Raw genomic sequence first — 85,479 nt, 5'->3', positions numbered from 1 at the left:
TCGCCGCCGAACTCAACTCCAGACCACGCAAAACGCTCGGCTGGGAAACCCCAGCCGAGCGCCTCACTAAACTCCTGACACCAACCAGTTGATCAACCGGTGTTGCGACGACCCCTAGAACCGAAGGGAGTTCCAGGGGGTCACCCCCCTGGGCCAGCACGTCAGACGTTGAAGCCGAGGGCGCGCAGCTGTTCGCGGCCGTCCTCGGTGATCTTGTCCGGGCCCCACGGCGGCAGCCACACCCAGTTGATGGTGACCTTCTCCGCCATGCCCTCCAGGGCGCTGTTCGTCTGGTCCTCGATCACGTCGGTCAGCGGGCAGGCCGCGCTGGTGAGGGTCATGTCGAGCGTGACGACGTTGTCGTCGCCGATGCCGACGCCGTACACCAGCCCGAGGTCGACGACATTGATGCCGAGCTCGGGGTCGACCACGTCGCGCATGGCCTCGAGGACCTCGTCCTCAGCGATCTTCGTCTCGGACATGGGTCCTCCTTCGTCGGATGAGCGACCGGGCGCACCGGATCACGCCTGGGCCTCCATGGCTTTCGCGGTCGCGTCCTTCCACGCCATCCAGGCGAGCAGGGCGCACTTGATACGAGCGGGATACTTCGACACCCCGGAGAAGGCGACGGCGTCCTCCAGGACGTCCTCGTCGGGGTCGACCTGCCCCTTGGACTGCATCAGCTTCAGGAACTCGTCACCGGTGTTCATCGCCTCCTTGACCGGTCTGCCGATGATCAGATCGGCCATCACCGACGCGCTGGCCTGGCTGATCGAACAGCCCATCGCGTCATAGGAGACGTCGGCGACGTCGTCGCCGTCGAGCCGGACGCGCAGCGTCACCTCGTCACCGCAGGTCGGATTGACGTGATGCACCTCGGCGTCGTAGGGATCCCGGAGACCCTTGTGGTGAGGGTTCCGGTAGTGGTCCAGGATGATCTCCTGGTACATCGACTCGAGCTGCATGCCTCTTCCTTCCCTGCGACCGAACAGATCAACGTCAGGCGGCGCTGAAGAATTTCTGCGTCTGCCGGAGTCCGTCGGCCAGGGCGTCGACCTCGTCGCGCGTGTTGTAGAAGTACAACGACGCACGGGTGCTGGCGGTCAGGCCGAACCTGCGGTGCAGCGGACGCGCGCAGTGGTGACCGGCGCGCACGGCCACGCCGTGGGCGTCGAGCACCTGGCTCACGTCGTGCGGGTGGATCTCCCGGCCGTCGAGACCCTGGAGGGTGAACGACAGGGCGCCGCCGCGGTCCTCGGCCTCGGCGGGGCCGAGCAGCCGCAGCCCCTCGACCTCGCGGAGCCGGTCCAGGGCGTACGCCAGCAGCTCGTGCTCGTACGCGTGGATCTCCTCCAGCCCGATCCCGCGCAGGTAGTCGATCGCGGCGGACAGCCCGGCGGCCTCGGCGATCGGCATCGTGCCGGCCTCGAACTTGTGCGGCGGCGGCGCGTACGTCGAGCGTTCCATCGCGACGGTCTCGATCATCTCACCGCCGCCGAGGAACGGCGGAAGGGTCTCCAGCAGCTCCCGGCGCCCCCACAGCACGCCGATGCCGGTCGGGCCGCACAGCTTGTGCGCGGTGAAGCCGTAGAAGTCGGCGCCCAGCTCGGCCACGTCCACCGGCATCTGCGGCACCGCCTGCGCCCCGTCGACCAGCACGAGCGCGCCGACGGCGTGGGCCTTGGCGGCGATCTCGCGCACCGGGTTGACGGTGCCGAGGACGTTCGACTGGTGCGCCACCGAGACGATCTTGGTGCGCTCGTTGATCAGCTCGTCCACGTCGGTCAGGTCGAGACGGCCGTCGTCGGTCACGCCGAACCAGCGGAGCGTCGCGCCGGTGCGCTGCGCGAGCAGCTGCCACGGCACGATGTTGGAGTGGTGCTCCATCTCGGTGATGACGATCTCGTCGCCCGGACCGACGCGGAACCGCTCGGCCTCCGGGCCGGACGTCGCCGCGTTGCCCATGGCGTACGCGACGAGGTTGATGCCCTCGGAGATGTTCTTGGTGAACACCACCTCGGACTCGTCCGCCGCGCCGATGAAGCCGGCGACCTTCAGCCGCGCGCCCTCGTACGCCTCGGTCGCCTCCTCCCCGAGCTGGTGCGTCGCCCGGTGGATATTGGCGTTGTGCCGGGAGTAGTACTCCTCGATCGCGTCGATGACCTGCAGCGGCTTCTGCGAGGTGTTGGCGCTGTCGAGGTAGACGAGCGGACGTCCGTCGCGGACACTGCGCGTCAGGATCGGGAAGTCCTTGCGGACCCGCCCCACGTCGATGCTCACGCTGACGCGCCCGCCTTCGTGAACTTCTCGTAGCCCTCGCTCTCGAGCAGCTCGGCCAGCTCCGGGCCGCCCTCCTCGACCACGCGCCCGCTCGCGAAGACGTGCACGAAGTCGGGCTTCACGTAACGCAGGATCCGCGTGTAGTGCGTGATCAGCAGGACGCCGGTCTCGCCGCCCTCGCGGAAGCGGTTGACGCCCTCGGAGACGACCTTGAGCGCGTCGATGTCGAGTCCGGAGTCGGTCTCGTCCAGCACCGCGACCTTGGGCTTCAGCATCTCGAGCTGGAGGATCTCGTGGCGCTTCTTCTCACCGCCGGAGAAGCCCTCGTTGAGGTTGCGCTGGGCGAACGCCGGGTCGATCTGCAGCTCCGCCATCGCGCCGCGCATCTCCTTGGAGAAGTCGCGCAGCTTCGGCGCCTCGCCGCGTACGGCGGTGACCGCCGTGCGCAGGAAGTTCGACACCGACACGCCGGGCACCTCGACGGGGTACTGCATGGCGAGGAACACCCCGGCGCGGGCGCGCTCGTCGACGGTCATGTCCAGCACGTTCTCGCCGTCGAGGAGGACCTCGCCGCCGGTGACGTCGTACTTGGGGTGACCCGCGATGGCGTAGGCGAGGGTGGACTTGCCGGAGCCGTTCGGCCCCATGATCGCGTGGGTCTCGCCCGCCCGTACGGTCAGGTTGACGCCCCGCAGGATCTCCTTGTCCTCGACGGCGACGTGCAGGTCGCGAATCTCAAGCGTGGCCATATGTCTCAGGACTCCTTGAGCGAGACGTACACGTCGTCGCCCTCGATCTTCACTCGGTACGTGGAAACCGGCTGCGTGGCCGGCGGATTGGTGGGCTTGCCGCTGCGCACGTCGAAGCACGAGCCGTGCAGCCAGCACTCGATGGTGTGGTCGTACACCTCGCCCTCGCTGAGCGCGACCTCGGCGTGGGAACAGACGTCGTGCAGCGCGAAGACCTCCTGGCCGATGCGCACGACCGCCACCGGGGTGTCGTCGATCTCCACCGCCAGCGCACCCTGGTCAGGGACCTCGGCCAGCGCACAGGCGCGCACGAAACTCATCGATCCAGCTCCTGTTCGATGGTCGCGCCCGGCTCGTCACTCGCTCCGCGGACGGCTTGCTTCGCGGCGCCGGCCGCTCCGCTCGCTCCTCCCCGGTCGAGCTCCTTGTCGATGGCCGTACGGACCTGCTCCTGAATATCGGGCACGGTGATCTTGTCGACGAGCTGGCCGAGGAAGCCGCGGACGACCATGCGCCGCGCCACGTCGTGGGGGATGCCGCGCGCCTGGAGGTAGAACAGGTGCTGGTCGTCGAGGCGGCCGGACGCCGAGGCGTGCCCCGCGCCGGCGACCTCGCCGGTGAGGATCTCCAGGTTCGGCACCGAGTCGACCCGCGTGCCGTCGGTCAGCACGAGGTTGCGGTTGAGCTCGTACGTGTCGGTGCCCTCGGCCTCCGCCCGGATGATGACGTCGCCGATCCAGACGGTGTGGGCGCCCTCGTCCTGCAGCGCGCCGCGGTAGTCGACGCGGCTGCGGCAGTTCGGCGTGGTGTGGTCGACGAGCAGCCGGTGCTCGATGTGCTGGTCCTTGTCCACGAAGTAGACGCCGTACAGCTCCGCGTCGCCGCCCGGGGCGTCATAGGCCACGGACGGGGCGATGCGGACCACGTCACCGCCGAGGCTGACCGTGAAGCTCGTGAACTTCGCGTCCCGGCCGAGCCGCGCGTGCTGGTGGGACAGGTGCACGGCGTCGTCGGCCCAGTTCTGCAGGCTGAAGACCGACAGCGAGGCGCCGTCGCCCACCACGAACTCGACGTTGTCGGCGTAGGTGGCCGTGCCGATGTGGTCGAGCACGACGGTGGCCTGCGCGAACGGCTCCAGGACGACGGTCGTGTGGCCGTAGGCCACACCACCCTCGCCGCGCAGCGTCACGACGGTCGGGCTGGTCGCCACGACCTCCTTCGGCACCGTGATCAGGGTCGCCTGGGCGAACGAGGCGTACGCCTGGGCGCTCACCCGGTCGGCCGGGACGTAGGCCTTGCCGACCCGCTCGTCCGTACGGCCGACGGTCTCGACCTTCACCTCGGGCGCGGCGTCGACGTCGACGACGACCTTGCCGTCGGCCTCCGCGCCCTTGTGCAGGTCGCGCAGGCGGCGCAGCGGGGTGAACCGCCACTCCTCCTCGCGCCCGGTCGGCACCGGGAAGTCGGCGACGTCGTACGACGTGCGCTCATGCAGCGTCGACAGGGGCCGGGTCTCCACACCCATCAGCCGACGGCTCCTTCCATCTGCAGCTCGATGAGGCGGTTGAGCTCGAGGGCGTACTCCATCGGCAGCTCACGCGCGATCGGCTCGACGAAGCCGCGCACGATCATCGCCATGGCCTCGTCCTCGGTGAGCCCGCGGCTCATGAGGTAGAACAGCTGGTCCTCAGAGACCTTGGAGACGGTCGCCTCGTGGCCCATCTCGACGTCGTCCTCGCGGACGTCGACGTAGGGGTAGGTGTCGGAGCGGCTGATCTGGTCGACCAGCAGCGCGTCGCACTTGACCGTCGACTTGGAGTGCTCGGCGCCCTCCTGCACCTGGACCAGGCCGCGGTAGCTCGTACGGCCGCCGCCGCGCGCCACCGACTTGGAGATGATGGTCGAGGAGGTGTTCGGCGCGTTGTGCACCATCTTGGCGCCGGCGTCCTGGTGCTGACCCTCGCCGGCGAAGGCGATGGACAGCGTCTCGCCCTTGGCGTACTCGCCCATGAGGTAGACGGCCGGGTACTTCATCGTGACCTTGGAGCCGATGTTGCCGTCGACCCACTCCATCGTGCCGCCCTCGTAGCAGACGGCGCGCTTGGTCACGAGGTTGTAGACGTTGTTCGACCAGTTCTGGATGGTCGTGTAACGGCAGCGGGCGTCCTTCTTCACGACGATCTCCACGACCGCGGAGTGCAGTGAGTCGGACTTGTAGATCGGCGCGGTGCAACCCTCGACGTAGTGGACGTACGCCCCCTCGTCGACGATGATCAGCGTCCGCTCGAACTGACCCATGTTCTCGGTGTTGATCCGGAAGTAGGCCTGCAGCGGGATCTCGACGTGCACGCCCGGCGGCACGTAGATGAACGAGCCGCCCGACCAGACCGCGGAGTTGAGCGCGGCGAACTTGTTGTCGCCGACCGGGATCACCGAGCCGAAGTACTCCTGGAAGATCTCCGGGTGCTCGCGCAGGCCGGTGTCGGTGTCGAGGAAGATGACACCCTGCTTCTCCAGGTCCTCGCGGATCTGGTGGTACACGACCTCGGACTCGTACTGAGCCGCGACGCCCGCGATCAGGCGCTGCTTCTCGGCCTCGGGGATGCCGAGCTTGTCGTAGGTGTTCTTGATGTCGGCGGGGAGCTCGTCCCACGACGCGGCCTGCTTCTCCGTCGACCGGACGAAGTACTTGATGTTGTCGAAGTCGATGGCGGAGAGGTCGGCGCCCCACGTCGGCATCGGCTTCTTACCGAACAGGCGCAGGCCCTTCAGACGAAGGTCGAGCATCCACTCCGGCTCGTTCTTCTTCGCCGAGATGTCGCGGACGACCTCCTCGTTCAACCCGCGACGGGCCGACGCACCGGCCGCATCCGAATCGGCCCAGCCGAACTTGTATCTTCCGAGCCCCTCGAGCTCAGGGTGGGCTGCCGTAGTCATGCGGAGGCGCCTCCGGACTCCTGCTTGTCGTCGTTCTTCTCTGTCAGCTCACGCGAAGTCACGTGAGTCGTGCAAACCCCGTCGCCGTGGGCGATGGTCGCCAGCCGCTGCACCGGGACGCCGAGCAGCCGCGCGAACGTGGCGGTCTCGGCCTCACAGAGCTGCGGGAAGCTGGCCGCGACGTGCGCGACCGGGCAGTGGTGCTGGCACAGCTGCTGCCCCCCGGCCGGCGCGGTGCCGGCCGCGGCGGCATAACCGTCCGCGGACAACGCCTCGGCCAGCGCGCGCACCCGCTGCTGCGGGGGCACCGCGCGGATCGCCGCGCCGTAACGCGCCTCGAGATCACCGAGCTGGCGACGGGAGAACTCGGCGACGGCCTCGTCACCGAGCCGCTCGGCGATGAACCGCAGAGCACTCGTGGCGAGGTCGTCATAGGCGTGCTCGAACGCGCTGCGGCCGGCGTCGGTGATGACGAACAGCTTCGCCGGACGCCCGCGCCCTCGTGAGGCGTGCGGGCGGCTCCGGCGCACCTCGATCATCTCCTCGGCGAGGAGGTGGTCGATGTGACGCCGCACGGCCGCGGGCGTGAGCCCGAGCCGCTGGCCGAGCGCCGAGGCGCTGATGGGACCATGTTCAAGAATCAGGCGTGCCACCCGCGCGCGTGTGGTGCGCTCGGCATGGCTCGGACCGAACGCGGGCATGCCGGCGGACGCCGGGGCACTGCTCCTCGTGTCGGTCACGTTTTTCACAACATCAGTGTGGCCTAATTCCTTCCCTCCGCACAAACGGAACCGGGTTACCTACCTCACTTAGGCAAGCCTTACTCCACCTGCGGCTTCGCCCGCCGTACGGCTCGGCGACGGCGAGCCGCTCTCCACCGGTCGGGGCGGGGCTCCTCCACCGCACACCCATGGCCGCATCCGGCCGGGCGGTCCCTCGCACCCCGGCCTCCCCATCGGTCCAGCTCAGCGGCGGACTCCCGAATTCCCGCGGAGCGGGACCGCCGGCTTCCGCGGAACCCGGTACGCCCCGGACGCGTTTCGACGGGGCGAAATTCCGGGGCTGAAGGAGACACCACGATGGGGCACGACCGGCTCAGCTGGGACTCGGGGGCATCAGCGGAGACGCAGGGGAACCTTCAAACGATCACCGGCCGGTCAGAGCAGCTGATCGGCACGCATGACTCCGACGTGAGGGCCGCACTCGCGGACTTCCTCGCGGACGGGGTGTCCGACACCTACAGCGGCAAGGAGCAGAAGTGGCTCGCCGCCGCGGCGCAGACCCAGCAGATCATCGATCTGGTGAAGCGCACCATGACGCAGAACGACTCCCCTGCGCAGCATGCGCAGTCTCGGGCTCGTGCGGCCGTCGACGCCATCGGCGCCTGACGCGCGACCGCTGACGGACATGGCATACGGAGGGGTTCGTTCGTGGCTCCGAGGTGGAAGGTCACAGAACTGCCAGAGCGGCATCGTGTCGAAGGCGCTCACGGACTTCGTCACGCATCATCAGCTGACGCCGCCCCGCATCGTCAAGCGCACCCACAACTCCCTCAACGGCGTGGTCGAGGCGCCCAACGCCTACATCGAGGGTGATCACGAGATGATGCTGGACGCGCAGCGGAACCCACCCGGACTCCGCCGTCGCTCGGCGCGCATCTCATCCTGACGCTGCGGGTCTGTCAGCCGCCCGCTCCCAACACCGAGCTGGGCGGCGCGGTCGAGCACCTCTGGCGGTCACTCACCGGCGCGCCGCCGAGCGGCTGGGGTACCGCCGAGCCCGCGGCCCAGCCGTGGAACCCCGGCGGGCTCACCGAGATGTGCCGCGACCGCGCTCCCGATCCCACGTGGGCCGTGCTCGTGGGCGGGCCGGCGGGTGAGACCGGTCGGCCGTCGATCGGGACGCTGCTGGTCTCCCGGGTGCAGGGCGGAGTGGAGGAGGCGTCCCACATCGTCATCGGATACCGCTCCGGCGAGGAGGTCCCCTCCCCCGGACTGCTCCGCGGGCTGGCCGACGACCTGGCCCGCGGCTTCTCACTGACCTCGCTGTTCGTCCAATGGGGCGCCGGACCCGCCGACGTCACCGCGCTCCCGCACTGGGTCGGCGTGCCCGGTCCGGTCGGGATGGCGGTCGGCCCCGGCGGCCTGCAGGCGACCGGCCTCGATCGAGCCCTGTCGGCGCCGATGGTCACCGCGCACCGCATCGGCGGGGATCACGCGCCCTCGGTCTGGTTCGACATCGGCGACGGGGTCTCGCCGGAGGGGTTCTCGAACTTCGAGCGGCTCACGGCCCATCTCGGCGTCCCCGCACAGGTCGGCGGGTCCGGCTGAGGTGACCCGGCCGGCCGTGCTCAACCCGCGGCCCTCCCCGCCGTACGGGGGACGGCGACCGCGGCCAGGACGGCGCCGAGGAGGAAGGCGACGGCCGCGACGGCCATCGCGGTGGGGAGCCCGGTGGAGACGGCGAGGGTGCCGACCAGGGCGACGCCGATCGTACTGCCGACCTGCCGGCCGGTGTTGATCGCTCCCGAGGCCACTCCGGCCCGGTCCGCGGGCGCGGCCTCGACCACGGTCGTCGTCGCGGCGGGCATGGTGAAGGCCATGCCGAAGCCCGCCGCCATGAGCGGGACGACGAGGACCGCGTAGGAGACGTGCGGCCCGGCGACCATGAGCCCGAAGAGCCCGGCGGCGCCCGCGCACAGGCCGGCCAGCATGGTCGGCCGCGTGCCCGCGCGGTCCGTCACGCGCCCGGACAGCAGGGACGCCAGTGACACCACGAGTCCCTCCGGCAGCAGCGCCAGACCGGCGGCGACCGGACTCATGTGGCGGGTGTTCTGGAAGTACAGGCTGATGACGAAGAGCTGGCCGTAGAAGCCCAGGTTGATCAGCAGCCCGATCGCCGAGCCCCCGGCGAACGCGCGGTCGCGGAACAGCCCCAGGGGCAGCATCGCACCGGCCGAACGGTGCTCGAGGACGATGAAGACCGCGATGAGCAGGGCGGCGGCCGCGAAGCCGCCGAGGATGAACGGGGCGGCCCAGCCCTCGGTGCGGGCCTCGATGAGCGCGAAGGTCAGCACCCCGAGGGCGGCGATCACGGTCGCCTGGGCGGGCAGGTCGAACCCCGGGCGGCCGTGGCCGCCCGCCGGGGGCACGTGCCGCCAGGTCATCAGGAGTGCGGCCAGGCCGATCGGCACGTTGACGAAGAAGACCAGCCGCCAGCTCACCGCCTGGGTGAGCACCCCGCCGATCACCGGGCCCGAGGCGGCCGCGACGCCGGCCACACCGCCCCAGACGCCCACGGCGCGCGCCCGCGCCCCGGGATCCTCGTACGCGGCGCGCACCAGTGCCAGGGAGCACGGCACGAGCACCGCCGCGGCGGCGCCCTGCACCAGGCGGGCGGCGACCAGGGTCGCCGCTCCCGGAGCGAGCCCGCAGGCGGCCGAGGCGACGACGAACAGCCCCAACCCGCCGCAGAACACCCGCCGGGCGCCGTACCGGTCGCCGAGCGAGCCGGCCGTCAGCAGCAGCGCCGCGAAGGTCAGCGTGTAGCCGTCGACCACCCACTGGAGCGCCCCGACGCCTCCCCCGAGGTCACGGCCGAGCGCGGGCAGCGAGAGGTTCACCGCCGTCGCGTCGAGGATGACCATGAAGTAGCCGAGGCAGATGGCGGGCAGCGCGAGCCGGGAGGGCGTCTGCGGCCGGACGTTGACGTGGACCATGTCCCCAGGCTGGCCCCGAAACCATTCGACGAGGACCGAAACGTCGTCGCCCCGCCCTACGGGGCGACGGCTCAGTCCGCCAGCGTGGCCACCAGAATCGCCTTGATCGTGTGCAGGCGGTTCTCCGCCTGGTCGAAGACGATCGAGGCCTTGGACTCGAACACGTCGTCGGTCACCTCGAGGGCGTCCAGGCCGAACTCCTGGTAGATCTCCTCGCCCATGGTCGTCTCCCGGTCGTGAAACGCGGGCAGGCAGTGCATGAACCGCACCGAGGGGTTCCCGGTCGCCTCCAGGACGGACTCGTCGACCCGGTACGGACGCAGCAGCGCGATGCGCTCGCCCCAGACCTCCCGCGGCTCTCCCATCGACACCCAGACGTCGGTGTGCACGAAGTCCACGCCGCGCACGCCCTCGGCGACGTCGGCGGTGAGGGTGAGGCGGGCGCCGCTGCGGGCGGCGAGCTCGCGCGCGGCGGCCTGGACCGGCTCCGGCGGCAGCAGCCCGGGCGGCGCGACGATGCGCACGTCCATGCCGAGCAGCGCGCCCGTGACGAGCAGGGAGTCGCCCATGTTGTTGCGCGCGTCGCCGAGGTAGGCGTAGGAGATCTCGCCCAGGGGCTTGTCGCTGTGCTCGGTCATCGTGAAGACGTCGCACAGGCTCTGGGTCGGGTGCCACTCGTCGGTCAGGCCGTTCCACACGGGCACGCCCGCCTGCTCGGCGAGGATCTCGACGTCGGCCTGGCGCGCCCCGCGGTACTGGATGCCGTCGAACATCCGGCCCAGCACGCGCGCGGTGTCGCGGACCGACTCCTTGTGGCCGATCTGGGAGCCCGCCGGGTCGAGGTACGTCGTGTGGGCGCCCTGGTCGTGGGCGGCCACCTCGAACGCCGAGCGCGTGCGGGTGGAGGTCTTCTCGAACAGCAGCGCGATGTTGCGGCCCGTGAGACGCTGACGCTCGGCGCCCTCACGCTTGGCCGCCTTCAGCTCCGCCGACAGCGTCAGCAGGAAGCGGAACTCTTCCGGCGTGACGTCGAGTTCTTTGACGTAGCTCCGCCCACGCAGCATCTGACCTCCCGAGGAATACACGAGCACTGTATCCCTATGCGGGCTGCTGAATCAATATTCAGCGCGCACTTCGGGGGTCATCACTCGGTGACGACCGGCCCCACCTACACTCAGTGCCATGACACCCCTCGCCGTCGATGTGAACGGCCTGGTCAAGCGCTACGGCACGAACATCGCCGCCGACGGGCTGTCGTTCACCGCCCGGCGCGGCGAGGTCACCGCCCTGCTCGGCCCCAACGGCGCGGGCAAGACGACCACCGTGGAGATCTGCGAGGGGTACCGGCGCGCCGACGGCGGCACCGTGCGAGTCCTCGGCCTCGACCCTCGCGACCAGGCACTACGCGCCCGTGTCGGCGTCATGCTGCAGTCCGGCGGGGTGCCGACCGGCGCCCGCGCCGGGGAGTACCTCCGCCTGGTCGCCGGCTTCTACGCCGACCCCGTCGACCCCGCCCTGCTGCTCGAACGCCTCGGCCTGACCGGTGTGGCGCGCACCGCGTACCGGCGCATGTCCGGCGGGCAGCAGCAGCGCCTCGCCCTCGCGGCGGCCGTGGTCGGCCGCCCGGAGCTGGTCTTCCTCGACGAGCCCACCGCCGGCCTGGACCCCCAGGCCCGGCTCGCCACCTGGGAGCTGGTCGAGGAGCTGAAGGCCGCGGGCGTCGCGGTGATCCTCACCACGCACCACATGGAGGAGGCCGAGCGCCTCGCCGACCAGGTCGTGATCGTCGACCGGGGCGTGGTGATCGCCGACGGCAGGCCGCCGGAGCTGACCGGGGCCGAACGCCAGCTGCGCTTCCGCGCCCGGCCCGGTCTCGGCCTGGACGAGCTGCTGTCCGCGCTCCCGCCGGCGACCATGGCCAAGGAGTCCCCGGCCGGCCACTACGTCATCGAGGGCGACCTCGTGCCCGAGCTGCTCGCCTCGGTGACCGCCTGGTGCGCCTCGCACGGCGTCATGACCGAGGACCTCCGCATCGAGCGCCGCACCCTCGAAGACGTCTTCCTCGAACTCACCGGACGGGAACTGCGTTCGTGACCACGAGCGAGCACTCCGCAGCGAGCGGAGTGGACGGCCGAGGCACGAGGTCGTCCGCGAAGCGAGTGAGGAGTGAGAGCGAGCAATGAACACAGTTTTCACGCCGTCGCCGGGGGCGGCGCCGCTGCCGCGCATGATCGGCGCCCAGACCGCGTACGAGGTGCGCAACCTCCTGCGCAACGGCGAGCAGCTCCTCCTCACCCTGATCATTCCGGTCGCGCTGCTGGTGCTGTTCGCCTCCGCGCCGCTCCTCGACGTCGGCCCGGGCCGCCGCGTGGACTTCCTCGCCCCCGGCGTCCTGGCCCTGGCCGTGCTGTCCACCGCGTTCACCGGCCAGGCGATCGGCACCGGCTTCGAGCGCCGCTACGGCGTGCTGAAACGCCTCGGTGCCACGCCGCTCCCGCGGACCGGCCTGATCGCGGCCAAGTCGCTGACCGTGCTGCTGGTCGAGCTGCTCCAGACCGTGGTCGTCGGCGCGGTCGCGCTCGCCCTCGGGTGGAGCCCGCACGGCGACCCGGCCGTCGCGGTCCTGCTCGTACTGGTCGGTACGGCGGCGTTCAGCGGCTTCGGCCTCCTGATGGCGGGCACTCTGCGCGCCGAGGCCACTCTCGCCGCCGCGAACCTCGTCTACCTGCTGCTGCTCGTGCTCGGCGGGGTGGTATTCCCGTTGACAAAATTCTCCGGCGGGCTACGTTCGGTCCTCGAACTGCTTCCGATCTCCGCGCTCGCCGACGGCCTGCGGCAGGTCCTGCAGCACGGCGCCGGCCTGCCCGTACGTGACCTGGTCGTCCTGCTGGTATGGGCCGTGCTCGGCCTCGCCCTGGCGGCGCGCTTCTTTCGCTGGGAGTGACCGATGGCGCTCGCTGACGCCCAGGGCTCGTACGGCCGGGCGGGTTGGTTCCGCACGCGGGCGGGGGCCCTGCGCCCCTCGCTCGGCTCGGTGCCGCCGCCCGCGCTGATCCTGCTCGGCATCGTCTCGGTCCAGATCGGCGCGGGCCTGGCGAAGAACCTGTTCGCCCGGTCCTCCCCTGACGCCGTCGTGATGATGCGCCTGTTGACCTCGGCGGTCGTCCTCGGTGTGGCGTACCGGTCGTCCCTGCGCGACCTGCGCCGCCTGCACTCCTGGCGCGACATCGGCGTGGCCGCGCTGTTCGGCCTGACGCTGGCCGGGATGAACGCCTGTTTCTACCAGGCCCTGGCGCGGCTGCCGCTGGGCATCGCGGTGACCGTGGAGTTCCTCGGCCCCCTGTCGGTGTCCATCCTCGCGTCGCGGCGGCGGCTCGACCTGCTGTGGGCGCTGCTGGCCCTCGGTGGGGTGACCCTGCTGGCCCGCGGCAACGGCGACGTGACGCTCACCGGAGTGGCGTTCGCGCTGCTGGCGGCGGCCGGCTGGGCCTTTTACATCCTGCTGAGCGGTGCGACGGGGCGGCGGTTCGCCGGCTCGTCCGGGCTGGCGGTGGCGAGCATCGTCGGCGCGGCCGTCATGCTGCCCGTCGGCGTCGGCACCGCCGGCACCAAGCTGCTGGACCCCGAACTGCTCCTCGTCGCCGCCGGCGTCGGCCTGCTGTCGTCGGTCATCCCCTACACGCTGGAGCTGGAGGCGCTGCGGCGCATGTCGGCACGCCTGTTCGGCATCCTGATGAGCATCGAACCGGCAGTGGCGGCAGTGGTGGGGCTGGTGTTCCTGGGCGAGATGCTGTACTGGCGCGAATGGCTGGCCATCGGCCTGGTCATCACCGCCTGCGTCGGCGCCACCCGCTTCCAGCAGTCCCCACCCGAAGCCCCCGAGGCCTGATATCCACACGCGTGAGACGTTCTGTCACCGTCCATGTACGGTGGGTGTGCACCAAGGGTATTTCGCGATGACGTGACACACTTGAGAGGACGATTGGCATGCCAGGCATGACGACGGCTTCTCCGCTCACGTCTTCCGCGAGGACACCGATGACCGGCGCACCGGACTGGCCCTACGGGCCCTACACCATCGATGACCTGGATGCACTACCCGACGAGGGGGTGCGCCGTGAACTCGTGAACGGGTGGATTCTCGTGGCTCCCTGGCCGAGCACCTTCCACGACCATGCGGCAAAGATCCTGGGACGTGCGCTGGAAGACGCCGCCGACGATGTGGACGCCGACGTCTACGTCAATGGCCCGCTCGACGTCGACACCGGACCATCGATCCGCGTGCCGGACGTCGTGGTCGTCGAAGGGGAAGCCGCGAGAGCGGCTCGGGCCCGCCGGGCGCGTGCCTACGACGCGTTGGACGTGCTTCTGGTCGTGGAGATCGTTTCGCCGAGGAGCGGCAGCGAGCAGCACGATCGCGTCGACAAGGTCTTCGAGTACGCGCGGGCGGGCATCCCGCAGTACTGGTTGATCGATCTGGAGCCCGAGCCGTCGATCGTCGTCCGTGCTCTGGGGGATGACGGCAGGTACCACGTCACCGCCTCGGCCACTGCGAGTGCGCAGCTCAAGATCGAGGAGCCGTTCCCGTTCTCGTTCGATCCGGTGCGTCTGCTCGGCTGAGTCCGGCCGTCCGTGGTGACCCGGATCCGGGTCACCACGCGGCACTCATACGATGAGGGGCGTGCGATCCGACAATCCCGTGACCCGGCTCGTCGATGCCGTGTGGCGTCCCACGTCCGCCTCGATGCGGTGGCTCGCCCTCGCCGGGGTGGCCGGTAACGCCGTCATCATGTCCACTGGCGCGGCCGTACGCGTCAGCGGGTCCGGCCTCGGGTGCCCCACCTGGCCCAAGTGCACCGGCGACAGTCTCGTGCCGTCCCACTCCCCCGAGCACGCCGCCGTCAACATGGCGATCGAGTTCGGCAACCGGCTGCTGACCTTCATGGTGCTGGCCGTCGGCGTGGCGGTCTTCGTGGCGGCGGTGCGCCTGTCGCCCCGGCGGCGCGACCTCGTACGGCTCGCCGCGGTCCAGCCACTCAGCGTCGTCGCCCAGGCCGTGGTCGGCGGCATCGTCGTGCTCACCGACCTCAACCCGGCCGCGGTCACCGCGCACTTCCTGCTCTCCCCCGCCCTGCTGGCCGCGGCGACCGCGCTGTGGATCCGCGCGAGCGAGGGCGACGCGCCCGCCCACCGGCTCGTACGCGCGGAGCTGGTCTGGCTCGCCCGCGCGCTGATCGGCGTGGTCGTCGTGCTGCTGGTGGCGGGCACCGTCGTGACCGGCACCGGGCCGCACGCCGGCGACGCGAAGGCGCCGCGCTTCGGGTTCCGGATCGAGCAGGTCGCGCAGCTGCACGCCGATGTCGTCTGGGCCACGGTCGGCCTGACGTTCGCGCTGCTGCTCGGGCTGCGGCTGACGAACGCGCCACGCCGCGCCCAGCGATGCGCGCTGGAGTTGCTCGTGGTCGAGCTGGCCCAAGGCGTCATCGGCTATGTCCAGTACTTCACCGGCGTGCCCGGCCCGCTCGTCGTCCTGCACGTGCTCGGCTCGGCGCTGGTGTGGATCGCCACCCTGCGGGTCGCCTTCGCCCTGCGCGAGCGGGGTCCCGTGCCCGCGACGACGCCGCGCGCCGTGCGGGAGAGCGGGCCGGAGCCCCGGCTCCAGGTCAGCCCCGAAGGCGATCCAGCTCCCACGGGTCGTGCGCGCTGAACACCGACACCTGATCGCCGTGGTCACGGACCAGCTCGCGTAGCCGCGCCTGCGTGCCCAGCCGCAGGTCGTGGTGGACCTCCGAGGTGGTCTGCACGAGGTCCAGCACCGGGTGCGGGTGCGGGTCGGCGCTCAGCTCCCGGTGGTAGTAGTACGCGTCGCCGCAGTGCAGCAGCCAGCGGTCCCCGTCGTGGACGGCGACTCCGGTGTGACCGGCGGTGTGGCCGCCGAGCGGCACGAGCCGGATCTCCGGGGGCAGTCCGTCCGGCTGGACCGAGGTGAACCCGAACCAGTCGTCGCCCTCGGGCGTGTACGTCGCCCAGTGCGGGCCGTGGGCCCAGTGGGCCGGGCGGTAGCGGAAGCTGGGCGCCTCGGCGACCGCCGCCTCCAGCTCCGCGGCGAGCACGTGCACGCGGGCGTCGGGGAAGTCCGGCAGACCGCCGCAGTGGTCCACGTCGAGGTGGGTCACGATGACGTGCCGTACGTCGCCGGGTGAGTGGCCCAGCCGGGCGATCTGACGTACGGCGGTCTCCTCCTCGTCCAGCACGGGCTTGGCCATGGTGACCCAGTCCGCGCCGAGAGTCGCGTCCGGGTCGCGTACGTCGCCGAGGCCGAGGCCGGTCTCGACCAGGACCAGGCCGTCGGCGTCGGTCTCGACCAGCAGGCAGTGGTTGACGGCGTGCGCCGGCGGCGGGCCGTCGTAGGTGGCCTCGATCGTCCGGACCGAGCCGCAGTTGAGGTGATGGATCTTCATGGCGGGTAGTCTGCGACTTGAAGCGCGATTCAAGTCAAGGAGGCGGAATGACGGAGGCGCTGCTGGACATCGCCGAGGTGGCCGGGCGTTCCGGCCTCGCGCCGTCGGCGCTGCGGTTCTACGAGAAGAAGGGCCTGATCGCCCCGGCGGGCCGCAACGGCCTGCGGCGCACGTACCGGCCCGACGTGCTCGACCGCCTCGCGCTGATCTCCTGCGCCCGCACCGCGGGCTTCACCGTCGCGGAGATCGGCCGGTTCCTCGTGGCCACTCCGGGCGACACCGACCTGCGCGCCCGGATGGCCGTCAAGGCGCGGGAGCTGGAGGAGGACATCGCCCGGCTGACCCGGATGCGCGACGGCCTACGGCACGCCGCCGCCTGCGCCCACGAGACGCTCGTGGAGTGCCCGGACTTCAAGCGCGCCTTCGCGGCCCCGGCTCAGCCGGTGCCGAGGTAGTCGCGGAGCCGCTCCAGCGGCCACGTGTTGACGACGTCGTCCGGCGTCAGCCAGCCGCGCTGCGCCGTGCCGACGCCGTACCGCAGGTTGGCGAAGTGCCCGGTCGCGTGGGCGTCGCTGTCGATGGAGAACTTCACCCCGTGCCGCAGGGCGCGGCGGATCAGGTCGGCGGGCAGGTCGAGCCGGTCGGGGAACGCGTCGATCTCCACGACCGTGTGGTGGCGGGCGCAGGACTTGAACACCGCGTCCCAGTCGCAGTCGACGGGCTCGCGGCGGCCGATCAGGCGGGCGGTGGGGTGTCCGAGGACGTGGACGCCGGGGTTCTCGACGGCGCGGACGATCCGGCGGGTCATCGTCTCTCGGTCCTGGGTGAACAGCGAGTGCACCGACGCCACGCAGATGTCGAAGCCGGACAGGAACTCCTCCGGCCAGTCGACCTCGCCGTCGGCGTCGATGTTCAGCTCGGTGCCGTGCAGCAGCGTCAGGTCCGGATGGCGCTCCCCCAGCGCGTGCACGGCCTCCCGCTGGGCGAGCATCTTCTCGTCGGTCATGCGCTGCATGAACAGGTTCGGCGCGTGGTCGGTGATGGCGAAGTACTCCCACCCCTGGGCCGCCGCGGCGGCGACCATCTCCTCCAGCGGGGCGATGCCGTCGGTCAGGTCGGTGTGACTGTGCAGGTCACCGCGCAGGTCGGCGAGCTGGACCAGGCGCGGCAACGTGCCCTTGAGCGCGGCGTCGATCTCGCCGCCGTCCTCCCGCAGCGTCGGCGGCACCCACGGCAGCCCGAGGCGCTCGTAGACCTCCTCCTCGGTCGCGGACACGACGAGCTCGCCGCTCTCCACGTCGAACAGGCCGTACTCCGACAGCTTCAGCCCGGCGCGTACGGCGATCTCGCGGGTGCGGACGTTGTGCGCCTTGGAGCCGGTGAAGTACTGCAGGGCCGCGCCCCAGGACTCGGCCGGGACGACGCGCAGGTCGACCTGGAGCCCCTTGGTCGTACGGATGGAGGTCTTGGTGTCGCCGCGCGCGATCACCTCGGAGACGAGCGGGAGGGCGGCGAACGCCTCCATGAGCGGAGCGGAGTCGGCCGCGGCGGCGAGGACGTCGACGTCGCCGATGGTCTCCCGCGACCGCCGTAGCGAACCGGCGTACTCACAGCGCTCCGCGAGCGGCGACAGCGCGGCGACGACCTCCTCGGCCACCTCCATCGCCACGTCGATCAGTACGCGGTCGCCGGCGCGCTTCATCAGCTCGATGCCGTGGAGGATGTTCTCCTCGGTCTTGGCGCCGAACCCCTTGAGCCCCTCCAGCCGCCCGGCGGGAATCGCCTCAGCGAGCTCGTCGACGGAGGAGATGCCGAGTTCTTCGTACAGCACGAGCGCCTTCTTGGGCCCGAGCGTGGGGATCGCGGTGAGCGCCCGAACACCGGCCGGGATCTTGGCCCGGACGGCCTCGAGCTGGCGAATCGTGCCGGTCTCGCGGTGGTCGAGGATCTTCTTGGCGATCGCCTCGCCGACGTTGGGGATCCGCCGCAGCCCCTTGAGGTCGAGCGTCGAGACGTCCTCGGCGTAGCCGGCGATGGACCGGGCGGCCTTCTCGTAGGCGCGCACCTTGTACGCCGCCTCACCGGTGATCGAGAGCAGGTCGGCGAACTCCTGGAAGAGCTCGGCGACCTCGTCGTTGGGGCGCCCCATGGGACGATCCTAGACGCGGCTCACTTCCGCAGAACGCCGTCCCGCGCCCATTGAACGATCGTGACGGTGAGCTGCACGACCGCCTGCGCCTCTTCGAGCGTCGGCGTCCGCCTCTGGCCCGCGCCATGTCGATCCGGGTTGGGCCACAGCAGCCGGAGCATCCCGACCAGAGGAGCGACGGCGTGATCGCCGTCCGCCCCGGGAAGAACCAGCCTCCAGCCGTTCTCCGGCCGGCGGAGCTGGCCCAGCACGTCCCCCATCGTCGCCTTCGCCTTCTTTGGCACGACGACCGGGATCAGCACGGACTCGGCCGCCTTGATCGAGTGGTCCCACGCGTCGGACGCGTCCGGACCCCGGCCGTAGGCGGCGGCCCAGGCCAGCCGCAGTTCCTCGCTCGCCGCGTCGAGCGGCGACATCGCCCGCTCGGCGGCACTCACCATGGCCGGTGCGACGCGACGCTGCAGCGATCTCCCGTCCGGAGAAACGGTCCACACGGAACCGCAGAGCTCGAGAGCGCGCCGAAGGTCCTCCTCGCCTCCCGTCGTCACGGCGAGCGTCGCGTCGACAATGTCGAGGAAGACCTCGGGGTCCGCCTCCGCCGCACGGAAAAGCTCCTCAAAGGCGTAATTGGGGGTGCTCCACCCCCCGACCGCCACTCTGGTCATGCCGGCCACCGTGAGGATCAGCGAGTTCGCCTCAGCAGAGCTGGGGCGCCACATGAGCATCTCCTTGAGCCAATGCTCCAGCTGACCTGCCAGGTGTGCCGGGACACCCTCGTAAGGACCCTCGAGCTCGCGTCCGGCCTCGCGGTCGGAAAGTCTGCGCCAGGCCATACCGGGCCTCGATTCAGGAGATCTCCATAACCCGGAGACACCGTAACCCGGCATGAATCGGTCAGGGCGCGTACTTCATCACGTGGTCGTGGAGCATACGGCCGACGCGGGGGTCGGCTCGGCGGAAGGCGTCGGCGATCTCGATGTGTTCGGCGGTCTTGCCGCACAGCTCGGTGTCGTGGCGGCGGACCGACAGGGTGGTCCAGATCTCGATGCCCAGCGACTCCCAGACCTCGCGCAGCAGGCGGTTGCCGGCGGCGTCGACGATCTCGCGGTGGAAGGCGATGCTGTGCCGCATCACGTCCGGGCCCTCCGCCGTGGCCAGGCGTTCGATGTGCCCCTCCAGGGCCTCCACCCGGCCGGCCAGGTGACGGGCGGCGAGTTCGGCCGCGGTCTCCTCGAGCCCCGCCCGTACGGGGAAGAACTCCGCGAAGTCGACCTCGGTGAACTCCCGGACGCGAGCGCCGCGGTTGGGCATCGTCTCGACCAGCCGCAGCGCCTCCAACTGCCGGAGGGCCTCGCGGACCGGCGCCTGACTGACCCCCAGTTCGGCGGCGATGCGACGCTCGACGATACGCTCGCCGGGCTGGAGTTCCCCCGACGTGATGCGGTCGATGAGGACCTGCCGGATCTGGTCCCCGAGGCCGGTGCGGACCAGGGCCGGGGCGTTGAGAGCGTTCACGCTCGTCAATCGTAGATGACCGTCGTTCAGAGGGCACCGGCGACTGAACTATGATCGATCATTGATCGGCTGCTGATCTAACGGGCGCACGTCGTGGTCACCCCAGGACGCGCGGCCTGCGTACGAAGGGGAAAACCTCGATGGCTGACACCGACACGAGGAGCCCGGCGCGTTCCCGCCGGACGCGAAAGTCCAGGCCGCGGCCCGAGACACTCGTCGCCTACTACCGGCAGATGCTGCTGATCCGCCGCTTCGAGGAGCGCGCCGCGCGGGCGTACACCGAGGCGAAGATCGGCGGGTACTGCCACCTCAACCTCGGCGAGGAACCCACGATCACCGGCCTCATGGCCGCGCTCGATCCGCGTGACTACCTGTTCACGAACTACCGCGAGCACGGTTACGCCCTCGCCCGCGGCATCGAGGCCCGCCGCGTCATGGCGGAGCTGTACGGGCGCAGCACCGGTGTCTCCAAGGGCTGGGGCGGGTCGATGCACCTGTTCGACACCGGCTCCCGGCTGCTCGGCGGGTACGGCATCGTCGGCGGCCAGCTTCCGCTCGCCACCGGCGCCGCGCTGGCCATCTCCTACCGGGGCGGCGACGAGGTCGTCATGTGCCAGATGGGCGACGGCACCACCAACATCGGCGCCTTCCACGAGTCGCTGAACATGGCCACGCTGTGGGACCTGCCGATCGTCTTCGTCGTCATCAACAACGGCCTGGGCATGGGCACCACGGTCGACCACTCCTCCGCCGAGCCCGAGCTGTACCGCCGCGCCGCCGCGTACCGCATGGAGGGCGCGCGCGTGGACGGCACCGACGCGGTGGCCGTACGCGACGCGGCACACGCCGCCGTCGAGCGGGCCCGCTCGGAGCAGAAGCCGTTCCTGCTGGAGACGACGAGCCCGCGGCTGCGTGGCCACTCGGTCGTCGACCCCGCGCGCTACCGCACCGCGGAGGAGAAGGAGGCACTGAAGGCCGCCGACCCGCTCGCGCGCTTCGCGCTGGAGCTGGAGGAGAGCGGCGTTCTGGACGCCGAGGCGCGCGAGAAGCTCGACGCCGAGGTCAAGGCCGAGGTCGACGACGCGGCGGCGTTCGCCGACGACAGCCCGCACCCCGACGTCTCCACCCTGTTCGACTACACGTACGCGACGCCGGTACCGGGCGAGTCCCGCCGCCTGCCCGCCGACCCGGTCTTCTAGAGGAGCCCCGATGGCCACCGTCACCTATCGCCAGGCCCTGCGGGACACGCTTCGCGCCGAGATGCTCCGCGACGAGGACGTCTTCCTCATGGGCGAAGAGATCGGCGTGTTCGAGGGCTCGTACAAGATCACCGAGGGGCTGCTGAAGGAGTTCGGACCCCGCCGGGTGCGCGACACCCCCATCGCCGAGGAGGGCTTCGTCGGCGCCGCGATCGGCGCGGCGATGCTCGGGCTGCGGCCCGTCGTCGAGATCATGACGATCAACTTCTCGCTGCTCGCCCTCGACCAGATCGTCAACCACGCGGCCAAGATCTACGGCATGTTCGGCGGTCAGTGCAGCGTGCCGATGGTGATCCGCACCCCCGGGGGCGGCGGACAGCAGCTCGGCGCCACCCACTCCCAGAACGTCGAGCTGTTCTACTCCTTCATCCCCGGCCTCAAGGTTCTGGCCCCCAGCACGCCGGCCGAGGCTTCGGCGATGCTCAAGGCCGCGATCCGCGACGACGACCCGGTGCTGTTCCTGGAGAACCTCGCGCTCTACAACACCAAGGGCGAGGTGCCCGACGAGGTCGCGCCCGCGGAGATCGGCCGGGCCGCCGTCACGCGCGAGGGCGCCGACATCACGCTCATCGCCTACTCGCGGATGGCGCGCGTCGCCGCGGAGGTCGCCGAGAAACTCGCCGCCGACGGCGTGTCCGCCGAGGTCGTGGACCTGCGCAGCCTGCGGCCTCTGGACCGCGAGACGATCGTCGCCTCGGTCCGCCGTACGGGCTGCGCCGTGATCGCCGAGGACGACTGGCTCACGTACGGGATCGGCGCCGAGATCGCCGCCACGATCCAGGAGGGCGCGTTCGACTGGCTCGACGCGCCCGTGCGCCGGGTGGCGATGGCCGAGGTCCCGCTCCCCTACTCCAAGCCCCTCGAACTCGCCGCGCTGCCGTCGGCCGAGTCCCTCGTCACCGCCGTACGCGACACGCTCGCCGCGACCGGCCGCCGTTAGGAAGACCATGTCCGAGATCCTCATGCCCCGCCTGTCCGACACCATGGAGGAAGGCGTCGTCAGCTCGTGGCACAAGAAGCCCGGCGACAAGGTCTCTGTCGGTGACTCGCTCGTCGACATCGAGACCGACAAGGCCCTGATGGAGTACGAGGCGTACGAGGACGGCGTCCTCGGCGAGATCCTCGTGCCCGAGGGCGCCACCGCGACCATCGGCACGCCGATCGCGGTCCTGGTCACCGATGGCGCCGCCCCGGCGGCCGCTCCCGCCGCGGCACCCGCGGAGGCGCCCGCGGCGGAGACCGCCCCGGCCCCCGCCGCCACCGCCACCGCCACCGCCACCGCCGTCGCGGAGCCCGAGCCTTCGGCCGGAGGCAACGGCTCGGCGTCGACGCGGTCCCGTCCGCCCTCCTCGCCGCTGGCCCGCCGGATCGCGCGGGAGAACGGCGTCGACCTCAGCACGCTGACCGGCTCGGGTCCCGGCGGCCGCATCGTCCGCGCCGACGTGGAGGCCGCCGCCCTCGACTCCGCCGTCCGGTCCGCGCCGCCCGCGACGCCGTCCACCGCGTCCCCCGCCCCGCAGCCCGCCGCGCCGTCAACCCCGCAGCCGGTCCAGGCGTCCGCCGACGACGAGGACGTCGAGCGGGTGCCGCTGAGCCGGATCCGCAAGGTCACCGCGCGCCGGCTCGCCGAGAGCATGCGGACCGCGCCGCACTTCTACCTGACGCGTGTCGTCGACGTGGAGGAGCTGCTCGCTTTCCGCGCGACGCTCAACGCCGCGCTGGCGCCCGCCAAGGTCAGCGTCAACGACCTGATCGTCAAGGCGTGCGCGACCGCGCTGCGCGCCAACCCGGTGCTGAACGTCTCCTTCACCGAGGAGCACCTGCTCGTGCACAAGCGCGTGCACGTGGGCGTCGCGGTGGCGCTGGACCAGGGCCTGGTCGTGCCGGTGATCCGCGACACCGACCGCAAGAGCGTCTCCCAGATCGGCGCGGAGACGCGCGAGCTGGCCGGGCGCGCCCGGGAGCAGAAGCTGACGCCGCAGGAGATGTCGGGCGGCACGTTCACGGTGAGCAACCTGGGCATGTTCGGCGTGGACGCCTTCACCGCCGTGATCAACCCGCCGGAGGCCGCGATCCTCGCCGTGGGCGCGACCCGCAAGGACGTGGTGTTCCGCGACGGCGAGGTGGTCCCCCGCGACCGGATGACCATCACGCTGTCGATCGACCACCGTGCCTGCGACGGCGCGACGGGCGCGGCGTTCCTCGGAGAGCTCGCCGAGCTGTTGGAGAACCCGCTGCGCATCGTCGCCTGAGCGCGCCGCACCCGAGAGCAGGGGTGTCCCGTCTCGTGAAGAACCACAGACGGGGCACCCCGTACCAATTCCGTCAGGCGGTCACGCGAACGCCCAGGCGAACACCTGCAGCGAGCCCGAGCCCGACTTCGGCGTGTTCAGCGTGATGCTCTTGACCTGCCGGCCCGGGTCCAGCGTGATCGGCGTCGCGCCGAACACGTACATGTTGATCTCCTGCTTCCCTCCTTCGGAGGAGTTGCGGTACGGCGTCTTGGCGACGATCTCGTTGCCGAACCTCGGCGGGTAGGCGTCGGCGCCGAGCGCCCAGTCGCCGGGCTCCAGCGCGCCCGAGGCCGTCGACCCGTCCGTGTAGACGGTGGACGACGCGTCACCGGTGCCGGCCGCGCCCAGGAACGCCGGCTTCGACGCCCCGGCCGGCGCGCTCGGCAGGTCGACGACCTGGCCGCTCGCCTGGACGTTACCGACGGCTCGTTCCTGTCGCCGTTCGACCCCGGCTGGTACGTCGAGGGCAACGGCTCCCAGTACCACTGGATGACCTACTCCGACGTCGCCGGCCTGTTCGGCGCGATGGGCGGGCGCGACCAGGCGGCCAAGCGGCTCGGCCAAGCCGCCCGCGGGGATCACCGTGACGCCCGCCTCGGGCGCCCTCACGGTCGGCGACGCCGGGCGTGCGGACCAGAAGGTGACCGTCTCGGCGGCGGCCGGCACGAAACCGGACTACTACTCGGCGCCGTTCGAGCCGAAGCGGGGCTGGATCCAGTCGTTCACCGGGTTGTAGATGGTCTCCCAGACGTGCGAGCGCTTCATGAACGCCTGGGAGGTGCCGTTGTCGCCGAGCCGCTGGGCGAGCTGGGCGATGCCGAAGTCGGCCAGGCCGTACTCCAGCGTGGTCGCCGGGTCGCCCGGCACGTAGCCGAGCCTGAGGTAGTCGGCGTTGCCGGGCCGTTCGGTGTAGCCGGTGGCCTTGTCCTCCCCGACCCGGTTCGCGCCCTTGACCATGGCTCCTGATCCCGGTGTTGGTCGTCATAGCGTACGAGCCGGGTGAGGCCTGCTCGTTCGCGTGCTGGAAGGTCTGGACGTGGTCCGGGCCGTGCAGCCCGGCCCGGAGATGTGGGTCATGCTGAAGCCGCGAAGCCGGTCGTCCTCGTGCTTGTAGCCGCCGGAGGTGCGCGAGCCGCTGACGTGACCGCGTGCGTCAGGCCGGGCCCTACGGGCCCTGGGGGCCGTAGGGGCCCTCGGAACCGTACGGGCCCTGGGGGCGGAACGGGCCGGGCGGCGGCGGGCCGAAGGACGGGCCCGGGCGCAGGAAGCCCGACTGGTCCGGGCCGGCCCACGGTGGCATCAGCGGGCGCGTCCGGCGCACCTGGAAGGCCTGCCGCGCCACGTGCATGAGATTCATCAGGTCGAGCCGACGCCGGTAGAACCAGGCGGGCTCGGCCACGCCGCGCTCGGCGCGCTGGTGCAGCAGCGCGAGTTCGGTCGCGGCCAGCTGGTAGTCGCCCATGGCCCGCGCGGCCTGGCTGCCGCCGGCCATGCGGGCCCACTGCCGGGCCCGGCGCCGCAGTGCGATGCTGCCGAGCATCTGGACGTCCTGCGGCGTCACGAGGCCCGTGCCGGCGTACATCGGCAGGTGCAGCCGGATCAGGCGTACGGTCTGGCGCCGCTCGCGGACCACGATGACGATCAGGCCGACGATGATGCAGAAGTCGATGCCGTACGCGACGGTGAGGCCCTTGAGGCCGAAGGCGCTGGAGAAGTTCCAGGCGCCGTGCAGCAGCATCGCCCCGCACAGCCCGGCGACGGGCGCGGCGACCCGCGCGGCCCCGCGGTGCAGCGCCGCGTACGCCACCCCCAGCCCGGTCATCGAGGTGAACAGCGGGTGCCCGAACGGCGAGATCACGCCGCGCATGATGAAGACGGCCTCGATGTTGTGCTGGTTGATCGCCCGCATGTAGTAGCCGATGTTCTCCATCATCGCGAAGCCGAGGGCGACCATGGCCGCGTAGATGATGCCGTCGGTCAGGCCGTCGAGCTCGTTCCGACGGAACCACAGGAATCCGAACAGCACCGCGCCCTTGAGCGACTCCTCCACCAGCGGCGCGCCGATCGAGGCGGTGACGAGCTCGCCGCGTTCGCCGAAGACCGGTTTGGTCAGCAGCTCATAGCCCGCGGTGTTGAGGATCAGCGCGCCCAGCACCGCCACACCCGCGCCCCACATGAACGCGAACAGCAGCGCGCGCCAGGGCTCGGGCTCCAGCCGGTCGAGCATGAGGACCAGCGCCACCAGGAGCGGCACCGGCAGGATCGCCAGGATGAGCCCGATGACGAACGGCGCGCCGTTGAGGGCGTCGAGTCCCAGCACGATCAGCGCGCACAACGTCGAGACGATGAGTCCGACGATCAGACCGACCGGTGCCCGCCCGGGCATGCGGCCTTCAAGGACCGCCTTGGGATCAACGCGCGCCATGCCGCGACATTAACCTCAGTGCAGCAGCGGGTCGATCGCGACGGCCAGGAACAGCAGCGCCAGGTAGGCGTTGGACAGGTGAAAGTAGCGCATCGGCTTGAGCACCGCTCCGGTGACGCCACGGCGCACCCGCCCGAGCAGACGGTAGGCCTCCAGCAGCGAGACGGCGCCGAGCACCGCGGCCACGACCGGGTAGAAGAGCGTCGTGTGCGCCACCGGCCACAGGGCCAGCGAGCAGGCCACCGTGACCCAGGTGTAGACGATCACCTCGATGGCGACCCGGCGCTCGGTGGCCACCACCGGCAGCATCGGGACGTTCGCGGCGGCGTAGTCCTCGCGGTAGCGCATCGCGAGCGTCCACGTGTGCGGCGGCGTCCAGAAGAACACCACGAGGAACAGCACGAGCGGCGTCCACGCGAGGCGCCCCGTCAGCGCCGACCAGCCGATCATGACGGGCATGCAGCCGGCGATGCCGCCCCACACGACGTTCTGCGTGGTGCGGCGCTTGAGCAGCATCGAGTAGACGAAGACGTAGAAGCAGATCGCGAACACCGACATGCCGGCGGCCAGCCAGTTGAGGGCCAGCCCGAGGAACAGGGTCGAGGCGACGGCCAGCGCGATGCCGAAGACCAGCGTCTCGCGCGGCGAGACCTGCACCATGGGCAGCGGCCTGCGGCGCGTGCGGCGCATCTTGGCGTCGATGTCGCGATCGATGTAGCAGTTGAGCGCGTTGGCGCTGCCCGCCGACAGCATGCCGCCCGCCAGCGTGGCGATGACCGGCCACAGCGGCGGGAGACCACCGGCGGCCAGGAACATGACCGGCAGCGTGGTGATCAACAGCAGTTCGATGATCCGGGGCTTCGTGAGCGCCACGTAGGCGCGGACGAGCGCGCCGAGCGGGCGGCGGCCGGGACCCACGGGCGCGGGCGTCCGCACGGGACGGTTGATGACCACCGTCACGGGACGTCCACTGGCGTGTTCTCGACATAAAGGGGCACTATGACGAATCCTCGAATCTTTACCGCCGCTTTGCACTGAATCCCGGGCCTTATCACTCACCGGCCACGGCCGCGCCATCACTGTAGTCCCGGTGTCGGCGCACCCCGTCATCGGGGTGGGCGGACACGCGTACGCGCCGGATGATTCGCGTCCGGGATCGCGGGAAGTGCCGTACGCGACACGACGTTAAACGACACATAGGCTCCCGCGCCCGGCAAAAGAGTCCCGGGCGATAGGCTCGCCGAGGGCCCGAGGAGTGGCCTGATCAAGGTGCTCCCCGGATCGAGGCACGCTTTTCCGCCCGCGGGTGGGCGGGCCGCGGGGGCATTGCACGTAGCCGAGAGGAGCCTGGAGCGTCTCGTGAGTACGGATTCCGACAACACCTTCACCTGGACCGAGCTGGACCAGCGGGCCGTGGACACGGTCCGCGCGCTCGCCATGGACGCCGTCGAGGAGGCCGGCTCAGGCCACCCCGGGACCGCGATGAGCCTGGCGCCGGCCGCCTACCTGCTGTTCCAGCGGGTGATGCGCCACGACCCGACCGACCCCGACTGGGCCGGCCGCGACCGGTTCGTGCTGTCCGCGGGTCACAGCAGCCTGACGCTCTACATCCAGCTGTACCTGTCCGGCTACGGCCTCACCCTGGATGACCTGAAGGGCCTGCGCAAGTGGGGCAGCCTGACCCCGGGCCATCCCGAGCACGGCCACACCATCGGCGTCGAGACCACCACCGGCCCGCTGGGCCAGGGCCTGGGCAACGCCGTGGGCATGGCGATGGCGGCGCGGCGTGAGCGGGGCCTGTTCGACCCGGAGCCGTCGTTCGGCGACAGCCCGTTCGACCACTACATCTACTCGATCGTCTCCGACGGCGACATCGAAGAGGGCATCAGCCACGAGGTCAGCTCGCTCGCCGGTCACCAGAAGCTCGGCAACCTCATCGTCATCTACGACGACAACCAGATCTCCATCGAGGACGACACGCAGATCGCCAAGTCCGAGGACGTCGCCGCCCGCTACGAGGCGTACGGCTGGCATGTCCAGAAGGTCGACTGGACCTCGGACGACGGCTACAAGGAGGACCCCGAGGCCCTCTACCGCGCGCTGCTGGCCGCCAAGGCCGAGCTCGGCCGCCCGTCGCTGATCTCGCTGCGCACGATCATCGGCTGGCCCGCGCCCAACCTGCAGAACACCGGCAAGGCCCACGGCGCCGCGCTCGGCGCCGAGGAGGTCGCGGCGACCAAGCGGGTGCTCGGCCAGAACCCGGACAAGACCTTCGACGTGCCCGAGGAGATCCTCCAGCACGCGCGCAAGGTGGTCGAGCGCGCCCGTGCCGCGCACGCCGAGTGGAACAAGGCCTTCGAGGCCTGGCGCTCGGGCAACCCGGAGCGCGCGTCGGAGTACGACCGCATCCGCGTCCGCCGGCTGCCGGACGGCTGGACCGCCAAGCTGCCGGAGTTCGAGGCGGGCAAGGCGGTCGCGACCCGTGCGGCCTCCGGCGAGATCCTCGGCGCGATCGGCCCGGTGCTGCCGGAGCTGTGGGGCGGCTCGGCGGACCTGGCGGGCAGCAACAACACGACGATGAAGGGCGAGCCGTCCTTCATCCCCGAGGAGTACCAGACCAAGGACTACCCCGGGAACCGCTACGGCCGCACGCTGCACTTCGGCATCCGTGAGCACGGCATGGGCGCGATCATGAACGGCATCGCCCTGCACGACGGCACCCGTCCGTACGGCGGCACGTTCCTGGTCTTCAGCGACTACATGCGTCCGTCCGTGCGGCTGGCCGCGCTGATGAAGCTGCCGGTCACCTACGTCTGGACGCACGACTCGATCGGCCTCGGTGAGGACGGCCCGACCCACCAGCCGGTCGAGCACCTGTGGGCCCTGCGCGCGATCCCCGGCCTCGACATCGTCCGGCCGGCGGACGCCAACGAGACGGCCGTCGCCTGGCGGACCATCCTCGAGCACACCGACCGCCCGGCGGGCCTCGCGCTCACCCGGCAGAAGGTGCCGACGTTCGACCGCTCGGAGTTCGGCTCCGCCGAGGGCACGGCCAAGGGCGCGTACGTCCTGGTCGACGCCTCGAACGGGCAGCCGGACGTCATCCTCATCGCCACCGGCAGCGAGGTGCAGATCGCGGTGGAGGCCCGTGAGGTCCTCGAGCGCGACGGCACGCCCACGCGGGTCGTCTCCATGCCGTCGGTGGAGTGGTTCGAAGAGCAGGACGAGGCCTACAAGCAGCAGGTGCTCCCCCCGGCGGTGCGCGCGCGCGTGTCCGTGGAGGCCGGGGCCGCCCTCGGGTGGCGCACCTACATCGGCGACGCGGGCGAGAGCGTGAGCCTGGACCACTTCGGCGCGTCGGCCGACTACAAGACGTTGTTCCAGCAGTTCGGCTTCACCGCCGACCGGGTCGTGGCCGCGGCGCGTTCCAGCCTCACGAAGGTGAACGTGACCGGTCAGGGTTCGACGACCGGTAACTGAGGAGAGAGATGAGTGACATCCTGAAGGCGCTCTCCGACGAGGGCGTGTCCATCTGGCTCGACGACATCAGCCGCGAGCGTCTGCAGAGCGGCAACCTCGCCCAGCTGATCAAGGAGAAGCACGTCGTCGGGGTGACGTCCAACCCGACGATCTTCGCCAAGGCGCTCAGCAAGGGCTCGGCCTACGACGAGCAGGTCCGTGAGCTCGCGGTCCGCGGCGTCGACGTCGAGGAGGGCGTCCGGGCCATCACGACGTACGACATCCGGTGGGCGGCCGACGTCCTGCGGCCGGTCTACGACCGCACCGACGGCGTCGACGGGCGCGTGTCCATCGAGGTCGACCCGCGTCTCGCGCACGACACCGAGAAGACCGTCGCCGAGGCCAAGGCGCTGTGGTGGCTGGTCGACCGGCCGAACACCTTCATCAAGATTCCCGCGACGCTCCCCGGCCTGCCGGCGATCACCGAGACGCTGGCGCAGGGCATCAGCGTGAACGTCACGCTGATCTTCTCGCTGGAGCGGTACGGCCAGGTCATCGACGCCTTCTTCGAGGGGCTGGAGAAGGCACGGGCGAACGGCCACGACCTGTCCAAGATCGAGTCCGTGGCGTCGTTCTTCGTCAGCCGCGTCGATTCCGAGATCGACAAGCGCCTGGACAAGCTCGGTGAGACCGAGCTGAAGGGCAAGGCCGGCATCGCCAACGCCCGCCTGGCGTACGCCCTGTTCGAGGAGAAGTTCGGCACCGACCGCTGGACGGCGCTCAAGGACGCGGGCGCGCGCCCGCAGCGTCCCCTGTGGGCCTCGACCGGTGTGAAGAACCCGGACTACCCCGACACCATGTACGTCGACGAGCTCGTGGCGCCACAGGTGGTCAACACGATGCCGGAGGCGACGCTCGACGCCACCGCCGACCACGGCCGCATCTCCGGCAACACGATCCAGGGCCGGTACGACGAGGCCCGGCGGCACCTGACCGCGCTCAAGGAGGCCGGCGTCGACTACGACGACGTCGTCCGCGTCCTCGAGGAGGAGGGCGTGGAGAAGTTCGAGGCCTCCTGGAAGGAGCTCCTCGACACGGTCAAGGGTGAACTGGAGGCCAAGGCAGGGTAAGTCCGGCCTGGAACGGGCAGTACCAGCCCGGGTACGGGGTGAACCTGGGAGGCACTGTGAGCGAGAGAGCGATATGGCACGACGTCACCGTCACGGGGTCGGCGAAGGAGGCCCCGTGACGTTGCGCGTGACCGGCGGCGGCGTGTCGGTGACCGTCCAGGGCGACGCGGTCGGTGAGTCAGACGGCGTCCTCGAACGGCTGGCCGCCGACGGCGTGCCGGCCGCCCTGATGGCCGGCAACGCCAGCCTGTGGGGGCCCGAGGCGACGGATGAGGCGGCCGGGCGGCTCGGCTGGGTGCACGCGCCCGAACGCTCGCGCCGGCTGCTCCCCCGCCTCGACGAGCTCACCGAGCGCTTCGCGGGCCTGGACCACGTCGTTCTCGCCGGCACGGGCGGCGCCTGCCTGGCCGCCGAGGTGATCGCGCGCGGCCAGGGCGCGGACCTCACCCTGCTCGACACGGTCGACCCGCACCAGGTGCGGCGCGCGGCCAGGGGTCCGCTCGATCGCACGCTGCTGGTCGTCTCCGGCGCCGAGACGGTCGAGACCGACGCGGTACGGCGCGTCTTCGAGCGCGCCTTCCGCGACGCGGGCATCGACCCGGCCGGACGCATCGTGGTCGTGGGACCGCCCGGCTCGCCGCTGGACGCCCCCGGCCACACGTTCGTCGCCGCCGACCCGGAGGTGGCCGGCTGCTTCGGCGCGCTGAGCGCCTACGGCCTGGTGCCGGCGGCACTCTGCGGGACCGACGTACGGCGGCTGCTGGACGAGGCCGAGGCACTCGTCCCCTCGCTGCTGCTCGGCTACGACAACCCCGGGCTGGTGCTGGGCGCCGCGCTGGGCACCGCGCCGGCGAACGGGCGGGACCGGCTGCTCATCGCCGATGACGGTTCGGGGCCGCTGGGCCTGGACCGCTGGATCGAGCAGCTGGTCGCCGAGTCGACCGGCAAGGACGGCCGGGGGCTGGTGCCGGTCGTCGTGGAGGGCCCGGCCGCGCCGGGGTTCGGCGCCACGCGTGACGTGCGCCGGCTCGTGCTCGGCGACCCCGCCGACGGCACCGGGCTGGCCGTGTCCGGGCCGCTGGGCGCGCTGTTCCTGCTGTGGGAGTACGCCGCGGCGGTGGCCTGCCGGGTCATCGGCGTCAGCCCGTTCGACCGGCCGGCGATCAGTGAGTCCGAGGAGGCCCTGTCGGGCCTGCTGCGCGGCGCGGAGGACGGCACGCCCCCGGTGGTGATCGGCTGCGAGCCGGTCCTGGTGGACGGCGAGGTGGAGGTGCACGCCACCGGCGACATGCTGGAGGGTGCCAAGGACCTCCGCGACGTCCTCGACGCGTTCACCCACGCCGTGCCCGCCGACGGTTACGTGGCGGTGATGGCCTACCTCGACGCGGCGGACGACACGACCGGGCTGCGGCCGCCGCTCGCCCGCCGGGCCGCGCACGAGCGCGACGCCCAGGCGGCGTTCGGCCTGGCGCCGCGGCTGCTGCACTCGACCGGCCAGGTGTACAAGGACGGACCGCGCACGGGCGTGTTCCTGCAGATCACCGGGGCGGTCACCGCCGACGTCGACGTGCCCGGCCGGCCGTACTCCCTCGGCACGCTGCAGCGCGCCCAGGCCTTTGCCGACCTGCGGGCGCTGCGCACGCGGGGGCACACGGTCGTGCGGCTGCATCTGCGGGACCGGGCGGCCGGGCTCGCGAGGCTGGAGGCCGCGCTCAGCGGCTGAACCCGAGCGCTGCGGGAACGCCAAGTGATCCACTTTTCCCGGTGTTTACCGCACGTTCGGCCCCATGGACCCCCATCAACTGAAACGATCGGAGAGGACATGCCATGTCGGGTGATATGGCATGTGCCAGAGAATGGAACAATGCGGAGGCAGGCGCCCGCGACGGCGTACATTCCGCCGACGGGGGAAGATCGTGCACGACGTGATGGTTCGGGATAGTGGTCATCGGCTCTCCGATGACCGGAAACGCACGATCGCCGCGCGGTCAGGCCCGCGGCGAGAGCGCCTGGTCCGCCGGGCGCACCACTGCCCAGGGAGGACGGGGATGTCGGGCATCAGTCGGCCCACCGGTAAGACCGCAACGCAGGACGGAGATGGCAGATGACGCGGATCGAGAACATCCTCAACCCGCTCCGCGATCCCCGCGACAAGCGTCTGCCGCGCGTGGCCGGGCCATGTGTGCTCGTGCTGTTCGGGGTCACCGGGGACCTGTCCCGTAAGAAGCTGCTGCCGGCGATCTACGACCTGGCCAACCGCGGCCTGCTGCCGCCGGGCTTCGCCGTGGTCGGGTTCGCCCGCCGCGACTGGGAGCACCAGGACTTCCGCCAGCTCGCGCACGACGCGGTCAAGGAGCACGCGCGGACGCCCTTCCGCGAGGAGGTCTGGAACCAGCTCAGCGAGGGCATCCACTTCGTACCGGGCAGCTTCGACGACGACGCGGCGTTCGAGGAGCTCGCGACGGCCGTCAAGGAGCTGGACGCCAAGCGGGGCACCGGCGGCAACTACGCGTTCTACCTGTCGATTCCGCCGAAGTTCTTCCAGGACGTCGTCAAGCAGCTCCAGCGCAGCGGGCTGTCCAAGCCGTCGGAGGGCTCCTGGCGGCGTGTCGTCATCGAGAAGCCGTTCGGCCACGACCTGGCCAGCGCGCGGGAGCTCAACGCGATCCTGCACGAGGTCTTCCCCGAGGAGTCGATCTTCCGCATCGACCACTACCTCGGCAAGGAGACGGTCCAGAACATCCTGGCGCTGCGCTTCGCCAACACGCTGTACGAGCCGATCTGGAACCGCTCCTACGTCGACCACGTGCAGATCACGATGGCCGAGGACATCGGCATCGGCGGCCGGGCCGGCTACTTCGACGGCATCGGCGCCGCCCGCGACGTGATCCAGAACCACCTGCTCCAGCTCCTCGCGCTGACCGCGATGGAGGAGCCGGTCTCCTTCGAGGCCGAGTCCGTACGCGCGGAGAAGGCCAAGATCCTGTCCGCGGTGCGTCTGCCGGCCGACCTGGACACCTACACCGTGCGCGGCCAGTACACCGCGGGCTGGCAGGGCGGTGTGAAGGTGCCCGGCTTCCGCGAGGAGGAGGGCATCCCGCCGGGTTCGCGCACCGACACGTACGCCGCGATGCGCCTCGACATCGACACGCGCCGCTGGGCGGGCGTGCCGTTCTACCTGCGCACCGGCAAGCGCCTGGCCCGGCGCGCCACCGAGGTGGCGCTGATGTTCCAGCGGGCGCCGCACCTGCCGTTCGCGCAGACCGACACCGAGGAGCTGGGCCAGAACGCCCTGGTCATCAGGGTGCAGCCGGACGAGGGCGTGACCCTGCGGTTCGGCTCGAAGGTGCCGGGCACCTCGATGGAGGTCCGCGACGTCAACATGGACTTCGACTACGGCGAGTCCTTCACCGAGTCCTCCCCCGAGGCGTACGAGCGGCTGCTGCTGGACGTGCTGATCGGTGACCCGCCGCTGTTCCCCCGCCAGGAGGAGGTCGAGCTGTCGTGGCGGATCCTCGACCCGGTCGAGGAGCACTGGGAGAAGCACGGCGCTCCCCAGCCCTACCCTGCGGGTAGCTGGGGACCCAAGGCGGCGGACGAGATGATGGCCCGCGACGGCCGAGCGTGGAGGCGACTCTAAGGATGATCATCGATCTGGCGAACACCAGCACCCGCAAGATCCAGGATGCGCTGACCGCGGCCCGCCACCGGATGGGCGGCCCGGCCACCGGCAAGGTGCTGACGTTGATCGTCGTGACCGACGAGGCGGCCCAGTACGACGCGATCCGCGCCGCCACCGAGGTGGCGCGCGAGCATCCCTGCCGCATTCTCGGCGTGATCGCCCGCGGCCGCGAGGCCGAGTCCCGCTTCGACGCCGAGGTCCGCGTCGGCGAGAGCGGTCCCGGTGAGACGGTGCTGCTGCGGATGTACGGCCAGCTCGCCGAGCACGCCGACTCCGTGGTGCTGCCGCTGCTGGTGCCCGACACGCCCGTCGTCACCTGGTGGCCCGGCGAGGCCCCGGCCAAGCCGGGCGACGAGGCCCTCGGCGCGCTCGCCCAGCGCCGGGTCACCGACTCGGCGAGCGCCGCCGACCGGCTCGGCGCGCTGAAGCGGCTGGCCGGTGGCTACCTGCCCGGCGACACCGACTTCGCGTGGGCGCGCGTCACGCCGTGGCGTTCCCTGCTCGCCGCGGCCCTCGACCAGCCGCACGACGACGTCACGGCGGCCCGCATCGAGGCCGATCCCGGCAGCCCGAGCGCGGCGCTTCTCGGCGGCTGGCTGTCGGTGCGTCTCGGCGTCTCGGCGGAGATCGCCGAGTCCCGCGGGCCGGGCATCACGGCGGTGCGCCTCACCACCAAGGACGGTGAGATCGCGGTCACCCGCCCGGACGGCCGGGTCGCGACGCTCTCGCGGTCCGACCAGCCCGACCGCCAGGTCGCGCTGCACCGGCGCTCGACCGCCGAGCTGCTCGCCGAAGAACTGCGGCGTCTCGACCCCGACGAGGTCTACTACGAGGCGGTCCAGCGGTTCGCCAAGGGCCTGGAGGCGTCGTCCGCGCAGGCCGCCCCCGCCGCGAAGAGCGCCGCGAAACCGAAGGCGAAGAAGTCGTGACCATGCCGTTCGTCGTGGTCCACCAGGACCAGGACCTGCTCGCCAAGGCCGTCGCCGCGCGGCTGGTGACGCGGCTCGTGGACGCGCAGTCCGCGGGCGGCGGCGCTCACGTCGTCCTCACCGGGGGCGGCGTGGGCACCGCCGTCCTGGCGGAGCTGGCCGCCACACCCGCCCGCGACGCCGTCGACTGGCAGAACGTGGACATCTGGTGGGGCGACGAGCGATACCTGCCCTCCGGCCACGAGGAGCGGAACGAGACCGGCGCGCGTGCGGCCCTGCTCGACCACGTCGACGTGGACGAACGCCGCGTACATCCGATGCCCGCGTCCGACTCGGGGCTCTCCCCCGAGGACGCCGCGCGGAAGTACGCCGAGGAGCTGCGGAAGGCCACCCGCCCGGACGATCACGGCGACGTGCCGTCGTTCGACGTGCTCATGCTCGGCCTGGGCCCGGACGCGCACGTGGCGTCGCTGTTCCCGGGCCTGCCCGCGCTGCGGGAGAGCCGCCCGGTCGTGGCCGTGCACGGGGCGCCGAAACCCCCGCCCACCCGCCTGAGCCTGACCCTCCCGGCGCTCCGCACCGCCGAAGAGGTCTGGATCCTCGCGGCGGGCGAGTCGAAGGCCAAGGCCGCGCGACTGGCCCTGTCCGACGCGGACCCGGCCGAGGTGCCGGCCGCCGGCGCCCGGGGAAAGCAGCGAACGCTGTTCGTACTCGACCGGGCCGCCGCCGGCGAGCTGCCACCGGACATCTCCCGGCCCGCGTCCCGCTGACGCGGCGCTCAGGTGGGGAGCGGCCGGTCGTTCACCACATGCTTCATGACGAGCGTGGAGTTCAGCCGCTGCACGCCAGGGAGGGCGGACAGGACGTCGTCCTCCAGCTCCTGGTAGGCGGTCAGGTCGGCGGTGACGACGCGCAGCAGGTAGTCGGGGTCGCCGAACAGCCTCTGGGCCTGTACGACCTCCGGCACCCGGGCGACCGCCTCCTCGAAGCCGAGCAACGTGTCGCGATCCTCCTGCCGCATGGTGACGAAGACCAGCGCCTGGAAGGTCAGGCCGAGCGCACCGGCGTCCACGATCGCGCGGTAGCCGACGATCGTTCCGTCGCGTTCCAGCTCCCGTAGACGGCGGTGGCACGGCGAGACGCTCAGTCCCACCCGCGCCGCCAGCTCCGTGATCGTCGCACGGCCGTCTTCCTGTAGCTCGGCAAGGATCTTCCGGTCGATCGCGTCCACACAGAAGATTCTTCCAGAATCCGCCGCTCAGCCAGCAGAAGTTGGAAACACTTCCGCGCCGATCGCACGTATTCTCCTCATCGACAGCCGCGATCGGAGAAGACTCATGGCCGTAAGCTCCGTGCTCGCCTTCTGGATCGTCGCGCTGCTCCTCATCGTGGTGCCGGGCGCGGACTGGGCGTTCACCATCAGCGCGGGGCTGCGCGGCCGCTCCGTGCTTACCGCGGTGGCCGGGCTGGTCGTCGGCTACGCCGCCGTCACCCTCGTCGTCGCGGCGGGGGTCGGCGCCCTGGTGGCGGGGTCACCGGCCGCGCTGACCGGTCTCACGCTCGTCGGCGGCCTCTACCTGATGTGGCACGGCGCGACGACGTTCGCCCGCCCCTCCACGCCCGGCACGAGCGGCCACCGCCTGACCGGAACCGACCGGGCCGTCTTCGTTCGCGGCATCGGCGTCAGCGGGCTCAACCCGAAGGGCTTATTGATCTTCCTCGCCCTGCTGCCCCAGTTCACCGATCGCGACGGCGGCTGGCCCATCGCCGGGCAGATCGGCGTGCTCGGCCTGACGTTCATGGTGACGTGCGCGGTGTTCTATCTCTGCCTCGGCGCCCTCACCCGTACCGTCCTGTACGGCCGGCCGGCCGCCGCGCACCTCATCGGCCGCCTCTCCGGGACCGCCATGGTCGCCGTCGGCGCCTGGCTGATCATCGATCGGCTGTCGGGCTGACGCGGCGCAGGAGCGTGATCATGCGCCAGGCGTCCGGGGAGTCCAGCGACACCCCGGCGTCGAAGTCGCCGTACCGGGCCTCGACGGTGAGGCCGCCCGCGAGGCGGATGGCGGCCTGGAGCTCGGTCGCGGTCCAGAAACGGTAGGGCACGACGCCCTGGATCACGTCGCCGCCGTCGATCGCGATGGTCACCCGGTCGCGGACGACCTGGGTGATCGGGTCCAGCTCGTCACCGGGCTCTCCCCAGCGTACGTGCGCGCTCACGCCGTCCTTGCTGACCGTCCAGGCGTTGGACACGCGCGGAGTGTCGCTGAGCCGGTCGGCCGGATGGCTCATCTCGATGACCGCGAGCCCGCCGTCGGCCAGGTGCTCGCGGACGTGGGAGAGGTACGCCACGAAGGCGTCCAGCGTCATGAGATGCGCGGTCGAGTCGAGCATGGTGACGACCAAGTCGAACCGGCGGCCGAGCCGGAACCCGGTCATGTCCGCCTCCACGACCTCCAGCGGCAGGCCCTCCCCCTGCGAGCGCGCGTACGCGCACATCGCCGGGCTCAGGTCCAGCGCGGTGGCCGCGACGCCTCGGCGGGCGAACTCCCGCGCGTGTTCGGCCGGCCCGGCGGCCAGCTCCAGCACCGTACGGACCGGGCCCGCCCAGGCGAGCAGGGCGTCCACCTCGGCGCTCACGTCGCGGAAGGAACAGGCCAGCTCGTACGCCCGGGGGTGGTCATAGATCACGGCTCAATCGTCCCAGAGTTGACCGGCCGGGCCGTACCCGGCAGGCTCGGGCGGTGATGAAGGACCGGCCAGACCCCACGGCGGCGCTCGCCGACGTGGCACGGATCGGCCCGTTCTTCTCGGTCGACACCGACCCCGGCATCGCGGGCCATCCGCTCTGGCGGCCGTTCACCGAGCTGGCGGGGCGGGCCCTGCCGGATCAGATCGCCGCCGTCCGTGCGCGGCTGGGCACCGGTGAGGAGCGCGTCGCGGCCTCACTGCTGTTCCAGGGGATCGCGGGCCGGCTGTGGTCGCCGGTGCTGGCGGCGGCCGTGGAGCACGGCGTGCTCCCCGACCTGGACCCGGCCCGTACGTACTGGCACGCGGCCTCGCCGGGGCCGGTGCTGCTGGCGGCGCCGGAGCCGCCGGGGCTGGTCGCTGACGCCTCCGCCATGCACCGCGTCGTGGTGGACCGTCATCTGCGCCCGCTGGTGAGCGCGCTCCGCGAGGTGACTCCGGTCGCCGAGGGCCTGCTGTGGGGCAACGCCGCCTCGGCGCTGGCCGGAGCGCTCACCGTCCTGGCCGGAGCGCGCCCCGGAAGCACCGCACCTGCCGACCGCCTGGTACGGGAGTTGCTGGAGGTACCGCCCCTGCGCGGCACGGGCGAGCTCGGGCCGCGGGGCTTCCAGCGGCGCAGCTGCTGCCTGTACTACCGCGTACCCGGCGGTGGCCTCTGCGGCGACTGCGCCCTACGAGAGCCGTGACCGGCGCCGCCCCGACCGGCGATCACGGGCGGTTGCCGGCGATCGCGTGGATGAGGCCGTACTCCCGCGCCTGCTCGGCGGTGAACATGCGACCCTCGCGCGCGTCCTCGCGGACCTCGTCCACCTCGCGGCCGGTGACCTCGGCGAGCCGGAGGTAGAACGCGTCCACCTTCCGCCGGTGCTCCTCCTCGCGGATGGCCACGTCGGAGGCGGCACCGCCGGTCTCGGTGCGCGGCTCGGTCAGCAGGAGGGTCGCGTGCGGGGTCATCTCGCGGCTCCGCCCGGCCGCCAGGATCAGCAGCGCCGGCCCGCCCGCCTGGCCGATCACCACGACGTTCACCGCGCAGGACAGGACGCCCATCGTGTCGGCCACCGCGAACGCCGCCTCGAGGTCGGCGTCCGGGGCGCGCAGGTGCAGGGCGATCGGCTCGTCGCCACTCCCGTCCAGCATGATCAACCGTGCGGACAGGTCGGTGGCGAGGTCGCCGTCGATCCGGCCGTTCGCCAGCACGATGCGCCGGTCGTACAGCAGGTCGGCGGCGCTCGGCCCGGCGTACGCACCCCGCTGGGGCAGGTCCCGGGGATCGCCCTGGGGCTCCCGCCGCGACGGCTCCCATGGGAACTCGGGCGGAAACGACGGCATCGTCATGGTGACCATCCCTCTCATCCGGCCGGCAGGTTCCGCCCTCGACGATAGTCCGGCTCCCGGCCCCCATGCCCCCTCGCCGTACCCGGATCGGCCGCGCCGCGCCGCGATACGGTGCTGTCCGTGATCGACGAGCCGCGTCTCCCCTCCCTGCATCCCGACGATCTGAACGACGAGCAGCGTGACGTCTACGAGGCGATCGTCGGCGGTCCCCGCCCGGCGAACGTGTTCTCCTTCGTCGATGAGGAGGGCCGGTTGCTCGGCCCGTTCAACGCGATGCTCTACAGCCCGGCCGTCGGCGATCCGCTGCAGGAGCTGGGCGCCGCGCTGCGGTTCCGGACGAGCTTCACCGCCCGCGAGCGGGAGATCGCGACGCTCGTCGTCGCGGCACAGTCCCGCTCGGAGTACGAGTGGTACGCGCACGAGCGCGCCGGCCGCCGAGCGGGGCTGACCGAGGACGAGCTGACCGCCCTGCGAACCGGCGGCGACCCGGTCCTGGCCGACGCGCGGGAGCGGATCGTTCACGAGACGGCCCGCGCGCTCGCCGCCGACGGTGACCTGTCCGCCCCGATGTACGCCGAGGCGACGGCGTCCCTGGGCCGTACCGCCGTGGTGGAGCTCGTCACCCTCGTCGGCTACTACTCCGCGCTCGCGTTGCAGCTGCGCGTGTTCCGTGTCGGCGTCCCGGACGGCGAACCGCCGACCTTCTGAGCCTCCGCGGCATGCTCTCCGGTGCCGCGTCCTACGACCACCACGCGGTCACCTCGATCGTCCGCCGGGTCCTGAGCGCCGGCCGATGGCCGCGCGGCGCGGACGGCGGACCCGTCCGCGCCGCGGCCCACGCGTCAGCGGACGGGCGCCCAGCCGGGCATCGGGAAGCCCTTCAGCAGGTCCTGGATCTCCCCCGCGATCGCGTCGAGCGCGGGTCCGTCCTCGGCCGACGCGACCGCGCGGTCGATCCACTCGGCGACGGAGGCCATGTGCTCCTCGGTGAGGCCGCGGGTCGTGACCGCCGCCGTGCCGAGGCGGATCCCCGACGGGCTCCACGGCTTGCGCGGATCGAAGGGCACCGTGTTGAAGTTGAGCTCGATTCCGGCCAGGTCGAGCGCCTTGGCCGCCGGTTTGCCGGCGATGTCCTTGTTCGTCAGGTCGACCAGGATCAGGTGGTTGTCGGTGCCGCCGGACACGAGGTCGAAGCCCCGGTCCGTCAGCGCGGCCGCGAGCGCCTTGGCGTTCGCGACGACCTGCTGGGCGTAGGTGCGGAACTCCGGCCGGGCGGCCTCGTTCAGCGCCACGGCGATCGCCGCGGTCGTGTGGTTGTGCGGGCCGCCCTGCAGCCCGGGGAAGATCGCTTTGTCGATCGCGGTGGCGTGCTCCTCGGTGGTCAGGATCATCGCGCCGCGCGGGCCGCGCAGGGTCTTGTGGGTCGTCGTGGTGATCACGTCGGCGTGCCCGGCCGGGGACGGGTGCGCTCCCCCGGCGACCAGACCCGCGATGTGCGCGATGTCGGCGACGAGGACGGCGCCGGTCTCCCGGGCGATCTCGGCGAACGCGGGGAAGTCGATCGTGCGCGGGATCGCGGTGCCGCCGCAGAAGATGACCTTCGGGCGCTCCTTGCGCGCGAGGTCGCGTACCTGGTCCATGTCGACCCGCCCGGTCGTGCGGCCGACACCGTAGTGGACCGGGCGCAGCCACTTGCCGGTGATCGACACCGGCGACCCGTGCGTCAGGTGACCGCCGTGGGCGAGCTCCAGCGACAGGAAGGTGTCACCCGGCTCCATGAACGCCAGGTGCACGGCGAGGTTGGCGGGCGAGCCGGAGTACGGCTGGACGTTGGCGTGCGGGACGCCGAAGAGCGTACGGGCGCGTTCGCCGGCCAGTTCCTCGATCGGGTCGACGACCTGCTGGCCCTCGTAGTAGCGCTTGCCCGGATAGCCCTCGGAGTACTTGTTGGTCAGGACCGAGCCGGTGGCCTCCAGCACGGCGGGTGAGACGTAGTTCTCCGACGCGATGAGCCGGACCTTGTCGTGCTGACGCGTGGCCTCGGCCTCGATGAGCTCGGCGACCGCGGGGTCGGCGTCGGTGAGATGCGACAGCGGCGGTTGGTGCATGGGGATCCTCCCTTGGCAGGAGAGGACACCCAGGCGCGCGGTGCCGTACTCTTCGCTCCCCGGTGGTGAACTCCACCTCGATGCGCCAGTCGCGAGGCCACCCATGGTAGCCGCACGCGGATCAGTCGGTGGCCGCGTCGAAGGACTCGGTGAGCCAGGCGCACACCTGCTCGTCCACGTCGGCGGGGTCGATCAGCTTGATGACGTGCATCGTACGGTCACCGGAGACGAGCAGACGGCGCGCGATGCGTGCGTGCTCGACCGGGCGGGGCAGGAACAGCCAGAGGTTCAGCGACCGCGCCTTGGGCCGCACCTCGGCGAGCTTGCGGTCGCTCTTCAGGAACACCCCGACGCCGACCGCGTCGGCGTGGAAGGGGCCCAGCGTGGCCAGGTGGCCGACCAGCCGGTCGTAGATCTCCCGGTAGGTGTCCGGCCAGGGGGCGAAGCACTCCTCGACCGTGCAGCCGGGCACGCACACGTGCGACTGCCGGGCGCGCCCGAACTCACGGTCGCACCGCGGGCAGGTCCACCGGCCCATGGCCACCTCCGTGACGGCGACGGCCCGGCGTACGCCGAGGCGTGCACCGGGCCGGTCGCGGACGTGCCTGTCCCGCTCGGACTTGTCCCGAAGCTTCCGTCCGTAACGGGGCTTCGAGTCAGGCCCTAGTTGCGGGCGCGCTCCATGGCCGCCTGGATGGCGGCGCGCTCGTTGCGGAGCTTGGTGAGGGCCTCTTCGAGAATGGCCTCACCGTCGGCGTCGCTGCGCCGCTCCTTGACGTACGCGAGGTGCGTCTTGTACGGCTCGTTGCGCGGGGGCGCAGGGGGGTTCTGGGGGTCCTTGCCGGCGGGGAAACCGCAGCGAGGGCAGTCCCACTGGTCCGGTACGGCGACGTCGGTCGCGAAGCTCGGCCGGGATTCGTGCCGGTTCGCGCAGTAGAACGTCACCCACACCCGGGGTGCCGCCTCACCGCGCTCGGCCTCTCCCATCGGGCCGGCGCCGACGCGGCTGCCCCGAATGGCGTTGCCACTACCCACGGAGTACTCCTCGTTATTCCTGCCGTCGCGACGAGGACGCGACGGCCGTCAACACTGCCTGGCCGGTATGCCTGTGCGCGGATCAGCCGTGGTGGCCGTGTGCGAACAACAGGCCCAGGGCGATGATCGACAGAAACCAGATGATGCCCGTGCCGATCGTGAGCCGGTCGAGGTTGCGCTCGACCACGGACGACCCGCCCAGCGAGGAGCTGATACCGCCGCCGAACAGATCCGACAGGCCACCGCCCTTGCCCTTGTGGAGGAGGACGAGCAACACCATCAGCGCGCTCGTGATGATGAGGACGATGGAAGTTCCGATGATCACAGCAGTTCAGCGCTTTCGTGATTCACCCCGCCGGGCGCGGGGAATAGTCGCGTATTCAGGTCATCCGTTCCGAGGGTACGTCACTACCCCCGCCTGTCTCAGCAGAAACGCTCAGTCCGGCGACGGAGATCAGACGAGCCGCTCACGGAACCGGCAGATCTTGATGAACTCTCCGGCATCGAGGCTGGCGCCCCCGACGAGGGCCCCGTCGATGTCGGCTTGGGCCATGATGCCGCCGATGTTGTCACCCTTGACGGAGCCGCCGTAGAGGACACGCACCTGATCGGCGAGATCTCCACTGTACAGCTCGGCGAGGCGTGTGCGGATCGCGCCGCACACCTCCTGCGCGTCGTCGGGGGTGGCGACCTCACCGGTGCCGATCGCCCAGACCGGCTCGTAGGCGATGACGATCTGCCGGGCCTGCTCCGCCGGCACCTTCTCCAGGGCGCCGTCGAGCTGGCCGAGCGTGTGCGACAGGTGCTCGCCCGCCTGGCGGATCTCCAGGCCCTCGCCCACGCACAGGATCGGCGTCAGCTCGTGCTTGAACGCCGCCTTCACCTTCGCGTTGACGAGCGCGTCGTCCTCGTGGTGGTACTCACGGCGCTCGGAGTGCCCGGCGAGCACGTAGGTGCAGCCGAGCTTGGCGAGCATCGCGGCCGACACCTCGCCGGTGTAGGCGCCCTTCTCGTGTGCCGAGACGTCCTGGGCGCCGTACTTCAGCACCAGCCGGTCGGCGTCCACCAGCGTCTGCACGCTGCGGATGTCGGTGAACGGCGGGAGCACCACGACGTCGGCCGCTTCGTAGTCGGCCTCCTTGAGGCCGAACGCCAGCTTCTGGACGTGCGCGATCGCCTCGAGGTGGTTGAGGTTCATCTTCCAGTTGCCGGCGATGAGGGGCTTGCGGCCCCCCTCGCCGGCGGCACTCTTCGGCGCCACGGTCAGTCCTCCAGAGCGGCAAGGCCGGGCAGCGACTTACCCTCGAGGTACTCGAGGCTCGCGCCGCCACCGGTCGAGATGTGCGAGAACCCGTCTTCGGGCAGACCCAGCTTGCGTACGGCCGCCGCCGAGTCACCGCCGCCGACGACGGTGAACGCGTCGGAGGCGATCAGGGCCTCGGCCACCGCACGGGTGCCGCCGGAGAAGGCGTCGAACTCGAACACGCCCATCGGGCCGTTCCAGAACACGGTCGCCGCGTCGGCGAGCTTGCTCGCGAACAGCTCACGGGTGCGCGGCCCGATGTCGAGGCCCTCGCGGTCGGCCGGGATCGCGGTCGTGTCGACGACCTCGTGCGGCGCGTCGGCGGCGAACCCGGTCGCGGCCAGCACGTCGACCGGCAGCACGAGCTCGACACCGCGCTCCTCGGCCTCCTTGAGGAAGCCGCTGACCTGGTCGAGCTGGTCCTCCTGCAGGAGCGAGTTGCCGACCTCGTGGCCCTGGGCCTTGAGGAAGGTGTAGGCCATGCCGCCGCCGATCAGGAGACGGTCGACCTTGCCGAGCAGGTTGGCGATGACACCGAGCTTGTCGGAGACCTTCGCGCCGCCCAGCACCACGGCGTACGGGCGCTTGGGGTCCTCGGTGAGCTGCTTGAGCACCTCGACCTCGGCGGCGACCAGCCCGCCGGCCGCGTGCGGGAGCCGCTGCGGCACGTCGTAGACGCTGGCGTGCTTGCGGTGCACCGCGCCGAAGCCGTCGCCGACGTACAGCTCGGCGAGACCGGCCAGGGCGTCGGCGAACGCGCCGCGCTCGGCGTCGTCCTTGCTGGTCTCCCCCGCGTTGAAGCGGAGGTTCTCCAGCAGGGCGACCTCGCCGTCGGCGAGGGCGTCGACGGTCGCCTTGGCCGAGTCACCGACGGTGTCGTCGGCGAAGCGGACCTCGCGGCCGAGCAGCTCGCCCAGGCGGGCGGCGACCGGCTTCAGAGAGAACTCCGGCTGAGGCTTTCCGTTGGGGCGGCCGAGGTGGGCGCACACGATGACGCGTGCGCCCTTCTCCGCGAGCTCGTTGATGGTGGGCACGCTGGCGCGGATGCGGCCGTCGTCGCCGATCACGCCGTCGGCGAGCGGGACGTTCAGGTCCGAGCGGACCAGGACGCGCTTGCCGCGCACGTCACCGAGCTCATCGATCGTTCGCATCGGGCTCAGAGCCTCGCACCCACGAGCTTGACGAGGTCGACGAGGCGGTTGGAGTAGCCCCACTCGTTGTCGTACCAGCCGACGACCTTGATCTGGTCGCCGATCACCTTGGTCAGGCCGGCGTCGAAGATGCAGGAGGCCGGGTCCGTGACGATGTCGCTGGAGACGATCGGGTCCTCGGTGTAGGTGAGGATGCCGCGCAGCGGGCCCTCGGCGGCGGCGCGGATCGCGTTGTTGACCTCTTCCACCGTGGTCTCGCGGGACAGCGTGGCGGTGAGGTCGGTGGCCGAGCCGGTCGGGACCGGCACGCGCAGGGCGTAGCCGTCGAGCTTGCCCTTGAGCTCCGGCAGCACCAGACCGATCGCCTTGGCGGCGCCGGTGCTGGTCGGCACGACGTTGAGGGCGGCGGCACGGGCGCGGCGCAGGTCCTTGTGCGGGCCGTCCTGGAGGTTCTGGTCCTGGGTGTAGGCGTGGATCGTGGTCATCAGGCCACGCTCGATGCCGAACGTGTCGTTGATCACCTTCGCCATCGGGCCCAGGCAGTTGGTGGTGCAGGAGGCGTTCGAGATGATCGTGTGCTGGTCGGGGTCGTACGCGTCGTCGTTCACGCCGAGAACGATCGTGACGTCCTCGTTCTTGGCCGGCGCGGAGATGATGACCTTCTTCGCACCGTTGTCGGCGTGCACCTTGGCCTTGGTGGCGTCGGTGAACAGGCCGGTCGACTCGACGACGATGTCCACGCCGAGGTCGCCCCACGGCAGCTTGGCCGGGTCGCGCTCCGCGAAGGCCTTGATCGTGTGGCCGCCCACGGTGATCTCGTCGGCGCCGGCCTTCACGTCCTCCGGCAGCCGGCCGAGGATGCTGTCGTACTTGAGCAGGTGAGCGAGCGTGGCGTTGTCGGTGAGGTCGTTGACCGCCACGATCTCCACATCGCCACCGGCCGCGTTGAGAGCGCGCCAGAAGTTACGGCCGATACGGCCGAAGCCGTTAACGCCAACCCGGATGGTCACGGCACCAATCTCCTTCGTCCCCCGGCCTCGTCTACCGGGCAGTGAATCGATGTTTTTTCAGAACCGACCTTATCGAACCCGGGCGGGGAACTCGTCACCACGGCGCCGGGGCGATCGGCCCGCCGCCCGGCCGGGAGCCAACATCCATGGCGGGCGGCGAACCAGACGCAGCCTAATTGGTCTAGACCATGTAGGTCCAGTCGTGGTCTAGACCAAAATGTCCGGAACCATACGCATCGTCCGCCCATCAAACCCAGCACGTATCAAGGGTGGGGCGCTGATTCACCAGGTGAAGACCTGCCTGCGCCCACATAACGGCAAGGTAGGTGTCATGCACGAATCGTCGGCGCGCCCGAGCGGGGGCAACGGCAAAGCGATCGTCCTCGGATTCCTCGCGATGATCCTCGGTGCCGCCCTCTGGGCGGTCATCACCGTCGTCACCGCGCACGAGTTCAGCCTCGTGGCGATCGGGGTCGGCGCCCTGGTCGGCCTGACCGTGTTCGCGGCCCGTCCGTCGAGCACCGGCATCGCGGTCGTGGCGGCCCTGTTCACGGTCGTCGGCTGCGCGCTCGGGGAGTTCCTCGCGATCCCCGCGTACGTGGCGCACAAGGCCGGCGCCAGTTTCTCCAAGGTGCTCAGCCTCGAGGTGCACCAACCGAAGCTGTACTTCGACTCGCTCGACGGCAAGACGTACCTGTTCTGGGCGATCGGCGCGGTCGCGGCGTTCAGCATGGTGTTCCGCCGCATCCAGGCCGCCCGGGCCTCGGCCCCCGCGCCCGCTCCGTACGGCGCCGCTCCCCAGCAGCCGTACGCGCCGCAGCAGCCGTCCGCCCCGGCGTACCCGAACCCGCAGCAGCAGTACGGGCCAGGCCCGCAGCAGTACGGCGGACAGCCCGGCCCGGGTCAGCAGCAGTATCCGCCGCGCTGAGTGCGGTTCACGAAGAGGGCCCGCCGTGCCTGGCACGGCGGGCCCTCTCGTGTTCCGGGATCAGGGGGCGAGCATGTCGGCGGTGACGTTGGCCTCGGTGCCGGCGATGCCCTGGTCCATGGCGCGCTTGTCGGCCATGGCCAGCAGCCGCCGGATCCGGCCGGCGATGGCGTCCTTGGTCAGCGGGGGGTCGGCGAGCTGGCCGAGCTCCTCCAGTGAGGCCTGCTTGTGCTCCAGACGCAGGCGGCCGGCCGCCACGAGGTGCTCGGGGGCGTCGTCGGCCAGGATCTCCAGCGCGCGGGCCACCCGGGCGCCGGCGGCCACCGCGGCGCGGGCCGAGCGGCGGAGGTTCGCGTCGTCGAAGTTGGCCAGGCGGTTCGCGGTCGCGCGCACCTCACGGCGCATGCGGCGCTCCTCCCACGCGAGCACCGAGTCGTGGGCGCCCAGCCGGGTCAGCAGCGCCGAGATCGCGTCGCCGTCGCGTACGACCACGCGGTCGACGCCGCGGACCTCGCGGGCCTTCGCGTGGATCCGCAGCCGCCGGGCCGAGCCGACGAGCGCCAGCGCGGCCTCCGGGCCGGGGCAGGTCACCTCCAGCGACATCGACCGGCCCGGCTCGGTCAGCGACCCGTGGGCCAGGAACGCCCCACGCCACGCCGACTCGGCGTCGCAGGCGGCTCCGGCGACCACGTGCCGGGGCAGGCCGCGCACCGGGCGGCCGTTGTTGTCGATCAGCCCGGTCTGGCGGGCCAGCGACTCACCGTCGCGGAAGACACGTACGACGTAGCGGTTGCCCTTGCGCAACCCGCTCGGCGCGAGCACCACCACGTCGGAGGTGTGACCGAAGACCTCGGCGAGGTCCTTGCGCAGACGTCGCGCCGCGGCTCCGGTGTCGAGCTCGGCCTCTATCACGATCCGGCCGCTCACAATGTGCAGTCCGCCGGCGAAGCGCAGCAGCGTCGACACCTCGGACTTGCGGCAGCACGGCTTCATGACGGACAGCCTGCTCAGCTCGTCCTTCACCACGCCGGTCATCGCCATTGATGTGATCCTCCCCCTGTAGAACTCCGTCAGGGCAGTCTCGCCGAATCTCGCCGCGTCACGTGGCCGCTGACGAAGATCTGTGCGAACGCTTGGGCCAACCGTGCCGGATCATGCCGTGGAGATCCATCTCCCGCGGCGACGTCGGCGAGGGCCAGCCTGCCGCCGAGGGTACGGACGGCTTTTTCCAGAACATCGGGCTCATCGACGAGATTCCGGTCGGCGAGCACCACATCGATCTTGAGCTCGGGCGCGTGGGCGCGCAGGACCTCCAGATGCGTCTGCGGCGAGAAGTCGTCGGTCTCCCCCGGCTGGGGCGCGAGGTTGAGCGCGACCAGCCGTCTCGCCCGGGTGCGCAGCAGCGCGTCGGCCAGCTCGGGCACCTTCAGGTGCGGCAGCACGCTGGTGAACCACGAACCGGGCCCGAAGATCACCCAGTCGGCCTCCTCGACCGCGCGCAGGACCTCGGGGCAGGCCGGCGGGTCCTCGGGCACGAGCGAGACGCTCAGCACCTTGCCGGGCGTCTTGGCGCAGGCCACCTGGCCGCGTACGTGCGTGATCTCCTCCGGCGCCGCGGGGTCGGCCCCCCGGACCTCGGCGACGATGTCGAGCGGCACCGAGGCCATCGGCAGCACCCGGCCTTCGGCGCGCAGCAGCCGGCCCATCCAGTCGAGGCCCGCGACCGGGTCGTCGAGCAGCTCCCACAGCGCGACGATCAACAGGTTGCCGACCGCGTGCCCGTGCAGCTCGCCCTGGCTGAGGAAGCGGTGCTGGACCACCTCGCTCCAGGTGCTCCCCCAGTCGTCGTCGCCGCAGAGCGCGGCGAGGGCCATGCGCAGGTCGCCGGGCGGCAGGACGCCGAGCTCACGGCGCAGCCGCCCGCTGGACCCTCCGTCGTCGGCGACCGTGACGACGGCCGTCAGGTGGTCGGTCACCCGCCGCAGCGCGGAGAGGGAGGCGAACAGCCCGTGCCCGCCGCCCAGGGCGACGACCTTGGGGGAGTCCACGTCGTGTCATTCCCGTCCGAGATCCCGATGGACGACCTGAAGATCCAGGCCCTCGTCGCGGAGCCGGCCGCCGAGCTGCTCCGCCATCGCGACGCTACGGTGTTTGCCGCCGGTGCAGCCGACCGCGAGCGTCACATAGTGCTTGCCCTCGCGTTCGTATCCCCGCACCAGGAGGCGCAGCACCTCGGTGTAGGCGTCGAGGAACTCCTTGGCGCCCGGCTGGGCCAGGACGTAGTCGCGTACGGGGGCGTCGCGCCCGGTGTGGGGCCGCAGCTCGGGGATCCAGTGCGGGTTGGGCAGGAAACGGCAGTCCACCACGAGGTCGGCGTCGACCGGCAGGCCGTACTTGTAGCCGAAGGACACGACGGTGGCGCGCAGGCTCGACTCGTTGCCCTCGCCCCCGAAGAAGCTCACGATCTTGCCGCGCAGCTCGTGGACGTTGAGCGAGCTGGTGTCGATGACCAGGTCGGCCTCGGCGCGGACCTCGCGCAGCAGCTCGCGCTCGCGGGCGATGCCGTCGACGATCCGCCCGTCGGCCTGGAGCGGGTGCGGGCGCCGTACGCTCTCGAACCGGCGGACCAGGACGTCGTCGGAGGCCTCCAGGAACACCACGCGGGGGTGCGCGCCGCGCGCCTCCAGCTCGTCGAACGCGGACTGCAGGTCGGTGGTGAACGCCCGGCTGCGCACGTCGACGACGACGGCGATGCGGGGCACCGCGCCCTGGCCGCGCTCGGCGAGGTCGGCCATGGTGGCGAGCAGGCCGGGCGGCAGGTTGTCGACCACGAACCAGTCGAGGTCCTCCAGGGACTTGGCCGCCGTGCTGCGGCCGGCGCCGGACATGCCGGTGACGATCACGATGTCGGGCACCTGCGGGGTGCCGCCGAGGTTGGCCGCCGCGGTGTTCACGCGCCACCGCCCGACGGCGCCGTGCTGTGTCTCATGTGCCTGTTCCCCCGTCCTGCGCGTGCAGTGCCGCCACAATGCTCTCAGCGGTACGGCGTCCGATGCCCGGAACCTCGGCGATCTGCTCGGGTCCGGCCTCCTTGAGCATCTTCACCGACCCGAAGTGCTTGATCAGGGCGGTGCGCCGGCTCGGCCCCAGACCCGGCACGGCGTCGAGCTCACTCACGATCATGCCCTTGGAACGCTTGGTGCGGTGGAACCGGATGGCGAAGTCGTGAGCCTCGTCACGCGCCCGCTGCAGGAGGTACATGCCCTCGCTGTTGCGCGGCAGGATGACCGGGTCCTCCTCGCCGGGCAGCCAGACCTCCTCCAGCCGCTTCGCGATGCCGCACAGGCTGACGTCGTCGATGCCCAGCTCGTCCAGGGCCCGCTGGGCGGCGGCCACCTGCGGCGGCCCGCCGTCGACGACGACGAGGTTGGGCGGGTAGGCGAACTTGCGCGGCCTTCCGGTCTCCGGGTCGATCGGGCCGCCCTCCTCAGGCTCGCCGAGGACGTCGAGCTCGCCGGTGCGTTCGGTCTCCTCCAGGTAGCGCCGGAACCGGCGGGTGATCACCTCGTTGATCGAGCGGACGTCGTCCTGGCCCTCGACGGTCTTGATGGAGAACCGCCGGTATTCGCTCTTGCGGGGCAGGCCGTCCTCGAAGACCACCATCGAGGCGACGACGTGGGTGCCCTGGAGGTTGGACACGTCGAAGCACTCGATGCGCAGCGGCGCCTGCTCGAGCTCGAGGGCGTCCTGGATCTCCTGGAGCCCCCTGCTGCGGCTGGTCAGGTCGGCCGCCCGGCGCGTCTTGTGCTGCTTGAACGCCTCCTTGGCGTTGCGCTCGACGGTCTCCAGGAGTGTCTTCTTGTCGCCCCGGCGCGGCACGCGCAGGTCGACCCGGCCGCCCCGGTGCTCGGCGAGGAGCTCGACCACGGCCTCCTGCTCGGGCGGCAGCGCCGGCACGAGGATCTCGCGCGGCACCGCATCGCCGGCGACGTCGCCGTACATCTGGAGGACGAACTGCTCGACCAGGTCGCCGGTGGAGATGTCCTCGACCTTGTCGACGACCCAGCCGCGCTGCCCGCGGATGCGCCCGCCCCGGACGTAGAACACCTGCACGGCGGCCTCGAGCTGGTCGTCGGCCAGCGCGATGACGTCGCAGTCGGTGTTGTCGCCGAGGACCACCGACTGCTTTTCCAGGGCGCGCTGCAGGGCGCGGATGTCGTCGCGCAGGCGCGCCGCGCGCTCGTACTCCTGCTCCCCCGCCGCGGCGCGCATGTCCTTCTCCAGCGCCCTGATGAACCGCGCGGTGTCGCCGGCCATGAAGTCGCAGAAGTCCTCGGCGATCTCGCGGTGCGCCTCCTCGGTGACGCGGCCGACGCAGGGGGCCGAGCACTTGCCGATGTCGCCGAGCAGGCAGGGCCGGCCCATCTGCCGCTGCCGCCGGAACACCCCGGCCGAGCAGGTGCGGACCGGGAAGACCCGCAGCAGCAGGTCGACGGTCTCCCGGATCGCCCACGCGTGGGAGTACGGGCCGAAGTAGCGGACGCCCTTCTTCTTCGCGCCGCGCATCACCTGCACCCGCGGGACGTCCTCGTTCATCGTCACCGCGAGGTAGGGGTAGGACTTGTCGTCGCGGTACTTGACGTTGAAGCGCGGGTCGAACTCCTTGATCCAGGAGTACTCCAGCTGCAGGGCCTCGACCTCGGTGCCGACCACGGTCCACTCGACCCCGGCCGCGGTCTGCAGCATCGTCTGGGTGCGCGGGTGCAGCCCGGCGAAGTCCGCGAAGTAGGAGTTGAGCCGGGCACGCAGGTTCTTCGCCTTGCCCACGTAGATGACCCTGCCGCCCGTGTCACGGAAGCGGTACACCCCGGGCGATTCGGGGATGGTGCCAGGCGCGGGCCGGTACGTCGCCGGATCTGCCACGTCCGTCAGCCTAGTGCCGTGCGGGGGCGGCGGAGGCCGCGTCGGCCGGTCCGGTCCCGGTCGGTACGGCCCCTGCCGCCGTGATCGTCGTCATCCCAGTATCCCGCGGCGCCGTCGACCCGCTCGCGCAGGAGGTCGGCGTGGCCGTTGTGCCGGGCGCGGAGACCGGCAGGTCCTCGTCGGCGAGCTGGATGGCGAACCGCCACCGCTCGACCGCGGTCAGATGCCGGAGCAGCCCGTGCGGGCTGAGCCCGGACGGCGGCACGCCCTTGTCCGACAGGCGCGCCGCCGGGACACCGGCGCACTTGAGCGCGAACGTCCGGCGGTGCCGGTCGAGAAACGCCGTGAGCGTCTCCCGCTCCCCCGCCGTCGCCGGCGGCGCGGCGCGGGTGTCCGCACTCCGTGCCGGCGCGTAGTCGGCCTCGGGAACATCGGTCATGGCCCGAGCATGCCGGTCGCCACCGACAAACCGGCGCTCAGCCGCCCGTGCCCGCGGCCAGCGCGGTGAGCCGGTCGAGGGCGCGGTCGGCCGCGCGGCGGACGCCGAGCGGCACGAGCGCGGCCCGGCCGGGAACCCGGACTCCCCCGGTGAGCGCGACCCTGGTGCCGCCGCCCGGCTCCGGCGCGGCGGCGACGCCGATGAGGAGGAACCGGCTCTGCAGCCAGCACCAGCCGGGCCGCAGGGTCCCGTCGAACCGGGCTCGCATGCCGAACCGGCTGCGGGCCCGCGCCTCCAGCCGGTCGCCGTCCGTGCGGATCACGCGGATCCGGCGCATGTCCGGCTCGATGCGACCGAAGGTGCCCTCCAGGTCGGCCAGTAGCGCCCAGACCTCGGCGAACGGTTCGTCGAGCACGCGTTCGGTCACGTGCGCGCCGGGGATGCCGGCGGCCAGGGCGCGAAGACGGCGTACCGGGTCCAGGTCGGCGGTCGGCCAGCGTACGGTCATGACGTCCACGCCTTTCGGAAGCTGTCGCGTGCTCGGTGCAGCCGGGATTTGACGGTGCCCGCGGGGATGGCCAGGACCTCGGCGGCGGCGTGCTCGTCGAGCCCCTCGACGTCGCGGAGCGTCAGGACGGCTCGGTGTTCGGGTGACAGCCGGGTCAGCACGTCGCGGATGTCCGCCGCCAGCTGCGGGTCTCCCGGCTCCGGCACCTCGGTGAGCTCGGCCGGGTCCGAGCGGGAGCCGCGGCGGGCGACCCGGATGGCTTCGTGTACCGCGATCCGGCGGGCCCAGGCGAAGAGAGCCGCCGGTTCCCTCAGCCCGCGCAGGGCCCGGAAGATCGCGATGAGGGCCTCCTGGGTGGCGTCGTCCCCGTCGGAGAGGGCGATGGGCGCGCAGATCCGCCCGACGTACGGGGTGAGCCGGTCCAGCAGCGCGTTCATCGCCAATGTGTCGCCGCTCTGCGCGGCACGCACCAGGCGCGCGTCGTCATCGGACACCGAGGAAGTCTTCCATGAGGCCCGTGACCTGGTCGGGGCAGTCCAGCGTCAGAGCGTGACCGCAGTCACCCAGCACCGACACCCGCGCGTTCGGCAGCAGCCGGCCGAACGTGGCGGCCTGCGCGACGGGCAGGACGGTGTCCTTCGCTCCCCAGACGACGAGGGTCGGCTGGAGGGTGCGCCGGAGGCCGTTCTGCGTCGTCCGCCAGTCCAGACCGCGTTCGAGCAGGTACTCCGAACGGAGGTTGTCCCGCAGCGTCCCGGGCGCCCACATCGCGTCGATGACCGGGCCCGTGACGCGTTCCCGATGGACGAACAGATCCCGTACTCCGGCGGCCACGGCGGCGCGGCTGCCGAAGCCGGCCTTGGTGGCGAGTTCCCCGACGACGAGAGGCTTGAGGAGTTCCCAGCTCCACACGTCGGGCCGGGCCAGGCCGGAGGGGGCGAGCAGGATGAGCCGGCTGACCCGCTGCGGGTGGCGCTGGGCGTACGCCAGGGCCCACCCTCCGCTCCAGGAGTCGCCGCCCAGGACCGCGCTCCGCACGCTCACGGCGTCCAGGAACGTGTCGACGGCCGAGACCATCGAGGGCAGGTCGAAGCGGAACCCGTGGTCGTGCAGTTCGGTGAAGCCCTGGCCGGGCAGGTCCACGGCGTAGACGGTGTGGGTCCGCGCGAGCGTGGTCAGCTGCGGCCGCCAGGCGAATGTCGAGGCGGCTCCGGGCGAGAGGAGCACGATCGCGGGGCCCTGTCCTTCACGCAGGTAGTGGAACCGCGCGACGGGCGTGTCCACGAACCGAGAGCCCGCCTCGGGCCGGTATCCGCGCTGCTGCACGGGGGTGTAGCCGTACGCGCCGTACAGGGCCACCGCCGTGACGAGCAGCGGCAGGACCGTGCAGGGCAGCCAGGAGCGGCCCTTCGCGTCGTACCGGACGACCGTGACCGCGGCGAGGCCCAGACCCAGGCACGCCGGCGTGTACGCGCACAGGTTGAGCCAGTAGAACGCGGTGCCGGTGCGCACTCCGATGCCGCACGCCCAGACCAGACCGGCCAGGGCCCGGATCAGCAGGCCGGCGGCCACGGCCACGGTGCCGGCCTGCGGCAGCCACCCGAGACGGTGCCGGCGGCCGAGCGTGACCCGGCCGTGGACCAGTAGCGCGGCGCCGAACAGCGCCGCGGCCAGCGGCAGCAGGATCTGGGGGGTGAACGGCACGGGAAAGCCGAGCACCGCGAAGGACAGCGTGCGGGAGTCCGCCGCCGGCCAGGTCAGGCCCGTCGACCAGTACAGGTGGGCCAGCCCGTCGACGGCGAGCACCGCGGCGATCAGTGTCCCGGCGCGGCGAATCGAATGTTCGGTCACAGTGCTTCCTCAATGAGGTGGATTCGTCACCCATGAGGAGGAGGCCCACGATCGGAACGTTCCGTATGGCGTAGGTCACACCGATGATGAAGACGAGTCGCGCGCCGGCGGAGCAGGTACGCGGCCGTCGCCGAGCACGACGAGTCGGTCGGCCGCGCCCCGAGCGCCACGCGCCGCATCGGCCGATGGCCGCCGCCACGGCGCTACGAGCGCCGGACCCGCGGCGGCGTCGACGCTCTCAGCGGCCGGCGCGATAAGCGACGCGTCACGTCGATCGGCCACTGCGTGGAAGCCTCGGTCAGGCCTGGGCGTCGCGGTCGCCGGTCGGAGCCGTGACCGCGACGCCTCGGACGTCAGCCGAGCTTCAGCTCGCCGTTCTGGACGGTGACGTTCTTGGACGGGAGCGGCTTGTCGGCGGGGCCCTTGGCGACCGACCCGTCGGTCACGTTGAAGGCGCTGCCGTGGCACGGGCAGTTGATCTTCCCGTCCGAGACGGAGCCCACGGGACAGCCGCGGTGGGTGCAGATGGCGCTGAAGGCCTTGAACTCGCCCTGCTTGGGCTGGGTCACGACGACCTTCTCGTCCTTGAAGATCTTTCCGCCGCCGACCGGGATGTCGGCGGCCTTGCCCAGGCTGCCGCCTCCGCTCTGACCCCCGCCGTTCTGACTCCCGGTGCCCTGGGAGGCGTCGGCCGACGAGTCGTCCTTCGAGCCTCCGCAGGCGGTCAGCGTGCCGGCGAGGCCGACGAGGCCGACCCCCACCAGCATCCCCCGGCGGGTGGACTCCGGTCCGGGCGTGGACGGTTCGAACGGCATAAGACTCCTCCTTGGTTTCGGGGACGTTCCCCCTTGGCACGGAGGAATCGACGGTTCGGTTCAAGGTGGTGCGGAACTTTCTCTTCCGCACCACGAGCACCAGGCGACGACTCCGGTCAGCCGAGGATCTTGGCGAGGAACTGGCCGGTGTGGCTCTCCTCCACCTTCGCGATGTCCTCCGGCGTCCCCGTGGCGACGACGGTGCCGCCGCGGGAGCCGCCCTCCGGACCCATGTCGATGATCCAGTCGGCGGTCTTGATGACGTCGAGGTTGTGCTCGATCACGATGACCGTGTTGCCCCCGTCGACGAGGCGGCCGAGCACGCCGAGGAGCTTGCGGATGTCCTCGAAGTGCAGGCCGGTCGTCGGCTCGTCGAGCACGTAGATGGTACGCCCGGTCGAACGTCGTTGCAGCTCGGACGCCAGTTTCACCCGCTGCGCCTCACCGCCGGACAGGGTCGGCGCGGGCTGGCCGAGCCGGACGTAGCCGAGGCCGACGTCGTTGAGGGTCTGCAGGTGCCGCCGGATCGCCGGGATCGCCTCGAAGAACTCCAGGCCCTCCTCGATCGGCATGTCGAGCACCTCGGCGATGGTCTTGCCCTTGTAGTGCACGTCGAGGGTCTCGCGGTTGTAGCGCGCCCCGTGGCACACCTCACACGGCACGTAGACGTCCGGCAGGAACTGCATCTCGATCTTGATGGTGCCGTCGCCGGAGCAGGCCTCGCACCGGCCGCCCTTGACGTTGAAGGAGAACCGGCCGGGCTGGTAGCCGCGGACCTTCGCCTCGGCGGTCGCGGCGAACAGCTTGCGCACGTGGTCGAACACGCCGGTGTAGGTGGCGGGGTTGGAGCGCGGCGTGCGGCCGATCGGCGACTGGTCGACGTGGACGACCTTGTCGACCTGGTCGATCCCGTTGATGCGCTTGTGCCGGCCCGGGACGCTGCGGGCGCCGTGCAGCTGCTTGGCGAGCGAGAGGTAGAGGATGTCGTTGACCAGCGTCGACTTGCCGGATCCCGACACGCCGGTGACCGCGGTGAACACGCCGAGCGGGAACGCCACGTCGACGCCGCGCAGGTTGTGCTCGCGCGCGCCCTTGACGACCAGCTCACGGCTCCGCTGCCGCTTGCGCCGGGTGGCCGGCACCGGGATCTCGGTGCGGCCCGAGAGGTAGGCGCCGGTCATCGAGCTCTCGGAGGCGAGCAGCTCCTCGACCGTGCCGGACACGACGACCTGGCCGCCGTGCTCGCCCGCGCCCGGGCCGATGTCGACGACCCAGTCGGCGGCCTTGATGGTGTCCTCGTCGTGCTCCACGACGATGAGCGTGTTGCCGATGTCGCGCAGCCGGATCAGGGTCTCCAGCAGACGGTGGTTGTCGCGCTGGTGCAGCCCGATGGACGGCTCGTCGAGGACGTACAGGACGCCGACGAGGCCCGAGCCGATCTGGGTGGCGAGCCGGATGCGCTGCGCCTCGCCGCCGGCGAGGGTGGCCGACGCGCGGTCGAGGGTGAGGTAGTCGAGGCCGACGTCGAGCAGGAAGCCCAGCCGTGCGTTGATCTCCTTGAGGACCCGCTCGGCGATGTGCTTCTCACGGTCGTTGAGCTCCATCGACAGCAGGAACTTGGCGCACTCGCCGATCGGCATCGCGGCCACGTCGGCGATGGACCTGTCGTTGACCGTGACGCTCAGCACGACCGGCTTGAGGCGGCGGCCCTGGCACGACGGGCACGGGATCTCCCGCATGTAGCCCTCGAACCGCTCGCGGCTGGAGTCGCTCTCGGCCTCGGAGTGGCGGCGCTGGACGTAGGGGATCACGCCCTCGTACGTCGTGTAGTAGGAGCGCCGCCGGCCGTAGCGGTTGCGGTAGCTCACGTGGACCTGGGTGTCGTGGCCCTTGAGGATGGCCTTGCGCGCGGCGGCCGGGAGACGCTCCCACGGCGTGTCCAGGTCGAAGCCCAGCGCCTCGCCCAGCGCGGTGAGCAGCCGGAGGAAGTAGTCGCTCACGTGCCCGCCGGACCACGGCGAGATGGCGCCCTCGCCGAGGGTCTTCTCCACGTCGGGCACGATCAGCTCGGGGTCGACCTCCATGCGGGTGCCCAGGCCGGTGCAGTCGGGGCAGGCGCCGTACGGGGAGTTGAACGAGAAGGACCGGGGCTCGAGCTCGTCGAAGGACAGGTCGTCGTAGGGGCAGTAGAGGTGCTCGGAGTACATCCGCTCGCGGCGCTCGTCGTCCTCCGGCAGGTCGACGAAGTCGAGGATGACCGTGCCGCCGGTCAGCCCGAGCGCGGTCTCGACCGAGTCGGCCAGGCGCCGTCGCGAGCTGTCCTTGACGCTCAGCCGGTCGACGATCACCTCGATGTCGTGCTTTTCGTACTTCTTGAGCTTCGGCGCCTCGTCGAGGCGTACGGTCGCGCCGTCGACCCGGGCACGGGAGAAGCCCTTGGTCTGCATCTCGCGGAACAGCTCGACGTATTCGCCCTTGCGCCCGCGCACGACCGGCGCGAGCACCTGGAAACGCGTGCCCTCCTCGAACTCCATCAGCCGGTCGACGATCTGCTGCGGCGTCTGCTTGCTGATCGCGCGGCCGCAGACGGGGCAGTGCGGGTGCCCGATGCGCGCCCACAGCAGGCGCAGGTAGTCATAGACCTCGGTGATGGTGCCCACGGTCGACCGCGGGTTCTTCGAGGTGGACTTCTGGTCGATCGACACCGCCGGCGACAGGCCCTCGATGAAGTCGACGTCCGGTTTGTCCATCTGGCCGAGGAACTGCCGCGCGTACGCCGACAGCGACTCGACATAACGCCGTTGGCCCTCGGCGAAGATCGTGTCGAACGCCAGGCTGGACTTTCCGGATCCGGAGAGCCCGGTGAAGACGATCAACGCGTCACGCGGCAGATCGAGCGAGACGTCCTTCAAATTGTGTTCACGTGCTCCGCGCACGATGAGACGGTCGGCCACGGCGTATTCGCAATCCCCTTGAGAGCCTGGACGAGACAGGTCAGCTTCAGGCTAACGAGTGGGTGCGACGGTTTCTTCCAGACGACCTCATCCACCCCGCTCGTCGCAGCTGAACCGTACACGTGTTCGAATGAGCGTCGCCACCGGAACACGCCTACTCGGGACCGTCGTCCAGGGCGTGCTCCAGGTACCGCTCCGCCGACCGGCGTACCGCCTCGACGCCGTCCGCGCGGACGATCCGCCGCCACCACGCCCCGTACACGCGCTCGAACGGGTAGGGCTCCAGCAGCCGCAGCGCGCGCCGGATGACGCGCGGGCGCTCGGGGATGTGGTTGGGATAGCTGTACATGAAGCTGACGTAGCGCCGGTCCTGGACGACGGTGAGGATGTCGCCGGACAGCAGCGCGCCGCGCCCCTCCTCGCCGTCACGCCAGTGCAGCACCTGGCCTCCGGCAAAGTGCACCCCGGCGTTGACCAGCGTGAGCCCGTCGCCGAGTGAGTGCGTCTCCCCCGACCAGAAGACCACCGAGTCGTCGGGCCGGGCCACCCATTCGCGGTCGGCCTCGTGGATGTAGACCGGCGCGTCGAACGCGTGCGCCCACTCGATCATCGAGCCGTAGAAGTGGGGATGGCTGATCGCGATGGCCGAGACCCCGCCCAGCTCGCGCACCCGGGCGACCATGTCGTCGTCGATGTAGGTGATCATGTCCCACAGGACGTTGCCCGACGGCGCGCGGACCAGCAGGGCACGTTGCCCGATCGCGGTCGGCGGTGTGGCGCCGACACCGACGATGCCCGGCCCCTCCTCCTCGATCCGCCCGCGGTGCCCGGCCTCGCGCAGTTCCGCCAGGGTCGTCCACCGCTGACCGTCCCAGCCCACGTACTGCCGCTCGTCCTCACAGATCGGGCAGTCGGCGCGCGGCGCGCCGTACTGCGCCCCGCAGGTGCGGCAGATGGGGAGATCGTCTCGCATACGGGCAGCGTAACCGCCGACGTCCCGGGCGACGTGGACCCTCCGCGGTCCCCACCGTGACAGGATGGAACGAGAGCCGAAAGGAAGCCGCAAGGCGCCCGCGCCCGATCGGAGGACAGCGTGACCTACACAGGCGACGTCAAGGTCGGTGGGCCCCCCGACGTGCGAGAGCTCCCCGCCTTGACGATCACCAAGCTGGCCGTCGGACCGTACGAGAACAACGCCTATCTGCTGCGCTGCACGGCGACGGGCGAACAGGTCCTCATCGACGCCGCGGCCGAGCCGGACCGGCTGTTCGAGATCATCGGCGACGGGCCGCTCTCCCACGTCGTCACCACGCACCGCCACCAGGACCACTGGGGCGCCCTCACCGCCGTGATCGACGCGACCCACGCGCGGCTGGTCGCCCACCCCGACGACGCCGAGGCCCTGCCGCTGCCGGTCACCGAGCCGGTCGAGCACGGCGGCACGGTACGGGTCGGGCAGGTCACGCTGTCGGTCCTCCACCTGCGCGGGCACACGCCCGGCTCGATCGCGCTGCGTTACGACGACGGCGACACGCCCCACCTGTTCACCGGCGACAGCCTGTTCCCCGGCGGCCCCGGCAACACCTGGGGCGACGCGAAGCTGTTCAGCCGGCTCATGGACGACCTGGAGGAACGCGTGTTCGGCGAGCTGCCGGACGAGACGTGGATCTACCCCGGGCACGGCAAGGACACGAGCCTCGGCCGGGAGCGCCCGCACCTCGCGGAGTGGCGCGAGCGCGGCTGGTGAGCGCCGGCCGGACGGCGTCGTCCGGCCGTCCGGAACGTTCCCGTCCGCGGATCGCCGGTCCGCACTGCTGCGAGCCAGGTGTCCATGCAGCAAGATTGGGGAATGGGCATGCTCATCAGTACGCCCGGGACGCACGATCGTGAGGCGGCGGGTAAAGAAAGATGACCGGCGTGACCAACCAGGCACCCGATGCGGAAGACCTGACGAACGTCGAGCTCGCAGCGAGGCTGCGGATGACTCTCGGGCGGCTCAACCGCCGCGTGCGCCAGCACGGCCCGCAGGCCCTGTCCTCGAGCCAGGCGTCCACGCTGGCGAGCGTCGAGGCGCTCGGCCCCGTACGCCTCGGTGACCTGGCCGCGCACGAAGGTGTCACCGCGCCGACACAGAGCCGGCTGGTCGGCTCGCTCGAACAGCAGGGGCTGCTGCGGCGCATGCCCGACACCGAGGACCGGCGCGCCACCCTGCTGGCCATCACGGCGCAGGGCCGCCGTCAGCTCGAACAGCTGCGCGGCGAACGCTCGGCGTTCCTCGTCGGTCAGATCTCCACGCTGACGTCCGAGCAGCGCGCGGCCCTGGTGGCGGCGCTGGACGCTCTGGAGGCCCTCGCGGAGTGCCCCTACGACTGACCGAGCGCGCCCCGTAGCGCGCCGACCACCTGAGCGACGAGGGGCTCGCGTTCGGCCGGCGGGCAGCCCCGCTCCACCCAGCTGAGGCAGGCGGCGTCGAGGAAGCCCAGGTAGCCATGGAGCGCGTGGTCGAGCGCCGGGTCGGCCGGCAGCGTGAGCAGGTCGCGCAGCAGCGCCAGGTACATCTCCCGGGTCCGGCGGCGCAGCTCGGCCGCCTCGGGCACGTCACCGGCCGGCGACCGCAGTGGCGCGGCCCAGCCGACCGGCGCCTCGCCGACGAAGTCGAGGTAGACGCGCACGCTGACGGCCAGCCGGTCGTACGGGGCGGCCGCGGGGACGTCGGCGGCGCGCTGGCGCCGCAGCAGCTCGTCGACCGCGGCGCGCACGACCTCGCGGTAGAGGCCGCTCTTGCTGCCGAAGTAGCGGTGGACGAGCGCCTCGGAGGCGTCGGCCGCGGCCGCCACCCGCGCGACGGAGACCTGGTCGTACGGTTCTGCGGCGAACGCGCCCGCCGCGGCGCGCAGGATGTCGGCGCGCCGGGTCTCCACGTCGAGACGCCGCCGGGGGCGCCGGTCCTTGCGCACACGACCTCCCTTACTGAGCTACCCTCAACAGTACTACTGAGTCTCCCTCAAAAGGACCTCGATGACCTCGTGGATCGACCACACGATCTGGTGGCACGTCTATCCGCTCGGCTTCACCGGCGCACTGGAGGCCGGGCCGGGACACCGGCTGGACCGGCTGGATGCCTGGCTGGACTACGCCGTCGAGCTGGGCTGCAACGGCCTGGCGCTGGGCCCGGTCTTCGCCTCGGAGACCCACGGCTATGACACCGTCGACCACCTGCGCCTGGACCCGCGGCTGGGGGACGAAGCCGACTTCGACCGCCTCGTGGCGGCGGCGCGCCGCCGCGGGGTGCGGATCCTGCTCGACGGCGTGTTCAACCACGTCGGCCGCGGTTTCCCCCGCTTCGCCGCGGCGCTGCGGGAGGGCCCGGACTCCCCGGACGCCCGGTGGTTCCGCCCGCGCGGGGACGACTACGACTGCTTCGAGGGTCACCGCTCGCTCGTCGCCCTCAACCACGACGAGCCGGCCGTCGCCGAGTACGTCGCGACGGTCATGCGGCACTGGCTCGACCGCGGCGCGGACGGCTGGCGTCTCGACGCGGCCTACGCCGTGCCGCCGGAGTTCTGGCGGGCGGTGCTCCCGCAGGTCCGCGCCACGCATCCGGACGCCTGGTTCGCCGGTGAGATGATTCACGGCGACTACGCGGGCTACGTCGCCGGCTCCGGGCTGGACTCGGTCACCCAGTACGAGCTGTGGAAGGCGATCTGGAGCTCGCTCAACGACCGCAACCTGTTCGAGCTGGCCTGGGCGCTGGAGCGCCACGACGGGTTCACCGAGGCGTTCACGCCGTTCACGTTCGTCGGCAACCATGACGTGACGCGGATCGCGACCCGCCTGGAGGAGCCCCGCCACCTGGCGCACGCCCTGGTCGTGCTGTTCACCGTCGCCGGTGTGCCGGCCGTCTACTACGGCGACGAGCAGGCGTTCCACGGCCAGAAGGAGGACCGGGCGGGCGGTGACGACGCCGTGCGGCCCGCCTTCCCCGGTTCGCCGGCCGCACTCGCCTCCTGGGGCCGGCCCACCTACCGGCTGCACCAGCGGCTCATCGGCCTGCGCCGGCGTCACCCGTGGCTGGTGCGGGCCCGCACGAGCGTCGAGCACCTCACCAACGAGGCGGCCGCGCTGCGCAGCCGTCCCGCCGATGGCGGGCCGGGCATCACCGTCCTGCTGAACGCCGGTGCGGAGCCGTACCGGTTCCCGATCTCGCTGGAGGGCCTGCGCGTCCTGGACTCCGCCGAGGAGAAGGAGCCGGACGATCCCGCGCGGGTGCCCGCGTACGGGTGGGCGATCCTGGGTTAGACCCGTCTCCCCCGGCCCCCATCCGGACGATCACCACCGCCGCGAGTCCGATGACCAGGCCGAAGACGGTCTGGGGGCCGAACGGTTCACCGAACATGAGCGCTCCCCAGACCGCCGTGACGGGAGCCATGAGGAACATCAGCGTGTTCACCTTGGTGATCCCCGACCGCCGCAGGATCACCCAGTACAGCCCGTAGCCGCCGAATGTGGACAGGGCCACGAGCCAGGTGATCGCGAGCCAGAACGGAGGGTCGGCCGGCGGCCGCGCGACCCCGGCGCTCAGGGCGAGTGCCGTGAAGATGACGGCACTGGTGAGGCAGTGCGCGGTCATCGCCACCACGGGCGTGACCCGCGTGCGGGAGCGGCCGTCGAGGAACGTGGCCGCGACCAGCGAGAGCATGCCGAGGAACGGGATGAGATAGGCCCACCAGGTCACCCCGGCGGCGGCCGCGGCGTCGGCCCGGGTGACGATGACGACGCCGCCCATCCCCAGGCACAGGCCGAGCCACTGCCGGCGCGAGACGTACTGGTGCAGGAGCGGCCCGGCGAACGCTCCGGCGACGAGGGGCTGCACCCCGTCGATGAGGGCGGTGGTGCCGCTGGAGACGCCGAGCTGGATCGCGTAGTAGACGGTGAGCAGGTAGCCGCTCTGCGACAGGACGCCGACCAGCACCTGCCGGGCGACGTCCCGGAGCACGAGGCCACGCCACCACGTCCGGGCGACGGCGATGACGATCAGGATGACCGCCAGCGGCAGGAACCGCCACATCAGGACGGTGACGGCGGACGCGCTCCCGGCACCGAGCCGGGCTCCGATGAACCCGGAACTCCAACAGAGCACGAAGGCCGCCGAGAGGAGAAAGTCCACGCCACACCCTTCGCTATACAGATCGGTATACCTCGCTCACTATACAGATCTGTATACTCACGGGCATGGGCACCACGGAGCTCCGGCGGATCACGATGACGCCTGCCGCACTGCGCGTCCGGGAGGCCGCGGCGCGACTGTTCTACGAGCGCGGCATCCACGCCGTCGGCGTCGACCTGATCGCCGCCGAGGCGGGGGTGACGAAGAAGACCCTGTACGACCGGTTCGGCTCCAAGGAGCAGATCGTCGTGGAGTACCTCGTGGATCGCGACGAACGCTGGCGGGCCTTCCTCGCCCGGCATCTCGACGCCGCACCGCCGGAACCGCCGGCGCGCGTCCTGGCCGTGTTCGACGCCTCACACGCGTGGTCGCGTGCGAACGGTTCCAAGGGGTGCAGCATGGTCAACGCCCATGCCGAGATCAGCGACGCGTCCCATCCCGCGTATCCGGTCATCATCGGGCAGAAGAAGTGGATGCTCGCCCTGTTCACACGCCTCGCCGGGGAGATCGCCCCGGACGAGGCCGACCGGCTCGGCCGGACGCTCATGCTGCTGAACGAGGGAGCGCTCGTCGCCTACGGCCTGAACGTCTTCCCGGACCCCTTCGGCCATGCCCGTGAGCAGGCCCGGGTCCTCCTCACCACGGCCGGAGACCGCCCCTAGGACCTGGTGAACGTCTGGTTCGTGCCGGCGAACAGCAGCCTGTCCCGGGACAGCAGCCGGACCTGCCAGTACGAGCCGCCGTGCCCGTCGGTGTCGGTCAGGTCGAAGGTCTTCGCGTCGCGCGGCGTGGCCTTCCCGGTCCACAGCTTCTGGCCGAAGGCCACCCACTCGCCGCTGCCGTCGGTGTGGAAGCGGAAGTAGGTGTTCTTGACGTTGCGCGTCCAGGTGCCGGTCAGCGAGCGGAGCCAGGCCCTGGCCTGCCGGGCCGGGACCGTGGGCGTGGCGCCGGGCGAGTCGACGCTTCCCGGCAACGTCGAGACGGGGACGGGCGTGACCGGGTGCGTGGCCACCGGGCGGGGCGACCGGCTTCCGCTCTGGGCGTTGACGACGGCGGTGAACACCAGCACGCCGACGGCGGCGAGCGCCGTCCCGGCCGCGGCGGCCCTCGTCACCGCGGGCGCGAACGTGCGCATTCCCACCTCCGTACCGACGACTCCTGCGGCTCACCGTACAAGGTCCACCGGGCACCGTCGGACGTCCTCCTCAGGTCTCAGCGCCAGATCACCCGAGCGATGGAGGCGCGCGCCGCGAGCGGGGCGTACAAAGGGGGGATGAGCACCTCCGAACTGCCGCGCGACGACCTGGCGGCCTCTCTCGCCGCGCGGCGCGAGCTGGGGCCCGACTACGACGCGGCGTTCGCCGACGCGATCGCCGCGCGGATCGAGCAGTCCGCCGCGGTGCGTCACTCGGCCGCCGTAGCGGACGAGAGGGCCGAGCGCGCGGTGGCGCTCACCGTGCTGTGCGTCACCCTCGGCGTCTCCATCCCCACCTCGGCCATTGCCGCGGGCTATGCCGGGCTGTCCGGCCTCGTCGTGGTGTGGGCGGCGCTGGTGGCGATCAACGTGGCGTTCGCCCTGCGTCGCCGACCCCGGTAGGCACCGGCTCTCCGGCCTCGCGCGCCGCGTCGTGGCGCGCCTTGAGCAGGCTCACCACCGTGGTGATGAGCATCGCCACGCCGATCACGACCAGCGAGAGCCAGATCGGCACCTGCGGCACCTGCTCGAACCCCGTCGCGTGCAGCGCCTCGAGGATGAGCTTGACGCCGATGAAGGCGAGGATGAACGACAGCCCCTTGCTCAGGTAGATGAGCCGGTCGAGCAGGCCGCCCAGCAGGAAGTAGAGCTGCCGCAGGCCCATCAGGGCGAAGGCGTTCGCGGTGAACACCAGGTAGGACTGCTTGGTCAAGCCGAAGATCGCCGGGATGGAGTCGAGCGCGAACAGCAGGTCGGTCGAGCCGATCGCGACCATGACGATGAGCATGGGGGTGACGAGCCGTCGCCCCTGGACGCGGACGGTCAGCCGGTCGCGGTAGTACTCCCCGGTGGCCGGGATGACGCGTTGCACCCAGCGCAGCAGGACGTTCTCCTTGAACTCCTCGTCACCGCCGCCGCGCAGCAGGCCCAGCGCGGTCCAGATGAGGAACAGGCCGAACACGTAGAACAGCCACTCGAAGCGCGCGAGCGCGGCACCGCCGACGAGGATGAACGCGCCCCGCATGAACAGCGCGATCAGAATGCCGACGAGCAGCACCTTGTGCTGGTTGACGCGTGGCACGGCGAACCGCGCCATGATGACGTAGAAGATGAAGAGGTTGTCGACGCTCAGGCTGTATTCGGTCAGATATCCCGCGTAGAACTGCGCGGTGTACTGCCCGCCGGCCACGAACAGCAGACAGATTCCGAAGGCCACGGCGAGCACGACGTAGAACGTCACCCATGCGCCGGCCTGCCGGAGGCTGAACTCCTTGGGCTGCCCACGGTCGACGATCCACAGATCGACCAGAATGACGGCGAGGATGCCGACCAGAGTGAGGGTCCAGCCCAAAATCGTGACATTCACGAGACAGCATCCTCCGGCGGCAGACAAAAGCCCCGGAGGTCTCTCCCGTCCGCGCTCATGGGCACGAACCGACAGTACCGGGCCGCATGCGACTCCAGCCGTGGTGACGACACTGCCGCGAAAGGGATACTCCCCTCCTGCGCCTCGACTATATCCAACACCGCAGGTGTCCCGAACAGTGTGCCGCGTTAGGAAGTCATACCGGTCGCCCGAGCATAGACCTGAGTGAGCTGATCGATCGCGTCCTCTTCGGTGGGCAGCCGGAGCGCCTGGCGGGACGCGGACGACGCGAGCCGTTCGGCGAATTCCGGATTGTCCAGAATGCGCATTACGGCCGCCTCCAGCGCCGCCTCGTCGCCGGACGGGACCAGGACCGCCGCCTCGCCGACCATGGCGGGGACGCCGCCGACCCGGGTGGCGACCAGGGGTCGTCCGGCCCGCAGCACCTCCTGGACGATGAGCGGCTGCCCCTCCCAGACGCTGGGCACCACGGCGACGTCGGCGGCGGCGAGCAGCTCGGGCACGTCGGATCGGCGTCCGAGCAGCCGCACGGGCAGGGTCTCGGCCTCGATCCGCGCCCGCAGCGGCGCCTCCAGCGGCCCGTCTCCGGCGATCGCCACGAGCGGCGCGGGCGTCTGCCGGGCCCACCCGGCGGACGCGTCGAGCAGCGTGGGCAGACCCTTCTGCTCGGCGAGCCGTGCCACGACCGCGATCAGTGGACGCTCGACGGCGCCGAGTTCGGCGCGGAGCTTGGCCTGCGCCGCGGCGTCCTCCGAACGGCGGCGCGGCGGGGCCGGCACCAGCGCCCGGCCGACCGACTCCGCGCCGAGGGAACGCATCCGCTCTTCGAGGTCCGGCGAGACGGCGAGGACCTCGGCGGCGCCGCGGGCCACGATGCGCTCGAGCGTGGCGTACGCGGCGCCGATCACGCCGCCCGCGATGACGGCGTTGTGAAGAGTGACGACCAGCGGCGGGGTCGCCGTCCGCAACCCCGCGGGGACCGCGCGGGCGAGCGCGAGGGCGGCGAGTCCACCGGCGCGCAGGCCGTGGGCGTGCACGACGTCCGCGCCACGGGTCAGCCCGCGGATGCGGGCGACGGCGCGCGCGTCGGCGGCCGGATGCGGCCGATCGGCGATCTCCACCGCGACGAACCGCGCGCCGGCCGCGGCGAAGCCGAACAGTTTCTCGGTCGAGGCCGGGCCGAGCACGACGACGCGGGCGCCACGGGCGGTGAGCCCGGCCACCACCGAGCGCACGTGACCGCCCACTCCCCCAGCGCTCGTCGCCAGCACGATGGCGACCTTCAAACCGCTCAACGCATCCTCCGCCCGATCACGGCCTTGAGATCCCGGCCGTCCAACGTGTAAGTGACCAGCGCGAACACCGCGCAGGCCGTGAGCCCGGCGGCGATGGCCGCGCCGATGCTCGTGAGCTGTCCGCTCGCGTCGATCGCCACCGCCACCGCGTAACCGGCGACGCCGCCCGCGACCGCTCCCGTGACGCCCGCCGCCGTCGCCCGTCCGAGGCCGGCGAGCACGCCCCGCCCGCGGACCCGTACGAGCGCGGCGAGCAGCAACGCGCCGGCCACGGTCATCCCGGCGGTGTTGCCGAGCGCCAGCCCGGCGACCGTCCAGTCGCGCGGCAGCGTGAACACCAGCGCGAGGTCGGCGACGATCACGACCAGCCAGCCGGCGACCGTCGCACCGGCCGAGTCGCGGCCCCGGTGGCAGGCGAACAGCACCCGGCCCAGATGCGCGACGAAGCCGTAACCGAGGAGACCGGGCGCGAACGCCAGGACCGCGCGCGAGAGCACGGCGGGAACCGCGTCATGGTCGAGGAAGGTCGCCACCGGCACCGCGACCGCGGCCAGACCGGCGGCCCCCACACAGGAGACGAGCACGATCGCCCGGGTGGTCGACGCGGTGATCCGGTCGAACTCCTCCGTCTCGCCCGCGCTGACGCGCGCCGACAGCATCGGAAAGGCACTGGTGGCGACCGGCACCGCGAGCACCGCCCAGGGCAGCAGGAACAGCGCCCAGGCGTACTGGTAGTCGGCCAGCGCGCCGACGGTGCCGTGTCCGCTCAGCACCACGACGGCGACCGCGGACAGCTGCTGGGCCGCGACCGTGGCCAGACCGGCGATGGCCAGCCGGCGTACCCGCACGGCCGTGCCGTCCGGGAACCGCAGCGTGGGCCGGAATCGCAGCCGGAGGCGCACGGCGGCGACGCCCGCGGTGACGACCAGGACCACCACCCCGGCGGTCGTGCCGAGCGAGAGCATCAGCTCGGCCGAGCGCGGCAGGGTCGACAGGTCCTGCTGGTGGCCCCGGCCGAGCGGCACGTACGCGAGGTAGGCGCCCATGACGACGAGGCTCGACACGAGCGGCGCCAGGGCGGGCGCGGCGAACCGGCGGTGCGCCTGGAGCACGCCGTACAGCACGACGGTGAAGCCGTACAGCATGATCTGCGGCGCGAAGACGGCGAGCATGTGGGTGCCGACGGTCACGACTCCCGCGCGGGAGCACTGGTCGAGGTTCCCCCGTACGAGGGCGCCCATGATCGGGTGCGCGAGCAGCACGCCGATGGCGGACAGCGGGACCAGCGCGACCGCCGTCCACGTGAGCAGCGCCGAGGTGGTGCGGCTGACGTGCTCCCGGTCGCCGCGTTCGGCCGCTCCGGCCAGGACGGGGACGACCATGCCGGCCAGCGCGCCGCCCGCGACGATCTCGAAGGCGATGTTCGGGACCTGGTTGGCGGTGTAGTACGCCTGGCCGAGGCACGACGTCTTCACCGTCTGGGAGAACACGACGATGCGTCCGAACCCGGCGATGCGGGCGAGGATGGTGATGACGCCGATGAGAACGGCGGCCCCGGCGAGCCCCTGACCGGCGCGGCCGGCCGTGGACTCCTCCGTCACGTCCGAAGCCGTCACTCCGTACCCGTCGGACGTGCCTCCGCCACGACGGGACGGCGGCCGAGCTGGTCGAGACGGCGCAGCGCCGGCGTCGCCTGGATCACCTTGGTGAAGCTGACGAACTCGCTGGCGGCGTTCAGCGCCACCACTCCGGTGAGGATGCCGAGGCGTACGGGACGAGGCAGGTGGGCGGCGGACAGCCCCAGCAGGGCGCCGAGCGCGTTGGCTCCGGCGTCGCCGAGCATGGCGCGTTCGCCGAGGTCTTCGGGCAGCAGCGCGAGGGCGGCGCCGAACGGGGCGGCGGTGACGGCCGAACCGCTCAGCGTGCCGGGCAGCGCGGCGAGCGCGCCGACCTTGATCGCGCGGCCGGGCCGCAGGTCGAACAGGTTGAGCAGGTTGGCGCCGCCCGCGACGAGCGCGCCGTTGATCAGCAGGTCGGCGGGGGTGCTCCGGCGCCCGGTGCCCGCGAGGGCGGCGGCGGCCAGCCCCGCGACGCCGATGCCGAGGATCTTCACCGCGCCGGTCGTCACCTCACCGCGCGCCAGCGCCGTGAGGTGACCCTTGAAGCCGCGAGAGTCGCCGGATCCGGCCAGGTCGTCGTACGCGCCGAGAGCGCCCGCGGTGGTACCCGCGAACACCGCGGCCACCCGCATGCGGGCCGGCACTCCGGGGGCGACGGCCACCGCCGTCACCGCTCCGGCGACGAACGCCGGGCCCTCCAGCAACGTCACGGGCTCACCGCGGTGGTTGGTGCGCAGCCAGAGTTTCTCCTCGCGCGGAGGGCGCCGGGTCAGCAGGGTGTACGCCACCCGCGCGGCCGCCGCACCGAGTACGGTCCCGGCCACTGCCTTACGCATCCTGGTCTCACTTCTTCTCGGGCACCGTGGGTACGGGGGTGGGCATCGGGCCGTCCACGCCCGAACCGATGCCGTAGTCGCCGAACTTGCCCTGCCGGGCGGAGTTGAGCGCGAACACCGTCGTCAGGCGGCCGGCCGAGGCGTCGCCGGTGTCGACGGTGGAGACGTGGTCCTGCGCCTTGCTCTCGTCGCGGATCGCCTTGATCATGCCGCCGTCGGACGCGGCGTCGGCGTTGCCGGTCGCCACGGTGCCGTTGGCGTACTTGGACAGGGCCAGTGGGAGGGCGACGAGGGCCTTGTTCTCGGCGTCGGCGTTCTTGTCCTTGCTGGCCGCGGCGGGCGCGATCACGATGGCGAGTGTGGCACGGGTCGCGGGCTGCCCGCTGTAATTCAGGAAACCCGCCGTCTTGAATCCGGAGAGGACCTGCCCGGCGGCGGGGTCCTCCTGACCGGTGCTGGAGGCCTGCCGGGTGGCGAGCACCGCGGCCAGCTCCAGGGCCACCCGGTCGTACGGCGAGGCGTCCTGGGGGAAGTCGACGGTGGCCGGTTTCAGCTGGTCGGTCAGCTCGGTGAGCGTGGTCAGCTGGTTGGCGTCGAGGTACTTCTCCTGGAGGGTGACGTATCCGCTGATCCGCGCGCCCGCCTTGCCGATGAGGTCGGCGGTCTTGGCCCGCACCTGGTCGTCGGCGCCCGGCGCCTCGATGAAGACGACGCTCTCGCCCTTGAGGCGTCCGTCGACGATCTGCGGCGCGACGTTGTCCATGACCTGGTCGTCGTAGCCGTTCAGCTGGTCGGTGTTGCGGTTGAGCGTCCGCAGGTTCTGGTTGTCCTTCTCGAGTTGGCCCGACCGGTCCTTCAGCTGGTCGACGAGCGGTCCGCGCAGCGTCGAGGCGCCGACCACGAGGCCGAGCGCCAGCGCCAGGAAGATCGCGATGATGGAGACGAGGTGGTATCGGAAATCGATCACGTGAACAATCCGGTCAGCCAGTAGACGAACTGATGCCATTTGTCGGCGACGACGGGCGCGAACGCATCACCGGCGGGCGAGGAGACGATCGCCACGATCATGGCGACGAGCGTCGCCGCCACCAGCAACAGGAGCGAGGATCCCTTGATGCGGCTGCGGTAGAGCCGGCTCACTCCCTTGGCGTCGACGAGCTTGCTCCCCACCCGAAGGCGGGTCAGGAACGTGCTGGACATGCCCGCACGTCCTTTGTCGAGGAACTCCACGAGCGTCGCGTGAGTTCCCACGGCCACGATGAGCGTGGCGCCCCGGTCGTCGGCGAGCAGCATCGCGATGTCCTCGCTGGTGCCCGCCGCGGGGAAGACGACGGCCTGCCGGTCGAGATCGTGCACCCGTTTGAGACCGGGTGCGCGACCGTCGCGGTAGGCGTGCACGATCAGCTCCGCGCCGCAGGTCAGCGCCTCGTCGGACACGGAGTCCATGTCACCGACGATCATGTCGGGACGGTAACCGGCCTCGATCAGCGCGTCGGCCCCGCCGTCGACGCCGATCAGCACCGGCCGGTATTCACGGATGTACGGCCGCAGCGTCGCGATGTCCTCGCGGTAGTGGTAACCGCGCACGACGATCAGCACGTGCCGGCCATCGAGGTCGGTCGTGACGTCCGGCACGCCGACGCCGTCGAGCAGCAGGTCACGCTCGCGCTTGAGGAACTCCATCGTGTTGGCGGCGAACGCCTCGAGCTGGGCGGGAAGCTCCGCCTTCGCCTCGGTCATCGCCGCCTCGACCGTCTCCTCGGTCTGCCGGATGCCCTTGGCCACGACCTGGTCGTCGGCGATCAGCGCCCCGCCGTCGACGCGTACGCGGTCGCCCTCGCGGACCTTGCTGAACACGTCGGGACCGACGTCGTCGATCAGCGGGATGCCGGCCTCGACGAGGATCTGCGGCCCGAGGTTCGGGTAGCGGCCCGAGATGCTGCGCGCCACATTGATCACTGCCGCCACATCGCAGGCCGCGAGCGCCTCGGCGCTGACGCGGTCGAGATCGACGTGGTCGATGATGGCGATGTCACCGGGCTCGAGCCGCTTGGTCAGCTTCTTGGTCTTGCCGTCGAGGCGCGCCACGCCGGTCGTACCCGACTCGGCGTCTCCGCGCTCACGGCGCAGCCCGCGAAACCGCGGCACGTGCAGGCGCGCGGTCGGTTTGATCCTCGGGGAGACGTCATTCATCGTGATGCCATCCTGCCAGAGCGCGGACGGTGACACTTGTAACGACGATCGTAAAGGCGTGTTCGTTCTTTACCGTGCGCGTCGCTCGGTGGCCGGACGTGGGAGCCGTCAGGCTCCATGAGCATATGTGATCCCGGACGGCTCAGCGCTCGGCCGCGGCGATCGTCAGCAGCTCCTCCGCGTGCGCGCGGCCCAGCTCGGAGTCCTCCAGGCCCGCCAGCATGCGGGACAGCTCGCGCACCCGGCCGTCGTCGTCGAGGGCGGTCACGCCGCTGCGGACGACCCTGCCGTCGTTGGACTTCTCCACCACCAGATGCTGGTCGGCGAAGGCCGCCACCTGCGGAAGGTGGGTGACCACGATCACCTGCGCCGACTTGGCCAGCCGCGCGAGCCGCCGACCGATCTCCACGGCCGCCTTGCCGCCGACACCGGCGTCCACCTCGTCGAAGACGAACGTCGGCACCGGGTCGGCGCCGGCGAACACCACCTCGATGGCCAGCATGACCCGCGAGAGCTCACCGCCGGAGGCGCCCTTGTGCAGCGGCAGCGGCGGCGCGCCCGGGTGCGCGGCGAGCCGCAGCTCGACCTCGTCGACGCCGTGCGGCCCGAACTCCTCCTGCGGGGTCACCGACACGACCACCCGCGCGTGCGGCATGGCCAGCGCGGTCAGCTCCGCGGTCACCGCCTCCGAAAGGCGCTCGGCCGCCTCCGTACGGGCCTCGGTCAGCTCCGCGGACAGCTCGGTCAGCTGGCGGGTCAGATCCTCGTGCTCGGCGCGCAGCTCCTCGATGCGGTCGTCGTCGGAGTCGAGCTCGGCCAGCCGCGCCGCGGAGCTCTCGGACCACGCGAGCACGGCGGCGATGTCCTCGCCGTACTTGCGGGTGAGGCCCGCCAGGGCGGCTCGGCGCTCCTGGACGCTCGCCAGCAGCGCCGGATCGGCCTCGATCGACTCGGCATACCCGGCGAGCTCGGCCGCGACGTCGGAGACGAGGTAGACGGCCTCGGAGAGCCGGTCGGCCTGACCGGCCAGTGCCTCGTCGTGGGACCGTACCGCCTCCAGCGCCTGCCGGGCCCCGCTGAGCAGGCTGATCGCGTCGGCGGCGCCGGTGGCCGCCGTCGGATCGCCCTGCAGAGCCTCGTGCGCGGTGGTCGCGGCCGTGCGCAGCGCGTCGGCGTGCGCGAGACGCTCGTCCTCGGACGCGAGCTGCTCGTCCTCGCCCGGCTTGGGGTCGATCTTCTCGATCTCCTCCAGGCCGAACCGGAGCATGTCGGCCTCCTGGGCCCGCTCGCGGGCCTGCGTGGTCAGCTCCTCGAGCCGCTGCGTGACGTCGCGGTGCCTGCGGTAGGCGGCGATGTAGCCGCGCAGCGGCTTGGCGACCTTGTCACCGGCGAACCGGTCGAGCGCGGCCCGCTGTCGGCCCGCCTGCAGGAGCCGCTGCTGGTCGGACTGCCCGTGCACGGCGACCAGGTCGTCGGCCACGTTGATCAGCATCGCGACGGGAACCTGACGGCCCCCCAGGTGAGCACGCGAGCGCCCCTCCGACGAGATCGACCGGGTGACGATCAGCGCGCCGTCGTCGAGCTCGCCGCCGGCCTCGTCGACGCGCGCGGCGACCCTGCCGCCCTCCTCGACGATGATGCGCCCCTCGACGCTGGCCCGGTCGGCGCCGGGCCGTACGCGCTGCGGGTCGGCGCGCCCGCCGAACAGCAGCCCGAGGCTGGTCACCACCATCGTCTTTCCGGCACCGGTCTCACCGGTCACCACGTTGAAGCCGGGGGACAGCTCGAGAACGGCCTCCTCGATCACCCCGAGGTTCTGGATCCGTACTTCCTCGACCATGGGCCGCACGTGTCGAACCCCTCCCGTCGCACTGCACAACCGGCGTCCCGAGGCTACCCCGTCATAGCGACGTATTGCCGTCGGATCGCCGGTTGAGGCGAACGTTTGTTCGGCTCAGATTACGGGCGGATGTGGCATGCCGCGGTCCTGTCACGGCTCAATATCACGCCAAGAATGGCCGTGGGAGAGGTTATATCCGCTGGTCAGTCCCTCTTCCGGTGTGCGGCGATCCGGCATTTCGCCGTCCGGCGCCGGCGCGGTTGTCCACAGGCGGCTTGCGTATCCGTCGTGCCCAGAGCTCGACGACCGACGGCTGTTCGCCGACTGCTGTTCGCCGGCTGTGCGCACCGGGCCACGGCGTACGGAGCGCCGGGCGACCCATCCGCACCGGGGCCGTCCCGGTCAGTCGCGGACGCGGCCGCGCCAGCCGGCCACGGGAAGGCCGAACTTGGTGACGAGACGGTCGGTGAACGGCGTCTGGTGCAGGCGTGCGAGCCGCACCGGCCGTTCGCCCCGGCGTACCTCGATCCGCGCGCCGGGGGGCACCTCGATCTGGCGACGCCCGTCGCACCACAGCACGCCCCCCGAGGTGTTCGGGAGCAGCTCCAGCGCCACCACCGAACGCGGTGATACCACCATCGGCCGGGCGAACAGGGCATGCGCGCTGATCGGGACGACGAGCAGGGCCTCCACCTCGGGCCACACGACCGGGCCGCCCGCCGAGAACGCGTACGCCGTCGACCCGGTCGGCGTGGCGCACACCACGCCGTCGCAGCCCCAGCGGGAGAGGGGCCGGCCGTCGATCTCGGCGATGACCTCGAGCATGCGCTGGCGGGAGGCCTTCTCGACGCTCGCCTCGTTCAGCGCCCAGCCGGACTGGGTGACGTCACCGTTCTCGCGGACGATGACGTCGACCGTCATGCGCTCTTCGACGTCGTACGCCCGCGAGGCCACCTTGTCGACCGTGGCCGCCAGGTCGGCGCGCTCCGCCTCGGCCAGGAAGCCCACGTGGCCGAGGTTGACGCCGAGCACCGGCGTGCCGCTGGGCCGGGCGAGCTCGGCGGCGCGCAGAAGCGTGCCGTCGCCGCCGAGCACGATCACCATCTCCGCGCCCTCGGCCGCCGCGCCGCACACGGGTGTGACGTCGACGCCGGCGCACCGCAGGTCTTCGGCCTCGCTGTCCAGCACGCGCGCGGAGATGCCGGCCTCGCTCAGCCGGTCGAGCACGAGCTGAGCGCTCCGGACCGCGCCTGGCCGCCCGGTGTGCGCCACGAGGAGGACGGATCGTTTCTCTGTCATGCGGTCCCCTCGGCCCCGTCCACCGCGACACCGCCGGACGTCCGCTCCTCCACACGGAACGGATCGGCCCCGTGCCACGGGTCGCCTATGAATCGTTCGTCTGTCATCTGAGGCTCCCTGACCGCCGCAGCCCGGCCCGCGTCGGCCGACCGCCCCACTGCTCACGCACGGATCGTTCGCCTGCCGTCGAAGGCGCCCCGGCCCGGCCCATGTACGCGCGGATCGTCATGCGGGTCCCTCCGCCACGGCCTTGTCCAGGTCGGCGTCGGTCAGCGGCGGCGCACCGGCCCGCAGCCACAGGAAGTACTCGACGTTGCCCGACGGGCCGGGCAGCGGGCTGGCCGTCACGCCCCGGGTGCCCAGGCCGAGGGTCTCCGCGTGACGTGCCACGTCGCGTACGGCCTCGGCACGCAGCGCCGGGTCACGGACGACGCCTCCGGCGCCCACGCGTTCCTTGCCCACCTCGAACTGGGGTTTGACCATCATCACGTAGTCGGCGTCGGCCGCCGCGCAACGCCGGATCGGCTCCAGCACCAGCCGCAGCGAGATGAACGACAGGTCCGCCACCACGAGAGTGGGCGGCTCGCCCACGTGCTCCGGCGTGAGTTCTCGGATGTTGAGGCGCTCGACGACCGTCACCCGCTCGTCGGTGCGCAGCGACCAGGCGATCTGGCCGTACCCGACGTCGACGGCGACGACGTGCCCGGCTCCGGCGCGCAGCAGGACGTCGGTGAAGCCGCCCGTGGACGCGCCCGCGTCGAGGCAGCGGCGCCCCCGAGGATCGATCTCGTCGAAGGCGGCGAGCGCACCGGCGAGCTTGTGTCCGCCGCGCGAGACGTACTCCGGCCCGGTGTCGGCGGTCCGGACGACGATCGGCGCGGACGTCTCGACCTGGGTGGCGGCTTTCGTGGCGGTGCGTCCGCCGACGGCGACCCGTCCGGCGGTGACGAGTTCGACCGCCTGCTCGCGCGAACGGGCCAGGCCTCGCCGGACCAGCTCACTGTCCAGACGCCGCCGTGCGCTCATGACTCCTCCTTCGCCGGAGGAGAGATCAGGCCCGCCGCCGCGGCGATGCACGCTCGCTTGAGAACGGCACACCGCGTCGGCGAGAAGCTCACCGCGTGCATGAGCACTGGAGGGACCAGGAATGCCGTTTCGCCCATTCGCTCGCTCGTGAGCGCGCCGCCCCGTGTGCGACAGGCGCCGACCCGTCGCGATGCCGGGGCCCCACGATGCGTCACCCGGCCGCCGAGGGCCCCGGACTCCGCCGGTGCCGTCGTGGTCCCGGCCGCGCACCACGGAGCCCCCGCCGGGACGTGCCGGGCCGTCGTCGCCCTGCCGTGCGCGGATCGCCGTGCCGACGGCACCGCGTGCCGCCACTGCCGTCCGCCGATGCCCCGCAGAACGCCCCGGAGCCGTGCGTCGCCCGTACGGGCCTGGCCGAGGTTCACGCCGGCTCGCCGTCGATGCCCGTCAGGGCGTCCTGGAGGCGGCGGTGGACGTCCTGGAAGATCGCCGGGTGCTCGGCCGGAGGCGTCGCCTCCAGCTCGCCGAGGCGGGCCATCGCGGCGTCGACCCGCTCGTCCCCGGTGGTCTCGCCCTCGGTGCCGTTCACGTATCGGTCCCCCAATCAGCGCCGCGTTCGCGGCAAGCCGGTCGACCCCGGCTCAGGAAGAACGCTACCGTCCGTGGGTGACAACGGTGTCGAGGACGACTACGGGGGGAACGGACCTGACAATGGCCACGCTGGAGGAAACGCGTGCGGCACTCGAACGCATCGCCACCCGGCTCACGGATGTGGATCCCGATGAGCTCGCCAAGCACGTCGTCGAACGCACCGTCAGCTGCCATGTGCCCGATCTGAACCTCGTGTTCGTCACCCGCATCCACTCCGGCGGGATGGACGACTTCGAGGTCGCCGAGAGCCCGAACGGCGCTCAGGTCCGGCTCACGGTGAACAGCGACGACCTGGTGGCACTCGCCGACGACAAGCTCGGCGTCGGCAAGGCGTGGGCCAGCGGCCGGCTCAAGATCGAAGCCAGCCTCGGCGACCTGCTACGCCTCCGCAAGATCCTCTAGAACAGGCGGTCGAGCGCCCGTTCGCCGCGTTCGAGGTCCCCGGAGTCCCAGACCGCGGCGCACAGGGCGCGCAGCCCGTCCATCGGGTCCCCGTCGCCGGAGACCTCCAGGTCGCCGGACACGGTCCAGCCGCCGTACACGTACGCCGCACCCTCGCGCCGTACGCCGTTGTGGGGGACGAGCAGGCCGTTCAGGTCAGCGGAGACGTACGTGGGGCGGTGCCGGGGCGGAGCGGCCAGGAGTGCCCGGGGGTCGGTGACCCCGGTGAACACCAGGAGGCTGTCGGCGCCGCCATTGTGCGCGCCCTCGATGTCGGTGTCGAGCCGGTCGCCGACGATCAGCGGCCGCTCGGCGCCGGTGCGCAGGATGGTCTCGCGGTGCAACGGCCGTTCGGGCTTGCCGGTGACGATCGGGTCGACGCCGGTCGCGGTCCGGATCACCTGGACGAGCGCCCCGTTGCCGGGCCGGAGCCGCCCGCCCTTCCCGGGGATCGTCGTGTCGCCGTTGGACGCCACGAAGATCGCTCCGGCCGCGACCGCCTGAGCGCCCTCGGCCAGCAGGTCATAGCTCAGGCCGGGCGAGTACCCCTGGGCGACCGCCGCCGGTTCCTCGGCCGCCGTGGACACCGGCCGCAGGCCGGCCTCCCGCAGCGCCTGGCGCAGCCCCATGCCGCCGACGACCAGGACCTTCGACCCGGCGGGCAGCCGTTCGGAGAGGAGGCGCGCGGCGGCCTGCGCCGAGGTCACGACGTCCTCCGCCGCCGCGGGCACGCCGACGTCGCCGAGCAGCGCGGCCGTGGCACTGGGCGTACGAGAGGCGTTGTTCGTCGCGAACGCGAGCCGCATGCCGCTGGCGCGCGCCTTCTCGAGCGCCCCGGCCGCCCCCGGCACGGGGTCGTGGCCGATGTAGACGACACCGTCGAGGTCGAGCACACCGACGTCGTACGCCTCGGCCGGCGGCCGATCGATCCCCCGCATGGTCATCCTTCCTGTACGTTCCATCCGCGACGTGCCCCGGCGAGTGCCGTTCCACCCACCCGGCAGGCCCTGAAGGCCCCGGCCCGATCGCGCATACCGGTCATCTTTCCGGATCGACGGCCGTCACCGCGCGCGGGCCGCCCTTGGATACGCCGACGGCGTGCCTGGACGGGCTGATCGCCGCCGTGAAGACGATCGGATCGCGACCGGGCCCGGCGAAGCGGCCACGCGACGATCAGCGGCGGGCAACGCCCGTACTCGGCGCGGGTCACCAAGCCGGGCCAGCCGATACGCCACCTGCCGACCGACCAGCGGGGACGGCCGCGAAAGGGCAGGGCGGCCGAGGAGATCGTGGACGGTGAGGGACGCCGGAGCAGTGATGAGTTCAGCGATGCCGCTGCGCGATGGGAGTGAGTGCGGCGGAACGGGATGAGATGAGCGGCGGACGAGGCCGATCGAGCCGCTCCCCGAGCGGTCAGTACCCGTGCGCTCCAGAGGGCACCGTTTCGCCTGGGCACGCCTACCGGCATCCATCGTGCCCTCATGCCGTCCTCGGCGCAGGGCGGAGCTCGACCGGACCGGCGTAGGGACGCCGACCAGCGCTTCTTCTCGGACAGATCCGGCAGGCGACCAGCGCCGCGCTCACTCATCCCTTGCGAACTCGGGCGTAGTCCAAGAACGCCAGCCAAGGCCCCAACCCCTGACGGATCCAGCAGAGTCCCGCCCTCAGCCTCAGCCCTTGCACACTCGGGCACGGCGCAGGGACAACGACCGGGCCGGAGAGCACGGCGGTGTTCGGCGCGAACGTCACGCCCTCACGAGCGGGTCCGCTTGTCACCGACACTCAGGCTGGAGGGTCCACGTGCCGACCTGCCGTGCCCGGCCGGTTTCACCTCGGGGCGGATCCGGCAGGCGACGGCCACCATCCCACCCTCTCGCTCCTCCTTCCCGGACGCTCGGGCATGGCGCACGAATGCCGGCCGAGACTCCCCACCTTTCGAGGAGTTCAGCGGACGGTCCGGTGCCGTCCTGCTCTCTCAGCCCTTGCGGGCTCGGGCGTGGCGTAGGGCGGTGGCGTAGTGTTTGTTGTCCGGGCACATGGCGCAGGCCAGGGCGAGGTGCTCGACGGCCTCGGTGAGGTTGCCGGTGCGGGTGAGCGCCAGGCCGAGGCCGAACAGCGCGTAGTCCTCTGCGGGGTCCGCTTCGACGATCATCCGGAAGTTCTCCGCGGCTTCGGCGTATCGCTTCGCGCCGTACTGGGCGCGGGCGAGCGCCTCGCGGACGCTTCGTGACGACGGCTCGGCCGCCGCCGCGTGCTCGAGCACTTGGATCGCCGCCGCTGGGCTGCCGCTTTCCAGAAGGTTCAGTCCCCGCTGATACCAGTCATAGACCTCGCCGCCCGGCGTACCGGGGGAATCCTGGCCGTGGTCCGAACCTTGAACCATTTGTGGCCTCCGTTCGCCGACTCCATTCGAGCCCTAACAAGACCGTGGTATCTAACATGCCCGACGTGACCACTCAGCCCGGCCTCAGCCTCGAACCGTTCCGCGCCGTACGCTACGCCTCCTCCAAGGTGAGCTCACTGGCCGCGGTGACGTCGCCGCCGTACGACCTCATCGACGAAGAGGCGTTGAAACGGTTCATGGCGGACGAGCCGCACAACATCGTGCGATTGATCCTGCCCCAGCAGGACTACGGCGACGCCGCCGAGACGCTGCGGTCATGGCTCGCCGAAGGGGTGCTGACGGTCGACGCGGAACCGGCGCTGTACGCCTACGAGGAGGCCGGAGAGGGCGTCCTGCAGCGTGGGCTGATCGGGGCGCTGGGCGTCCACGGGCCGGGGTCGCAGGTGATCCTGCCGCACGAGGACGTTTACCCGGGTCCGATCCGGGACCGGTTGGCCCTGATGACCGCCACACGGGCGAACCTCGAACCGATCTTCCTGCTGTACGACGGGGAGGGCGCCTCGGCCACCAGCCGCCTGGTCGACGAGGTGGCCTCGTCTCCCCCGCTGCTGGAGACCAGCACGGGCGACGACGTACGGCATCGACTGTGGGCGATCACCGACCCCGCCGTCCACGCGTCGATCGCCGCCGACCTTCGGAAACGCCAGGCGCTGATCGCCGATGGCCACCATCGGTACGCGACATATCAGGCGCTCAGGGAGGCGAACGAGGGGCCTGGGCCGTGGGACTACGGCCTCGCGCTGCTCGTGGACTCGAGCGCCTACCCTCCTCACCTCGGCGCGATCCACCGGGTGATCCCGAACCTCGCCGTGTCCGACGCCGTACGGCTGGCGAAGGCCGCCTTCCGCACGGAGCAGCTCGGACCCGACCTGCCGACGGCGCTCGAACGTCTCGCCGCACAGGACGGCACGGCGTTCCTGCTCGGCGGCGAAGAGGACGACCTGTTCCTGCTCACCGACCCCGACCAGGCACAGGTCACGAACTCGATGCCGGACGGGACGTCGCCCCGCTGGCGTGGCCTGGACACGGCCGTGCTCCACCGGCTGCTGATCCCCGAGCTGTGGCACATCACGGATGACGAGGCGAACGTGCATATCGTCCACCACGACGCCGAACGCGCCCTCCGGAAGGCCCGCCGCGCGAACGGCACCGCGGTGATCCTCAACCCGTTGCAGGTGGCGGACGTACTGGCCGTCGCGGCCGGCGGCGAGAAGGTCCCGCGCAAGTCGACATCGTTCGGCCCGAAGCCCCGTACCGGCCTGGTGCTAAGAACCTTCGACACCGACCGAAGATGACGCCGTGCGGCACCGACGTCGGCGCGCCGCTGCGTACGCGGCCCCGATGACTACGCCGAGGCGTGACGCAGAGGGCGGTGATTCGCCTGCGGAGTCCTGCGTGGGCGGTTCGTGCGTGCCGGTGTTGTGCGTGCCGGTGTTGTGCGTGTGGGCAGCTGTCAGGCAGCCCGCTCACGGGTGATCCACCATGCTCCGCGTACGGCGCGGTCCCCCGCTCGTAGGCGTTCCTCCCTGGGTGGCTCGCGACCCACCCACGGATGAACGCCTACGCAATGCCCGCCGAGGTCCAGCCCGCGCGGAAGCAGCCGCCGAGACATGGAACGGCGGGGATTACGCACCGCCCGCAGGCCGGTCGTCCACTCGTCATCGGTCGGCTACGTCGAGCGCCCGCCGTCCGCGCCGAAGATGGCGGGCGTGGCGTCACCTTCTACGGCGTCATCACCATCCGTCGTGCGCTGTGCCGTGGCAGGCGCGCTCGAAAAGGGGCGCTTCGGGCCACGCTGGGTCCTCCTGCGAGGCGGCGACCGCGACACGCCGGCCCGGCCGGACTCGACCGGGCATGTGAGGACGGGCGGGAGTGACCGGAAGTCCTACCGACAAGCCACGCCCGCAACAGCAGCTCACCCACGGACCGCCAGCACGCACACCACCAGCACGCAGACCGCCAGCACGCAGACCGCAGGCACGGGCTGCCGACGCAAGGCCGCCCACGCGGGGACCACCTGCGGTGCGAAGCCTGCGCAGACGAGGCCCGTCCAGGGGTTACTCAGGTAGAGGTCACCTAGACGAGGTCCGCCCGCCTAGGAATCACGCGCCCAGGAAGCACACACGCGCGAGCTGACCGCGGTGCGAGGTCAACGCAGCGGCGACCCACCAGAGTTACCCAGGCGGCGCTTACCCATGTGAGGGCACCCACCCAGGAACCACCCGCGTAAGGGCCACCACGAGGACCGCCACACGGCGGCTAGCCGCGGCGCGATGTCCATGAAGGCGCAACCCACCAGGATCGACCAGACGGCAGTAACCCACATGAGGTCCGCCCACCCAGGAACCACCTACGTAAGGCCACCGCAGGAACCACCACGCGGGGGCTGACCGCCGCGTGGGCTCCACGCAGGCGCGACCCGCCGGCATCAAACAGGCCGCGATTACCCACCCGAGGATCGCCCACCCGGGAACCGCCCACGTAAGGCCACCGCAGGAACCACCACGCGGGGGCTGACCGCCGCGTGGGCTCCACGCAGGCGCGACCCGCCGGCATCAAACAGGCCGCGATTACCCACCCGAGGATCGCCCACCCGGGAACCACCGCGTAAGGCCATGGGGACCACCACGCGGAAGCCGGCCGCAGCGCGAGGTCCACGCAGGCGCGACCCACCAGGGTTACCCAGACGGCAGTAACCACACGAGGGTCACCCGACCAGGAACCACCCGCGCAAGGACCGCCCTGGGGACCGCCACACGCGGTAGCGGTCTGCTCGGTTGCCTCCGCCGCCGAGGGGTTCGGCGGGTCAGCCTGTCGCCGGCCTGGCGCCTCCCACGCCATCGCCCGGCACCCTTCACGACACGGCTTTCTCCTTTCCGGGTGGGCGGAGGCGGAGGGCGGCGCTGGAGGCCTCGACCTCGTACAGGCCTCGGGGGCCCGTCGGGCTCTTCCAGAAGCGGTGCCTCAGTGCTCCTCGTACCTCGATGACGTCACCGTGGGTCCACGCGCGGACCGTGGCCTGGATGTTCGGGTCGTAGGTAACGCAGCGGATCGTGTCGATGGCGTCCTGCGGCGACCTGGCGTCGTGGTGCTCGACGATGAGGCGCCAGACGGCCACTTGGTCATCGCCCGATAACGTCCGCCACTCCGGCTCTCCGGAAAGCCTTCCCACCAAGACGATCTCGTTGACGTGCTCCACCGTCGGCTCCTCTCGTGATCGGCCGCCGTCTCCCCGACCACGGCCCTGTATCTACGATGGAGGCTCACACCCGACCGCATAAGGCCCCCCGCACATCTGTGGACAACCATCGGAGACGGATATGGAGAACCTCACCGACCTGGGCAATGACGTCTTCGAAATCGACACGCGAATGGCCGGATATTCGGGCATAACAGCCGGTTATCTCATTCGTTCGGAGCGGCCGTGTCTCGTCGAGACCGGAGCCGGGAACTCGGCCGAAGTCGTGCGTGACGCCTTGTCGGCGGCGGGGATCGGCCCCGGGGATCTGGCGACCGTCGTCGTCACCCACATCCATCTCGATCACGCGGGCGGGGTCGGGGACGTGGCCGAGATGTTCCCGAACGCGGAGATCGTCGTGCACGAGAAGGGCGCCCGGCACCTCGCCGACCCGAGCCGGCTGATGGCCAGCGCGCGCACGGTCTGGGGCAAGGCGCTCGACTCTCTCTTCGGCGATCTGAAGCCCACCGACGCCGTACGGATCCGCGCGGTCGACGACACCGGGATCGTCGACCTCGGTGGCGGCCGTCGCCTCGAGAGCCACTACTCCCCCGGACACGCCAAGCACCATGTGGGGCTGCTCGACTCCCTCACCGGCGACCTGTACGTCGGCGACGCGGCGGGCGTCTACATCCCGGAGACCGCGGACCTGCGCCCGGCCACGCCACCGCCGGACTTCGACCTCGACAGCGCTCTGGCGTCGCTCGACCGGTTCCGCGCGCTCCAGCCGACGCGTCTTCTGTTCAGCCACTATGGGCCGGTGGAGCTCGCGGACGAGACTCTCGAGCGCTCGGCCGAAGAGCTGCGTCTCTGGGTCGAGATGGTGACCGAGGCGTACGACCAGCGCCTCGACCTCGACCACGCGGTGGCCATGGTCCGTGAGCGCACCGACGAGCGCTACAAGGCCCTCGCGCCGGACGCCGACCCCGCCGTGGCCCAGAAGGTCGAGGTGATCTCCGCGACCCGCAACAACGTCGCCGGGATCATGCACGCCTTGGAGAAGGACTCCGTCCGGGGCTGACCACCGGTACGGAGCCCTCTGGTGCACGGAGGCGTCAGCCGTCCTCCGAGTCGTCGTCGATGATCTCCAGGCCCTCGATCTCCGCGTAGCGCTCCGCCGCGTCCGTCTCACCGTCGCGGTCGGCGGCGGCCGCTCGCGCGAACCAGTCGGCCGCCTCCTCCTCGCGTCCGGCGTCGGCCAGGGCGTCCGCGTACGCGTAGAAGAGCCGTGCCGACCAGGGGCGGAGGCGCTCGTCCTTGAGCTCGGGGATCTGCAGCGCGAGTACCGCGGCGTCGTGCTGGCCCAGATCGCGCCGGGCGCCGGACTCGACGATCCGCATCTCGATCGCCTCGGCGGGTGGCAGCCGCTTCGCCTCGTCCGACCTCGCGAGGTCGAGGGCGCGTTCGGGCCGGCCGAGGCCACGCTCGGCGTCGGCCATCACCGACAGGTACGCCTCCTGCCCGGTCAGCCGCCGCGCGGTGCGGAGCTCGGAGAGCGCGACGGACCACAGGCCCGCGTGGTACGCGGCGAGCCCGCACGCCTCCCGTACGACACCGACGCGCGCGGCCTTCCGCCGGGCCGCCAGAGTGTGCTGGTACGCCTGCTCGGCGTCCTCGTCCAGCAGGCGCCCGGCCATCACCAGGTGCCGGGCGACGGCCTTCGCCAGGTCCTTGGGAAGGGTCCTCAGCTCGGCCTTTGCCGCGCGGTCCAGCTCGTCACCCGTCACGTCGTCGGGTACGGGCGGGCCCGGGTCCCTCCTGGGCCGGGTCTCGTCCTCCGGACGGCGTTCGAAGGGCTTCCGGCTTCCGCCTGCGGCCCCGCGGCGGTCGGCCGGGCGCCGTCCGCGGTCGCCGGGCCGGCCACCCTCACGACGGCCGCCGCCCGGCCGGCCGGTGGTGTCACGCCCGGGCGCGCCGGCGCCCGTACGGGCCCCCTGGCGCCGTCCGGACGACTCTCCACGCCGATCGTTGGGCGCGCCCTCGGGCCGGGGCCTGCCGCCGCTCGTCCTGTCACGGCGCTGGAAACCGCCGTCGCGGCGCTCCTGGTCCCTGCCCTCGGAACCGCGGCCGCCGCCAGGGCGTGGCGTACGGCGGGAATCGTCGCGTTTGCCGTACGGGCCGGAGCCCGCCTCGTCGCGCTGCCGGGGGCGGTCACGATAAGAGCTGTCGGAGCCGCGGCCGCCGCCGGGACGTGGCGTACGCCGCGAGTCGTCGCGTTTGCCGTACGGGCCGGAGCCCGCCTCGTCGCGCTGCCGGGGGCGGTCACGATAGGAGGTCTCGGAGTCATTGCGGAACGGCCGGGGCCGACGTGATGTGGGGCGCCCGTCGTCGCGTCCCTTGTCGCGGGGCTTGGAGAAATCGCGGCCCTTCGCGTTTCCGCCCGTGCCTCCGGACCCGGTACGGCCTGCGGAGCCGTCGCGTCGAGGCCCGCGGGCCTGACGGCCGCCGGCCGAGTCGCGTCCGCCGCTCTGCCGGCCGCGGGCTCCACCCGCGCCGCCGGGTCGGCGGTCCTTGTTCTGACGTTGGCGCCGATCGTCGTCGTCGCCGTCCCGCCTGTCGCTTTCCGCGCTCATCACACCAGACCGTTCAGCTGGAACACCCGTGGGTCTCCATTGTGCCGTGACAACGCAAAAGGGGCCGCCTGATCAGGCGGCCCCTTTTGTATGGTTGATGTCCGGCGGTGTCCTACTCTCCCACACCGTCCCCGGTGCAGTACCATCGGCGCTGGAGGGCTTAACTTCCGGGTTCGGAATGGGACCGGGTGTTTCCCCACCGCTATGACCACCGAAACGC

The 85,479-nt window shown here is 71.4% G+C and carries 84 protein-coding genes, 1 rRNA gene, 2 pseudogenes and 1 riboswitch; of the genes and pseudogenes, 31 read left to right on the top strand and 56 right to left on the bottom strand.

Annotated features, from left to right (window positions below):
- Positions 1-161 precede the first annotated feature (161 nt).
- From QSK37_RS49940 to QSK37_RS49905, 8 genes are read right to left on the bottom strand one after another with little or no spacing between them, the layout of a single operon-like run.
- Positions 162-482, bottom strand: a complete 321-nt coding sequence (locus QSK37_RS49940; RefSeq protein ID WP_285584167.1) for a metal-sulfur cluster assembly factor — start codon at positions 480-482, stop codon at positions 162-164.
- A 39-nt stretch (positions 483-521) separates the two neighbouring features.
- Positions 522-965, bottom strand: coding sequence for a Fe-S cluster assembly sulfur transfer protein SufU (gene sufU / locus QSK37_RS49935; RefSeq protein ID WP_285584165.1), 444 nt, complete (start codon positions 963-965; stop codon positions 522-524).
- A 34-nt stretch (positions 966-999) separates the two neighbouring features.
- A complete protein-coding gene (locus QSK37_RS49930) occupies positions 1,000-2,274 on the bottom strand; it encodes a cysteine desulfurase (protein ID WP_285636720.1) in 1,275 nt (424 codons plus the stop codon).
- Between the two features lie 2 nt (positions 2,275-2,276).
- Positions 2,277-3,029: a Fe-S cluster assembly ATPase SufC gene (gene sufC, locus QSK37_RS49925; protein WP_285584164.1), complete on the bottom strand. Its 753-nt coding sequence runs from the start codon at positions 3,027-3,029 to the stop codon at positions 2,277-2,279.
- Positions 3,030-3,034: 5 nt separating this feature from the next.
- Entirely contained in the window at positions 3,035-3,349 is a 315-nt protein-coding gene (locus tag QSK37_RS49920; protein ID WP_285636712.1) for a non-heme iron oxygenase ferredoxin subunit, read from the bottom strand.
- The gene (sufD, locus tag QSK37_RS49915; RefSeq protein ID WP_285636710.1) at positions 3,346-4,554 is read right to left on the bottom strand and encodes a Fe-S cluster assembly protein SufD; all 1,209 of its coding nucleotides are present in this window, start codon (positions 4,552-4,554) and stop codon (positions 3,346-3,348) included. Before sufD ends, QSK37_RS49920 begins: the two co-directional genes overlap by 4 nt.
- Positions 4,554-5,966 carry a Fe-S cluster assembly protein SufB gene (gene sufB, locus QSK37_RS49910; protein WP_285584160.1) on the bottom strand — a complete coding sequence of 471 codons (1,413 nt, stop codon included), beginning with the start codon at positions 5,964-5,966 and terminating at the stop codon, positions 4,554-4,556. The genes sufD and sufB overlap by 1 nt, the downstream gene beginning before the upstream one ends.
- A complete protein-coding gene (locus tag QSK37_RS49905) occupies positions 5,963-6,667 on the bottom strand; it encodes a helix-turn-helix transcriptional regulator (protein ID WP_285636718.1) in 705 nt (234 codons plus the stop codon). Before QSK37_RS49905 ends, sufB begins: the two co-directional genes overlap by 4 nt.
- Positions 6,668-7,045: 378 nt before the next feature.
- On the opposite strand from QSK37_RS49905, the gene QSK37_RS49900 reads away from it, so the two are divergent.
- The 3 genes from QSK37_RS49900 to QSK37_RS49890 are packed head-to-tail and all read left to right on the top strand — an operon-like array spanning position 7,046 to position 8,296.
- The gene (locus QSK37_RS49900) at positions 7,046-7,354 is read left to right on the top strand and encodes a pore-forming ESAT-6 family protein (protein WP_285636707.1); all 309 of its coding nucleotides are present in this window, start codon (positions 7,046-7,048) and stop codon (positions 7,352-7,354) included.
- Positions 7,308-7,634 carry a DUF6507 family protein gene (locus tag QSK37_RS49895; RefSeq protein ID WP_349498058.1) on the top strand — a complete coding sequence of 109 codons (327 nt, stop codon included), beginning with the start codon at positions 7,308-7,310 and terminating at the stop codon, positions 7,632-7,634. Before QSK37_RS49900 ends, QSK37_RS49895 begins: the two co-directional genes overlap by 47 nt.
- Positions 7,628-8,296 carry a DUF6177 family protein gene (locus QSK37_RS49890; protein WP_349498059.1) on the top strand — a complete coding sequence of 223 codons (669 nt, stop codon included), beginning with the start codon at positions 7,628-7,630 and terminating at the stop codon, positions 8,294-8,296. Before QSK37_RS49895 ends, QSK37_RS49890 begins: the two co-directional genes overlap by 7 nt.
- A gap of 20 nt (positions 8,297-8,316) precedes the next feature.
- Here QSK37_RS49890 and QSK37_RS49885 read toward each other — a convergent pair whose 3' ends face one another.
- On the bottom strand, positions 8,317-9,684 hold the full coding sequence (locus tag QSK37_RS49885; protein WP_285636701.1) for an MFS transporter: 1,368 nt from the start codon (positions 9,682-9,684) through the stop codon (positions 8,317-8,319).
- A 71-nt stretch (positions 9,685-9,755) separates the two neighbouring features.
- On the bottom strand, positions 9,756-10,748 hold the full coding sequence (gene argF, locus QSK37_RS49880; RefSeq protein ID WP_285636698.1) for an ornithine carbamoyltransferase: 993 nt from the start codon (positions 10,746-10,748) through the stop codon (positions 9,756-9,758).
- A 118-nt stretch (positions 10,749-10,866) separates the two neighbouring features.
- On the opposite strand from argF, the gene QSK37_RS49875 reads away from it, so the two are divergent.
- The 5 genes from QSK37_RS49875 to QSK37_RS49855 all read left to right on the top strand — a co-directional run bounded on the left by QSK37_RS49875 (position 10,867) and on the right by QSK37_RS49855 (position 15,391).
- Positions 10,867-11,778: an ABC transporter ATP-binding protein gene (locus QSK37_RS49875; RefSeq protein WP_285584141.1), complete on the top strand. Its 912-nt coding sequence runs from the start codon at positions 10,867-10,869 to the stop codon at positions 11,776-11,778.
- A gap of 85 nt (positions 11,779-11,863) precedes the next feature.
- Complete coding sequence (locus tag QSK37_RS49870; RefSeq protein ID WP_285636695.1) at positions 11,864-12,628, top strand: ABC transporter permease; 765 nt, start codon at positions 11,864-11,866, stop codon at positions 12,626-12,628.
- A gap of 3 nt (positions 12,629-12,631) precedes the next feature.
- Positions 12,632-13,573, top strand: coding sequence for an EamA family transporter (locus tag QSK37_RS49865; RefSeq protein WP_285584140.1), 942 nt, complete (start codon positions 12,632-12,634; stop codon positions 13,571-13,573).
- A gap of 149 nt (positions 13,574-13,722) precedes the next feature.
- Positions 13,723-14,304: a Uma2 family endonuclease gene (locus QSK37_RS49860; RefSeq protein ID WP_285636692.1), complete on the top strand. Its 582-nt coding sequence runs from the start codon at positions 13,723-13,725 to the stop codon at positions 14,302-14,304.
- Between the two features lie 61 nt (positions 14,305-14,365).
- On the top strand, positions 14,366-15,391 hold the full coding sequence (locus tag QSK37_RS49855; RefSeq protein WP_432705686.1) for a COX15/CtaA family protein: 1,026 nt from the start codon (positions 14,366-14,368) through the stop codon (positions 15,389-15,391).
- On the opposite strand, the gene QSK37_RS49850 is transcribed toward QSK37_RS49855, so the two are convergent.
- Positions 15,348-16,145, bottom strand: coding sequence for an MBL fold metallo-hydrolase (locus QSK37_RS49850; protein ID WP_285636686.1), 798 nt, complete (start codon positions 16,143-16,145; stop codon positions 15,348-15,350). The two genes, QSK37_RS49855 and QSK37_RS49850, sit on opposite strands and share 44 nt — an antisense overlap.
- Before the next feature lie 47 nt (positions 16,146-16,192).
- Here QSK37_RS49850 and QSK37_RS49845 point away from each other — a divergent pair, with 47 nt between their 5' ends.
- Positions 16,193-16,600 (top strand): MerR family transcriptional regulator, encoded by a 408-nt coding sequence (locus tag QSK37_RS49845; RefSeq protein ID WP_285636683.1) that lies wholly within the window; start codon positions 16,193-16,195, stop codon positions 16,598-16,600.
- Here QSK37_RS49845 and polX read toward each other — a convergent pair.
- From polX to QSK37_RS49830, 3 genes are all read right to left on the bottom strand, one after another.
- Positions 16,582-18,294 (bottom strand): DNA polymerase/3'-5' exonuclease PolX, encoded by a 1,713-nt coding sequence (gene polX, locus QSK37_RS49840; protein WP_285636680.1) that lies wholly within the window; start codon positions 18,292-18,294, stop codon positions 16,582-16,584. The genes QSK37_RS49845 and polX overlap by 19 nt on opposite strands.
- 20 nt (positions 18,295-18,314) lie before the next feature.
- Positions 18,315-19,013, bottom strand: coding sequence for a hypothetical protein (locus tag QSK37_RS49835; protein ID WP_285636677.1), 699 nt, complete (start codon positions 19,011-19,013; stop codon positions 18,315-18,317).
- Positions 19,014-19,188: 175 nt separating this feature from the next.
- Positions 19,189-19,809 carry a GntR family transcriptional regulator gene (locus QSK37_RS49830; RefSeq protein WP_285584125.1) on the bottom strand — a complete coding sequence of 207 codons (621 nt, stop codon included), beginning with the start codon at positions 19,807-19,809 and terminating at the stop codon, positions 19,189-19,191.
- 140 nt (positions 19,810-19,949) lie between these two features.
- Here QSK37_RS49830 and pdhA point away from each other — a divergent pair, with 140 nt between their 5' ends.
- The 4 genes and pseudogenes from pdhA to QSK37_RS52035 form a co-directional block, all read left to right on the top strand.
- On the top strand, positions 19,950-21,008 hold the full coding sequence (gene pdhA / locus QSK37_RS49825; protein ID WP_285636672.1) for a pyruvate dehydrogenase (acetyl-transferring) E1 component subunit alpha: 1,059 nt from the start codon (positions 19,950-19,952) through the stop codon (positions 21,006-21,008).
- Positions 21,009-21,018: 10 nt separating this feature from the next.
- Positions 21,019-22,008: an alpha-ketoacid dehydrogenase subunit beta gene (locus QSK37_RS49820; protein WP_285636669.1), complete on the top strand. Its 990-nt coding sequence runs from the start codon at positions 21,019-21,021 to the stop codon at positions 22,006-22,008.
- A 7-nt stretch (positions 22,009-22,015) separates the two neighbouring features.
- Complete coding sequence (locus QSK37_RS49815; RefSeq protein ID WP_285636666.1) at positions 22,016-23,320, top strand: dihydrolipoamide acetyltransferase family protein; 1,305 nt, start codon at positions 22,016-22,018, stop codon at positions 23,318-23,320.
- A 105-nt stretch (positions 23,321-23,425) separates the two neighbouring features.
- Positions 23,426-23,872: pseudogene (locus tag QSK37_RS52035) on the top strand (hypothetical protein); the annotation flags it as partial.
- 168 nt (positions 23,873-24,040) lie between these two features.
- Here QSK37_RS52035 and QSK37_RS49805 read toward each other — a convergent pair.
- The 3 genes from QSK37_RS49805 to QSK37_RS49795 form a co-directional block, all read right to left on the bottom strand.
- Positions 24,041-24,319: a glycoside hydrolase domain-containing protein gene (locus QSK37_RS49805; RefSeq protein WP_285636661.1), complete on the bottom strand. Its 279-nt coding sequence runs from the start codon at positions 24,317-24,319 to the stop codon at positions 24,041-24,043.
- Between the two features lie 208 nt (positions 24,320-24,527).
- Positions 24,528-25,787, bottom strand: coding sequence for a PrsW family intramembrane metalloprotease (locus QSK37_RS49800; RefSeq protein WP_285636658.1), 1,260 nt, complete (start codon positions 25,785-25,787; stop codon positions 24,528-24,530).
- A gap of 15 nt (positions 25,788-25,802) precedes the next feature.
- Entirely contained in the window at positions 25,803-26,747 is a 945-nt protein-coding gene (locus QSK37_RS49795; protein ID WP_432705685.1) for a heme o synthase, read from the bottom strand.
- A gap of 477 nt (positions 26,748-27,224) precedes the next feature.
- Between QSK37_RS49795 and tkt the strand changes: the two genes are divergently transcribed.
- From tkt to pgl, 6 genes are all read left to right on the top strand, one after another.
- Entirely contained in the window at positions 27,225-29,267 is a 2,043-nt protein-coding gene (gene tkt / locus QSK37_RS49790) for a transketolase (protein ID WP_432705687.1), read from the top strand.
- Between the two features lie 8 nt (positions 29,268-29,275).
- A complete protein-coding gene (gene tal, locus QSK37_RS49785; RefSeq protein WP_285636652.1) occupies positions 29,276-30,376 on the top strand; it encodes a transaldolase in 1,101 nt (366 codons plus the stop codon).
- 115 nt (positions 30,377-30,491) lie between these two features.
- Entirely contained in the window at positions 30,492-32,099 is a 1,608-nt protein-coding gene (locus QSK37_RS49780) for a glucose-6-phosphate isomerase (protein ID WP_285636649.1), read from the top strand.
- Positions 32,100-32,480: 381 nt separating this feature from the next.
- The gene (zwf, locus tag QSK37_RS49775) at positions 32,481-34,016 is read left to right on the top strand and encodes a glucose-6-phosphate dehydrogenase (RefSeq protein WP_285636647.1); all 1,536 of its coding nucleotides are present in this window, start codon (positions 32,481-32,483) and stop codon (positions 34,014-34,016) included.
- Positions 34,017-34,018: 2 nt separating this feature from the next.
- Positions 34,019-34,987, top strand: a complete 969-nt coding sequence (locus QSK37_RS49770; RefSeq protein WP_285636644.1) for a glucose-6-phosphate dehydrogenase assembly protein OpcA — start codon at positions 34,019-34,021, stop codon at positions 34,985-34,987.
- Between the two features lie 2 nt (positions 34,988-34,989).
- Entirely contained in the window at positions 34,990-35,757 is a 768-nt protein-coding gene (pgl, locus tag QSK37_RS49765; RefSeq protein WP_432705684.1) for a 6-phosphogluconolactonase, read from the top strand.
- A gap of 8 nt (positions 35,758-35,765) precedes the next feature.
- On the opposite strand, the gene QSK37_RS49760 is transcribed toward pgl, so the two are convergent.
- Positions 35,766-36,218 carry an Lrp/AsnC family transcriptional regulator gene (locus QSK37_RS49760; protein ID WP_285636638.1) on the bottom strand — a complete coding sequence of 151 codons (453 nt, stop codon included), beginning with the start codon at positions 36,216-36,218 and terminating at the stop codon, positions 35,766-35,768.
- A gap of 106 nt (positions 36,219-36,324) precedes the next feature.
- Here QSK37_RS49760 and QSK37_RS49755 point away from each other — a divergent pair, with 106 nt between their 5' ends.
- Positions 36,325-36,942 (top strand): LysE family translocator, encoded by a 618-nt coding sequence (locus tag QSK37_RS49755; RefSeq protein ID WP_285636635.1) that lies wholly within the window; start codon positions 36,325-36,327, stop codon positions 36,940-36,942.
- Here QSK37_RS49755 and QSK37_RS49750 read toward each other — a convergent pair.
- The gene (locus QSK37_RS49750; RefSeq protein WP_285584104.1) at positions 36,920-37,678 is read right to left on the bottom strand and encodes a class I SAM-dependent methyltransferase; all 759 of its coding nucleotides are present in this window, start codon (positions 37,676-37,678) and stop codon (positions 36,920-36,922) included. The two genes, QSK37_RS49755 and QSK37_RS49750, sit on opposite strands and share 23 nt — an antisense overlap.
- Positions 37,679-37,734: 56 nt before the next feature.
- Here QSK37_RS49750 and QSK37_RS49745 point away from each other — a divergent pair, with 56 nt between their 5' ends.
- The gene (locus QSK37_RS49745) at positions 37,735-38,421 is read left to right on the top strand and encodes a (2Fe-2S)-binding protein (RefSeq protein ID WP_285636632.1); all 687 of its coding nucleotides are present in this window, start codon (positions 37,735-37,737) and stop codon (positions 38,419-38,421) included.
- Between the two features lie 22 nt (positions 38,422-38,443).
- On the opposite strand, the gene QSK37_RS49740 is transcribed toward QSK37_RS49745, so the two are convergent.
- Positions 38,444-39,070, bottom strand: a complete 627-nt coding sequence (locus QSK37_RS49740) for an ATP-dependent Clp protease proteolytic subunit (protein WP_285636629.1) — start codon at positions 39,068-39,070, stop codon at positions 38,444-38,446.
- A gap of 120 nt (positions 39,071-39,190) precedes the next feature.
- Here QSK37_RS49740 and QSK37_RS49735 point away from each other — a divergent pair, with 120 nt between their 5' ends.
- Complete coding sequence (locus QSK37_RS49735) at positions 39,191-39,778, top strand: carboxymuconolactone decarboxylase family protein (RefSeq protein WP_285636626.1); 588 nt, start codon at positions 39,191-39,193, stop codon at positions 39,776-39,778.
- A 134-nt stretch (positions 39,779-39,912) separates the two neighbouring features.
- Here QSK37_RS49735 and glyA read toward each other — a convergent pair whose 3' ends face one another.
- The 7 genes from glyA to gap all read right to left on the bottom strand — a co-directional run bounded on the left by glyA (position 39,913) and on the right by gap (position 45,677).
- A complete protein-coding gene (gene glyA / locus QSK37_RS49730) occupies positions 39,913-41,178 on the bottom strand; it encodes a serine hydroxymethyltransferase (RefSeq protein ID WP_285636623.1) in 1,266 nt (421 codons plus the stop codon).
- A gap of 20 nt (positions 41,179-41,198) precedes the next feature.
- A riboswitch (ZMP/ZTP riboswitch) is annotated at positions 41,199-41,281 on the bottom strand.
- A gap of 18 nt (positions 41,282-41,299) precedes the next feature.
- Complete coding sequence (locus QSK37_RS49725) at positions 41,300-41,716, bottom strand: DUF5655 domain-containing protein (RefSeq protein ID WP_285584095.1); 417 nt, start codon at positions 41,714-41,716, stop codon at positions 41,300-41,302.
- A 125-nt stretch (positions 41,717-41,841) separates the two neighbouring features.
- Positions 41,842-42,213: an RNA polymerase-binding protein RbpA gene (locus tag QSK37_RS49720; protein WP_285584093.1), complete on the bottom strand. Its 372-nt coding sequence runs from the start codon at positions 42,211-42,213 to the stop codon at positions 41,842-41,844.
- 82 nt (positions 42,214-42,295) lie between these two features.
- Positions 42,296-42,538, bottom strand: a complete 243-nt coding sequence (gene secG / locus QSK37_RS49715) for a preprotein translocase subunit SecG (RefSeq protein ID WP_285584091.1) — start codon at positions 42,536-42,538, stop codon at positions 42,296-42,298.
- Between the two features lie 129 nt (positions 42,539-42,667).
- The gene (gene tpiA, locus QSK37_RS49710) at positions 42,668-43,474 is read right to left on the bottom strand and encodes a triose-phosphate isomerase (protein WP_285636619.1); all 807 of its coding nucleotides are present in this window, start codon (positions 43,472-43,474) and stop codon (positions 42,668-42,670) included.
- Positions 43,475-43,476: 2 nt separating this feature from the next.
- Complete coding sequence (locus QSK37_RS49705) at positions 43,477-44,667, bottom strand: phosphoglycerate kinase (protein ID WP_285636616.1); 1,191 nt, start codon at positions 44,665-44,667, stop codon at positions 43,477-43,479.
- Between the two features lie 5 nt (positions 44,668-44,672).
- Positions 44,673-45,677: a type I glyceraldehyde-3-phosphate dehydrogenase gene (gene gap / locus QSK37_RS49700; protein ID WP_285584087.1), complete on the bottom strand. Its 1,005-nt coding sequence runs from the start codon at positions 45,675-45,677 to the stop codon at positions 44,673-44,675.
- Positions 45,678-46,008: 331 nt separating this feature from the next.
- On the opposite strand from gap, the gene QSK37_RS49695 reads away from it, so the two are divergent.
- Positions 46,009-46,605 carry a hypothetical protein gene (locus QSK37_RS49695; RefSeq protein WP_285636611.1) on the top strand — a complete coding sequence of 199 codons (597 nt, stop codon included), beginning with the start codon at positions 46,009-46,011 and terminating at the stop codon, positions 46,603-46,605.
- Positions 46,606-46,665: 60 nt separating this feature from the next.
- On the opposite strand, the gene whiA is transcribed toward QSK37_RS49695, so the two are convergent.
- From whiA to QSK37_RS49640, 11 genes are all read right to left on the bottom strand, one after another.
- Positions 46,666-47,646 carry a DNA-binding protein WhiA gene (gene whiA, locus QSK37_RS49690; RefSeq protein ID WP_285584085.1) on the bottom strand — a complete coding sequence of 327 codons (981 nt, stop codon included), beginning with the start codon at positions 47,644-47,646 and terminating at the stop codon, positions 46,666-46,668.
- A gap of 29 nt (positions 47,647-47,675) precedes the next feature.
- Positions 47,676-48,653 (bottom strand): gluconeogenesis factor YvcK family protein, encoded by a 978-nt coding sequence (locus QSK37_RS49685; protein WP_285584084.1) that lies wholly within the window; start codon positions 48,651-48,653, stop codon positions 47,676-47,678.
- Between the two features lie 6 nt (positions 48,654-48,659).
- A complete protein-coding gene (gene rapZ, locus QSK37_RS49680) occupies positions 48,660-49,559 on the bottom strand; it encodes an RNase adapter RapZ (RefSeq protein ID WP_285636609.1) in 900 nt (299 codons plus the stop codon).
- Positions 49,560-49,590: 31 nt separating this feature from the next.
- A complete protein-coding gene (gene uvrC, locus QSK37_RS49675) occupies positions 49,591-51,528 on the bottom strand; it encodes an excinuclease ABC subunit UvrC (RefSeq protein ID WP_285636607.1) in 1,938 nt (645 codons plus the stop codon).
- Between the two features lie 10 nt (positions 51,529-51,538).
- A complete protein-coding gene (locus QSK37_RS49670; protein ID WP_349498057.1) occupies positions 51,539-51,967 on the bottom strand; it encodes a mycothiol transferase in 429 nt (142 codons plus the stop codon).
- A 37-nt stretch (positions 51,968-52,004) separates the two neighbouring features.
- Positions 52,005-52,475, bottom strand: coding sequence for a hypothetical protein (locus tag QSK37_RS49665; protein WP_285636605.1), 471 nt, complete (start codon positions 52,473-52,475; stop codon positions 52,005-52,007).
- Positions 52,472-52,969, bottom strand: coding sequence for an RNA polymerase sigma factor (locus QSK37_RS49660; protein ID WP_285636602.1), 498 nt, complete (start codon positions 52,967-52,969; stop codon positions 52,472-52,474). Before QSK37_RS49660 ends, QSK37_RS49665 begins: the two co-directional genes overlap by 4 nt.
- Complete coding sequence (locus tag QSK37_RS49655) at positions 52,959-54,326, bottom strand: alpha/beta fold hydrolase (protein ID WP_285636599.1); 1,368 nt, start codon at positions 54,324-54,326, stop codon at positions 52,959-52,961. Before QSK37_RS49655 ends, QSK37_RS49660 begins: the two co-directional genes overlap by 11 nt.
- Positions 54,327-54,679: 353 nt before the next feature.
- Entirely contained in the window at positions 54,680-55,141 is a 462-nt protein-coding gene (locus QSK37_RS49650) for a Rieske (2Fe-2S) protein (RefSeq protein WP_285636596.1), read from the bottom strand.
- 116 nt (positions 55,142-55,257) lie between these two features.
- A complete protein-coding gene (uvrA, locus tag QSK37_RS49645) occupies positions 55,258-58,095 on the bottom strand; it encodes an excinuclease ABC subunit UvrA (protein ID WP_285636594.1) in 2,838 nt (945 codons plus the stop codon).
- 154 nt (positions 58,096-58,249) lie between these two features.
- On the bottom strand, positions 58,250-59,068 hold the full coding sequence (locus tag QSK37_RS49640; RefSeq protein ID WP_285636591.1) for an MBL fold metallo-hydrolase: 819 nt from the start codon (positions 59,066-59,068) through the stop codon (positions 58,250-58,252).
- 120 nt (positions 59,069-59,188) lie between these two features.
- Here QSK37_RS49640 and QSK37_RS49635 point away from each other — a divergent pair, with 120 nt between their 5' ends.
- On the top strand, positions 59,189-59,842 hold the full coding sequence (locus QSK37_RS49635) for an MBL fold metallo-hydrolase (RefSeq protein ID WP_285636589.1): 654 nt from the start codon (positions 59,189-59,191) through the stop codon (positions 59,840-59,842).
- A 170-nt stretch (positions 59,843-60,012) separates the two neighbouring features.
- Positions 60,013-60,468, top strand: coding sequence for a MarR family winged helix-turn-helix transcriptional regulator (locus QSK37_RS49630; protein WP_285584068.1), 456 nt, complete (start codon positions 60,013-60,015; stop codon positions 60,466-60,468).
- Here the strand turns inward: QSK37_RS49630 and QSK37_RS49625 are convergent.
- Positions 60,459-61,052 (bottom strand): TetR/AcrR family transcriptional regulator, encoded by a 594-nt coding sequence (locus QSK37_RS49625; protein ID WP_285636587.1) that lies wholly within the window; start codon positions 61,050-61,052, stop codon positions 60,459-60,461. The two genes, QSK37_RS49630 and QSK37_RS49625, sit on opposite strands and share 10 nt — an antisense overlap.
- A 61-nt stretch (positions 61,053-61,113) precedes the next feature.
- On the opposite strand from QSK37_RS49625, the gene QSK37_RS49620 reads away from it, so the two are divergent.
- Positions 61,114-62,394 carry an alpha-amylase family glycosyl hydrolase gene (locus QSK37_RS49620; protein ID WP_285636585.1) on the top strand — a complete coding sequence of 427 codons (1,281 nt, stop codon included), beginning with the start codon at positions 61,114-61,116 and terminating at the stop codon, positions 62,392-62,394.
- A 37-nt stretch (positions 62,395-62,431) separates the two neighbouring features.
- On the opposite strand, the pseudogene QSK37_RS49615 reads toward QSK37_RS49620, so the two are convergent.
- Positions 62,432-63,262: pseudogene (locus QSK37_RS49615) on the bottom strand (DMT family transporter); the annotation flags it as partial.
- 65 nt (positions 63,263-63,327) lie between these two features.
- Here QSK37_RS49615 and QSK37_RS49610 point away from each other — a divergent pair.
- Positions 63,328-63,924, top strand: coding sequence for a TetR/AcrR family transcriptional regulator (locus tag QSK37_RS49610; protein ID WP_285636582.1), 597 nt, complete (start codon positions 63,328-63,330; stop codon positions 63,922-63,924).
- Here QSK37_RS49610 and QSK37_RS49605 read toward each other — a convergent pair.
- Positions 63,921-64,397: a hypothetical protein gene (locus QSK37_RS49605; protein WP_285636579.1), complete on the bottom strand. Its 477-nt coding sequence runs from the start codon at positions 64,395-64,397 to the stop codon at positions 63,921-63,923. The two genes, QSK37_RS49610 and QSK37_RS49605, sit on opposite strands and share 4 nt — an antisense overlap.
- Before the next feature lie 138 nt (positions 64,398-64,535).
- Here QSK37_RS49605 and QSK37_RS49600 point away from each other — a divergent pair, with 138 nt between their 5' ends.
- Positions 64,536-64,859, top strand: a complete 324-nt coding sequence (locus tag QSK37_RS49600) for a hypothetical protein (protein ID WP_285636576.1) — start codon at positions 64,536-64,538, stop codon at positions 64,857-64,859.
- Here QSK37_RS49600 and QSK37_RS49595 read toward each other — a convergent pair.
- The 10 genes from QSK37_RS49595 to QSK37_RS49550 form a co-directional block, all read right to left on the bottom strand.
- Positions 64,822-65,823 carry a TerC/Alx family metal homeostasis membrane protein gene (locus QSK37_RS49595; protein ID WP_285636573.1) on the bottom strand — a complete coding sequence of 334 codons (1,002 nt, stop codon included), beginning with the start codon at positions 65,821-65,823 and terminating at the stop codon, positions 64,822-64,824. The genes QSK37_RS49600 and QSK37_RS49595 overlap by 38 nt on opposite strands.
- Before the next feature lie 188 nt (positions 65,824-66,011).
- The gene (locus tag QSK37_RS49590; protein WP_285584184.1) at positions 66,012-67,130 is read right to left on the bottom strand and encodes a glycosyltransferase family 4 protein; all 1,119 of its coding nucleotides are present in this window, start codon (positions 67,128-67,130) and stop codon (positions 66,012-66,014) included.
- A gap of 5 nt (positions 67,131-67,135) precedes the next feature.
- Positions 67,136-68,740, bottom strand: coding sequence for a murein biosynthesis integral membrane protein MurJ (gene murJ / locus QSK37_RS49585; protein ID WP_285584061.1), 1,605 nt, complete (start codon positions 68,738-68,740; stop codon positions 67,136-67,138).
- 11 nt (positions 68,741-68,751) lie between these two features.
- A complete protein-coding gene (locus tag QSK37_RS49580) occupies positions 68,752-69,594 on the bottom strand; it encodes a hypothetical protein (protein ID WP_285636570.1) in 843 nt (280 codons plus the stop codon).
- A gap of 7 nt (positions 69,595-69,601) precedes the next feature.
- A complete protein-coding gene (locus QSK37_RS49575) occupies positions 69,602-70,561 on the bottom strand; it encodes a copper transporter (RefSeq protein ID WP_285636568.1) in 960 nt (319 codons plus the stop codon).
- Positions 70,558-71,787, bottom strand: coding sequence for a putative cytokinetic ring protein SteA (steA, locus tag QSK37_RS49570; protein WP_285584055.1), 1,230 nt, complete (start codon positions 71,785-71,787; stop codon positions 70,558-70,560). The genes QSK37_RS49575 and steA overlap by 4 nt, the downstream gene beginning before the upstream one ends.
- A gap of 142 nt (positions 71,788-71,929) precedes the next feature.
- Positions 71,930-73,627, bottom strand: coding sequence for a DNA repair protein RecN (gene recN / locus QSK37_RS49565; protein WP_285584054.1), 1,698 nt, complete (start codon positions 73,625-73,627; stop codon positions 71,930-71,932).
- 402 nt (positions 73,628-74,029) lie between these two features.
- A complete protein-coding gene (locus tag QSK37_RS49560) occupies positions 74,030-74,926 on the bottom strand; it encodes an NAD kinase (RefSeq protein ID WP_285636565.1) in 897 nt (298 codons plus the stop codon).
- Positions 74,927-75,151: 225 nt separating this feature from the next.
- Entirely contained in the window at positions 75,152-75,952 is an 801-nt protein-coding gene (locus tag QSK37_RS49555; RefSeq protein ID WP_285636562.1) for a TlyA family RNA methyltransferase, read from the bottom strand.
- 421 nt (positions 75,953-76,373) lie between these two features.
- Positions 76,374-76,541 (bottom strand): hypothetical protein, encoded by a 168-nt coding sequence (locus tag QSK37_RS49550; protein WP_285584048.1) that lies wholly within the window; start codon positions 76,539-76,541, stop codon positions 76,374-76,376.
- A gap of 122 nt (positions 76,542-76,663) precedes the next feature.
- On the opposite strand from QSK37_RS49550, the gene QSK37_RS49545 reads away from it, so the two are divergent.
- Positions 76,664-77,005: an SCP2 sterol-binding domain-containing protein gene (locus QSK37_RS49545; protein ID WP_285636559.1), complete on the top strand. Its 342-nt coding sequence runs from the start codon at positions 76,664-76,666 to the stop codon at positions 77,003-77,005.
- Here QSK37_RS49545 and QSK37_RS49540 read toward each other — a convergent pair.
- Entirely contained in the window at positions 77,002-77,982 is a 981-nt protein-coding gene (locus QSK37_RS49540; RefSeq protein WP_285636556.1) for an HAD-IIA family hydrolase, read from the bottom strand. The two genes, QSK37_RS49545 and QSK37_RS49540, sit on opposite strands and share 4 nt — an antisense overlap.
- A gap of 1,037 nt (positions 77,983-79,019) precedes the next feature.
- On the bottom strand, positions 79,020-79,427 hold the full coding sequence (locus tag QSK37_RS49535) for a tetratricopeptide repeat protein (RefSeq protein WP_285584044.1): 408 nt from the start codon (positions 79,425-79,427) through the stop codon (positions 79,020-79,022).
- Positions 79,428-79,483: 56 nt separating this feature from the next.
- Here QSK37_RS49535 and QSK37_RS49530 point away from each other — a divergent pair, with 56 nt between their 5' ends.
- Positions 79,484-80,743, top strand: a complete 1,260-nt coding sequence (locus QSK37_RS49530) for a DUF1015 domain-containing protein (RefSeq protein ID WP_285636553.1) — start codon at positions 79,484-79,486, stop codon at positions 80,741-80,743.
- Between the two features lie 1,559 nt (positions 80,744-82,302).
- Here QSK37_RS49530 and QSK37_RS49525 read toward each other — a convergent pair.
- Positions 82,303-82,647 (bottom strand): single-stranded DNA-binding protein, encoded by a 345-nt coding sequence (locus tag QSK37_RS49525; protein ID WP_285636550.1) that lies wholly within the window; start codon positions 82,645-82,647, stop codon positions 82,303-82,305.
- A 121-nt stretch (positions 82,648-82,768) separates the two neighbouring features.
- Between QSK37_RS49525 and QSK37_RS49520 the strand changes: the two genes are divergently transcribed.
- A complete protein-coding gene (locus QSK37_RS49520; RefSeq protein WP_285636547.1) occupies positions 82,769-83,707 on the top strand; it encodes an MBL fold metallo-hydrolase in 939 nt (312 codons plus the stop codon).
- 34 nt (positions 83,708-83,741) lie between these two features.
- On the opposite strand, the gene QSK37_RS49515 is transcribed toward QSK37_RS49520, so the two are convergent.
- Both QSK37_RS49515 and rrf read right to left on the bottom strand, forming a co-directional pair.
- Complete coding sequence (locus tag QSK37_RS49515; RefSeq protein WP_285636544.1) at positions 83,742-85,259, bottom strand: hypothetical protein; 1,518 nt, start codon at positions 85,257-85,259, stop codon at positions 83,742-83,744.
- Between the two features lie 99 nt (positions 85,260-85,358).
- Positions 85,359-85,475: ribosomal RNA gene (rrf, locus tag QSK37_RS49510) — 5S ribosomal RNA — on the bottom strand.
- Positions 85,476-85,479: the final 4 nt, after the last annotated feature.

The organism is Actinoallomurus iriomotensis, assembly GCF_030269445.1.
Lineage (GTDB): Bacteria > Actinomycetota > Actinomycetes > Streptosporangiales > Streptosporangiaceae > Actinoallomurus > Actinoallomurus iriomotensis.
The sequence above is the reverse complement of the archived record's forward strand: the minus strand, read 5'-3'. Positions and strand labels throughout refer to the sequence as shown.

Bases quoted from the DNA above. Each gene is read 5' to 3' on its own strand.
- QSK37_RS49745 (WP_285636632.1), top strand. From the start codon at position 37,735: ATGAAGGACCGGCCAGACCCCACGGCGGCGCTCGCCGACGTGGCACGG.
- QSK37_RS49885 (WP_285636701.1), bottom strand. From the start codon at position 9,684: ATGGTCCACGTCAACGTCCGGCCGCAGACGCCCTCCCGGCTCGCGCTG.
- sufU (WP_285584165.1), bottom strand. From the start codon at position 965: ATGCAGCTCGAGTCGATGTACCAGGAGATCATCCTGGACCACTACCGG.
- QSK37_RS49605 (WP_285636579.1), bottom strand. From the start codon at position 64,397: ATGCGCACGTTCGCGCCCGCGGTGACGAGGGCCGCCGCGGCCGGGACG.
- QSK37_RS49900 (WP_285636707.1), top strand. From the start codon at position 7,046: ATGGGGCACGACCGGCTCAGCTGGGACTCGGGGGCATCAGCGGAGACG.
- QSK37_RS49770 (WP_285636644.1), top strand. From the start codon at position 34,019: ATGATCATCGATCTGGCGAACACCAGCACCCGCAAGATCCAGGATGCG.
- QSK37_RS49940 (WP_285584167.1), bottom strand. From the start codon at position 482: ATGTCCGAGACGAAGATCGCTGAGGACGAGGTCCTCGAGGCCATGCGC.
- steA (WP_285584055.1), bottom strand. From the start codon at position 71,787: ATGAATGACGTCTCCCCGAGGATCAAACCGACCGCGCGCCTGCACGTG.
- QSK37_RS49620 (WP_285636585.1), top strand. From the start codon at position 61,114: ATGACCTCGTGGATCGACCACACGATCTGGTGGCACGTCTATCCGCTC.
- QSK37_RS49875 (WP_285584141.1), top strand. From the start codon at position 10,867: ATGACACCCCTCGCCGTCGATGTGAACGGCCTGGTCAAGCGCTACGGC.
- QSK37_RS49560 (WP_285636565.1), bottom strand. From the start codon at position 74,926: ATGACAGAGAAACGATCCGTCCTCCTCGTGGCGCACACCGGGCGGCCA.
- QSK37_RS49920 (WP_285636712.1), bottom strand. From the start codon at position 3,349: ATGAGTTTCGTGCGCGCCTGTGCGCTGGCCGAGGTCCCTGACCAGGGT.
- QSK37_RS49540 (WP_285636556.1), bottom strand. From the start codon at position 77,982: ATGCGGGGGATCGATCGGCCGCCGGCCGAGGCGTACGACGTCGGTGTG.
- QSK37_RS49835 (WP_285636677.1), bottom strand. From the start codon at position 19,013: ATGTGGCGCCCCAGCTCTGCTGAGGCGAACTCGCTGATCCTCACGGTG.
- glyA (WP_285636623.1), bottom strand. From the start codon at position 41,178: ATGCACCAACCGCCGCTGTCGCATCTCACCGACGCCGACCCCGCGGTC.
- pgl (WP_432705684.1), top strand. From the start codon at position 34,990: ATGCCGTTCGTCGTGGTCCACCAGGACCAGGACCTGCTCGCCAAGGCC.
- QSK37_RS49800 (WP_285636658.1), bottom strand. From the start codon at position 25,787: ATGGCGCGCGTTGATCCCAAGGCGGTCCTTGAAGGCCGCATGCCCGGG.
- QSK37_RS49610 (WP_285636582.1), top strand. From the start codon at position 63,328: ATGGGCACCACGGAGCTCCGGCGGATCACGATGACGCCTGCCGCACTG.
- zwf (WP_285636647.1), top strand. From the start codon at position 32,481: ATGACGCGGATCGAGAACATCCTCAACCCGCTCCGCGATCCCCGCGAC.
- QSK37_RS49705 (WP_285636616.1), bottom strand. From the start codon at position 44,667: ATGCGAACGATCGATGAGCTCGGTGACGTGCGCGGCAAGCGCGTCCTG.
- whiA (WP_285584085.1), bottom strand. From the start codon at position 47,646: ATGGCGATGACCGGCGTGGTGAAGGACGAGCTGAGCAGGCTGTCCGTC.
- QSK37_RS49580 (WP_285636570.1), bottom strand. From the start codon at position 69,594: ATGCGTAAGGCAGTGGCCGGGACCGTACTCGGTGCGGCGGCCGCGCGG.
- QSK37_RS49515 (WP_285636544.1), bottom strand. From the start codon at position 85,259: ATGAGCGCGGAAAGCGACAGGCGGGACGGCGACGACGACGATCGGCGC.
- QSK37_RS49695 (WP_285636611.1), top strand. From the start codon at position 46,009: ATGCACGAATCGTCGGCGCGCCCGAGCGGGGGCAACGGCAAAGCGATC.
- QSK37_RS49805 (WP_285636661.1), bottom strand. From the start codon at position 24,319: ATGGTCAAGGGCGCGAACCGGGTCGGGGAGGACAAGGCCACCGGCTAC.
- QSK37_RS49740 (WP_285636629.1), bottom strand. From the start codon at position 39,070: ATGACGATGCCGTCGTTTCCGCCCGAGTTCCCATGGGAGCCGTCGCGG.
- QSK37_RS49860 (WP_285636692.1), top strand. From the start codon at position 13,723: ATGACCGGCGCACCGGACTGGCCCTACGGGCCCTACACCATCGATGAC.
- QSK37_RS49870 (WP_285636695.1), top strand. From the start codon at position 11,864: ATGAACACAGTTTTCACGCCGTCGCCGGGGGCGGCGCCGCTGCCGCGC.
- QSK37_RS49555 (WP_285636562.1), bottom strand. From the start codon at position 75,952: ATGAGCGCACGGCGGCGTCTGGACAGTGAGCTGGTCCGGCGAGGCCTG.
- argF (WP_285636698.1), bottom strand. From the start codon at position 10,748: ATGCTGCGTGGGCGGAGCTACGTCAAAGAACTCGACGTCACGCCGGAA.
- QSK37_RS49520 (WP_285636547.1), top strand. From the start codon at position 82,769: ATGGAGAACCTCACCGACCTGGGCAATGACGTCTTCGAAATCGACACG.
- sufC (WP_285584164.1), bottom strand. From the start codon at position 3,029: ATGGCCACGCTTGAGATTCGCGACCTGCACGTCGCCGTCGAGGACAAG.
- tkt (WP_432705687.1), top strand. From the start codon at position 27,225: ATGGACGCCGTCGAGGAGGCCGGCTCAGGCCACCCCGGGACCGCGATG.
- sufD (WP_285636710.1), bottom strand. From the start codon at position 4,554: ATGGGTGTGGAGACCCGGCCCCTGTCGACGCTGCATGAGCGCACGTCG.
- QSK37_RS49600 (WP_285636576.1), top strand. From the start codon at position 64,536: ATGAGCACCTCCGAACTGCCGCGCGACGACCTGGCGGCCTCTCTCGCC.
- pdhA (WP_285636672.1), top strand. From the start codon at position 19,950: ATGGCTGACACCGACACGAGGAGCCCGGCGCGTTCCCGCCGGACGCGA.
- QSK37_RS49665 (WP_285636605.1), bottom strand. From the start codon at position 52,475: ATGACCGTACGCTGGCCGACCGCCGACCTGGACCCGGTACGCCGTCTT.
- QSK37_RS49815 (WP_285636666.1), top strand. From the start codon at position 22,016: ATGTCCGAGATCCTCATGCCCCGCCTGTCCGACACCATGGAGGAAGGC.
- QSK37_RS49845 (WP_285636683.1), top strand. From the start codon at position 16,193: ATGACGGAGGCGCTGCTGGACATCGCCGAGGTGGCCGGGCGTTCCGGC.
- QSK37_RS49530 (WP_285636553.1), top strand. From the start codon at position 79,484: ATGCCCGACGTGACCACTCAGCCCGGCCTCAGCCTCGAACCGTTCCGC.
- QSK37_RS49895 (WP_349498058.1), top strand. From the start codon at position 7,308: ATGCGCAGTCTCGGGCTCGTGCGGCCGTCGACGCCATCGGCGCCTGAC.
- QSK37_RS49755 (WP_285636635.1), top strand. From the start codon at position 36,325: ATGGCCGTAAGCTCCGTGCTCGCCTTCTGGATCGTCGCGCTGCTCCTC.
- QSK37_RS49640 (WP_285636591.1), bottom strand. From the start codon at position 59,068: ATGCGAGACGATCTCCCCATCTGCCGCACCTGCGGGGCGCAGTACGGC.
- QSK37_RS49820 (WP_285636669.1), top strand. From the start codon at position 21,019: ATGGCCACCGTCACCTATCGCCAGGCCCTGCGGGACACGCTTCGCGCC.
- QSK37_RS49535 (WP_285584044.1), bottom strand. From the start codon at position 79,427: ATGGTTCAAGGTTCGGACCACGGCCAGGATTCCCCCGGTACGCCGGGC.
- recN (WP_285584054.1), bottom strand. From the start codon at position 73,627: ATGGTCGAGGAAGTACGGATCCAGAACCTCGGGGTGATCGAGGAGGCC.
- QSK37_RS49865 (WP_285584140.1), top strand. From the start codon at position 12,632: ATGGCGCTCGCTGACGCCCAGGGCTCGTACGGCCGGGCGGGTTGGTTC.
- QSK37_RS49725 (WP_285584095.1), bottom strand. From the start codon at position 41,716: ATGGGCCGGTGGACCTGCCCGCGGTGCGACCGTGAGTTCGGGCGCGCC.
- QSK37_RS49545 (WP_285636559.1), top strand. From the start codon at position 76,664: ATGGCCACGCTGGAGGAAACGCGTGCGGCACTCGAACGCATCGCCACC.
- tal (WP_285636652.1), top strand. From the start codon at position 29,276: ATGAGTGACATCCTGAAGGCGCTCTCCGACGAGGGCGTGTCCATCTGG.
- polX (WP_285636680.1), bottom strand. From the start codon at position 18,294: ATGGGGCGCCCCAACGACGAGGTCGCCGAGCTCTTCCAGGAGTTCGCC.
- QSK37_RS49650 (WP_285636596.1), bottom strand. From the start codon at position 55,141: ATGCCGTTCGAACCGTCCACGCCCGGACCGGAGTCCACCCGCCGGGGG.
- QSK37_RS49850 (WP_285636686.1), bottom strand. From the start codon at position 16,145: ATGAAGATCCATCACCTCAACTGCGGCTCGGTCCGGACGATCGAGGCC.
- QSK37_RS49905 (WP_285636718.1), bottom strand. From the start codon at position 6,667: ATGCCCGCGTTCGGTCCGAGCCATGCCGAGCGCACCACACGCGCGCGG.
- sufB (WP_285584160.1), bottom strand. From the start codon at position 5,966: ATGACTACGGCAGCCCACCCTGAGCTCGAGGGGCTCGGAAGATACAAG.
- QSK37_RS49670 (WP_349498057.1), bottom strand. From the start codon at position 51,967: ATGACCGATGTTCCCGAGGCCGACTACGCGCCGGCACGGAGTGCGGAC.